The following is a 111331-nucleotide window of genomic DNA, read 5'->3' on the forward strand; positions in this document are numbered from 1 at the left end:
TTGTTGTATTCGCCACCGCTGGGCAACACGAAATCGACCCCCAGGGCACTGTGGAACTTGTCGCTGTGATGAAAGCCCAGCACCGGGCCGAGGTGGGCGTCGCCTATCCCGCGCTTGTGATCGTGGGGGCCGTTCTTGATGTTCAGGCGCATGTCGTTGAGAGGCAGCAGGGCGTGGAAACCGAGATTGCCCCCCAGCACTTCTTGCTCGGTCACCCAGACAAAACGTGGCACCACGCTGGTGACGCGCAAGTCGATGCTGGCCGCGCGGTGACCCGCGTTGTCCCGCAGGCTGTCGGCCAGGTAGTTGCCGACGAAGACCTGGGCATAGGTGCCGGGCGGCGGCAGGATGCCCATGCCGTAGAGTTCGATGCCCATGGGCCAGGAGGACACGCCGCCTTCGCTGGCTTGCACCCATGAGGTGTGGGCGCCAAACAGCAGGCTGGAGGTGAGTGCAAGAACGCGCAGGCGCGAGGAGGTCTGATGCATGAGAAGGTCTGCCTTATTGTTATGGGAGCGCTGGCAGGAGGAGGGCTCCTGAGGCGCTGGCAGAGCGTCTCAACTAGCGTGCCAATCCTTTTATTTTTAATTTATCGTTTTAAATCAATTACATATAAGAATTCGCGACGGGGTTGGCGAGGGCCGTCGGCGGCGTGTGGCGAGATTTGTTAAGAGAAATCGGCGAGCTGCACAAAACTCGCGTCGGCTCAGCGGCTGCCGGGGGCTTGCCCGGCACTCTGGCGAAAGGCATTGGGCGACTGGCCGCTGAGGCGCTTGAAGAAGCGCGAAAAGTAGGTCGGGTCGCTGAACCCCAGGTTGTCCGACAGCTGGCTGATGCTGATGTTGGTGTAGATCAGCCCGCGCTTGGCTTCCAGCATCAGGCGCTGGTGGAGCATCTGCAGCGCGCTCTGCCCGGCCAGTTCCCGGCACAGGGTGTTGAGGTGCACGCTGGACAGGCCGATGCGATGGGCCAGGGATTCCACCGTGGGGTGTTCCTGATAGTGGCGCTCCACCAGCTTGATGAAATGCCCCAACAACTGCTGATTACGCTCGCCGCGGTTGCTCGGCGGGGTGTTCTGTTGGCCACGGCGACTGATCCACACCACCAGCACGTTGACCAGCGAATGCAGCAACAGGTCGCGGGCCGCGGCGCTGCCTTCGTATTCATCCATCAGCGCCTTGAACAGGGTGTTGAGGCTGTGGCGGTCACGGCCCACCGGGTAGCAGGCGCAAGACGCGAGCACGGCCAGGGGCGCGCCCAGTTGCGCTTCCAGTTGGGCCACTAGAGGCGCGCCCAGGGTCAGCACGTAACCCTGGATATTTTCCGAGAACTGAAAGCCGTGGACCATCAGCGGCGGCACCACCTGGATCGATGCTTCGCGCACGTCCTGGCGCCGTCCCTCGACTTCCACCAGGGCCTGGCCGCGCTGCACATAGAGCAACTGGTAGAGGTCGGCGTGACGGTGCGGCTTGATCTCCCAATGGTGCAGGCTGCTGCGCTTGGGGATGGATTCGCAGTGCAGCAGGTCCGGGGTCGGCCAGGCCTGGTTTTCCCCATAGAGCTTGAACACCGGGATGCTGGAGCGGCTGGCTTTCATCGGAGGCGACCTGTCGCGACGGGGTGGCTGGAGTGCTCGATAATCGAACGCTGTTTGCAAAAGTGCATTTTTACGTTGGTTTATCACCATTTACTGCGATTTTTGTCGGCAAAAATGCAGGGGTACAACAATAACCATAAATTCCGGATTTCGCCTGCACGGTGACTGGAATGCTCTTGAGAGACGACAACAATGAAAACTCAGGTTGCGATTATCGGCGCTGGACCTTCCGGCCTTCTGCTGGGCCAACTGCTGCACAAGGCCGGCATCGACACGGTGATTGTCGAGCGCCAGACCCCGGATTACGTGCTCGGCCGCATCCGCGCCGGGGTGCTCGAACAGGGCACCGTGGACATGCTGCGCGAGGCCGGTGTGGCCCAGCGCATGGACGCCGAAGGCCTGGTCCACGAAGGGGTGGAACTGTTGATGGGCGGCAAGCGCGTGCGCATCGACCTCAAGGCCCTGACCGGAGGCAAGACGGTGATGGTCTACGGCCAGACCGAAGTCACCCGTGACCTGATGGAGGCCCGCGCGGCCTGCGGGGCGCCGATCATCTACTCCGCGGACAAGGTGCAGCCCCATGACATGAAGGGCGCACAGCCCTACCTCACCTACGAAAAGGACGGCCAGCAGCACCGCATCGATTGCGACTACATCGCCGGCTGCGACGGTTTTCATGGCGTGGCGCGCAAGAGCATTCCCGAGCAGGTGCTGACTCACTACGAGCGCGAGTACCCTTTCGGTTGGCTGGGCCTGTTGTCCGATACGCCGCCGGTCAACCACGAGCTGATCTACGGCCAGCATGAGCGCGGCTTTGTGCTCTGCAGCCAGCGCTCCCTGACCCGCAGCCGTTACTACCTGCAGGTGCCGTTGAGCGACAAGGTCGAGGACTGGTCCGACGAACGCTTCTGGAACGAGCTCAAGGCCCGTCTGCCGGCGGAGGTGGCAGCGGATCTGGTGACCGGGCCGGCGCTGGAGAAAAGCATCGCGCCGCTGCGCAGCTACGTGGTGGAGCCGATGCAGTATGGCAAGCTGTTCCTGGTCGGCGATGCCGCGCACATTGTCCCGCCCACTGGCGCCAAGGGCCTGAACCTGGCGGCTTCCGACGTGTGCTACCTGTACCGGATCCTGGTCAAGGTCTACCGCGAAGGGCGTACCGAACTGCTGGACAAGTACTCCGAGCTGGCCTTGCGCCGGGTGTGGAAGGGCGAGCGTTTCAGCTGGTTCATGACCAACCTGCTGCACGATTTCGGCGAGCAGCAGGACGCCTGGGACCACAAGATGCAGGAGGCCGATCGCGAGTATTTCCTCAATTCCCACGCGGGCCTAGTGAACATTGCCGAGAACTATGTGGGCCTGCCTTACGAAGACGTCTGCTGAGCCTTTGGCGGTGTCGGCATCGGCCTTGTCACCGCTCGCGAAAGGGGGTGGTGGCGGGGCCGTGTTTGCACAGGGGCATGGGCCGAAAGGTTTCGGTCGAGAAACATTCCTGTTTCTAAATGATATTTATTAGCATTACACTTCGATCCCCTCTCCCTCGATGCACCACCAAGGTGCATTGAATCGACAAGGATCGTTTGTCATGAAAGTCAGCTCCTGCCTGTTCCATTCGCTTCTGCTCAGCGCCGGTGTCGGCCTGTTGCCTCCGCTGGCGCAGGCCGGCGCGACGCCAGAAGAGACCAAGCCGGCGCCGTTGGAACTGGACACTGCGTTTGTCACCGCTACCGGCGGCGCCACGGACCTCAAGGATGCTCCGGCCAGCGTCAGCGTCATTACCCGTGAGGAAATCGAGCGCCAGCCGGTCTACGACCTCAACACCCTGCTGCGCCGGGTGCCGGGCGTGACCGGTGGTTTCGGCCCGGTGGGCGAGCAGTCGAAGATCAAGCTGCGGGGCCTGGACGACAAGTACACGCTGATTCTGGTGGACGGCAAACGGGTCGGCAGCTCCGCCGACCTGAGTTATCGCCGCGACCTGGCGCGCCAGGACCTGAACTGGATCTCGCCGAACATGATCGAGCGCATCGAGATCGTGCGGGGGCCGATGTCATCGTTGTATGGCTCGGACGCCATGGGCGGGGTGATCAACATCATCACGCGCAAGGTCTCGCGCACCTGGACCGGTTCGGCCAGCACCAACATCACCGTGCCCAAGGACTCCGACCGGGGCCAGACCACCCAGTACAGCGTGAATGCGGCGGGCCCGTTGACCGAGTCCCTGGGCCTGCGCATGGGCGCCAACGTGACGCGGCGGGCGGCGGATGAGGTCGCGGCGCGGCGCGATGCCCAGGGCGATTTCATGTACGACGACGGCGCCGGCGGCTCCAAGGACCAGAGCGTCAATGCCCTGCTGGACTGGCAGATCAACGAAGCGCAGAGCCTGTCCTTCGAGGCGGTGCATGGCGTTGAGCATGCCTGGTCATCGAAGAAGACCTTTGGTGATTGGGACGAAACCATTGGTGGCGCCTTCGGCCCCAGCCGCCTGACCCGCGACAGCTACATCCTGTCCCACAGCGGCGACTGGAGTTTCGGCACCTCCAAGCTCGATGCCTACCTGAACAAGTACCGCAACGACCTGGATGTGGGTAAGGCCAACTCCGAAGAAAAGATCGTCGAAGGCAGCCTCAACATGCCCTTCGAACTGCTGGTGGACCAGCGCCTGACGCTGGGCGGGCAATGGAAGCGTGAGGAACTGACCAACACCAACACCCTTGGTACCGTGCCCGTGGATTACCAGGGCACGCCGGTCAATGGCTCGACCTTGAAGGGCGATTATTCGGCGGCTTTTATCGAGGATGAACTGTTCCTGCTGGACAACCTGTCCCTGACCCTGGGCAACCGTTTCGACCACAGCGACAAGTACGGCAACCACAACAGTCCGCGGGCTTACGTGGTCTATCACCCGCATCCGGACTGGACCGTGCGCGGCGGTGTGTCCAAGGGCTTTCGTGCGCCGAGCCTGAAGGAAGGCAGTGCGGGAGCGGCGACCGAGTCCGGAGGCCGTGGTTGTGGTTCGTTGCGTCCGTTGGGTTATGGCGGCGGCAGTTGCTGGATGGCGGGCAACCCGAACCTGACACCGGAAACCAGCACCAACAAGGAAATTGGCCTGTCCTTCGATCATGACGGCTGGGAGGCCGGCCTGACCTACTTCCACACCGACTTCACCGACAAGATCGAATACGGCCCGCTGGGACAGTACCAGGGCCGCTGGTGGACCATGCTGGAAAACGTCGACAAGGCCCGCACCCGTGGCTGGGAAGGCACCGCCCGGGTGCCGCTGGGTGATTCCGTGACGTGGCGCACCAACGCCACCTACATGCTGGAAAGCCGGAACCTGAGCACCGGCGAAGATCTGATCAGCTCGCCCAAGCTGTCGGCATTCAGCGCGCTGGACTGGCAGATCAACGACCGTTTGAGCACTGAACTGTCGGCGCAGCACGTTGGCAAGCAGCGGGGGATGGGCAATGACTTCGTGCAGTCCTACACCACCTACGACCTGACGGCGAATCTGGCGGTGACCCAGTGGCTGACCCTGAACGGCGGGGTACAGAACCTGATGGACAAGGACCTGCGGGACGGATCGACCAACTTCTACGTGCCTGGACGGGCGTTCTTCGCGGGGGCGACCACTTACTTCTAGGCCGCTGGATGGGGCAGGGGCGTCAGCCCCATTGCCGGGCAATGGGGCTGAAGGGTGGGCAGGTTAATCCGCACGTCGAGGCTGCAAGGGCCGTGACTGAAGGGATGCCTGCGTGGGATTCAGCAATATGGCCACCCGCGAATACATTTAGATGCCGGCTACTCTTTTTCAGGTCTTGCTGCGTGGTTTGCCAGCCGTCCGGCAGATCAGTCACCCAGAGAGCGAATCACGGACTGTCAAATCATCAAGGCTCAATTGCTTTAGTGGACGTATACCGCTCGCCCGTGTCACCCAACTTCGAACGCATTTGAACCACGCCGGACTCTTTGTTCCCGCAGGCGGCGTATGCCATCGGCCGCCCCGCAAGAAAAAACCAAGAGTGACTGGAATCGCGCATTTTTAAACATTTTCAATCATTTTCATTGTTTAACCATATATAGAGTGGTTGCTTGCATAGCGAACTATTTGCGCCAGGTCGAATCAGCGATCAACTGTTCCTGCTATCGACGAAGTTGTTTTTAGTTGAATAAAACTGGAGAACTAATATGTCCGTCAATCTTGTGATCAGCTTCAATGTCAAAGAAGAAAAGCTGCAATCGTTCAAGGACATCATGAACGACGTTAAGCTCAATCTGCCGAAGGTGGACGGTTGCCAAACAGTCAGGATCCTCAACCACTTGGAAGATCCACTCGCGTTCACGCTGGTGGAAGCCTGGGATTCGCGGGAAGTGCACGGCGCCCACGTCGAGCAGATGATCTCGAGCGGTCAGTGGAGCCTTATCGTCGAGCATCTGAGCAGTACGCCGGTCAGCGGTTACTTCAGCGAAGTTTGATGGCGTAACGTCAGCGGCAGGGCGCGTGCGACGACTCCGGCGCCATCTTGGGCAGGCATGCGCTACTGGCTGTTATGTGTTTTCTGCTATTTTCCCCAACTCCTGTTCCGTCCCGAACGTCCTGGCCGTTTGGACAGCAGTATGTCGCGCTGCTGGATAGCGCCCTGTGCAAATGGGGCGGCCCATTTGTTGAGAAACCATAGCAATGACACTCGAAGTAGTACCGGCGGCGCTTTATTCGATGCGCAACGTAAAGCCGATTCTCGCTGACGGTCGTTCGTCCATCCTGCATAAAACCCTTGAAACGAACCTGGAAAACAAGGCGATCTATATCGCCACGCCGTTGATCGTCTATATAAAGCAGGGCAAGCAGATTATTCGCGACTATGACGCCATGGCCCATGTCGTCGACGAGAATCATCTGATATTCCTCTCCAAAGGTGTTTACACGGTATCGGACTACGTCACCGGCAACGATATCTTCGAGGCGCTGCTGTTGTTTTTTGACGACAAGCTGATCGCCAAATACCTGTCGAGCGCGGCCGGTGCAGGCAACTTGCACGCCGACGGCCTGCAGAAAAGCGTGCACGGCACTTATACCCTGCACGCTAACGAGCAGATTCGGCGTTATATCGACTCTCTGAACTATGTCTACAAGGGCGCGGAGGGTTCCGACGCGTTGCTGGAGTTGAAACTGCTCGAACTACTGCACCTGATCGCTATCCAGGACAAGTCCTTGCGTTTCCTGCGTGAGCTGTCCTGCGGCGGCAGCCATAAGCGCCGGCCGATCACCGACTTCATGGAGCAGTACTATTCCCACAAGCTGAAGATTGAAGACTATGCCCTGCTGACTGGACGCAGCGTGTCGACCTTTATTCGCGACTTTAGGCGCAGCTACGACACCACCCCGAACCGCTGGATCATCGAAAGAAAACTCGATATCGCGCATCAACTGCTGACGGCTAGAGATTATTCCGTCACCGACGCGGCTGTGGAGGTGGGATATGAAAATACCTCCCACTTCATCAAGGCCTACAAGCAACGCTACGGTGTCACGCCGAAGAAAGCCAAGACCTTCGCGGTGCAACTGTAGCCAGGCAAGGCCCAAGCCCCCGCTGCTGCGACAGGGTGTGGTTGGGCATGGTTGTCGGCCGTGAGCATCGGTGCTGCCTGAGATGAGCTGTATTTTTCGGGTACACCTGACAATGCCCAGCCCCCCAAAACGCATGCACCTGCGCAGTCGTCTGTTGCGTAGGGGGCAGGAGCCTCATGCACGCTGTAGAAACGAAGAAGCCCCGAAAATCGGGGCTCCCACGGGGTTTTCAGGCGTCTGAGGCAATCCGCAGACAGCTCCTGAAAGGCTATCCAGGTTTTACACGTTGAAGCGGAAGTGCATCACGTCGCCATCCTTGACGATGTATTCCTTGCCTTCCAGGCGCCATTTACCGGCTTCCTTGGCCCCGGCTTCACCCTTGAACTGGATGAAGTCGTTGTAGGCGATGACTTCGGCGCGGATGAAGCCTTTCTCGAAGTCGGTGTGGATCACGGCGGCCGCTTGTGGCGCGGTGGCACCGACACGCACGGTCCAGGCGCGAACTTCCTTCACCCCGGCGGTGAAGTAGGTCTGCAGGTTGAGCATTTCGTAGCCAGCGCGGATCACCCGGTTCAGGCCAGGCTCTTCCAGGCCCAGGGCCTCGAGGAACATGTCCTTTTCTTCGCCGTCTTCAAGCTCGGCGATTTCCGCTTCGATCTTGTTGCACACCGGCACCACCATGGCGCCTTCTTCTTCGGCGATGGCCTTGACCACGTCCAGCAGCGGGTTGTTCTCGAAGCCGTCTTCGGCAACGTTGGCGATGTACATCACCGGCTTGGTGGTCAGCAGGTGGAAGCCGCGGATGATCAGCTTCTCATCGCTGCTCATGTCCTTCATCAGGCTGCGGGCCGGCTTGCCTTCGGTGAAGTGGGCGATCAGTTGCTCCAGCAGGGCTTTCTGGGCCACGGCATCCTTGTCGCCGCCCTTGGCATTGCGAGCGACTTTCTGCAGCTGTTTCTCGCAGCTGTCGAGGTCGGCGAAGATCAGCTCCAGGTCGATGATCTCGATGTCGCGCTTGGGGTCGACGCTGTTGGACACGTGGATCACGTTGTCGTCTTCGAAGCAGCGGACCACGTGGGCAATGGCATCGGTTTCGCGGATGTTGGCCAGGAACTTGTTACCCAGGCCTTCACCTTTCGAGGCACCGGCCACCAGGCCGGCGATGTCGACGAACTCCATGGTGGTCGGCAGCACGCGCTCCGGCACGACGATCGCCGCCAGGGCGTCCAGGCGCGGATCGGGCATCGGCACGATACCGCTGTTGGGCTCGATGGTGCAGAAGGGGAAGTTCTCGGCCGCGATCCCGGACTTGGTCAGGGCGTTGAACAGGGTGGACTTGCCGACGTTAGGCAGGCCGACGATGCCGCAATTGAATCCCATGGTGTATTCCCCGAGGAGTAGAGTCAGGCCTTCTGGCTGTGCAGGTTTTTCATCGCGCGGTTCCATTCACCGGCGAAGATATCCGGCAGCACGCCGAGGGCAAAATCGATGCTGGCATCGAGTTTTTCCTGTTCGGCGCGTGGCGCACGACCCAGGACAAAGTTTGAAACCATACTGGCAACACCTGGGTGGCCGATGCCGAGCCGCAGGCGGTGAAAGGTATTCTGATTGCCGAGCTGCGCGATGATGTCCCGCAGTCCGTTGTGCCCGCCATGCCCGCCGCCGGTCTTGAGCTTGGCGACGCCGGGAGGCAAGTCGAGTTCGTCGTGGGCCACCAGGATTTCTTCCGGCTTGATGCGGAAGAAGCCTGCAAGCGCCGCCACGGCCTGGCCGCTGCGGTTCATGTAGGTGGTGGGAATCAACAGACGAATGTCCTGACCCTGGTGACTGAAGCGCCCGGTCAGGCCGAAATATTTGCGATCGGCGACAAGGTTCACACCTTGTTTTTCAGCGATGCGCTCAACAAAAAGGGCCCCTGCGTTATGCCGGGTCTGTTCGTATTCGGCGCCTGGATTACCCAGGCCAACGATCAGTTTGATGGCAGTCACGATAGGGGCCCTTCTTTGGAGTGGTGGATAACATCGCCGCAACCGGTGCTACGGCGAAAGGGGACGACAAAAGCTTGGTTGCCTTGCGGCAAACTTCGCGTTCTCGCCCGCTTTCTCGCTACGTTCCAGTCCGCGATGTGTTCCGCTCAACTCCGGCGTCAGAGTGAATTACTCTGCTGCGCCTTCTTCTTTCTCAGAAGCAACACGTGGTGCGTAGACGTTGGCTACTGCCAGGTCGTTGCCGTGTGCCAGAGCAACAAACTCAACGCCTTTAGGAGCGGTGAGGTTGGACAGGTGGATCACGGTGCCGATGTCGGTCTCGGTCATGTCGACTTCGATGAACTCAGGCAGGTCTTTCGGCAGGCAGGAAACTTCGATCTCGGTGGTAGCGCGGAAGATTTCGCCGCCTTTCTTGATCGGTGCCGCTTCGTTGATCAGGTGCACTGGAACCATGGCGGTCAGTTTCTGACCGGCAACTACGCGAACGAAGTCAGCGTGCAGCACGTGGCCTTTGGCTGGGTGACGTTGCAGGGCCTTGATCACGACGTTCTGCTTGGTGCCACCAACGTTCAGCTCGATGATGTGGCTGTAGGCAGCTTCGTTTTCCAGCAGCTTGGCTACTTCTTTGGCCAGCATGCTGATGGACTCAGGGGCTTTGTCGCCACCGTAGACTACAGCTGGAACCAGGCTTGCGAGACGACGCAGGCGGCGGCTCGCACCTTTCCCCAGGTCGGAACGCAGTTCAGCATTCAGAGTAAAATCGTTCATGTTGTATCTCCAAAATAACCACACTCGCCCCAGCGTTTGCGACCAGCGCTAAAGGCGATATGGGCAAAAAAGCCCCGTCCCAACAGAGGTTGGGACGGGGCGCTTTTCGTCATCGGGATGTTTTACCGGGGACAGGCCCCTAGCGGAACATCGCGCTGATCGATTCTTCATTGCTGATGCGGCGGACCGCCTCGGCAACAACCGGTGCGATATCCAGTTGGCGGATACGCGCACAGGCTTGTGCTGCAGCGGACAGCGGGATGGTGTTGGTCACCACCAGCTCGTCCAGCACGGAATTTTCAATGTTTTCGATGGCCCGGCCCGACAGCACAGGGTGTGTGCAGTAGGCAAAGACCTTGGCTGCGCCATGCTCTTTCAGGGCCTTGGCCGCGTGGCACAGGGTGCCGGCGGTATCGACCATGTCATCGACCAGAATGCAGGTGCGTCCTTCGACGTCGCCGATGATATGCATCACTTCGGAGTGATTGGCTTTCTCACGACGCTTGTCGATGATCCCGAGATCAACGCCCAGGGACTTGGCCACGGCACGTGCACGCACGACGCCGCCAATGTCCGGGGACACGATCATCAGGTTTTCGAAACGCTGGTCTTCGATGTCATCCACCAGAACCGGGGAGCCGTAGATGTTATCTACCGGAATATCGAAGAAGCCCTGAATCTGGTCAGCATGCAGATCAACCGTGAGAACACGGTCGATGCCGACTACGGTAAGCATGTCAGCAACGACTTTCGCGCTGATAGCCACACGTGCGGAACGCGGACGGCGATCCTGACGGGCATAACCAAAATAAGGAATAACAGCAGTGATACGAGTCGCTGAGGAGCGGCGGAAGGCATCAGCCATCACGACGAGTTCCATCAGGTTATCGTTGGTCGGAGCGCAAGTCGGCTGAATAATGAAGACGTCTTTACCGCGGACATTTTCATTGATCTCGGCAGTGATTTCGCCGTCGGAGAATTTTCCAACAGAGATGTCACCGAGAGGGATATGCAGCTGACGTACTACACGCCGAGCCAGATCGGGGTTAGCGTTCCCCGTAAAGACCATCATCTTGGACACGCGCAGTACCTGAAGGCTGAGGGTATACCTGGATGAGTATAGGAAAATGGCAGGGGCGGCTGGATTCGAACCAACGCATGGCAGGATCAAAACCTGCTGCCTTACCGCTTGGCGACGCCCCTGTATCTGTTGCTTCGAGTACCTGATACTCGATTCCTTTAGAGCAGACCTTGCAGCTTGCGATGCAACATCGAAACGTTGCTTCCTTTTGCTACAAACCCTGTAAGGGTCTCTGTAAGAAGGGCCGAGACTTTATCAGCTTCAGCTTTGCTTGGGAAGCCCCCAAACACACAACTTCCAGTTCCAGTCAGTTTTGCTTCGGTAAATTTACCTAACAAATTCAATGCGTTACGTACTTCTGGATAACGCCTTGCGACTACCGGAAGGCAGTCATTTCTGCTGTTTCCCTTGGGAACGGGGCGCACTTTAATGGGCGGAGTGTCACGTGTCAACAGCGGATCTGAAAAAATTTCTGCTGTACTTACAGACACTTGCGGGACCAGTACCAGATACCAGGGTTCTTCGGGATATTCAGGGCTGAGTTTTTCCCCTACGCCTTCGGCGAACGCTGCACGGCCGCGTACGAAAACCGGAACGTCGGCCCCCAGGGTCAATCCCAGTGCCGCGAGGCGGTCTTCATCCCAGCCCAGTTGCCAGAGATGATTCAGACCCAGCAGGGTCGTGGCGGCGTTGGAGCTGCCGCCGCCGATGCCGCCGCCCATGGGCAGGATCTTGTCGATCCAGATATCGATGCCCTGGGTGCAGCCGGATTGTTCCTGCAGCTTTTTCGCCGCCTTGACGATCAGGTTGCTGTCGTGGGGCACCCCCGGGAAGTCGGTGTGCAGGCGAATGACGCCGTCGTCACGCAGGGCGAAGGTGATTTCATCGCCGTAGTCGAGGAATTGGAACAGGGTCTGCAGCTCGTGATAACCGTCTTCACGGCGACCGAGGATATGCAGCATCAGATTGAGCTTGGCCGGGGAGGGCAGGGTCAGTTTTTCCATGCTCGGTCACTGCCCCAGCTTGCGCGGCTGCCATTCCTTGATCACCAGGGTGACGTCAAGGTCGCTGCCATGCAGTTTGATGCGTTCGGGCAGCCAGTAGCCGTTCTGCTCGGAATAGCTGCTGTATTCCACTTGCCAGCCATCCTGTTCCAGGCTGGCCAGGTGGCTGTCGCCGTCCAGGGTCAGGCGGCTCTTGCTGTCGGGGGCGGGCAGGCCGCGAACCCACCAGGCCAGGTGGGAAACCGGCAGTTTCCAGCCGAGCTGTTCTTCAAGCAGGGTTTCCGGGCTGGTGGCTTCATAGCGGCCCTGGTTGGCCACTTCCAGGCTGACCTGGCCGGGGCGCCCGGTCAGGCGAGCCGCGCCGCGACCCAGTGGGCCGGAGAGGCGGATGTCGTAATAATCCTGGCGTTGCAGCCAGAACAGCGTGCCGCTACCGGAATCCTTGGGCGCGCGGATGCCGATCTTGCCGTTGATCTGCCAGCCATCGAGGTCGGTCAGCTGGTCCTTGTGCTGGCGCCATTGGGCGGGGTTGCCCTGGCCCTGGACTGATTCACGGGCGCCAAAGCCGGCGCAGCCGGCCAACAGGGCGATGAAGCTGAAAACAATGAAGTGGCGCAAAAACATGGTCTTAAAGAGTCTCTGATCCGGTCAGGCGTTTGATGGTGTCGCGCAGGACAGGGCTATCGGGCTGGTCCTTGATGAACTTGCTCCAGATCTGCTTGGCCTCGCGCTGCTTGCCGTTGTTCCACAGCACTTCGCCCAGATGCGCCGCGACTTCCTGGTCGGGGAAGCGTTCCAGGGCCTGGCGCAGCAGCCGCTCGGCCTCGTCGAGGTTGCCCAGGCGGAAGTTCACCCAGCCCAGGCTGTCCATGACCGCCGGGTCGTCCGGGGTCAATTGGTGGGCCTGTTCTATCAGCACCTTGGCTTCGGCGTAGCGGGTGGTGCGGTCCGACAAGGTGTAGCCCAGGGCATTCAGGGCCATGGCGTTGTCCGGCTCGCGCTGGATGATCAGGCGCAGGTCTTTTTCCAGTTGCGCCAGATCATTGCGTTTTTCCGCCTGCATGGCGCGGGTGTAGAGCAGGTTCACGTCATCGGGATATTGCTGCAGGGCTTGCTGGATGGCTTTCCAGGCCCGGTCCCCCTGATTGTTCGCCGACAGGGTTTCGACTTCGACCAGGTACAGCTGGATGGCGTAGTCGGGCTGGGCATCGCGGGCGGCTACCAGGCGTTTTTGCGCCTCGTCGGTACGACCGTTGCTCATCAGGATATCGGCCTGGCGCAGTTGTGCCGGCAGATAGTCGTTGCCCGGGCCGACCTGGGCATACTCGATCAGTGCCCCTTGCGGATCGTTCAGTTCTTCGGCGATCCGTCCCAGGTTCAGGTGGGCGGAATCTTCGTGGCTTTCCCGGGCAATCAGGTCTTCCAGGTAGCCCTTGGCCTCTTCCCAAGCCTTGGCTTCCAGGCACACCAGGGCCAGGGAGTAACGCAGTTCGTCATCTTCCGGATACTGCTGGACCAGGCTGGAGAACTGAGTCTTGGCGTCCTCCATGCGGTCCTGCTCCACCAGCATGCGGGCGTAAGTCAGGCGCAGGCGCTTGTCATCCGGGTACTTGCGGATGCTTTTTTCCAGCAGTGGCAAGGCTTCCTTGCCGCGGTTCAGGCTTTGCAGCAGGCGGGCACGCAGCAGCAATGGCGCGACTTCGCCGTCTTCCGGCGGGTTCTGCTCCAGCAGGGTCAGGGCATCCTTGGCGTCGCCGTCCTGTTGCATCAGCAGGGCCTTGCCGAAGATCAGCTGGCTGTTGTGCGGGTGTTTCTGCAGCAGCCGGTCGAAGCTTTTCATCAGGCCGTTGCGGGTGTCCTGGTCGGTGTCGGCAGCCGACAGCGCCAGAAAGTCGAAATGGGTGTCGCCCTTGCCCTGCAGGACCTTCTCCATATAAAGCAAGGAGTCGTCATAACGACCGGCGCGGGCCAGCTGGATGGCGGCAGCCCGTTGCGCTTCCAGGTCGTCGGGGGCGTTCTTGGCCCAGATCAGCGACGTGTCCAGGGCCGCCTGATCGGCGCCCAGGTATTCGGCGATGCGAAAGGCTCGCTCGGAAATCCCCGGATCCTGGGTGTTGATGGCCTGGGTCACGTAGTTGTCCAGGGCAATGTCGAAACGATTGCGCTGACCCGCCAGCTCAGCGCTCAGCAGGCTGAAGATGGTGTCTTCACTGAACGAGGAATAAACCTTGGGCTTTTCAGGGGCGGGGGTGCTGTCTTCCACCGGCGACGTAGCGTCCGATGAAACGGGAGCCAGTGATTGGCAACCGCTGAGGAAGACAAGGGCGAGGAGCAACGCGGAGGATCTATTCATATAGGAAGAGGGCGACTAACCTGCGGTCGGATCATCATGACACAAGCCTTCGGTCAAACATAACCGAGACTCAACGGGATGCCAGAACAGAGGCAGTCTATTAGGACAATAGTCGGCGGTAGTTGTTCTGCGTCTGTCGAAGTAGGACAATTGCCGGCTTCTCGACATCATCAGCGACCTTGAATGGCCTTCCTTGCACTCGGTATTAACCACAAGACTGCTTCTGTAGACGTCCGCGAGCGCGTGGCCTTTACCCCTGAGCAGTTGGTTGAGGCCTTGCAGCAGCTCTGCCGACTCACCGACAGCCGCGAAGCTGCGATCCTCTCCACCTGCAATCGCAGTGAACTCTATGTAGAACAGGATCATCTTTCTGCGGATGTGGTGCTGCGCTGGCTGGCGGACTATCACCACCTGAGCCTAGACGAGCTGCGCGCCAGTGCCTATGTGCATGAAGACGATGCGGCAGTTCGTCACATGATGCGGGTGGCCTCGGGCCTGGATTCGCTGGTGTTGGGCGAGCCGCAGATCCTGGGGCAGATGAAGTCCGCCTACGCCGTGGCCCGTGAGGCCGGCACCGTCGGTCCGCTGCTGGGGCGGCTGTTCCAGGCCACCTTCAGCGCCGCCAAGCAGGTGCGGACCGATACCGCCATCGGCGAGAACCCGGTGTCCGTGGCGTTTGCCGCGGTAAGCCTGGCCAAACAGATTTTCAGCGATCTGCAGCGCAGCCAGGCGTTGCTGATCGGCGCGGGCGAGACCATTACCCTGGTGGCCCGGCACCTGCACGACCTGGGGGTCAAGCGCATCGTCGTGGCCAACCGCACCCTGGAGCGCGCCAGCCTCCTGGCGGAGCAGTTCGGCGCCCACGCGGTGTTGCTATCGGACATTCCCCAGGAGCTGGTGCACAGCGATATCGTCATCAGTTCCACCGCCAGCCAGCTGCCGATCCTTGGCAAGGGCGCAGTGGAAAGCGCACTGAAGCTGCGCAAGCACAAGCCGATTTTCATGGTGGATATCGCCGTTCCCCGGGACATCGAGCCTGAAGTCGGCGAGTTGGACGACGTTTACCTCTATACCGTCGATGACCTGCACGAAGTGGTCGCGGAAAACCTCAAGAGCCGTCAGGGCGCGGCCCAGGCCGCCGAGGAGCTGGTGAACATCGGCGCCGAGGACTTCATGGTGCGCTTGCGGGAATTGGCGGCGGTGGACGTGCTCAAGGCCTATCGTCAACAGAGCGAGCGCCTGCGTGACGAAGAACTGCAGAAGGCTCTGCGCCTGTTGAGCAATGGCTCCAGCGCCGAGGACGTACTGGCCCAACTGGCCCGTGGCCTGACCAACAAACTGCTGCACGCGCCGAGCGTGCAGCTGAAAAAGCTGTCCGCCGAAGGTCGCCTCGATGCGCTGGCCATGGCTCAAGAACTCTTTGCCCTCGGTGAGGGCTCATCGGATAAAACCCCGTAATGAAAGCGTCACTGCTCAGTAAGCTGGACATTCTCCAGGATCGTTTCGAGGAACTGACCGCCTTGCTCGGCGATGCTGAGGTCATTTCCGATCAGGCCAAGTTCCGCACCTACTCCAAGGAGTACGCGGAAGTCGAGCCGATCGTTGCCTCCTACAAACAGGTACTCAAGGTCCAGGCCGATCTCGAAGGCGCCCAGGCGCTGCTCAAGGACAACGACCCGGACCTGCGGGAAATGGCCGCCGAGGAAGTGCGCGAGGCCAAGGAGCAACTGGCCGAGCTGGAAAGCGCCTTACAACGCATGTTGCTGCCCAAGGACCCCAACGACGGGCGCAACGTGTTCCTGGAAATCCGCGCCGGCACTGGCGGTGACGAGGCGGCGATCTTTTCCGGCGACCTGTTCCGCATGTATTCGCGCTACGCCGAACGGCGTGGCTGGCGGCTGGAGATCCTCTCGGAAAACGAGGGTGAGCACGGCGGCTATAAGGAAGTCATTGCCCGGGTCGAAGGCGAGAACGTCTACGGCAAGCTCAAGTTCGAGTCCGGCGCGCACCGTGTGCAGCGCGTGCCGGCCACCGAATCCCAGGGTCGCATCCACACCTCTGCGTGCACCGTGGCGGTGCTGCCCGAGCCGGACGAACAGGAAGCCATCGAGATCAACCCGGCGGACCTGCGCATCGATACCTATCGCTCCTCGGGCGCCGGCGGCCAGCACGTGAACAAGACCGACTCGGCGATCCGCATCACCCACATTCCTTCGGGGATCGTGGTGGAGTGCCAGGAAGAGCGTTCCCAGCACAAGAACCGGGCCCGGGCCATGTCCTGGCTGTCGGCCAAGCTCAACGACCAGCAGACCAGCGCCGCGGCCAATGCCATCGCCAGCGAGCGCAAGCTGCTGGTGGGCTCGGGGGATCGCTCCGAGCGCATCCGCACCTACAACTTCCCCCAGGGCCGGGTCACTGACCACCGGATCAACCTGACCCTGTATTCCCTGGACGAAATTCTCGCCGGGGGCGTCGAGGCAGTGATTGAACCGCTGCTGGCCGAATACCAGGCCGATCAACTTGCGGCATTGGGTGAGTAAATGACCATCATCGCCAGCCTGCTGCGCGCAGCTCAATTACCCGATTCGCCGACGCCGCGCCTGGATGCCGAGCTGCTCCTGGCGGCGGCCCTGGGCAAGCCCCGCAGCTTCCTGCACACCTGGCCGGAACGCATCGTGCCCAGCGAAGCCGCGCTGCTGTTCGCCGAGTACCTGCAACGACGTCGTTCCGGCGAGCCGGTGGCCTACATCCTTGGGCAACAGGGTTTCTGGAAGCTGGATCTGGAAGTGGCACCGCACACCCTGATTCCGCGCCCCGACACGGAGCTGCTGGTGGAGGCGGCGTTGGAACTGCTGCCAGCGACCCCGGCCAAGGTCCTCGACCTGGGCACCGGTAGCGGCGCGATCGCTCTGGCCCTGGCCAGCGAGCGTCCGGCCTGGAAGGTTACGGCCGTGGATCGGGTGCTGGAAGCCGTGGCCCTGGCCGAACGCAACCGCCAGCGCCTGCAACTGGACAACGTCACGGTGCTCAGCAGCCACTGGTTCAGCGCGGTCGAGTCCCAGCGCTTCCACTTGATCGTCAGTAATCCCCCCTACATCGCCGAGGCCGATCCTCATCTGGCGGCCGGCGATGTGCGTTTCGAACCCGAAAGCGCCCTGGTGGCGGGCAAGGACGGTCTGGACGACCTGCGCCTGATCGTCGACCAGGCCCCGCAGCACCTGGAAGCCGGTGGCTGGCTGATGCTCGAGCATGGCTACGATCAGGCTGGCGCGGTGCGCGAATTGTTGACGGCCCGGGGGTTCATCGAAGTCCACAGCCGCATCGACCTGGGTGGTCATGAACGCATCAGCCTCGGGTGCCTGCCGTGCTGACCGATCAGGAGCTGTTGCGCTATAGCCGGCAGATTCTGTTGCAGCACGTCGACATCGATGGCCAGTTGCGCCTCAAGCAGAGCCGGGTACTGATTGTCGGCCTCGGCGGCCTTGGTGCCCCGGCGGCGCTGTACCTGGCTGCGGCCGGGGTCGGCGAGCTGCACCTGGCCGACTTCGACAGCGTGGACCTGACCAACCTGCAGCGCCAGATCATCCACGACAGCCAGAGTGTCGGGGTCAGTAAGGTGGATTCGGCCATCAGCCGGCTGTCCGCCCTCAACCCGGAAATCCGCCTGGTGCCCCATCGCCAGGCGCTGGACGTCGACAGCCTGGCCGCCGCCGTGGCCGCGGTGGACCTGGTGCTTGATTGCTCCGACAACTTCAGCACCCGCGAGGCGGTGAACGCCGCGTGCGTGGCGGCCGGCAAGCCCCTGGTCAGCGGTGCGGCGATTCGCCTGGAAGGACAGTTGTCGGTGTTCGACCCGCGCCGCCCGGAAAGCCCTTGCTACCACTGCCTGTACGGGCATGGCAGCGAAGCCGAGCTGACCTGCAGCGAGGCCGGAGTGCTCGGTCCGCTGGTGGGCACCGTGGGCAGCCTGCAGGCGCTGGAAGCCCTGAAGCTGCTGGCCGGGTTTGGCGAGCCTCTGGTGGGTCGACTGTTATTGATCGATGCCCTGGGGACGCGCTTTCGTGAGCTGCGCGTCAAGCGTGATCCCGGTTGCAGCGTTTGCGGAGTTCAGCATGAGTGAAGCGCCCGTTGCGGTGTTCGATTCCGGTGTTGGCGGTCTGTCGGTACTGGCGGAAATTCAGCGCCTGCTGCCCAACGAATCACTGCTGTACTTTGGCGATTGCGGGCATATTCCCTACGGCGAAAAGACCCCGGAGTTCATTCGCCAGCGTTGTGCCCTGATGGCGCGCTACTTCCGCGAGCAGGGCGCCAAGGCCCTGGTCCTGGCCTGCAACACCGCCACCGTGGCCGGCGTGGCCGATCTGCGCCGCGATTACCCGGACTGGCCCATCGTCGGCATGGAGCCTGCGGTCAAGCCCGCTGCGGCGGCGACCCGCAGTGGGGTGGTCGGGGTGCTGGCCACCACCGGCACCTTGCAGAGTGCCAAGTTCGCCGCCTTGCTCGATCGCTTCGCCGCGGATGTGAAAGTGGTCACCCAGCCCTGTCCCGGCCTGGTGGAAATGATCGAAAACGGCGACCTCGACAGCAGCGCCCTGCGGCAACTGTTGCAGGGCTATGTCGAACCGCTGCTGGCGGCCGGCTGCGACACCATCATCCTGGGGTGCACCCACTATCCGTTTCTCAAGCCGGTGCTGCTGCAGATGCTGCCGCCCCACATCAGCCTGATCGACACGGGCGGCGCCGTTGCCCGGCAGTTGCAACGCCTCTTGGACGAGGGCGAGCTACGGGCCCGGGGCCCGGCCCGGGAGACTCGTTTCTGGACCAGCGGCGACGTCCCGCACTTTGTCCACGTGTTGCCGCTTTTGTGGAAAGGCCCTGCTAGCGTTCAGCGTTTCGAGTTGTGAAAAAAACCTGAAAAACCCTCGACCGTAGCTGAACTTCCGAGCGCGCGCAGGCTTCTATAACTTTTCCAGAAGGTTGTACAAGACCATAGGTAACCGTTGAAAAAGGACGTTCCTGATGAAGCGACTGTTGTGTTTGGCCGCGCTGGCGGCCGGGTTGTTGGGGCACAGTTTTTCCGCGCAGGCGGCCGGAGTCGAGTTCTCCGTGGGACAAACCGGCGATTCGACCCAGACCTACCGCCTGGGTATGCAATGGGACTGGGACAAGAGCTGGCTGCAAAGTGATGTCGGTCGCCTGACTGGGTACTGGAGCGGCGCCTACACCTATTGGGATGGCGACAAGAAATCGAGCAATCACAGCCTGTCGTTTTCGCCGGTACTGGTCTATGAGTTCGCCGGGGCCCGCGTCAAGCCTTACATCGAGGCGGGGATCGGGGTGGCAGCCTTTGCCCACACCGAGGTCGAGGACAACAAGCTCGGCTCATCCTTCCAGTTCGAAGACCGCATCGGTTTCGGCCTGCGTTTCGCCGGCGGGCATGAAGTCGGGATCCGCGCCACCCATTACTCCAACGCCGGGATTCAAACCCCCAACGACGGTATCGAAAGCTACGCGCTGCATTACACGATGCCGCTCTGAGACCGCTATCAGCGATACGCCGTGGCGATTCCCCGGCGTTCGCTCAAGCAATCGGCCTCTCCCAGCTCGAACTCGCGACAGATCAGTGGCCGCAGCTCATAGATGCTGCAGCGCATGCTGTCGCGGTCCAGGGCCGCGCACCAGCCGTCGTCCAGGCGGCGCATGACTTCGCCGCCCCAGTCGTCGGTGTCGATAAAGCGTTCGGGCACCCCGGTGTCGGTGATCAGCATCACTTCCAGCTGGCAGCAGCAGGCGGCGCAGGTCGAGCAACTGATGGCCGGTTCGGGGACGGGGACAACGGGAATGGTGATCATAGGCGCGCAGTGTAAGGCAGTCGGCCCCTGCTGTGGGAAAGCCCGGACGGACGCTCAGTCCGGGATGGCTGCCTGCGGTTCTTCCGCAGTGGGGCGTGCGAGCACGTGCAGCAGCGGCAGCAGCATGCTCCACAGCAGTCCCAGCCCCAGCAGGGTTGGCCACAGGCCATAGGCAAAGCTCACTCCGGCCAGGCGGCCCCCGGCGTAATAGGACAGCGGTCCGCACAGTGCGCCAACCAGGCAGGTCAGCCACCAGGGCCGGGCGGTCCACGCCAGGCAGTGGCGCAGAGTGGTTCCCAGCAAGGCCCAGAGCACGATCAGCCACAGGGGAATCAGCAGGCTCACTTGCTGGAACTGGAACACCCCCAGCCAGTGCAGGAAGCTGTCCAGGGTAATGCCGGTCAGGGCGACCCCGAAAATCATCCGGCCTTCCGCGGCCCAGCTGCCGATCCAGCGAAAATGCGCCAGCAGGATCGCCACCCCCAGCAGCAGCCAGGCGCTGTCGCCGGACAGTACACAGATGAACCAGCCCAGCTGGAACAGCAGGGCGTTGGCCAGTTGTTTACGCATCGAAACGGCCCAGCAGGGGTTGCGGCACCGCCGAGGGTTTGGCCAGGAGCATCTGCGCGGTGCCGATGCTGCGCTCCAGGAAACCGCCTTCGCAGTAGCACAGGTAGAACTCCCACAGGCGCAGGAAGTACGCGTCATAGCCCAGCTCGCTCAGGCGGCCGTGGGCGCGGCGGAAGTTCTCGTGCCACAGGCGCAGGGTGCGGGCGTAGTGCAGGCCGAAATCCTCCATGTGCAGCAGGTTCATGTCGGTGTCGCGGCTGACCACTTCGAGCATCTTGTGCACGCTGGGCAGGGCGCCGCCGGGGAAGATGTAGCGCTGGATGAAGTCCACGCCGTTCTTCGCCTGTTCATAGCGCTGGTCACGGATGGTGATGGCTTGCAGCAGCATCAGGCCGTTGCTTTTGAGCAACTTCGCGCACTGCTGGAAGTAGGTGGGCAGGAAGCGGTGGCCCACGGCTTCGATCATTTCGATGGACACCAGCTTGTCGTAGTGCCCGTTCAGGTCGCGATAGTCCTCCAGCAACAGGGTCACCCGGTCCTGCAGGCCGGCGGCGTCGATGCGCTGGCGGGTATAGGCGAACTGTTCCTTGGACAAGGTGGTGGTGGTCACGCGGCACCCGTAGTTCTGCGCCGCATACAGCGCCATGCTGCCCCAGCCGGTGCCGATCTCCAGCAGGTGATCCTCGGGCTTGAGCGCGAGTTTCTGGCAGATGCGTTCCAGTTTGTTCAACTGGGCCTGCTCCAGGCTGTCGTCCTCGCTGCGAAATTGCGCGGCCGAATACATCATCGTGGGGTCGAGAAACTGCTCGAACAGTTCATTGCCGAGGTCGTAGTGGGCGGCGATGTTTTTCTGCGAGCCCTTGCGCGTGTTGCGATTGAGCCAGTGCAGGCCGCGTACCAAGGGCCGGCCGAGTCGCGCCAGGCCGCCTTCCATGGCATCCAGCACGTCCAGGTTGCTGACGAAGACGCGGATCACCGCCGTCAGGTCCGGGGTGCTCCAGTAGCCGTGGATGAACGCTTCGCCGGCACCGATCGAGCCGCTGCTGGCCACCAGCCCCCAGGCGCTGCTGTCGTGGATATGGATCTCACCCACCAAGGCTGCCGTGCGGTCGCCGAAGACCAGGCGCTCGGCGTTTTCGATGACCAGCAGTTGGCCGTGCTTGAGGTGCGCCAGTTGCCGCAGCACGCCGCGACGCAACAGGTTGGCGGTCAGGCTGTGGGTGCTGAACAGGGTATTTCTGGCCGATACGCTAGAGGATTTCATGGCGGCGATCCTTGGGTTGTACAGCGGCTGTGCGATAGGCGCCGTCGGCGGCCTCATGGGGAAAGAAGGTGATGCCCTTGGCGGTCAGGCGCAGGGCCTGCCAGTAGATGGCCAGGCAGGTCTTGGCGGTCATCCATGGAAAACTGCGCAGGTACTGGTGCAGGCTGCGGCGATCCAGGGCCTGGCGCTGCAGGCTGAGGGTGGCGTCGAATACCTTCAGATCACCCTGCCAGTCGGCCATGTGCACCCCGAGCCGCTCGGCTGGTGGGCTGAAGCTCATGCGGTACTCAAGGTCCCGGGGCAGGAACGGTGACACATGAAAGGCCTTGGCCACGGCGAAGTGCTGGTGCTCGGGAGCCGTGGCACTGTCCGGGCGGGCCGGCAGCACATAGTGATAACGCTCGCGCCACGGGGTATTGGTGACTTCACAGAGAATCGCCGCCAGTTGCCCGTCGGCCTCGAAGCAGTAGAAGAAACTCACCGGATTGAACGCCAGGCCCCAGCTGCGCACCTGGGTCAACAGGCGCACCGCGCCGCCCGGCACATGGCCGATGGCCGCGGCCACTTGCTGGCGTACCGCGTCGATCAGGCGCATGCCCTGGCCGGTGAAGTCTTTCAGGTAATCGCTTTCGCGGAAGGCGAAGGGGGCGAAACGGCTGCGGCCCGCCAGGGGTGAGAGTCCCAGCACCGCCTCCTGCTCGTCCAGGTCCAGGTACAAGAGGCCGATCCGATAGCGGAAGGCATGGTCCTTGGGGGCGAAGCGCCGGTGGCTGATCCAGCCGCTGTACAGGGCACTGTTCACAGTTGTTCACCAAAGGCCTGGGCCACGCGCAACGCACTGACCACGCCGTCTTCGTGAAAGCCGTTGGCCCAGTAGGCGCCGCAGTAGAAGCTGTGCTGGGCGCCTTGCAGCTCGCTCCAGCGGGCCTGGGCCGCCACCGCTTCGAGGCTGTACTGCGGGTGGGCGTAAGTGAAGCGGGCAAGGATTTGCGTCGGGTCGATGACCGCGGTCTGGTTGAGGCTGACGCAGAAAGTGGTGTCGCTCTTCAGGCCTTGCAGGATGTTCATGTCGTAGGTCACGGCGGCGGCTTTGTCGCCGCTGGCGTCCAGGCGGTAGTTCCAGCTGGCCCAGGCCAGGCGCCGGCGGGGCAGCAGCCGGGTATCGGTGTGCAGTACCACGTCATTGTCGGCGTAGGGCAGGGCCTGGAGAATCTCCCGCTCGGCCCGGCTGGGGCTGGCCAGCAGTTGCAGGGCCTGGTCGCTGTGACAGGCGAACACCACCTTGTCGAAGCGTTCGCTGCCGGCGGCGCTGTGGATCAGCACGCCGGTTTCGTCGCGCTCGACCCGTTGCACCGGGCAGTCGAGGCGGATGTGCTGGCGGAACGAGGCGGTCAGCGGTTCGATATAGCGGCTTGAGCCGCCTTCGATCACGCACCACTGGGGACGATTGTTCACCGACAGCAAGCCGTGGTTCTTGAAGAAGCGCACAAAGAACTGCAAGGGGAAACCGAGCATCTGCACCCGTGACATCGACCAGATCGCCGACCCCATGGGCACGATGTAGTGCTGGATGAAACGCTCGCCATAGCCCTGGTTTTTCAGGTAGTCGCCAAGGGTGGTGTCGGCGGCGATCCGCTGCTGCTGCAGATCGAGCAAGGCGGTTTTGTTGAAGCGCAGAATGTCCCGCAGCATGCCCCAGAACCCGGGCGACAGCAGGTTGCGCCGCTGGGCGAACAGGCTGTTGAGGTTGTTGCCGTTGTACTCCAGGCCCGAGGCCGGATCACACACCGAGAAGCTCATCTCGGTGGGTTTGAACTTGACCCCGATCTGGCCCAGCAGGCGGATGAAGTTGGGGTAGGTCCAGTCGTTGAAGACGATGAAACCGGTGTCCACGGATTGGGTTTCGCCGTTGTGGCTGACCTCCACGGTGTGGGTGTGACCGCCGATCCAGCTGCCGGCCTCGAAGACCCGGATGTCATGACGACGGTTGAGAACGTAGGCGCAGGTCAGGCCGGCGATGCCGCTACCGATTATGGCGATTTTCACGATGCACTCCCCGTGCGGGCCAGGCGTTTGGCGATGGCCAGTTGCAGGCGGCCGGGCAGCCAGGACAGCAGCTTGAGGCCGAAGATGAACGGGGCGGGGAAAGCGATCTCCAGATCCCGGTGTGACAGACGCTTGTGGATATGTCGGGCGGCCTTGGCGGCGGGCCAGCTCATGGGCATGGCAAAGTCGTTGCGCGCGGTCAGCGGGGTATCGACGAAGCCCGGGCTGACCACGGTGACGTCGATGCCCTCGGCGGCCAGGTCGATGCGCAAGGATTGCAGCAGGTAACGCAGGGCGGCCTTGGAGGCGCCGTAGGCGCCGGCCCGGGGCAGCGGCAGATAGGTCACGGAACTGGCCACGCCCACCAGGTGGGGCTGATTGCCGGCCCGCAACAAGGGCAGTGCGGCTTCGATGCAATAGCCGGCGGACAGCAGGTTGCTGTTGAGCACACGCTGGATCAGCGCCGCGTCGAATTGCTGCACGTCGATGTATTCACAAGTGCCGGCATTGAGAATCGCCGTGTCCAGGGCGCCCCAGGCCTGGGCGATGCGCTTGCCGATCTCGCGCACCTGCAGGGCGTCGGTGAGATCGCCGGGCACCACCAGCACCCGACCCGGATACCGCTGGGCCAGGGCCTCCAGGGGCTCGCGCGAACGGGCGCTGACGGCCACCTGGGCGCCGGCCTTGAGCAGCTCTTCGGCCAGCGCCGCACCGATGCCGCTGCTGGCACCGGTGAGCCAGATCCGCCGTGGCATTGCCGGGTTCATCCGAGCCTCCTTTTCAACCAGGCGATCACCGCGCCGAGTACCGGCAGGTGTTCATAGAGCAGCGCGCCGGCGTCGAAATAGTCGCGATGCCGATAAACCTTGTCGTCACGCCAATGCAGGTGCGAGCAGCCGGCGACCCGGACCAGCTGGCCAGCGCGCAGGCGCGGGTGGCGGTAGCTCATGGTCCAGCGCAGGTAGCCCTGGCCTTCGCCGCAGGTGTCGATGCCGTGGAAGTCGAAGCGCAGCTCGCTGACATTGGCGTACAGCTCGGCGAAGTAGTGCCGCAGGCGCGGCAAGCCATTGACCTCGTGCAGCGGGTCGGTGAACTGGATGTCCTCGCTGTAGAGCTGATCCAGGCGCTGCAGGTTGTGCTTGTCGAGGCTGGCGAAGTCCCGGGCGAAGCCATGGAGGAAGTCAGTCATGGGGGCCTCCCGCGTCCGGCCGCGCAGGCAGGGCCTTGAAGGCCGCCAGGGCACGATCCCGGGACATGGCCAGGTCGACCATGGGCGCCGGGTAGTCGGCGACTGCGAACAGGCCGCCCATGGCCCCCGGGTTGTGGATATCCTTTTTGTTCAACCCCGCCAGTTGCGGCAGCCAGTGCTTGATGAAGCGCCCTTCGGCATCGAAACGTTCCGACTGGCTGACGGGGTTGAAAATGCGGAAGTACGGCGCGGCGTCGGTGCCGGTGGAGGAACTCCATTGCCAGCCGCCATTGTTCGCCGCCAGGTCGCCGTCGATCAGGTGGCGCATGAAGAAGCGCTCGCCTTCACGCCAGTCGATCAGCAGGTTCTTGGTCAGGAACATCGCCACCACCATTCGCAGGCGGTTGTGCATCCAGCCGGTCTCCAGCAGTTGGCGCATGGCGGCGTCGATGATCGGCAGGCCGGTGCGGCCTTCTTGCCAGGCCGCCAGGTCTTCGGGGGCGTCGCGCCAGGCCACCGCCTCGGTTTCCGGGCGGAAGGCGCGGTGCCGGGAAACCCGTGGGTAACCGACCAGGATGTGTTTGTAGAACTCGCGCCACAGCAGTTCGTTGATCCAGGTGACGGCGCCGGGATTGCCGCTTTCGAACTCTCCCTGGTTGCAGCGCAAGGCGGCGTGCAGGCATTGCCGCGGCGAGATCACTCCGGCGGCGAGGTAGGGCGAAAGCTGGCTGGTGCCGGGCTTGGCCGGGAAGTCGCGTTCGCTCTGGTAGTAGTGGATCTGCTCGTCGGTGAACTGTTCCAGGCGGCCCAGGGCCTGATCTTCGCCGGCCGGCCAGAGGTCGCGCAGTGATTGGCTGGGGGACGGGAAGCCGTCGATATGACGGGGCACGGGATCGGCCTGGATCGACAGCGGCAATTGCGCCTTGGGGCTGGCGACCAGGGCCGGCAGTGCGCTGTGCAGGCGGCTGTAGCAGACCTTTCGGAACTGGCTGAATACCTGGAAGTAGCCGCCGCTCTTGGTCAGCACGCTACCGGGCTGGAACAGCAGTTGATCGAGGTGGCCCTGGACGCTGATGTCGGCCTCCTCCAGAACCCGGGTCACCGCGGCGTCGCGACGGCTTTCGTGGATCCCGTATTCCTGGTTGAAATGCAGCATGCGTACCTGCAGTTGCCGGCACAGTTCCAGCAAGACCTGGGGCGCCTGGTCCCAGGTGGCGGCGCTGCGGATCAGCAGGGGGATGTTCAGGCGGCCCAGGGCCTTGCTCAACGACTGCAGATTGCGCAGCCAGAAGTCGACCTTGCACGGCGCATCGTCGTGGGCCTGCCACTGCTCCGGGCTCAGCAGGTACACCGCTACGGTCGGGCCACGCTGGGTGGCGGCGCAGAGGGCGGTGTTGTCATGTAGGCGCAGATCGCTGCGCAGCCAGATCAATTGCATGCTGATTCCCGGTTCAGAAGAGTCCTCGCTCGAGCAGCGCCTGGCAGGCCGTTATCGGGTCCTGGGCCAGGTGCAGATCGGCGATTTCAGAGAGACATACGGACCACTCGGCGGGATGGATGCACACCGCGGGTCCGGCGATGAATTTTTTGCAGCCGATGCCGTTGAGCAGCCTGGGCAACTGCGCAGGGTTGAGGGCCTTGCTTGAATACAGCAGCAGGCCCCGGGCCTGCAGGCGTTCGACGGCCAGGGCCAGTTCGGCGCCGGGCAGTGGCCAGTCGAAGACTTCCACCGGGCAATCGGCGCTGCTGGCCAGCCAAGCGGTCAGCCACAGGTGGGGTTCCAGCGGCAGGTCCGACTGGTTGACCAGCAGCAGCGGTGGGGCCTGCAGCTGTCGATTGTTGTGGTAGATCCGTGCCCCCAGCTTGCTGCGCAGCCAGGAGTAGAAGAACACCTGCTCCATCTGGCTGCCGAACTGACCCTGCCAGCGCTGCTCCAGTTCTGCCAGCAACGGCATCAACAGGTGCTCGCACAGGGTGCGCGGCGGATACAGGGCCATGGCCTGGTTGAAGGTGTCGTCGACCTTGCGCTCGGCCAGTTGGCTGATCGCCAGGCTCAGGGTCTGGCGCAGGCGCTGCCAGTCGTTCTCGGCCGGTGTGCTGGCGCTTGGGGCGCTGTCCAGCAGGTGCTTGACCTGGCTGACCGCCACCCCGCGATTGAGCCAGGTGAGGATGGTGAGGATTTCCTGCACCTGCTCCTGGGAGTACAGGCGGTGGCCCTTTGGGGTGCGCAGGGGCACGATCAGTCCGTAACGGCGCTCCCAGGCGCGCAGGGTGACGGCGTTGACCCCGGTCTGGCGCGCCACTTCGCGAATCGGCAGCCAGCCTTCATCCAGGGCGCGCCGGTAGTGGGCGCTGTTGTCTTCGGCCTGTTGATCGAGTGCTTTCATGGCTCAGATCGCGTTGCGCAGGCTGAGGTTTTCCGGGTGCGGCTGCAAATACAACTGCTGGGCGATGTAGGGATCGGGGTGCTGGCGGAAGTGGTGCTTGAGCAGGGTCAGGGGCACCACCAGAGGCACGATGCCGTGACGGTACTGACCAATGACATGCTGCACTTCCTGCTTGTCCGCGCTGCTGATGGCTTGCTTGAGGTAGCCGCTCAGGTGCTGCAGCACATTGCTGTGGGTGCCGCGGGTCGCGCATTTGCTCAGCGCCGCCATCAGCTCGCTGAAATAGCGCGGGCCGATCAGGCTCGGATCGCTCTTGCCCATGCTGCCCAGCAGATTGCCCAGGGTCTTGTACTGCACCGGGTGATGGGCCATCAGCAGGTATTTGCAGCGCGAGTGGAAGTCCGTGAGGGCGCGGCGAGTCAGGCCCTGCTTGAGCAGCGCCTGCCAGTCGCGATAGACGTAGACCCGAGTCAGGAAGTTTTCCCGCAGCACCGGATCGTTCAGGCGCCCGGCTTCTTCCACTGGCAGATCGGGATGTTTCTGACAGAACGCCTGGGCATAGATGCCGCGACCGCCGTTGCGATGGGGAATGCCGTTGGCCTGGTACACCTTGACCCGCTCCAGGCCGCAGGAGGGCGAGTTCTGCATGAAGATGTAGCCGCAGATGTCATCGACCTCGGCCGCCATGCGCTCGCCATATTCGGCCAGGGGCAGGGTGACGTCCAGGCTGGGGTCCACGGTGCCCACGGCCCGCGGCTGCTCGGGGTCGCCGACCAGTCGGATAGGTTCGCGGGGGGTGCCCATGCCGATGGCGACTTCCGGGCACAGGGGCAGGAAGTCGAAGTGTTCGCTGAGGACTCGGCTGCACAGCCGGGACTCTTTGTGTCCACCGTTGTAGCGGACTTCCACACCCATCAGGCAGGCGCTGATGGCAATTTTCGGCTTGGCGGACATGCTGCAACCTCCAGGGCTTACCTGTACAAAAACCTAACGTTGTACAACTTGTCTTCATCATAGAATTAAAGTTGTACAAGTCAAATTGTTTGTATAGGTATTGCCCTGCGGTTGCGCCGGTTACCGCCAGCCCATTCGCCACTCGCTGTCGTTTTGGAGGGTTTGCCAGCTCAATCGCTGGCAGCGTCGGGTGAGCACCGCTTGCAGTTCGATGTCCAGCACGGTGCCTTCTTCATCGCAGAAGAGTTCGGTGACCAGAAAGTGCTTTTCGCGGCGCTGCGGATGGGCTGCCGTCCATTTCGACAGCAGCAGTTTGCGTGGGTTGAGTCGATTCACCGCAGGCTCTCGTGCAGCCGGCGTGCGGCCTCCTGGCCACTGAGCCAGGCGCCTTCGACCCGACCGGAGAGGCACCAGTCGCCGCATGCATACAGCCCCAGGTCGGCGTCGGCCAGGGCGCCCCATTCATGGCTGGTGGCCGGGCGGGCGTAGAGCCAGCGATGGGCCAGGCTGAAGGTCGGGGCGGGCATGACGCTGTGCAGCAGCTCGGCGAAGGCCCCGTGCAATTGTTCGGTCACGGCCTCCTTGGAGAGGTCGATGTGCTGCCGACTCCAGGTGCTGGTGGCATGCAGGATCCAGGTGTCGAGGTGGCTATCGCGTCCAGGCTTGCTGCGGTTGCGGGCCAGCCAGTCCAGTGGACTGTCCTGGACGAAGCAGCCTTCCATCGGGGTTTCCAGTGGCGTATCGAAAGCCAGGGCCACGGCCCAGGTGGGGTCCATTTTCACCCCGGCGGCCACCCCGGCGAGCTTCGGCGCGGCGGCCAGCAAAGCGGTGGCTTGCGGCGCCGGCGTGGCAATCACCACATGGCTGAAGGGGCCGTGGGTAAAGCCTTCGGCGTCCTGCAGGTGCCAGTGCTGTTCGCCACGGAAGACCTCGGTGATGCGGCAGGCGAAGTGCACTTCGAGGTCGCCGATCAGGGCGCGGGTGATGGCGCTCATGCGTGGCGTGCCAACCCAGCGGGTCTGCTCATCGGGGGAGGGGCTGAGCTGGCCGCCGTGGGAGTTGTAAAGTTGCGGTGCCCATTCGGCGACCCAGCCCTTGGCTTGCCAGCGCTGGACTTCGGTGACGAAACGACGGTCCCGGGCGGTAAAGTACTGGGCCCCCAGATCCAGGCTGCCGGCATCGCTGCGCTTGCTCGACATGCGTCCACCGCTGCCGCGGCTTTTGTCGAAGAGTTGGATGCTGTGCCCGGCATCTCGAAGTGCCTGGGCGGCGGAGAGTCCGGCGATGCCGGTACCAATGATTGCGATGGGTACTGTCATAGGGGCCTCGTTTACCAGTCTGTACAGATTACGCCGCTACTAAAACCTGTACAATATTGTTTTTTGGTATAGCTTTCGGCGTCATCGGTTGTGCAGGTTGTCTATCGTTAAGTCACAGCCTGTCCGATTGAAAAGATCCCTGCTTATAAAAATAGACTAGTGATTCGGGTAAAACGCCACGCGAGGAAGATGTCATGCATATATTGCTGACCGGCGGTACTGGTTTGATCGGGCGTGCGCTGTGTCGTTACTGGCAGGCCCAGGGTCACCAATTGAGTGTATGGACGCGCCATCCCGAAAAAGTGGCCGCTCTGTGCGGCCCTCAAGTGCGGGCCATCAGAACTTTGCAAGAGCTGGACCAGGCGCCGCTGGATGCGGTGATCAACCTGGCCGGCGCCCCGATCGCCGATCGGCCCTGGACCCACAAGCGCAAGGCGCTGCTGTGGGGCAGCCGTATTGCCCTCACCGAAACCCTGCTGGCCTGGCTCGAAAGTCGCCAGAGCAAGCCCAAGGTCCTGGTTTCGGGATCGGCGGTGGGCTGGTACGGCGACGCAGGGGAGCGGGAACTGAGCGAGGATTCGCCGCCGGTCAATGAAGACTTTGCCAGCCAGCTGTGCATTGCCTGGGAAGAAACGGCCCAGCGTGCCGAAGCCATGGGGGTGCGTGTGGTGCTGGTGCGCACCGGTTTGGTGCTGTCTGCCGAGGGCGGCTTTTTGTCGCGCCTGCTGCTGCCATTCAAGCTGGGACTGGGTGGTCCTATCGGTAGCGGCCGGCAGTGGATGCCGTGGATTCATATCGACGACCAAATTGCCCTGATTGATTTTCTTGTGCATCAGGATGAGGCACGGGGTCCTTATAATGCCTGCGCGCCGAAGCCGGTGCGCAACCGCGAATTCGCCAAGAGCCTGGGGCGGGTGCTGCACCGTCCGGCGCTGATGCCGCTGCCGGCCTTTGTCTTGCGCCTGGCCCTGGGTGAGTTGTCGTTGCTGTTGCTGGGTGGCCAGCGTGCCGTTCCCGCGCGTTTGCTGGAGGCGGGATTCACTTTCCAGTTCACTGATTTGTCCGCGGCCCTGGACGATATTGCCAGCCGCCTTTGAAATAGGACGTTGCATGACCGATCACGCGTTGCTCCTGGTCAATCTCGGTTCGCCGGCCTCCACTTCGGTGGCGGATGTGCGCCGCTACCTCAACCAGTTCCTCATGGACCCCTATGTCATCGACCTGCCCTGGCCGGTGCGGCGGTTATTGGTGTCGCTGATCCTGATCAAGCGCCCGGAGCAGTCGGCCCATGCCTACGCCTCGATCTGGTGGGAGGACGGTTCGCCGCTGGTGGTGCTCAGCCGCCGCTTGCAGCAGGTGATGAGCGAGCAGTGGAAGCAGGGCCCGGTAGAGCTGGCGATGCGTTACGGCGAGCCTTCGATCGAGTCGGCGCTGCTCAAGCTGGTGGCCCAGGGACAGAAGAAAATCACCCTGGCTCCGCTTTATCCACAGTTCGCCGACAGCACCGTGACCACGGTGATCGAGGAGGCCCGGCGCGTGGTGCGCGAGCGCAAGCTGGATGTGCAATTGAGCGTGCTGCAGCCGTTCTACGATCAGCCTGAGTACATCGAGGCCCTGGCGGCCAGCGCCAGACCCTACCTGGCCCAGGAGCATGATCATCTGCTGCTGAGCTTCCACGGTCTGCCGGAGCGGCACCTGACCAAGCTCGACCCTACCGGTCAGCATTGCTTCAAGGATGCCGACTGTTGCCGCAAGGCTTCTCCCGCGGTATTGGCCACCTGTTATCGCGCCCAGTGCCTGCGAACGGCATCGGCCCTGGCCGAGCACCTGGGGCTGGCGGATGGCACATGGTCGGTGTCCTTTCAGTCGCGCTTGGGCCGGGCCAAATGGATCGAGCCCTACACCGAGACGCGCCTTGATGAGCTGGCCAAGCAGGGTGTGAAGAAGCTGATGGTGATGTGCCCGGCGTTTGTCGCCGATTGCATCGAGACGCTGGAGGAGATCGGTGATCGCGGGCGCGAGCAGTTCCGTGAGGCGGGGGGCGAGGATCTGCTGTTGATCCCGTGCCTGAATGACGACCCGCAATGGGCGCAGGCCTTGAACACCTTGTGCGCCAGGGCGCCGTTGGCGTTGTAAACAGCTTCGCCGGCAAGCCAGCTCCTGCGGAGCGGACTTGCCGGCGAACGCGTCTTCAGATCAAAGGCTCATCGGCCTTCTTGTTCTTCCAGCCGTCATTACCCGGCAGCACCAGGTTCAGCACGATGGCGACAATGGCGCACAGGGCGATGCCCTTGAGGCCGAAGTCGTCCGGACCGGTGCCGGTTCCCACCAGCACGCCGCCAATCCCGAACACCAGGGTGACCGAGACGATCACCAGGTTGCGGGCTTCGCCCAGGTCGATCTTGTGGCGGATCAGGGTATTCATGCCCACCGCGGCAATCGAACCGAACAGCAGGCAGAGGATCCCGCCCATCACTGGCACCGGAATGCTTTGCAGCAGGGCGCCGAACTTGCCGATAAAGGCCAGGGAGATGGCGAAGACCGCCGCCCAGGTCATGATTTTCGGGTTGTAGTTCTTGGTCAGCATCACTGCGCCGGTGACTTCGGCGTAGGTGGTGTTGGGCGGGCCGCCGAACAGGCCGGCTGCGGTGGTGGCGATGCCGTCACCGAACAGGGTGCGATGCAGGCCGGGCTTCTTCAGGTAGTCGCGACCGGTGACGCTGCCCACGGCAATGACTCCGCCGATGTGCTCGATGGCCGGAGCCAGGGCCACAGGGACAATGAACAGGATCGCCTGCCAGTTGAACTCCGGTGCGGTGAAGTGTGGCAGTGCCAGCCAGGGGGCGGCGGCGATCTTCGCGGTGTCCACCACGCCGAAGTAGAAGGACAGGGCAAAGCCCACCAGCACCCCGGAAATGATCGGCACCAGGCGGAAGATGCCTTTGCCGAACACCGCCACGATCAACGTGGTGAGCAGCGCCGGCATGGAGATCATCATGGCCGTCTGGTAATGGATCAGCTCGCTGCCGTCACCGGCCTTGCCCATGGCCATGTTGGCGGCGATGGGGGCCATGGCCAGGCCGATGGAAATGATCACCGGGCCAATGACCACCGGCGGCAGCAGACGGTCGATGAAACCGGTGCCCTTGATCTTCACCGCCAGGCCCAGAAAGGTGTAGACGAAGCCTGCCGCCATCACGCCGCCCATGGTCGCTGCCAGGCCGAACTGGCCCTTGGCAAGAATGATCGGGGTGATGAAGGCAAAGCTCGACGCCAGGAACACCGGCACCTGGCGCCCGGTTACCAGCTGGAACAACAGAGTCCCGAGACCCGCCGTGAACAGCGCCACGTTCGGGTCAAGACCGGTAATCAGCGGCATCAACACCAGGGCGCCAAAGGCCACGAAGAGCATCTGTGCGCCAGACAGCACCTGGCGCCAGAGCGGATCGTTGAACTCGTCCTGCATGATCAGGAGTCCTTCTGCTTGGTGCCGAAGATCTTGTCACCGGCATCACCCAGGCCAGGAATGATGTAGCCATGTTCGTTGAGCTTCTGATCGATGGACGCGGTGTAGATGGTCACGTCCGGGTGGGCCTGTTCCACGGCGGCGATGCCTTCGGGAGCGGCCACCAGGACCATGGCGCGGATGTCGCGGCAACCGGCCTTTTTCAGCAGGTCGATGGTGGCGACCATGGAGCTGCCGGTGGCCAGCATCGGGTCGATGATCATCGCCAGGCGCTCGTCGATCTCCGGTACCAGTTTTTCCAGGTAGGTGTGGGCCTGCAGGGTTTCCTCGTTGCGGGCCACGCCCACGGCGCTGACCTTGGCGCCCGGGATCAGGCTCAGTACGCCTTCGAGCATGCCGATACCGGCGCGCAGGATCGGCACCACGGTAATCTTCTTGCCGGCGATTTTCTCGACCTGGACAGGGCCGCACCAGCCCGGGATTTCATAGCTTTCCAGGGGCAGGTCTTTGGTGGCTTCGTACGTCAGCAGGGCACCGACTTCCTGAGCGAGCTCGCGAAAGTTCTTCGTGCTAATGTCTGCGCGGCGCATAAGGCCAAGTTTGTGTCGGATCAGCGGATGGCGGATCTCACGGATGGGCATAGGGAAAGGCTCCGGCGGCGGGCAAAAAAAACGGCCTAGATTAATCTATCCGGGGTGGTTGTCCTATAGACATAAAGTACGTTAGTCCAGAAACGCTTGATCTGATCGGGCCGGATGCGTACCTTTGCCCGCTTTTCCGAAACTGCCACCCCCTTGGAGAGCGCCATGTCCGCTGATCTCGAGCATATCCGTCAAATCATGCGCGAGGCTGACTGCCTGTACACCGAAGCTGAAGTCGAGGCGGCCATCGCCCGTGTCGGTGCACAAATCACTGAAGAACTGGCTGAGCGCAATCCGGTGGTGTTCTGCGTCATGAACGGCGGCCTGATCTTCGCCGGCAAACTGCTGACCCACTTGCAGTTCCCCCTGGAAGCCTCCTACCTGCACGCCACGCGCTATCGCAACGAAACCAGCGGTGGCGAGCTGTTCTGGAAGTCCAAGCCGGAAGTCTCCTTTATTGACCGCGACGTGCTGATCATCGATGACATTCTCGATGAGGGGCACACCCTGGGCGCCATCATCGACTTCTGCAAACACGCCGGCGCCCGTGCCGTGCACACGGCAGTGCTGATCGACAAGGAACACGATCGCAAGGCCCGTCCGGACCTCAAGGCCGATTACATGGGCCTGCCTTGCGTCGACCGTTACGTCTTCGGCTACGGCATGGACTACAAGGGCTACTGGCGTAACGCCGCCGGCATCTATGCCGTGAAGGGGATGTAAGACATGACCGTGCCGAGCTTTCTCGATCAAGCCTTGTTCAGCGACCTGGCTGAGAAGGCGGCGGCCAATCCCCGTGGTCGTCAGCACCACAACTTCCACGCCATGGAAGAGCCTTGCCATCGCATGGCGGTGGCGCTGCAACCCTCGACCTATGTTCCCCCGCACCGGCACCTGAGCGCCGACAAGGCCGAGACCCTGTTGGTGCTCAAGGGGCGGTTGGGCGTGCTGATCTTCGATGAGGCGGGCCAGGTCCAGGGCAAGCGCGTCTTGCAGGCCGGTGGTGACTGCATCGGTGTCGATCTGCCGGCCGGGGTGTTCCATGGCCTGGTGGTGCTTGAAGCCGACAGCCTGATGTTCGAATGCAAGGCCGGTCCTTATCGTCCGGTGAGTGACGGCGAGCTGGCCGCTTGGGCGCCCCGGGAAGGTGAGCCCGGGGTCGCCGAATACCAGGCCTGGATGCGTGCTCAGTTCGACTGAGGGTCTGTGCGTAGCCTGTGGTTACGATCGCAGGAGGTGAAGATCTGTGGCAAAAACCCGTGCTAGAGTGCTCAGCCCTTGATTGGAGCCTGTCATGAGCCTGTTGATTCGCACTAGCGCGGCCCTTCTTCTGAGCTTGAGCCTGCCCCTGGCAGCTGCCCCGGCGCCCCTGCATGGGCAATTCCTGCCGCCTGATGACCTGACTCTGCGCGACTCGGTTCCTGAACAGCAGCAGCTGTTGCAGGTCACCGAGTACTCGGTGGTGATCGGCAGCCAGCGTCAATCCAATCAGCAGCCGATTCCGGTGACCTCGCCGGTGTGGGTGCGGCTCAAGGGCAAGCCGCTGAACAAGGGCGCCACCATCAGCCAGGTGCTGGTGAATTTCGACGGTGAGAGCAAAAGCCTGAAAAAGCCCCAGTACGACGCCAAGGCCAGGACCCTGACGCTCTATTACCCCCTGGCTCAGTACCGGGCGGTGATGGACCTGTTGCGTAACGACACCGTGTATTGTCAATTCCTCAGCTACGCCAATGGCCATATCTGGGCCGACTTGCACACCGGCAGCGTGCGTCCGCGTTGAGGCCCGAGGCAGGCTGAGGGTAAACTGCCGGCCCCGTGTAATGTCTGCGAGCTGGAGTCGGCGATGCGTAAAGATAAGAAACAAGTGATTGGTGACGAGATCAGCGACGAGCAGATCAAATTGTTCCTCGATTTCGAGCCGGTCGACGCCACTTCGCCGTCCCTGCATAAGCTGATCAAGGCCTATCGTGGTCTGCGCATCGACGACTTCGAGCGCTTCCTGGTCTTCTTCCTCGAAGCCGGCCTGGACCTGGACGGCAAGGATGAGCACGGCCAGACCTTCGTTGACCTGATCAAGGATCAGCGCAACGCCGCCGACTACATCGAACTGATGAACAACGCCCGCGGCTGAGTCGTTCAAAACGCATAAAAAAACGCCCCGACCTGCACAGGACGGGGCGTTTTTTATGGGCGGCGGATCAGGCGCAGCTTTCGGTTTCCTTGCTTGGCTCGACCAGCTCCAGGCTCAGGTTATTTTCGCTGTTGATCTTGTGATACAGCGCCGCGTCGGTTTCCAGGGCCTTCTCCCGCGCCGGGAAAATCTCCTTGAGCTTGGCGGCCCATTCGCCGCTGGCCTTGGCCGGGAAGCAGCGTTCGATCAGTTCCAGCATGATCGACACGGTCACCGAGGCGCCCGGAGAGGCGCCGAGCAGGGCGGCCAGAGAGCCGTCCTTGGCCGCCACCAGTTCGGTGCCGAACTGCAGGATGCCGCCTTTCTTCGGGTCTTTCTTGATGATCTGTACCCGTTGCCCGGCCACTTCCAGGCGCCAGTCTTCGGCCTTGGCCTGTGGATAGAAGCGGCGCAGGGACTCCAGGCGCTGCTCCATGGACTGCATGACTTCGCTGACCAGGTACTTGGTCAGGTCCATGTTGTCCCGGGCCACGGCCAGCATTGGGCCGATGTTGCCGGCGCGAACCGACATTGGCAGGTCGAGGAACGAGCCGTGCTTGAGGAACTTGGTGGTGAAGCCGGCATAGGGTCCGAACAGCAGGGACTTCTTGCCATCGACCACGCGGGTGTCCAGGTGCGGCACCGACATCGGCGGCGAACCCACGGCGGCCTGGCTGTAGACCTTGGCCTGGTGCTGCTTGACCACTTCCGGGTTGTCGCAACGCAGCCATTGGCCGCTCACCGGGAAGCCGCCGAAGCCCTTGCTTTCTTCAATGCCGGAAGCCTGCAGCAGCGGCAGCGCCGCGCCGCCGGCGCCGAGGAACACGAACTTGGCGTCGACTTCGCGGCTGTTGCCGCTGTTGACGTCCTTGATGCTCACGGTCCAGCCGTTGTCCTTGTTGCGCTTGAGGCCGGTCACGCGCTTGCAGTACTTGACCTGGGCATCGGGTGCGCTGGTCAGGTGCTTGAGCAACTGGTTGGTCAGGGCGCCGAAGTTGACGTCGGTGCCGTTGATCACCCGGGTCGCGGCGATGGTTTCGTCCGCCGGGCGGCCCGGCATCATCAGCGGCATCCACTCGGCCATCTTGGCCTTGTCTTCGGTGTATTCCATGTCCGCGAAAGCGTGGTGCTGGCTCAGCACTTCAAACCGCTTCTTGAGGAAGGACACACCCTTGTCGCCCTGCACGAAGCTCAGGTGCGGCACCGGGCTGATGAAGGACTTGGACGAGCCGAACGTGCCTTTCTTGGTCAGGTAGGACCAGAACTGTTTCGACACTTCGAACTGGGTATTGATGTGCACGGCTTTCTTGATGTCGATGCTGCCATCGGCGGCCTGTGGCGTGTAGTTCAGCTCACAGAGGCCAGCGTGGCCGGTACCGGCGTTGTTCCACGGGTTGGAACTCTCCGCGGCACCCGAATCCATCAGCTCGACGACTTCCAGCTTGATCGCGGGGTCGAGCTCCTTGAGCAGTACAGCGAGGGTGGCACTCATGATGCCGGCCCCAACCAATACGACGTCTACTGCTTCGTTATGCGCCATTAACGCGTCTCCAAAATCTGCAGCACCAAATTGACGGCATGGCTGCCAGGAGTGACGGGGCGGTTCACGTAATGCCCCAGGTTACCCATGGCCAGGATCGCCATGTCCGAATCTTCGCAATTCTTTGCAACTACTGCGGACGCTGCCAACCGGGCCTCAAGGTGCATATGAACGCATCTCGGGGCGCTTCGGGCAATTCGACTTATGGTCGATACATCCGCTCGTGCAACCAAATCCGTCAGCGGACAGGCTTCAAGCACCAGTTCTTGAGGAGTGCTCGGTCCTGTGTAATCGGGCTGTTGTAGAGGCCAATGGTGCCAGTTCAGACGCAAAACTATTCATTTGCTCGCCACACTCTTGTGAAGTTGTGAAAACCCGTTTTTTCACGCTCTTTTGAAGACGTGAACCTCAAAAAAGGGCTGCCTCGGCCTGGCACCTGGCCCGAGCGGTGTTGCCGGCATGCAAGGCACGCGGGCACAACGGGCAAAATTCAGTGGCCGAGCAATGGCAGCTCTGCAGATTCGCGAAAAGTGGAGGTTTGCAAGGTGGTACAGCAAGCACGCCAGCTTCACTCGATCTGTGTGGGCGGCTCTCTGTGGGCGGTGCGGGGTGCCAATGCAGTGGCGTTGGCGGTACTGCGAGGCCCGATCAGGAGACGTCCTTATAATCGGGGGGAGATTGTAACGAAGAAATGCGCAGAAATGATCCTGTTTCGTGACTTTTATTAGGCTGTTGGTCAGGTGGCCAGTATCGGTTGCACCACAGGGCCGCTGCTGCGTGGGCTGATCCGAGCGCTGGCGGGCAATGGCTGGTGCAACCAGTTCAGGCGAACCTCCCGGATTTCCACCCAGCCGTCGCCCACCGGGGCGGCGAGACAATGCTTGAAGGCCTGGCAGCGTCCCTGGCTGTCCAGCAAGGCGAAGCTGCGAAATGACTGACGCGGGGCGAACAGGGAGCGGAGGAAGTTCATGACCAGGCACCTGATTGTGTCATTGACGATAAGAATGACCTTGAACCGTTACATGATGATGTATCGCGGGTGAAAGGCAGGTTACAGGAACCCGCTTGTACGGCACCTGTCTGAGTCTTGACTAACTCGTGCCCGACGCTGGTTCGTCGCGGTTGTGCACCGCTATACTGCGGGCCTGTTTGTGCCTGATTCCTGGAGAGATGAGCATGTTGCAACGCCTGTTGTTCGGTTTGATCACTGTGACCAGCCTGTCGCTGGTGGGTTGCGCCCACAGCCCGCAACAACTGAGCCCGGAGCCGAAGCTCACCACTCAGCTGGCGCCTGTCGGCCATGGTCAGCCGGTGGTGGTGAAGGTGGTGGATGGACGTCCGTCGCCGACCCTGGGCACCCGTGGCGGCCTGTATCCGGAAACCAGCGCCATTACCGTGCAGAGCGCGCAGATCCTGCCGAAGCTGCAGGCCCAGGCCGAAGCGGCGGTGCGCCTGCTGGGCTTCACCCCGACGGCTGGCGGCAGCAACGCCCCGCAATTGACCGTGACCCTGGCCGAGCTCAAGTACCAGTCGCCTAAAGAAGGCCTGTACGTGACCGAGGCCACCATTGGCGCGACCTTCCGATCCGATGTGCAAAACGCCAATCGCCGCTACAGCGGTCGCTATGGCGCGTCCCTGGACCAGCGTTTCGGCATGGCGCCGAACCAGGACACCAACACCAAGCTGGTGGGCGATGTGTTGAGCGATGCGCTGACCCGCCTGTTCAAGGACCCGACCATCGGTCAGATCCTCGGCGAATAAGGCGCTGCAACGGACCTGGATCCGTTGCCGGCCCAGTCGACAGAAGCCCGGTTGCCCCTTCAGGCCGCCGGGCTTTTTGTTGGTCGTGTCTCAGGCCGCTTCGACGTAGAAGTCCAACATGCTGATGCCGGTCAGCAGGTCGGTTTCCGGGAGGTCCGCGTGCTGATGGCCGCCCAGCGCGCAATACACCAGCCAGTGCCGGTCCTGAACATTGAAGGCCAGGGCGCCCACCAGCGCCTGCTGTTCTTCGCTGGGGGTGATCAGGTAGAGGCGATCCTGGTTTTCTGCGTGCAGCATGACAAGCTCCGTGGGTTTCGAGGGGCGACAGACTGGCTTGTTTGGATGACGAAAAGATGACGCTTTAAATTAATTGCCCTGTGCCTCGTTACTGGTCGGAAAGCCCCCCGCGATTCGACGGCGATTGAGTAGAATCCGCGCGCGGGTGCACTCGGCGACCCGAATGCGGTTTTCCTTCGAGGTTCATGATGTCGCTGCAACTGATCTGGTCGATGTTCAACGCCCACCCCGCCAAATTGATCAACCTGCTGGCCCTGTTGTTCGCCTGTCCGGGCAGCTGGCTGTTGCATGCCACCCGCCGCCGCGAACAGCGGGCCCTGGCCAACCTGGCCACCCAGAGTGAAGACCGGGCCGTGGATCAGCCGCTGCTGATGCTGGATCCCGCCACTGTGCGCATCAATCGCTTCTTCTATCGTTTCGGTTTCGCCTGCCTGGGGCTGGCGCTGCTGGTGTCCTGGATCAGCACGCGTTTCTGATCCGGCACCAAGCTGCAGAGACGACAACGGCGCCCATGGGCGCCGTTGTGCGTTGCGGGGCCGCGCTTACAGCGCCAGGCCGGCCTTGACCCGGTACTGGTTGCGTACCGGGTTGGCGTATTGCAGCACCAGATAAGGGCGGTGCTCCGGCGGACAGGCATCCAGTCGGCGCTGCCATTCTGCCTCGGCCTTGGCCAGTTCCTGCGCCGGGAACACTTCGGCGGCGGCCGGAACCTGCAGTTGCGGGTCGGCGTCGCTCCACTGGGCGTAAGCCAGGTAGTGCACCGGGAACAGGCGGTAGCCGCCGAGAATCTGCCGGTCCATTTCCATCGCCAGTTGCTTGGTGTCTTCGAACAGGGCGCTGATGGGAGCGGCGAAGTTCACATGGACCCGGCCCTTGTAGCCGGTGATGCCCTTGGCGATGCTCACGTCGTCCTCGCCCGGGGCCTTGGTGTAGCTGCCGGTGGTGGCGCGGATATACAGCTCGCGAGCCTTGGCCTGGTCGCAAGGGTCGTATTCGTAGCTGATGGACACCGGGGTCAGGTTCAGCGAGCGGATCACCTCGCCAAACGGCTCGTCCTTGCGGCTCATGTGGAACATCTTGAGGATGGCCGACTCGGTGCGGTCGTCGCCATCCTTGGCCCGGCCTTCGGCCTGGGCGATCCAGATCGACTGGCCGTCGTTGCGGATCGAGTGGTTGATATAGGCCGAGAGCAATTGGTAGGCCGCGAGTTTTTCCCGACGACCGCTGATGGAGCGGTGCACGATGAAACTCTTGTTCAGGCGCATCAGGTCGCTGACAAACGGCTTCTGCAGCAGGTTGTCGCCAATGGCGATGCGTGGCGTCGGCAGGCCGGCGTGATACACCGCGTAGTTGACGAAGGCCGGGTCCATGACGATGTCGCGATGGTTGGCCAGGAATACATAGGCGGTGCCCGACTTGAACTGCTCGACGCCGGTGTAGGTCACGCCGTCGGTGGCGCGTTCGATGGTGTGGTCGACGTAGAACTCGACCTTGTCCTGCAACGTGGCCACCGAAGTGACTCCGGCGAACTCGCGGCGCAGGCGATGGGCGATCAGGGGTTTTAGCAGCCAGCCGAACGTGTTGGCAAAACGCGGGAAGCGAAAGTGGGTGAGGATATCTAGAAACGCCTTGTCGCTGAGCAGCCGGGCCAGCACCGCTGGTACTTCGCTGTCGTGGTAAGGTCGGATGGCATCGAATTCGCCCATCATGCTCTCTTGTTAGAAACGGCTAGGGTAAGTAAAGGTTCGGATCGAAAAAAAGCCGGGCGCGGTCTGAAAATGCGGTTCAGACAAAAAAGCCCTGCAAATAGACCGGCGATTATACGCATAAGTCACTCTGGAGACGGCGATGCTGGAAACCGACCATTATCAGTGCCCTTACTGTGGCGAACAGGCGGAAGCGGTTCTGGACCTGTCCGCTGGCGACCAGACCTACATTGAAGACTGCCCGGTATGCTGCCGGCCGATAGTCTTCACGCTGCAGACCGATGGCCATGAATGGATGCTCGACGTTCACAGTGAAAACGACTGACGGGGAGAGGCTCTCATGCAGCGCATCTACGAGCCGGAAAACCTGATGGAAGGCGAGTTGCTCCAGTGCATGCTGGCCAGCGAGGGCATCGAGTCCCACCTCCAGGGGCGCGACCTGCTCGGCGGGGCCGGGGAGTTGCCGTTGTTCGGGTTGCTGGGGCTGTCGGTGCACGACCATCAGGCGCAGCAGGCACGTGCCCTGATCGCTGCGTACAATGCGGCCCTGCCATTGCCCTTTGACGAACCGGACAGCTTCGCCGGGGTGCTGGTCTGTTAGGCTGAGCGCCGATTTGCCGAGAGTTGTATTGCCCCATGTGTGGACGTTATGCCCTGTTTCGCTGGAACCCCGCCTTTGCCGCCTTGCCGGGATTTCCCGAGGATCAGCGCGCGCAGTGGAATATTTCGCCCAATGATTCGGTGCTGATCCAGCGCGCGGAAAACGGCCAGCGCACCCTGGCCCGGGCCCGTTGGGGGCTGACCCCGGCGTGGCTCACCGATCTGTCGCGCACACCGGCCCATGCCCGGGCGGAAACCCTGGCCGAACAGCCGATGTTTCGCCAGGCATTTCGCGAGCGGCGTTGCCTGCTGCCGGCCAACGGTTTCTATGAGTGGCGTGGTGGCAGCCGCAAGCGGCCTTACTGGCTGACGCCGGGGGAGGGTTCGTCGATCTTCTTTGCGGCGATCTGGGAGGCCTACCCGGTGCAGGAGCAGGTCTGGTTGAGTACGGCGGTGGTGACCCAGGCCGCAGCCAATCTGCGCCGCCCGTTGATCCTCGATGCCGCCGGCCAGGACGCCTGGCTCGATCCAGAGACTCCGTTGCACGTGCTGCAAGCCTTGCTTGCCAGCCCGCCCGCGGCCTTGCGCGAGCGGGTCCTGGCCAATCTGGTCAACGATCCCAAGCTCAACGGTCCCGAGTGCCTGACGCCGGCCTGACGGACCGGTCACGGGCACTGATTGCACAAGCGGGCCGTAGGCGCGGGCTAGCCCGCGAAGAGGCCCTTTTGAGAGCGTCTTCGCCGAGCAGCCGGCTCCTGCGCGGGGAGGCGGGTTGCCTGCTTACACCTTGAACTGATTGATCAGGCGCCGTTGCTGTTCCGCCAGCTTGGTCAGCCCGGCGCTGGCCGCACTGGACTCGTCGGCGCCACCGGCCACTTCGTTGGCCACCTGGCCGATGTTGATCACGTTGCGGTTGATGTCTTCGGCCACGGCGCTCTGCTCCTCGGCGGCGCTGGCGATCTGGGTGTTCATGTCGTTGATCACCGACACGGCCTGGGTGATGGTTTCCAGGGCCTGGGCGGCCTTGGCCGCATGCTCCACGCTCTGGTCGGTCTTGTGCTGGCTGTCTTCCATGACCCGCACCACTTCCCGGGTGCCCTGCTGCAGTTGCTGGATCATCGACTGGATTTCTTCCGTGGCCTGCTGGGTCTTCTGCGCCAGGTTGCGCACCTCGTCGGCGACCACGGCAAAGCCGCGCCCCTGTTCGCCGGCCCGGGCTGCCTCGATCGCCGCGTTGAGGGCCAGCAGGTTGGTCTGTTCGGCGATGCCGCGAATGGCGATCAGGATGGCGTTGATGTTCTCGCTGTCCTTGGCCAGGGTTTGCACCACGCCTACCGCGCGGCCGATTTCCTCGGCCAGGGCGCCAATGGCGCTGGAGGTGTCGCGCACGATCTGCATGCCCTGGCTGGCGGCCTGATCGGCATGGCTGGCGGCTTGTGCGGCCTGGGTCGCGTTGCGCGCCACATCCTGGGCGGTGGCGGTCATCTCATGCACCGCGGTGGCCACCTGATCGATTTCCACCATCTGTTTATGCACACCCTGGTTGGTGCGGATGGCGATGTCGGCGGTGTGCTCCGAGGAGTCGCTGACGCTCTGCACCGAGGTCACCACCTGGCTGATCATCGCCTGCAGCTTGGCCAGGAAGGTATTGAAGCCCTTGGCAATGGAGCCCAGTTCGTCGGCGCGGTCGCTGGTCAGGCGCCGGGTCAGGTCGCCTTCGCCCTGGGCGATGTCATCGAGCATGGCCACCATCTGCCGCAGTGGCCGGGCGATGCCATGGCCCACCAGCCAGATCACCAGCAGGCCGAGGCCGGCGATGAGCAGGCCGACCATGGCCATGCCGAACGTGTCGGCCTTGCGCTGTTCGGCCAGATCATTTTGCAGGGTGTTCAGATCGGCCATCACCGCCCCCAGGGGCAATTGCAGCATCAGGGTCCAGTTGGCGTCGGTCTGGCCGATGCCGAACGGCAGGTACAGGGCAATCTTGCCGTTGGCCTGGTCGACGTTGTAGGTCACTTCGCCGCGCTTGAGGCTGGACAGCCTGGCCACCGCGTCTGCGGGCAGTACATCGCTGACCTTCTCGCCGAACTTGCTCGAATCCTTGGTGTAGGCCACCAGGCGACCGTTGCCGCCAATCAGTGCCATCTCGCCGGCACCGCTGTAGAGCTTCTGATTGGCACCCACCAGCATGTCCTGGATGAAGTTCACCGACAGGTCGGCGCCGACGATGCCCTGGAACTTTCCGTTGAGCAGAATGGGCTGAATAAAGGACGCGAGCATCACCACCTTGTCGCCGACCTTGTAGGGCGCAGGGTCGATGACGCAGGACTTGAGACTGTCCTGGGAGCACAGGTAGTACTCGCTGGTGCGCACGCCGGTGGAAAGCAGGGTCCGGTCGTTGACGTCGGCCAGTTTGTCCAGGCCCAGGCTGCCGTCTTCGTTGCGGAACCACCAGGGCAGGAAGCGGCCATTGGTGGTGTCGATGCCCACCACCGAGGTGCCGACATAGGCCGCGTCGTTGTGGTCGATGGCATTGGGCTCCCAGGCGATGTAGGCGCCGAGGATCTTCGGATTCTGGGTGACGTTTTCCTTGACCAGCGCGATCAGCTGTTCCCGGCTCAGGTTGAGGCCGGCGCGGCCTTGCGCATCTGCAGTGCCCAGCAGGGCGTTGACCCGCACCAGGCCGCCGGCAATCAGCAGCGGCGCTTCGAGTTCGCGCTGGATCTGGCTGACCTGGGTCTGGGCCAGGCCACTCAGGCGCTGCTCGATCACTTGCTCGAACTGGGTCTGGGTGCGTTCTTGCACCATTTGCTGGGTCCTGGCGCCGGAGAACAGGGCATACAGCACCAGGGCTGCAACCACGCTGAGAACGATGGCTCCGGCCAGGGCGGCCACGGAAAACTGGATCGACTTGAACTTCATAGAGGCTCCGGGCGCAGGAATTGAGGTCTGCCGTGCTGTATCGGCAGCAGCCTCGAGGGTCATTAGCCTTGAGTGCACAAATGACTGTTTCAGAGTGATGCATGTCGCTATTGGAGAGGGTGTGTCGCGGGCCGCTGGCGGCCTGGAGCGAACTGTGAATTTTTTCCTTCAACGACCCAGCGGTATCTGAAATGCGACTCAATGGGTGTTTTGCATCTGGCGCGGATACAGTTCCGCCCTTAGGATACGCGCCATGTTTTCAGGGAGGTTTCATGATGAAGAAGTCGTTACTGGTGTGTGCACTGAGCGCTGCCGTTCTCCTGACCGGTTGTGAAACGGTCAATACCACCAGCGGTGGCGTGGTGGGTGTGGATCGCAAGCAGTCCATGTTCAGCATGGTGTCCAGTGCCGAGGTCAATCAGTCCTACGCCCAGTCCTACCAGGAGACCCTGGGTGAGGCCAGCAGCCAGGGCGTGCTGGACAAGACCAGTGCCAATGCCAAGCGCCTGCAGGTCATCGCTGACCGGCTGATCGCCCAGGCCCCGACTTTCCGCCCCGACTGCGCGCAGTGGAAGTGGGAAGTCAATCTGATCAAGAGCGACGAGCTCAACGCCAACTGCGGTCCTGGCGGCAAGATCATTTTCTACTCCGGCCTGATCGAAAAACTCAAACTGACCGACGATGAAATCGCCGCGGTCATGGGCCACGAGATTGCCCACGCCCTGCGCGAGCATGGTCGCGAGGCCATGTCCAAGCAGTACGCGGTCGGTGCCGGCAAGCAGATTGCTACCCTGTTCGGGGTGTCGCAGGAAACCGTTGCCCTGGGTGATAACGGCGTGAATCTGCTGATGACCCTGCCCAACAGCCGCGAGAACGAAAACGAGGCGGACCTGATCGGCCTGGAGCTGGCCGCGCGTGCCGGTTACAACCCGAATGCCGCCATCAGCCTGTGGAACAAGATGGGCCAGGCGGCGGGTGGTTCGGCGCCGCCTGAGTTCATGAGCACTCACCCGGCTTCCAGCAGCCGAATCGCTTCGTTGCAGGCGGCGATTCCCAAGGTGATGCCGTTGTATCAGCAGGCCAAGAAGTCCTGATCCATCGCTTCATTGTCGCTGACGCTTTCGCCGGCAAGCCGGCTCCTACAGGTTGCGTGGGAGTCGGTTTGCCGGCGATTTCGTTTACAGCCAGCCGCTGATCTGCATGGCCTTGTACACCGCCACCACGGCGAGGATGAAGAAGGCCGACGCCGCCAGGCGACGAATCAGGGTCAGGGGCAGTTTGTCCGCGGCGAAGTTGCCCGCCAGGACCACCGGCACGTTGGCAATCAGCATGCCCAGGGTGGTGCCGATGATCACCAGCCACAGGTCCGGGTATTGCGCCGCCAGCATGACGGTGGCGACCTGGGTCTTGTCACCGATTTCCGCCAGGAAGAAGGCGATCAGGGTGGTCAGGAACGGCCCGAACTTGCGGGCGGTGGTGGCTTCGTCGTCATCCATCTTGTCCGGTACCAGGGTCCACAGCGCAGTGGCGGTGAAGCTGGCGGCCAGAATCCAGTGCAGGGTTGCGTCGGAGAAGAAGCTGCCGAACCAGGCACCTACCGCACCGGCGGCCGCGTGGTTGGCCAGGGTTGCGGCGACGATGCCGGCGATGATCGGCCAGGGTTTGCGAAAGCGCGCGGCAAGAATCAGGGCAAGCAGCTGCGTCTTGTCGCCGATTTCGGCCAAGGCAACGATTGCGGTGGGAACGAGGAGAGAATCCAGCATCATCAGGGTTTTCCTAAGGGGCGGGTCGACACGGCTATGACACGTACAGCCTTCCCGCCCCGGGTAAGGTGTGCGTGTCATAGGTCTTGTCAAACCCTGCGGTCCGTCTGTGCGGACTCTTGGGTCGCATGCGCCATGGTCTGAGGACCAAGTATGTTGACGCATGCCGGACGAGCGTGGCGCTCGTGGGAGACTACTCCCCTAGGACGGAGCGGATTCTGCCTAGGCAAAATCCATTCGGCAAGCCTTGTTTGCGAAAAACCGTCTCAGCCGCGCTTGGCCCGGTAAATCCGGAAACCCTGGCCTTCGGCTTTGATCGCGCACGGCCCGAGGTGCTCTTCGATCAGGGGTTGGTAGCGCAGGAAGCTGTTGGCGACTACCCGTAGTTCGCCGCCTTTTTGCAGATGTTTACTCGCTTTTCGCAGCAGGTTTTCTGTTGCCTGGTAGTCGGTGTGAACCCCGGTATGGAAGGGCGGATTGGTCAGGATGCTGTTCAATTCCATGGGCGCGGCGTCGATGCCATCACCGGTCAGCACCTCGGCTTGCAGACCGTTGGCGGCCAGGGTCAGGCGACTGCTGGCGGCGGCAAAGGCGTCCACATCCAGCAGGGTCACGCGGTTGTCCGGGTAACGGCGCTTCACCGTGGCGCCCAGGACCCCGGCGCCACAGCCGAAGTCCAGCAGATGACCGGCGGGCAGGTGATCCAGATGCTCCAGCAGTAATGCGGTGCCGCGATCCAGGCGCCCATGGCTGAACACTCCCGGCAGGCTGACCACCGTCAATGGACCTTCGGCCAGGGGCAGTAGGTATTCCTGGGCCAGGCTCTCCAGCGCCACCGGTTCGGGAGCGTTGGCGACCGTGACCTGCCACAGTTGGCAGTGGCGCGCGCTGTCGAGCTTGCGCGGTTTGCCGAAGGGGTTGAGTTGCTTGGCGGCGCTTTCCACGCCGCTGCGCTTCTCGCCCACCAGGTACAGCTCGCGCCCGGCCAGGCGCGAGGCCAGGGCATTGAGCAGGTAGTCGGTCAGGTCCTTGGATTTGGGCAGAAACAGCACGGCGCTGTCGAAGGCCTCGGTCGGCGCGGCTACGCCGAAGTGGCAGCGCCCGGGAAAGCGTGCCTCCAGGGCCGCGTGGTCGCCGGCGTGCCAGCTCCAGCCCCGGGCGTTGGGCAGGCGGCCCAGCAGATCATCCGCGGCCAGGCCGGCCAGCAGCAGTGAGCCTTGAAACAACTGAGCCTGGCGTAACAGTACTTCGCTGCGTGTGTCCATGGTCGCCCCCGAAAAAAGTGGCGAAGTTTATCAACTCACGACCCGCAGCGGGGTGCCACTGAAGAAGGCTCGGGCATTTTCCGTCAGTTGGCCGACGATCCGCTGGCGGGCTTCGCGGCTGCCCCAGGCGTTGTGCGGGGTCACGATCAGGCGCGGGATATCACGGGCCAGCAGGGGGTTGCCGGCCACCGGCGGTTCGACGCTCAGCACGTCGGTGGCCGCGCCGCCCAGATGGCCGCTGCGCAGTGCATCGGCCAGGGCCTGTTCGTCGATCAGGCCGCCGCGAGCGGTGTTGACCACCAGGGCGCCGGGCTTGAGCAGGGCCAGCTCCCGGGCACCGATAAAGTTCCGGGTGTGTTCGTTGAGTGGGCAGTGCAGGGTCAGGGCATCCACTTGTGGCAGCAGTTCCTCCAGCGGCAGGCGGTCCGCTCGAGCCGGGCGTCCGGGTATCTGCCCCAAGACCACGCGCATGCCAAAGGCTTCGGCCAGGCGCGCCACGGCGCTGCCCAGTTCGCCGTTGCCCAGCAGGCCGAGGGTCTTGCCCGCGAGTTCGATGATGGGGAAGTCCAGCAGGCAGAACTGCTTGGCCTGCTGCCAGCGGCCGGCGGCCACGGCCTCTTGGTAGTCGGCCACCCGAGTGGCGAGATTGAGCAGCAGCATCAGGGTGTGCTGGGCCACCGATGGCGTGCCGTAGCCCTGGCAGTTGCTGACCCGGATGCCCTGCTGGCGGGCCGCGTTCAGATCGACATTGTTGGTGCCGGTGGCGGCCACCAGGATCAGTTGCAGATCGGGGCAGGCCGCCAGGGTTTCGGCACTCAGAGCGACCTTGTTGCTGATGACCACCTGGGCGCCTTGCAGGCGCTCGATCACCTGCTCCGCGCGGGTGTGGGCATGCACTTGCAGGGGGCTGAAACAGTCGTGCAGCGCACTCAGGTCCAGGTCGCCCAGGTCCAGCGAGCTGTGATCGAGAAAGACGGCGCGGCGATTGTTGGTCATGAACTGTACCTTTTGCACGGGGGATCTAAGGCGTAATCTGCCGAGCCTAACAGATGAAATAATTAGACATACACAGGAGCCTGCATGTACCTCACCGAGTTCTTGACCGTTGCCCTGATCCACTTGCTGGCGGTGGCCAGCCCCGGCCCGGATTTCGCCGTGGTGGTGCGCGAAAGCGTGACCCACGGCCGTCGAGCCGGCACCTGGACCGCTCTGGGCGTGGGCTGCGCGATCTTCCTGCACGTGGGTTACTCACTGCTGGGGATCGGCCTGATCGTTTCCCAATCCATCGTGCTGTTCAACGCCCTGAAGTGGCTGGCGGCCGCCTACTTGCTGTACATCGGCTTCAAGGCCCTGCGCGCCCAACCGGTCAAGCCGGCGGCGGACGATCTGCACAAGGAAGCCGGGGTGCGGACCGCCCGCGGAGCCTTCACCTCGGGTTTTGTCACCAATGGCCTGAATCCCAAGGCGACCCTGTTCTTCCTCTCGCTGTTCACGGTTGTGATCAACCCGCACACGCCCCTGGCGATCCAGGCCGGTTACGGGGTGTACCTGGCGGTGGCGACCGCGCTCTGGTTCTGCCTGGTGGCGCTGCTGTTCAGCCAGCAGCGGGTTCGTGCCGGCTTCGCCCGCATGGGCCATTGGTTCGACCGCACCATGGGCGCGGTGCTGATCGCCATCGGCGTGAAACTGGCCTTCACCGAGATGCATTGAGTGCGCTGAGCTGGTTCAGGGTCGCCACGTAATGCCGTGGCGTATCCCCCAGCAAGCGGCAGAACATCGCGCTGAAGGCCCGGGCGCTGCCGTATCCCAACGAGTCGGCCACGCTGTGCACGCTTTCCCCGGCGAGCAGGCGTGGCAGGGCTTCCATCAGGCGCAGTTGCTGGCGCCAGGCATTGAAATTCATCCGCACCTGCTGTTGAAACAGCCGCGCCAGGGTTCGCGAACTGGCGCCGACCTGCTGCGCCCAGTCTTCCAGGGTGTGGGGATGGTCCGGGGTCTGCAGCAGGGTTCGGCAGATGCTCTGCAGGCGCCGGTCCTGGGGCATGGGAATGTGCAGGGGCAGGTTTTCCAGGCCGGCGATCTCTTCCAGCATCAGTTGCTGGATCAGCGGATTTTCCGCCTGCTCCGGTCCTTGCACCGCTCGCAGGATCAGCTCCCGCAGCAGGGGTGTCACCGCCAGCACACAGCACTGTTGCAAGGACGGCGGAGACAGATGCGCGGCAATGAACAAGGAGCGCATGCGGACCTCGCCGACCATGAAGATTTCATGTTCCACCAGGGGCGGAATCCACACCGCGCGGGTTGGCGGAATGACCCAGGCGCCCTGGGCGGTGACCACGCGCATGGTGCCGCAGGCGGCGTAGAGAAACTGCGCTTCGCGATGGCGATGGGATTGCTGGTGGGCGGCATCGGGATAGTCGCGGGGATAGGCGCTCACCGGGCCGTGGTGGAAGTGGCTGATTAACATGTCCGATCCAATGACTTTGTTGTCAGGAATGCTGTAAACAGCCAACTTAGCATAGGCGACACCACCACCAACCTTGTGTGCCGCCATGAATCAAGCTCGAAACGTTATCCGCTACGTCAACGCTGCCCATGTCATCGATCACATGTTCATGCTGATCTTTCCCGCCGCCGTGCTGGGCATGACCCAGGCCTTTGCCCTGGACTATGCCGCGCTGATCGGCCTGTCCCTGGGCGGTTTCATCGCCTTTGGCGCCTGTTCGCTACCCGCCGGCTGGCTGGGGGACCACTGGAGCCGACGACAGATGATGTTGCTGTTCTTCTTCGGCATGGGCGCGGCGTCGATCCTCACCGGCCTGAGCAACAGCCCGACCCTGTTGGTGATCGGCCTGACCCTGATGGGGGTATTCGCTGCGATCTACCACCCGGTGGGCACGGCCATGCTGGTGGCCTATGCACAGAATCGTGGGCGGGAGATCGGCATCAACGGTATGTGGGGCAATCTCGGCGTGGCGTTTTCGGCGCTGATCACCGGTTTTCTCGTGGCTCGGTTCGGCTGGCGTTCGGCTTTTATCCTGCCGGGGGCGGTGGCGATCCTGCTGGGGATCGGCTTTGCCTGGCAGGTGCGTGACGAACCGGTGCCGGTACGGCCCCACGTCGGCTTGAAGGGCAAGGGCGGGCAGCAGATCTCCATGTTCCTGGTGTTCGGTGTCCTGGCCCTGGCCACGGCCACCGGCGGGGTGGTGTTCAACGCCACCACCATGACCTACCCCAAGCTGTTTCAGGAGCGCCTGCACGAGCTGTTCACCTCGCCGCAGACCCTGGGCCTGGTGGTCAGCCTGGCCTATGCCTTCGGTGCGGTGGCGCAGTTGACCATTGGCCGGGTATTGCATCGCTTCAGCCTGAAGTGGCCTTTTATCGTCTTGACCCTGTTTCAGGCGCCACTGCTGTTGGCCATGGCCCACAGCGAGGGCTGGAGTGTGATCCTGCTGGGGGCGGCCTTCATGTTCGTGGTGTTTGGCCAGGTCACGGTGAATGACGCCATGGTCGCCAACTTCGTCGCGCCGCAGTGGCAGTCGCGGGTCTTCGCCTTGCGTTACTGCCTGTCGTTCGGTGCCAGCGCCACGGCCATTCCGTTGATTGCCCTGGTGGAGCCGCGCCAGGGGTTGAGCGGCCTGTATCTGATCCTCGCCGGGTTTGCCGCGCTGACTTTTGCCGCCGCGCTGGCGTTTCCCCGGACGCCGGCCGAAGCGGCGGTGGGACAGAGCGCTTGATCTCACGCAGAGCCGCACCAATGCTGGCTTGGAGCTAGTATTTGTACGGCTCTGCAAATCATCCCTTTGGCTGATTTAGCGGGCGCACAGGAACTCTAGAGTGAGTATTCTCCAGCTACGACCGAGCCGTCAGAAAAAGGGATTCTTATGTTGCAGACTCGTGTTATCCCCCCCGCCGAAGGCGCCTATCAATACCCGCTATTGATCAAGCGGCTGCTGATGTCCGGCAGTCGTTACGAGAAAACCCGCGAGATCATCTACCGCGATCAGTTGCGCTATACCTATCCGACCCTGATCGAACGCGTGGCGCGCCTGGCCAACGTATTGACCGCCGCCGGGGTCAAGGCCGGCGACACCGTGGCGGTGATGGATTGGGACAGCCATCGCTACCTGGAGTGCATGTTCGCCATCCCGATGATTGGCGCGGTGATCCACACCATCAACGTGCGCCTGTCGCCGGAGCAGATCCTCTACACCATGAACCACGCCGAAGACCGCTTCGTGCTGGTCAACAGCGAGTTCGTCGGTCTGTACCAGGCCATCGCCGGGCACCTGACCACGGTGGAGAAAACCCTGCTGCTTACCGATGCGCCGGAGAAAACCGCCGAGCTGCCGAACCTGGTGGGGGAGTACGAGACATTGCTGGCGGCCGCCAGTCCCCAGTACAACTTTGAGGATTTCGACGAGAATTCGGTGGCCACCACCTTCTACACCACCGGCACCACCGGCAATCCCAAGGGCGTGTATTTCACCCACCGGCAGCTGGTGCTGCACACCATGGGGGTGTCCACCATCATGGGCTGCATTGACAGTGTGCGGCTGCTGGGCACCAACGACGTGTACATGCCCATTACCCCGATGTTCCACGTGCACGCCTGGGGCCTGCCCTATGTGGCCACCATGCTCGGGCTCAAGCAGGTCTACCCGGGACGCTACGATCCGGAGTACCTGGTGGAGTTGTGGCGTCGGGAAAAGGTCACTTTCTCCCATTGCGTGCCGACCATCCTGCAGATGGTGCTCAACGCCAAGGCGGCCCAGGGCACCGATTTCGGCGGTTGGAAGATCGTCATCGGCGGCAGCGCGCTGAACCGTGCGCTGTACGAGGCGGCCAAGGCCCGGGGCATCCAGCTGACCGCCGCCTATGGCATGTCGGAAACCGGTCCGCTGGTGTCCTGCGCTCACCTCAATGACGAGCTGATGGCGGGCAGCGAAGACGAACGCACCACCTACCGGATCAAGGCCGGGGTGCCGGGCCCGCTGGTGGAGGCGGCGATCATCGATGCCGAGGGCAAGTTCCTGCCGGCGGACGGCGAGTCCCAGGGCGAGCTGGTGCTGCGCGCGCCCTGGTTGACCGAGGGCTATTTCAACGAACCGCAGAAGGGCGCCGAACTCTGGGACGGCGGCTGGCTGCACACCGGTGACGTGGCGACCCTGGACAGCATGGGGGTGATCGACATCCGTGACCGGATCAAAGACGTGATCAAGACCGGGGGCGAGTGGATCTCGTCCCTGGACCTGGAAGACCTCATCAGTCGTCACGCGGCGGTACGTGAAGTAGCAGTGGTGGGCATCGCCGATCCGCAGTGGGGCGAGCGCCCGTTCGCCCTGCTGGTGATCCGCGAAGGTCATGCCATTGGCGCCCGCGAGCTCAAGGAACATCTGAAGCCGTTCGTGGAACTGGGGCACCTGAGCAAGTGGGCGATTCCCAGTCAGATTGCCCTTGTTACTGAAATTCCCAAGACCAGCGTGGGCAAGCTCGACAAGAAGCGCATCCGTGTCGACATCAGCGAATGGCAAGCCAGTAACAGCACCTTCCTCTCCACGCTTTGAGCGTCCTCTGCCGTGCCCGCCCGGGCACGGCATGCCTACCCGGCAAGCCTTTGTCTTGTGCTCGCGAGATTTTCAGCCATTCTTACCGCGCCGTCTTTCAACGGTTTTGGCAAAGGGTTGTTCCAGCGCGGTGGGTGGTTGCAAATCACACTTTAGAGGGATCAAGCAGTAATCCCCGCTGGATATAGTCCGCTCACGGATTTTTCTGAAGTACGGAGCATTGTGGGGTGCTCGCGCCACGCAACTTCGGGCCTGGGGCGGTGTTGCTCGACCCGGTATCCGCAGCGTCTTCAGAAGAGCGTACTGCCATAACAATAATGCACATGGAGTAGCGTCGATGACATCAGCAAACCAGTTCTGGCGCCGGGCAAAACTGCCCCTGGCCGTCGGTCTCGCCTCCACGCTCGCCGGGCCGGCATTCGGCGTCAGCTTCAACATCGGTGAAATCGAAGGCAGCTTCGATTCGTCTCTTTCCCTGGGGGCCAGTTGGTCCACCGCCGAGCGCAACAAGAACCTGATCGGGGTCAATAACGGCGGCAAGGGCCTGTCCCAGACCTCTGACGATGGTCACTTGAACTTCAACAAGGGCCAGACCTTTTCGAAGATCTTCAAGGGCATCCATGACCTGGAGTTGAAGTACGGCGATACCGGTGTGTTTGTCCGTGGCAAGTACTGGTATGACTTCAAGCTCAAAGACGAAGACCTGGACTTCAAGAACATCAGCGACAACAACCGCAAGGAAGGCGCCAAGTCCTCCGGCGGGCAGATCCTCGATGCTTTTATCTACCACAACTACTCCATCGCCGATGAGCCGGGTTCGGTGCGTTTCGGCAAGCAAGTCGTGAGCTGGGGTGAAAGTACCTTCATCGGTGGCGGTATCAACTCGATCAACCCCATCGACGTATCGGCGTTCCGTCGCCCAGGTGCCGAGATCAAGGAAGGCCTGATTCCGGTCAACATGTTCTACATCTCCCAGGCCCTTACCGAGAACCTCTCGGCCGAAGCCTTCTACCAGTTGGAGTGGGACCAGACCGTTACCGATAACTGCGGCACCTTCTTCTCGCAGCCGGACATCATTTCCGACGGTTGCGACAACAACCTGCGGGTGCTGAACAAGCGCTCGACCATCAACCCGGCAGCGTTCCCGACCCTGAACGCCCTGGGGGTGGACGTTAACAACGAAGGTGTTCTGGTTCGTCGTGGCGCCGATCGTGACGCCCGCGACAGTGGCCAGTTCGGCGTGGCCTTTCGCTACAACTACGAGCCGCTGGATACCGAGTTCGGCGCCTACTTCATGAATTACCACAGTCGCGCGCCGATCTTCAGTGCTCAGGGCGCTGCGTCGCGCTACTACACGATGCCGTTGGGGCCGTTGGCCAGCGCCAGGCCGCTGATCGTGGCAGGCAACTCCAACTACTTCGTCGAGTATCCGGAAGACATCCGTCTGTACGGCCTTAGCTTCTCCACCACCTTGCCTACCGGCACGGCCTGGAGTGGCGAACTGAGCTATCGCCCCAATGCTCCGGTCCAGCTGAACTCCACCGACATCCTGTTCGCCGGCGTGACGCCCATTACCGGCTTTGGCAACGCATCCGTCTTGAAAGGCACGCCCGGGCAGGACCTGCACGGCTATAACCGCAAGGAAATTACCCAGCTCCAGACCACCTTCACGCACTTCTTCGATCAGGTCATGGGCGCCAGCCGCCTCACGCTGGTGGGTGAAGTCGGTATGACTTATGTCGGCGGCCTGGAAAGCAAGACTAAAGCTCGATATGGCCGCGATCCGGTCTTCGGGCCTGGCACCTTGCCGAACGGTTTCTGCGCCACCCTCAACGGCAACACCATCGCCGGAGCCGGGGCGGGCACTGATGCCAGCAATCGCACCACCAACTGCAACAACGACGGCTTCACCACCGCCACTTCCTGGGGCTACCGCGGCCGGGCCATCTGGGAATACCCGGATGTGTTCGCCGGTGTGAACCTCAAGCCCAACGTGGCCTGGTCCCATGACGTCAAGGGTTACTCGCCAGGTCCTGGCGGCAACTTCGAGGAAGGTCGCAAGGCCATCAGCCTGGGGTTGGATGCCGAGTACCAGAACACCTACACCGCGAGCCTGGCCTACACCAACTTCTTTGGTGGCGACTTCAGCACCGTGGATGACCGGGACTTCCTCGCCTTGAGCGTTGGCGTGAACTTCTAAGCACACTGCATTTTCAGGAAGAACGACACTATGAACATCACCAAGAGTCTGTTGCACGTCGGTGTGCTGGGACTGTCACTGCTGGCCACCGGGGTCATGGCCGCGGTCTCGGCCGATGAAGCCGCCAAGCTGGGCACCAGCCTGACGCCGATGGGCGCGGAAATGGCCGGCAACGCCGCCGGCACCATTCCGGCCTGGAAGCCGCTGGCGACCAATGCCGGCACCGTGGACAGCAAGGGTTTCCTGTCCAACCCGTACGGCAGCGAGCAACCGCTGTTCACCATCACCGCGCAGAATGTCGAGCAGTACAAGGACAAGCTGGCACCGGGGCAGTACGCGATGTTCAAGCGCTACCCGGAAACCTTCAAGATGCCGGTCTACCCGTCCCATCGCGGGGCTACCGTGCCGGCTGACGTGTTCGCCGCGATCAAGCGCAACGCCACCAAAACCAACCTGGTGTCCGGCGGCAACGGCCTGGAGAACTTCGAAACCGCGATTCCGTTCCCGATCCCGAAAAGCGGGGTGGAAGTGATCTGGAACCACATCACCCGCTATCGCGGTGGCAGCGTGACCCGCCTGGTGACCCAGGCCACGCCACAGGCCAACGGCTCCTACAGCCTGGTGTACTTCCAGGACCAGTTCGTGTTCCGCGACAAGATGAAGGACTACGACCCGAAAAACCCGGGCAACATCCTGTTCTACTTCAAGCAGAAAGTGACCGCCCCGGCGCGTCTGGCCGGTGGTGTGCTGCTGGTTCACGAAACCCTCGACCAGGTGAAGGAACCGCGTTCGGCCTGGGTCTACAACGCGGGTCAGCGGCGTGTGCGTCGTGCCCCGCAAGTGTCCTATGACGGCCCGGGTACCGCCGCCGACGGCCTGCGCACCTCGGACAACCTGGACATGTACAACGGTGCTCCGGATCGCTACGACTGGAAGCTGGAAGGCAAGAAGGAGATGTACATTGCCTCCGACAGCTACAAGCTCGATTCGCCGAGCCTGAAGTACGCCGACATCATCAAGGCCGGGCACATCAACCAGGATCTGGCTCGCTACGAGCTGCGTCGGGTCTGGCATGTGGTCGCGACCCTGAAGGAAGGCCAGCGCCACATCTACGCCAAGCGTGACTTCTACATCGACGAGGACACCTGGCAGGCGGCGGTGATCGACCACTACGACGGCCGTGGCCAACTGTGGCGCGTGGCCGAGGCCCATGCCGAGAACTACTACGACAAGCAAGTGCCGTGGTACGCCCTGGAAACCCTCTACGACCTGCAGTCCGGCCGCTACCTGGCGCTGGGCATGAAGAACGAAGAGAAGCAGGCGTACGACTTCGGCTTCACCGCGACCACCAGCGATTTCACCCCAGCCGCCCTGCGTCAGGACGGGGTTCGCTGATCCGCTGCAAATAGAGGCCGCATCCTCGGAAATTGCCCCGACCGGTTCGGGGCTTTTTTTTGCCTGAAAAATCTTGCCCTTGGGGAAGTGCACATCAATCCAGGTGGGCTAGGCTGGTTTTCTCCAAGTGAATTAGTAAGTTGCTTAATAAATAACTGAAATATCGACTGATCAGTCAGATATATCTGACCCATTTGGACATAGTCTTTTTTACCCGAATGGTCGCAAAAATCTTCAACAGGTCGCTTTTTACCGCTAGTCTGCGGGCATCTGCTACGCCGACAACCCTACATCAACAAGAGTTGGCCATGACTGAGCTGTCCTCCCTTCAACGGTCTGCCAGCGCGGTGATTCCCGCGTTGGAAGGGCGTTTCTATCGACCCCCTCTGCCCGAGGGATACGTGCAGCGGCCGCGTCTTTGCGAACGCTTGAGCGCCGGGTTGAAGGGGCGGTTGTTGTTGGTCAGCGCGCCGGCCGGATTCGGCAAGAGCTCGTTGGCGGTGGAGTTCTGCCAGGGCTTGCCGGGAAACTGGCAGAGCTTGTGGCTGGGGTTGAGCCGTCGGGACAGCGATCCCGGACGCTTCCTCGAGCGTCTGCTGGCAGGCTTGCAGCAGTATTTTCCCCAACTGGGCCGGCAGTCTCTCGGGCTGTTGAAAATGCGCCAGCGCCATCAGCCCTTCGCCTTTGAAGAGTGGCTCGACGGCCTGCTGGACGAGTTGGCGCAGCACCTGTCCGGTAGCTCGCCGCTGCTCCTGGTGCTGGATGACTACCACCTGGCCCAGGGGCCGGTGCTGGATCGCTGCCTGCAGTTTTTTCTCAATCACCTGCCCGATGGCCTGGTGGTGCTGGTCACCAGTCGCCAGCGCCCGGACTGGCATCTGGCGCGGCTGCGGCTGTCGCGACAGTTGCTGGAACTCAATGAACAGGATTTGCGCCTGACCCATGACGAGTCCCTGAGCCTGTTGGATCGGCACAGCAGCGCCTTGCGTGGCGAGGCTCTGGAAAGCCTGATCCAGCGCAGCGAGGGCTGGGTTGCCGGGCTGCGTTTCTGGCTGCTGGCGGCGTCCGAGGCCGGTGCGCTGGGCACCTTGCCCCAGGGGCTGCATGGGGGCGAGGGGCTGATCCGTGACTACCTACTGGAGGAAGTGATCGACTGTCTGCCCGCCGAGGTCCAGGCGTTCCTCTATGACACGGCGCCCCAGGAGCGTTTTTGCGCCGAACTCTGCGATGCCCTGCGCGAGGCCCATGACAGCGCGGAAATCCTCGGGTTTCTGCAGGCTCACCAGGTGTTTCTGGTGCCGCTGGACGAACACGGGCACTGGTATCGCTATCACCACCTGTTTTCCGATCTGTTGCGCACCCGCCCCACGGCCAATGCCCTGGTGCCGGCCGCCACTCTGCATCTGCGGGCCTGTCGCTGGTTCAATGCCCAGGGGCTGCTGGATGAAGCCGTGGAGCAGGCGCTGCGTGCCGGGCACCTGGATGTGGCGGCCAACCTGGTGCAGAACCTGTCGGAGGAGCAACTGCTGGCGGAGCAGAATGTCGGCATGCTGCTGCGCTGGAAGATGGACCTGCCCGACAGCCTGTTGATCAGCACGCCGCGCCTGATCGTGCTTTACAGCTGGGCCCTGGGCCTGGCCTGCCAACTGGATGCCGCGGAAGAGCTGGCCGATCACTTGAGTCGTTTCTTGCCGGCGCCTTCGGCCACCGCGCAGAAGTCGATGCTGGCGCAATGGCTGGCCCTGAGCGGGATCATCGCCCGTGGTCGCGGGCAGCGGGAAAGAACCCTGGCCTATTGTGGTGAAGCTCTTGAGAGCCTGCCGCACAAGCGTTACGGGCAACGCCTGATGTGCCTGTCGACCCTGTCCAACCTGGCGATTACCGACGCCGATCTGTGGCGCGCCCGCAGTCTCAATCGCGAATCCCTGGAGCTGGCGCAGCGGGTCGGCAATCCGCTGTTCGAGGCCCTGGCCCATTACGATCGGGCCCGGGTCCTGCAGGCGCGGGGCGAGGTGCTCAGAGCGCAGGAGGAGGTGCACCAGGGGCTGCGCCGGCTGCAGGGGCTGTCGGCTCAGCGACTGTACGCGGTGCGGGCCCGGCTGACCCTGTATGAAGGCTATCTGTTGACGCTGCGGGCCCAGCCTGAAACCGGTCTGCTGCGTCTGCAGGCCGGGCTGGTGGAGGCCCGGGCCTGTCGCGATATCAGCGTGTTGATCGCCCACTGCGTGATCGCCAAGCAGGAGGGGCTGCGAGGCGAGTTTGCCCGAGCCTTTGCCGAACTCGCCGAAGCCGAGCGCCTGATGCACATCTGGGACGTGCCGCCGATCTACTACCTGGCAATGATCACCCTGGTGAAATGCGAGCTGTGGCTGGCTCAGGGACGCACCGACCTGGCCGAGGCCTGGCTTGGCCGCCTGGGCCAGACCTACACCGGCGAACAGGCGGCGGCACCGCCTGAGTTTCACCCGCAACTGCCGTTGCATATCGAGCTGCAGCAGGCCCGGCTGGACACCATCAAGGGCGACGCTGCCAGGGCCGAGCAGCGTTTGCGGCGGCTGGTGGAGCATGGTCGGCAGAGCGGCCGGCAATTGTTGAGCGTGATGGCCCTGACCCAGAAGGCTCAGTTGTTGCTGGGGCTCGGGCGTGGCCCCGAGGCCCGCCAGGATTTGCTCCAGGCCCTGGAGGCCGCTGTCGGGGGCGCATTGCAGCCTTTCGAGGGGCTGATTGCGCAGCATCCCGGCTGGATGCGCGAGCAGTTGCAGCAGGGCGCACCGACCGCCTTGACTCAGGCGCTGCTGGAGCGTTTGCCCGCCGCACCCCGGGAGCTTCCCGAAACGGCGGTCCCCAGCGAATCCTTGAGTTCCAGGGAGTTGTCGGTGCTGCAACTGATCGCTCAGGGTTGTTCCAATCAGGAGATCAGTGAGCGACTGTTCATCTCCCTGCACACGGTCAAGACCCATGCCAGCCATATCAACAGCAAGCTGGGGGTGGAGCGCCGTACCCAGGCAGTGGCCCGGGCCCAGGAGCTGGGGCTGCTGGGCTAGGCGCCCGGGCGAGGGGCGAGTCGGCGGCAAGGTGCGCTCAACGGGCCAGGTGTTCCTTGCAGTAGTCGGCAAACAGGCGCGCCGGCTTGGTCAACTGGCCACGCTTGAGCCAGGCGGCGACCAGGCCTGAGCCGGTCACGTCCTCGACGATATCCACGCACACCACCGGCTTGCCGTCGTAGGAGCACTGGGAGTGGGGGCGGGTCACCAGGATCGAAAAGCCGAAGCCCTGGCCGACCATGCCCCGCACCATCTCGATGGAGGGCGAGCTGAAGGCGATCTGCGGGGTGAGCCCCAACTCCTCGAACAGGCTGACAAAGTAGGTCCGGCTGGGTTGCACATCCAGCAGGATCATCGGTTCCAGGCTCAGGTCGCGCAGTGAAACCTGGGCTTGCTGGGCGTAGCGATGATCGGCCGGCAGCAGCACATAGGGGCGTTGCGCCGGCATCAGCGGCTCGGTTTCGATGGTGCCGTCCAACTCATGTTCATACAGGATCACCAGGTCGAAGGCGCCCCCGGTCAGGCCTTGCACCAGTTCCTGTTGCTCGCCGTCGCGGATGCGAATCTCCACGCCGGGATAGAGCGCGCTGAAACCGGCGATCAACTGCGGCAGGTACAGCGGAGCCACGGTTTCAAAGCAGCCGATGTCGATCTGTCCGGACACCACATCATTGTCGGCCAGGGCGTTCTGTTCGAACTCCTTGGCCATGCGCAGCAGTTCCTGGGCCTTGCGATAGAAGCGTGCACCGCTTGGGGTCAGGGACACGCCCAAGGCGTGATGACGAATCAGCAACTGCACACCGAAGCTGTCCTCCAGGCCCTTGATGGCAGTGGAGATCGACGGTTGGGCGATATACAGCTTGCGCGACGCCTCGGCAACGCTGCCGCACTCGACGGTGGTGATGAAGTACTTGAGTTGACGCAGATTGTAGGTGGCCACAGCGAACCTCGTTCTTTGCCTTGGCGCGGGGGCGGGCGGGGTCGTTCGGACCCGGTTCTTGAGTGCAGTGCGAAAGATGCAGTCCGCTTCCTGCAAGCAAGTTATGCACCGACAAGCTCCCCCGGGCGTGGTTTTTTGTCCGTCAACGATACTCACAAGCGTCGTCGGAGAGGGCCGGGTCTAGACAGTTTTTTCATCGCTTGTGAGCAGGAATTTCCTGGCCTTCACCGAGCTCGACCAGGACGGCGGTGTTCAACTCTGCGCCTCGGGAGCGCTCTGTGGTGCAGGCAGTTCCTCGGCGGGTGGGGCGGCGTTGAAGTCCAGGGTCACCGTGAAGAGTTGCTGTTCCGTCAGCACTTCAATGCGCCAGCCGAGCCGGGCACTGAGTTGCCGCATCAGTTCCAGACCCAGGCCATAGCCAAAGTCGTTGGACGGCTCCAGCTGCTTGGTCTCCCGAATGCGGTTGACGATACGCAGTTGTGGATAGTCGAAATGGATCTCGACGCTGCCTTCATCGGCATATTGCAAGGCATTGCGCAGGAAGTTGCCCACCACGATGCGGCAGGCGGTGAGGGGCAGGCGGCAAGGGGTACTGCTGATGTCCAGCAGCAACTCGATATCCCGTGTGCCGATCAGGTAGCGGTGTTCCTCGATCAGTTCGGTGACCAGGCCGCTCATGTCGATGGGCTCCTCGGGCAAGGGTTCCGGCAGTTCCCGGCTCATCCACAGCAAGGTTTCGGCGATGCGCTGCATGTTCAATACCGAGCGCTCGATGCGTTGCAGGGGTGGCGGCAGGACACCGCCGGATTGCAGGGTCAGCAGTTCGATATTGGCCTTGAGCACCGCCAGTGGGGTACGCAGTTCATGGCTGGTGTAGCGCAGCAGGCGGCCTTCGCGCAGGCTGGCGGCCTGCACCTGCTGCACGCTTTGGGCCAGGGCATCGGCGAGCACGTTGAACTCCTTGAAACCGAAATTAGGCCGCTGGCCGGACACCGCGTCCGCATCCTTGAGGGTCGAGGACCATTGGGCCAGGCGCTCCAGGGGCCTTACCAGCCACCAGACCAGCAGGACAATGATGATCAGCGCCGGGACGAACACCGCCAGGCTGATGAGGTTGACGCCGCGCAACTGGCGCTCGATGTAGGCGTCGGACAGTGGCGTCTCCACTTCGCCGCCTTCTTCCTTGTCGTGGTCGACGTCGAACATGTACAGGGTCTTGCCGTCGCTGAGGGGCTGGGCCAGGACCGCCCGCCCTTCATCCTCGTCATCGGAGTCCAGGTCGCCGAAGGCCTGCAGCGCGCCGAAGGACAGGCTGGGCGGAGTGTCCAGTAGCTGACGGATTTTCTCCGGTAGGGCTTCCTTGCCGATCACGCTGGTATAGAAGTAGTTGTGCGGCGGTGGGGTGTTCGGATCCTTCTTGTAGTGCCTGGCGAAGTACTGGGCTTCTTCTTCCATCATGGCGCTGGCGGTGTAGAGCAGGCCACGCACGCTGTATTCGGGCAGCAGCAGGCTGTAGATCAGCAAGACGACGCCGATCAGCAGCAGGAAGCTGCCACTGATCACCCATTTCAGACCCAGACCGTTACGCATGTGACCTCATCTGTATGCCAATTCCGGGGATGGTGTGGATCAGCGGTTGGCCGAAGGATTTGTCCACGGTCTTGCGCAGCCGGTGCATGTGCACCTTGAGGGTATTGCTGTCCGGCGGTTCATCGCCCCAGATGGTCGCTTCCAGGCGCTCCCGGGTCACGGGTTCCGGGCTGGCGCGCATCAGGCATTCCAGCAAGGTCCAGCAAATGGGCGACAGGTGCAGTTCCTGGCCCGCGCGGCTGACCTTGCGGGTGGACAGCTCCATGACCAGGTCGGCCACTTGCAGGCGGCTGGCCTGACCGCTGCGGCGCATGCTCAGGGCGCGGATGCGGGCTACCAGTTCCGCCAGCTCGAAGGGTTTGACCAGGTAGTCGTCGGCCCCGGCGGCAAAGCTGGCGAGCTTGTCGGAAAGAGCGTCCAGTGAAGTGAGCATCAGGATCGGCGTCTGGCTGCCTTGCTGGCGCAATTGTTGGCACAGCTGCTGGCCGTCCAGTCGCGGCAGCATGATGTCGAGGAGTATCACGTCGTAGTGCTGGCCCAGAGCCAGGTTAAGACCGGTCTGGCCGTTGCTGGCGTGGTCGCAGACGATGCCGCTGATTTCCAGGTATTCGATGACGGTATTGGCCAGATCGAGGTTGTCCTCGACCAGCAGCAGGTTGATATGCACGGGTATGTCCCCCTGGACCCTTGGCGCTCAGGGGAGGAAGGATAGCGGAGTCGGATGGGGTTCTACCGATGTTTACCCAGTGTTAACCCGGCCCGGCCTAAGCTGGGGATCAACTCATCCGGAGCGCTATCTGCCATGAACGTGTCTTCAGTGGTCAAAGGTATCTTGCTGCTCATGATTGTCCTGGTCCTGATGGCCTGTGTATTGCCCTCCAGGGGGCCTCTGGTGCGCCTGGGGCAGGGTGGTCCATTGAGTTGGCTGGTGATTGGGCAAGGCAAGGCGCCAATAGGGGCGGGTTATGTCGCCAGTGCTTTCTGATGACTCCGGCGCCCGTTACACCGATCAGTTGGTGGGGTGTCTGGTGCTGATTCTTTGTGTGTCGATTTCCCTTGGGGTGTATATCGTGCGCCTGAACGCGCAGATCGACAGTCAGCGCGAGCTGGCGCCGGTGCGCTTGCTCGAATGCGGCCAGGGCCGCGGAGCCTTCATCGTCGATCCCCATGGACATCGCAGCAGCAGTGACAATTGTTACCTGGTGGATGAGGACGACTAGCCTCGGGCAGGCTCGGTGCGCGGAGTCATGCGCCATGAGATTCAAACGCAAGAAACGTGGTTCTTGCGCTTGAATCTCCCTTTACAGTGCAGGCTATCGAGAGAACGGTGCGGCAAGCGTGACAGGCCCGCCCGACTCCACTGGCGGACTGAAGGAGAGCTGAGATGTCCTGCGTATTCAAATTGATGGCGTCCCCTGTTGGCCAACTGACCCTGGTCGCCAGAGGCAGCAAGTTGGCGGCGATTCTCTGGGAGCATGAACGGCAGAATCGGGTTCGTCTCGGGCCATTGCAGGAAGCGGCCGATCATCCGCTGTTGCGGGAAACCGAGCGTCAGTTGCAAGAGTACTTTGCCGGTAGCCGTGAGCGTTTCGAGCTGGAGCTGGATTTTGCCGGCACCGAGTTCCAGTGCCAGGTCTGGCAGGCGCTGTTGACCATTCCATTCGGTGAAACCCGCAGCTATGGCCAGATCGCCCGACAGATCGGCCACCCCAAGGCGTTACGGGCAGTAGGGGCGGCCAATGGCCGGAACCCGATTTCGATTGTTGCTCCCTGTCATCGAGTGATCGGCGCTTCGGGAAGCCTGACCGGTTTTGCCGGTGGGCTGCAGGCCAAGCGGTATCTGCTGGCGCTGGAAGGCGAAGAGACGCTGCAACTGAGGTTCTGAGTCAGCAGGGGCGGCGAGCTGTGCCAGAATGGCCGATCGTTTTTTCTGGAGCCTTGCCATGAGCGCCGTTACCCCCAGCCTGATCCGCGAGACCTTCCCCGTCGGTCCGTTGCAGTGCAACTGCACCATCATCGGCGACCTGCTGACCAAGAAAGCCATTGTGGTCGATCCGGGCGGCAATCCGGACTTGATCATGGCTCGCCTCGAGGTCCTGGGGCTGAAGGTGGTGAGCATCATTCATACCCATGCTCATCTGGACCATTTCCTGGCCTCGGGGCAGATGAAGGAAAAGACCGGCGCCACCTTGCATCTGCACAAGGACGATCAGTTCCTCTGGGACAACCTGGAGATGCAATGCAGCATGTTCGGCGTGCCCTTTACCCCGGTGCCGTCACCGGACCGCTGGCTGGATCACGAGGAAGAGTTGGCTTGTGGATGCGGCGTAGCCTTGCATACCCCCGGGCATACCCCGGGTTCCATGAGCTTTTGGTTTTCTGAAGCTAAGCTTCTGATTGCCGGCGACACACTGTTCAAGCGCGGCGTCGGACGCACGGACTTGTGGGGCGGCGATCAAGCCACCCTGGTGCGTTCGATCAAGCAGCGTCTGTATACCCTCGACGAAGACGCCACAGTGGTGGCCGGGCACGGTCCAGACACCCGCCTGGGGGATGAAATGCGTCAGAATCCGTTCGTGAGAGCCTGAGGATTTGCTCTGTTGTTCACGGAATTTTTGCCGTTTCGCGTGTTCCAACGCCAGCACAGGTCTGTTGCCAACGTCCGCTGCACCACAGAATGCAAAAAGTAGGAGCTTTCCATGTTCACCTCGCGTCGTTTGATTGTTGTCGCTACTGCTGTGGCCTTGTTGTCCGGCTGCGCTTCGCCTAACCCCTATGACAATCAGGGGCAGGCCGACGGCGGCTCGTCGGGCATGAGCAAAACTGCAAAATACGGTGGCCTGGGTGCCCTGGCCGGTGCTTTGGCCGGTGCCGCCATCGACCACAACAACCGTGGCAAGGGGGCGCTGATCGGTGCCGCCGTGGTGGGTGCGTCTGCTGCCGGTTACGGTTACTACGCCGACCAGCAGGAGAAGAAACTGCGCGCCAGCATGGCCAATACCGGGGTTGAAGTGCAGCGTCAGGGTGATCAGATCAAGCTGATCATGCCCGGCAACATCACCTTCGCCACCGACTCGGCGAACATCGCTCCCAGCTTCTATCAGCCGCTGAACAACCTGGCCAACTCCCTGCGCGAGTTCAACCAGAACCAGATCGAGATCGTCGGCTACACCGACAGCACCGGCAGCCGCCAGCACAACATGGACCTGTCCCAGCGTCGTGCCCAGAGCGTCGCGACCTACCTGACGTCCCAGGGCGTGAGCAGTGCCAACCTGTCCGCTCGCGGTGCCGGCCCGGACAACCCGATCGCCAGCAACGCCGACGTCAATGGTCGTGCGCAGAACCGTCGGGTAGAGGTCAACCTCAAGGCGATTCCGGGTCAGCAGTATCAACAGCCGAACCAGCAGTACCAGCAGCCTTACCAGCAGCAAGGTCAGCAGTACTAAGAGCAAACTGGCTGAACCCCAGGCACAAAAAAGCCCGCCCGATGCAAATCGGGCGGGCTTTTTAATGGCTGAGGCGTATTACTTCTTCAGGCCGTAATGCTCGTCGAGCATGCCGGGGGCATTCGGCGTCTTTGGCGCGTAGTCCCGTGGCGGCTCCTGGTCCCGCGGTGGTGTCAGGCGTTCACGAGGAGCCTGCACCGACTCCGAGTGCAGGGCGGCCAGCAGGCGTTGGCGGGTCAGTTCGTCCAGGGCCAGACGGTTGGCGCCCTCGGCGAGATGGTCCTGCACTTCCTGATAGCTCTGGGTGAGCTTTTTCACCAGGGTGGCGGTGCTGTTGAAGTGGGTGACCACTTCGTTCTGATAATTGTCGAAACGTTCCTGAATATCGTCCAACTGACGCTGCGTGCGGTTAGGCGCGGCATTGGGCAGCAGGCGAGCAACCAGGAATCCAATGGCGACACCCGCGACCAGGGCAAGAGTCGGCAACAACCAAACTAAGAGCGAGTGTTCCACGAGTCCTTCCTCTATAAACGGCTTTGCTTTACGTTAACGGCTCGAACCTGCGCTGTATACCGCGATTCACTCGCAATAGATTGGCACAGACCATTTGCTAGACGAGTCGACCCCCTTCGAGGTCACGGAGTTCCTTCCTTGCTAATGCGTGAAACCCCTGTAGTGATTGACGGCCCTGTGGGCCAACTGGAAGCCCTGTATCTGGAGGTGCCCGACGCTCGCGGCGTGGCGCTGATCTGTCACCCCAATCCGGTGCAGGGTGGCACCATGCTCAACAAGGTGGTGTCCACCTTGCAGCGCACCGCGCGGGATGCCGGGCTGACTACCTTGCGCTTCAACTATCGGGGCGTGGGCGCCAGTGAGGGCAGTCACGACATGGGCAGTGGCGAAGTCGATGACGCCCAGGCCGCCGCTCAGTGGTTGCTGGCCCGGCACCCGGGATTGCCATTGACGCTGCTGGGTTTTTCCTTCGGAGGCTTCGTCGCCGCCAGCCTGGGTGGACGCCTGGAAGCCCAGGGCGTGCGGCTCAAGCATCTGTTCATGGTGGCGGCGGCGGTGACCCGGCTGCGGGACAGCGATCAGTTGCCGGAGAACTGCCCGCTGACCCTGATCCAGCCGGAAACCGATGAAGTCATCGACCCGCAGGCGGTCTACGACTGGTCCGACGCGCTTGTTCGCCCCCATGAGCTGCTGAAAGTGGCAGAATGCGGACACTTTTTTCATGGCAAGCTCACCGATCTCAAGGATCTGGTGCTGCCGCGACTTTCGAATTGATAGCAGTCTGATAAGCGATTACCCATGACTACTCGTACGCGTATCCTCACCGGCATCACCACCACCGGCACCCCGCACCTGGGCAACTATGCCGGCGCGATTCGCCCGGCGATCCTTGCCAGTCGCGACAGCAATGCCGACTCCTTCTACTTTCTGGCCGACTACCACGCGCTGATCAAGTGCGACGACCCGTTGCGCATCCAGCGTTCGCGTCAGGAGATTGCGGCCACCTGGTTGGCCGGTGGCCTGGATGTGGAGCGCGTGACTTTCTATCGCCAGTCGGACATTCCGGAAATCCCGGAACTGACCTGGTTGCTGACTTGCGTCGCGGCCAAGGGGCTGCTCAATCGCGCGCATGCCTACAAGGCTTCGGTGGACAAGAACCTGGAAGCCGGTGAAGACCCGGACGCCGGCATTACCATGGGGTTGTACAGCTACCCGGTGCTGATGGCCGCGGACATCCTGATGTTCAACGCTCACAAGGTGCCGGTGGGCAGGGATCAGATCCAGCACGTGGAGATGGCCCGTGATATCGGCCAGCGCTTCAACCACCTGTTCGGCCAGGGCAAGGAGTTCTTCACCATGCCCGAGGCGCTGATCGAGGAAAGCGTTGCCACCTTGCCAGGTCTCGATGGCCGCAAGATGTCCAAGAGCTACGACAACACCATTCCGTTGTTCACCAGCGCCAAGGAGATGAAGGACGCGATCTCGCGGATCGTCACTGACTCCAAGGCGCCGGGCGAGGCCAAGGATCCGGACAACGCTCATTTGTTCACCCTGTTCCAGGCCTTCTCCACCCCTGCGCAGGCTGCCGAGTTCCGCGCGGAATTGCTTCAGGGCCTGGGTTGGGGAGAAGCCAAGAACCGCCTGTTCCAATTGCTGGACGCCGAGCTGGGCGAAGCCCGCGAGCGTTACCACCAACTGATCGCTCGCCCGTCGGACCTGGAAGACATTCTGCGTGCCGGCGCCGTCAAGGCCCGTGCCGTGGCCACGCCGTTCCTCGCCGAGTTGCGTGAGGCCGTAGGCCTGCGCTCCTTTGCCAGCCAGGTGCAGGTTGCCGCCACGACCAAGAAAAAGGCCGCCAAGGCTGCGCGCTTCATCAGCTTCCGTGAAGACGATGGCAGTTTCCGTTTCCGCCTGCTGTCTGCCGATGGCGAGCAGTTGCTGCTGTCGCGCCATTTCGCCGATGGCAAGGCGGCCGGTGTGGTGAGCAAACAGCTGCAGTCCGGGCAGGCGCTGGATCTGCGCAGCGAAGCCGGCAGCTTCAGCGTCTGGCTCGATGGTGCCTGTGTGGCTGACAGCCCTGAGTTCGCCGACGCTGCCGCGCGTGATGCTGCAATAGATGCGCTGCGGATTGCGCTGACCCCGGCGCAGGACTAATCGGAATCTTCCCGACCAAGGGCTGATTGCCATTCCCCAGGGCCGTCGCTAAAGTGACGGCCCGTTTTTGTTGCCTTGCTAACGAATTATGACGCCCCTAGAACGATACCAAGCAGATCTGAAACGCCCGGACTTCTTTCATGACGCGGCACAGGAAACCGCTGTGCGTCATCTGCAGCGTCTGTACGACGATCTGATTGCAGCCGAGCAAAACAAGCCGGGACTGCTCGGCAAGCTGTTCGGCAAGAAGGATCAGGTGCCGGTCAAGGGCCTGTATTTCTGGGGGGGAGTGGGGCGCGGCAAGACCTATCTGGTGGATACCTTCTTCGAGGCCCTGCCGTTCAAGGAAAAGGTTCGCACGCACTTTCACCGCTTTATGAAGCGTGTCCACGAAGAGATGAAGACCCTGGGCGGCGAGAAGAATCCGCTGACCATCATCGCCAAACGCTTCTCCCAAGAGGCGCGGGTGATCTGCTTCGACGAGTTCTTCGTCTCCGACATTACCGATGCGATGATCCTCGGCACCCTGATGGAAGAGCTGTTCAAGAATGGCGTGACCCTGGTCGCCACCTCGAACATCGTTCCGGACGGCCTGTACAAGGATGGCTTGCAGCGTGCGCGCTTCCTGCCGGCCATTGCCCTGATCAAGCAGAACACCGAGATCGTCAACGTCGACAGCGGTGTCGACTACCGTCTGCGGCATCTGGAACAGGCCGAGCTGTTTCATTACCCCCTGAATGAAGCGGCTCACGAAAGCCTGCGCAAGAGCTTCCGGGCGCTGACCCCTGAATGCACTCAGGCGGTGGAAAACGATGTGTTGATCATCGAGAACCGCGAAATTCGTGCCCTGCGTACCTGTGATGATGTGGCCTGGTTCGATTTCCGCGAGCTGTGCGACGGTCCCCGCAGCCAGAACGATTACATCGAACTGGGCAAGATCTTCCATGCGGTGCTGCTCAGTGGCGTGGAGCAGATGAGCGTGACCACCGACGACATTGCCCGGCGCTTTATCAATATGGTCGACGAGTTCTATGACCGTAACGTCAAGCTGATCATCTCTGCCGAGGTTGAACTCAAGGATCTGTACACCGGTGGACGCCTGACGTTCGAGTTCCAGCGAACCCTCAGCCGGTTGCTGGAGATGCAGTCCCACGAGTTTCTGTCGCGGGCACACAAGCCGTAAGCGTCGCCAAATGAACAAGGGCCTGCATTGCAGGCCCTTTTTTTATGCCGCCTGTTGCTGGAACTGCTGGCGGTACTGGTTGGGTGAGAGTTCGGTGTGCTGGCGGAACAGGCGGGCAAAGAAGCTGGCGTCGTCGTAGCCGACTTCGTAGCTGATGGTCTTGATGCTCTTGCGTGTTCCCGAGAGCAGGCCCTTGGCGGTTTCGATACGCAGCCGCTGCAGGTAATGCAGAGGCTTGTCGCCGGTGGCGGTCTGGAAGCGGCGCATGAAGTTGCGAATGCTCATGCCATGCTCGCGGGCCACGTCTTCGAAGCGGAACTTGTCGGCGAAGTGCTCTTCGAGCCAGTGCTGGATCTGCAGGATGATCACGTCCTGGTGCAGCTTCTGGCCGCCAAAGCCGATGCGTCCGGGGGCGTAGTTGCGTTGCACTTCGTAGAGGATGTCCCGAGCCACGGCCTGGGCTACGTTGGCGCCGCAGAAGCGTTCGATCAGGTAGATGTACAGGTCGCAGGCCGAGGTCGTGCCGCCGGCGCAGTAGAGGTTGTCGGCGTCGGTCAGGTGCTTGTCCTGATTGAGCTGGACCTGGGGGAAGCGTTCGCTGAAGGCGCTGAAGAAGCGCCAGTAGGTGGTGGCTTCCTTGCCGTTGAGCAGCCCGGCTTCGGCCAGCCAGAACACGCCGGTGGCCTCGCCGCAGAGCACGGCACCGCGGGCGTGCTGGGCCCGCAGCCAGGGCAGTATCTGTGGATAACGCTGGCACAGGGTGTCGAAGTCGTCCCAGAACGCGGGGAGGATGATCACGTCTGTGTCTTCCAGCGGGCCATCCACCGGCATGATCACGTTGCTGAAGCTGCAAACCGGCTGGCCGTCGGGACTGACCAGGCGGGTTTCGAAGGCCGGGGTCAGGCCTTGGCCCAGTTGTTTGCCATAGCGCAAGCTGGCCAGATGGAAGAAATCCTTGGCTTGCATGAGGGTGGAGGCGAAAACCCGGTCGATAGCCAGGATGCTGACGCGCCGCAAGGGCGTGGAGGTTTGGTTAGACATAATTCAATTGTTCTTATAGGGGAAAGTGGTCACCAGACGGCTGGATCGTCTTATTTTTTGTCGGATGTGTCCAGTGTCCTGTGCAGGTGGCTGGCCTTAGGCTCTGGCAGCCAACCCATGATCAATAAACATCACAGGTGCCTGCATGATCCCTAGAACCTTGTTCAGTTCCGAGCACGAGCTCTTCCGTGACAGCGTGCGTACGTTCCTTGAAAAAGAGGCTGTGCCTTTCCATGGTGAGTGGGAAAAACAGGGCTATATCGACCGCCAGTTGTGGAACAAGGCCGGGGAGGCGGGGATGCTGTGCTCACATATTCCCGAGGAGTACGGCGGCCTGGGTGCGGATTTTCTCTACAGTGCGGTGGTGATCGAGGAGATCGGTCGGCTGGGGCTGACGGGCATTGGTTTCTCTCTGCATTCGGACATTGTTGCGCCCTACATCCTGCATTACGGCAGTGAGGCGCTGAAACGCCAATACCTGCCCCGTCTGGTGTTGGGGGAAATGGTGACGGCCATCGCCATGACCGAGCCGGGCGCCGGTTCCGACCTGCAAGGGGTGAAGACCACGGCGGTGCTCGATGGCGACGAGTATGTGATCAACGGGTCCAAGACCTTCATCACCAACGGCTATCTGGCGGATCTGGTGATTGTGGTGGCCAAGACCGATCCCAAGGCCGGGGCCAAGGGCACCAGCCTGTTTCTGGTGGAGGCCGATACGCCGGGGTTCTCCAAGGGCAAGCGTCTGGAAAAGGTCGGGATGAAGGCTCAGGACACTTCGGAGTTGTTTTTCCAGGATGTGCGCGTGCCCAAGGAAAATCTGCTGGGACAAGCTGGAATGGGGTTCGCCTATCTGATGCAGGAGTTGCCTCAGGAGCGCCTGACGGTCGCCATTGGCGGTCTGGCCAGCGCGGAGGCGGCGCTGCAATGGACCCTGGACTACACCCGTGAACGCAAGGCTTTCGGCAAGGCGATTGCCGACTTCCAGAACACCCGTTTCAAACTGGCGGAGATGGCCACCGAAATCCAGATTGGCCGGGTGTTTGTCGATCGCTGCCTGGAGTTGCATCTGCAAGGCAAGCTCGATGTGCCAACGGCGGCGATGGCCAAGTACTGGGGCACCGATCTGCAGTGCAAGGTGCTTGATGAGTGCGTGCAGTTGCACGGCGGCTACGGCTTTATGTGGGAGTACCCGGTAGCCCGGGCCTGGGCCGATGCCCGGGTACAGCGCATTTATGCCGGGACTAACGAGATCATGAAGGAAATCATCGCCCGCTCACTGTAGCCATGGGCTTGCCGGCGAATGGGCGACGCACATTCGCCGGCAAGCCAGCTGCTGAAGTGTTTAAGGGGCGGGGTTGGGGTGGTCCTTGTGAATCGCCTCGATACCGGCCAGGACTTCTTCCGACAATTTCAATTCGGCACTGGCGATGTTGCTGTCCAGCTGGTCCAGGGTCGTGGCGCCGATGATGTTGCTGGTCACGAAGGGCTGTTGATTGACGAAGGCCAGGGCCATTTGCGCTGGATCCAGCCCGTGTTCGCGGGCCAGGGCGACGTAACGGCTGCAGGCCGCTTCCGACTGAGGATTGAAGTAGCGGCTGAAGCGGCTATAGAGGCTCAGTCGAGCCTTGGCTGGCCGGGCGCCGCCTTCGTATTTGCCGGACAGGTAGCCAAAGGCCAATGGAGAGTAGGCCAACAGGCCGCATTGTTCGCGAATGGCAATTTCCGCCAGGCCCACTTCAAAGCTGCGGTTGAGCAGGTTGTAGGGGTTCTGGATCGAGACTGCGCGAGGCCAGCCACGGCTCTCGGCCAGGGCGAGGAGCTTCATGGTGCCCCAGGGCGTTTCATTGGACAGGCCGATATGGCGGATCTTGCCGGCCTTGACCTGTTCGTCCAGGGCTTCGAGGGTTTCTTCCAGCGGGGTGAAGTCTTCGTCGGCCTGGTGCTTGTAGCCCAGTTGACCGAAGAAGTTGGTGCTGCGCTCGGGCCAGTGCAACTGATAAAGGTCGATCCAGTCGGTCTGCAAGCGCTTGAGGCTGGCATCTACGGCTTCGACTATGTGTTTGCGGTTGTGCTTGAGTTGTTTGTCGCGGATGTAGTCGATGGTGTTGCCGGGGCCGGCGATTTTGCTGGCCAGGATCCAGTCGGCACGGTCGCCGCGTTGCTTGAACCAGTTGCCGATATAGCGCTCGGTGGTGGCGTAGGTGTCGGCCTTGGGGGGCACCGGGTACATCTCGGCGGTGTCGATGAAGTTGATTCCGGCGTGCTTGGCTCGCTCGATCTGAGCGAAGGCTTCAGCCTCGGTATTCTGTTCGCCCCAGGTCATGGTGCCCAGGCAAATTGCGCTGACGTTAAGGTCGGTTCGGCCCAGCTGGCGGTAGTCCATCGGGTACTTCCTTGGCAAAACAATCATAAAAGCAGGTTGAAATTTTTTTCGCAATCTGCATAATTCGGCAGCTCTTTCTGCAGTGGAAGTGATGCGCCGCCTGCCGAAGAATCTTGCCGTATTCCAGACGCGCTGACCCGAGCCCCCGATAGCGTCTGTGTCCGGCTGCCTTTGACCTTGTCAAAGTACGCACTATTCAGTAAGATCCGCCGTCTATTTTGCTGGGCGGCCCCTGAGGCTATAAAGAATGAAAACTTTTACTGCTAAACCGGAAACAGTAAAGCGCGACTGGTTCGTCGTCGACGCTGCTGGTCAGACCCTGGGTCGTCTGGCCACCGAAATCGCGAGCCGTCTGCGTGGCAAGCACAAGCCTGAGTACACTCCTCACGTTGACACCGGCGACTACATCGTCGTTATCAATGCCGAGCAGGTACGTGTTACTGGCGCTAAAACCACTGACAAAATGTACTACTCCCACTCCGGTTTCCCGGGCGGCATCAAGTCGATCAACTTCGAAAAGCTGATCGCCAAGGCCCCTGAGCGCGTGATCGAGACCGCGGTAAAAGGCATGCTGCCTAAGAACCCGCTGGGTCGCGACATGTACCGTAAGCTGAAAGTCTATGCGGGCGCTGCTCACCCTCATACTGCTCAGCAGCCCCAAGAACTGAAGATTTAACGGAATAGTTCATTATGTCGGCGACTCAAAATTACGGCACTGGCCGTCGCAAGACTGCAACCGCACGCGTTTTCCTGCGTCCGGGCACTGGCAACATCTCGATCAACAACCGTTCCCTGGATAACTTCTTCGGTCGCGAAACTGCCCGCATGGTAGTTCGTCAGCCGCTGGAGCTGACCGAGACTGTTGAGAAGTTCGATATCTACGTTACCGTTATCGGCGGCGGTGTAAGTGGTCAAGCTGGCGCGATCCGCCACGGTATCACTCGCGCTCTGATGGATTACGACGAAACTCTGCGCAGCGCTCTGCGTAAAGCTGGTTTCGTAACCCGTGACGCACGTGAAGTTGAACGTAAGAAAGTGGGTCTGCGTAAAGCGCGTAAGCGTCCGCAATACTCCAAGCGTTAATTCGCTACTGCGTTCAAAGACGCCCAGTCTCCTTGCGGAGCTGGGCGTTTTTTATTGTCTGAAATTTGCTCTGTGACAACTTGCCACATCCGCGGAGGCCCTATACTACAAGGCTTCGGGCTGGCTGGGCTTGGTAATTACCTTGTCAGAATAGGGGCTTTTCATTACCATTCGGCAAAATTTTTATAAGTTCAGATTTTTACTTAGTAGATGCCTGATTTAACAGGCCACAAAGCTGATGGGAGAGGACTGAATGAGCAATGACGGCGTGAATGCAGGCCGGCGTCGCTTCTTAGTAGCAGCCACATCCGTGGTGGGTGCTGCAGGAGCGGTGGGGGCTGCGGTCCCGTTCGTGGGGTCATGGTTTCCCAGTGCCAAGGCGAAAGCCGCAGGTGCACCGGTGAAAGTGAATATCAGCAAGATCGACCCAGGTCAGCAGATGATTGCTGAATGGCGTGGTCAGCCGGTGTTCATCGTCCGCCGTACAGAGGAAATCCTGGGGAATCTTAAAAAGATCGAGGGCCAGCTGTCTGACCCTGACTCCAAGAACTCGGTACAACCAACCTACGTCGATCCGGAAGTGCGTTCGATCAAGCCAGAGATCCTGTTGCTGATCGGGATCTGCACTCACCTGGGTTGTTCTCCGACCTTCCGTCCTGAAGTGGCGCCCGCCGATCTGGGCAAGGACTGGGTAGGTGGCTATTTCTGCCCTTGCCACGGCTCCCACTACGATCTGGCTGGTCGCGTCTACAAGGCGCAGCCTGCGCCCCTGAACCTGCCAGTACCCCCGCATTCCTATGAGTCGGATGACATCATCGTCATTGGCGTCGACACGGAGAAAGCGTGATGAGCAAGTTCATGGATTGGGTTGATGCGCGCTTCCCCGCGACCAAGATGTGGGAAGACCATCTCAGCAAGTATTACGCTCCGAAGAACTTCAACTTCTTCTATTTCTTTGGCTCCCTGGCGCTGCTGGTGCTGGTCAATCAGATCGTTACCGGTGTCTGGCTGACCATGAGCTACACCCCTTCGGCAGAAGAGGCCTTCGCTTCTGTTGAATACATCATGCGCGACGTCGAGTACGGCGCGATCCTGCGTCTGCTTCACTCCACCGGCGCTTCGGCGTTCTTCATCGTGGTCTATCTGCACATGTTCCGTGGCTTGCTCTACGGTTCCTACCAGAAGCCTCGTGAGCTGGTGTGGCTGTTCGGCATGCTGATCTACCTGGCGCTGATGGCTGAAGCCTTCATGGGCTACCTGCTGCCTTGGGGGCAGATGTCCTATTGGGGGGCTCAGGTAATCATCTCGCTGTTCGGTGCGATCCCCGTTATTGGTGACGACCTGACCCAGTGGATTCGTGGTGACTACCTGATTTCCGGGATTACTCTGAACCGCTTCTTCGCCCTGCACGTAGTAGCCCTGCCGATCGTGATTCTCGGCCTGGTGGTGCTGCACATCCTGGCGTTGCACGAAGTGGGTTCGAACAACCCGGATGGCGTAGACATCAAGAAGAACAAGGACGAGAACGGCATCCCGCTGGATGGCATTCCTTTCCACCCTTACTACACCGTGAAAGATATCGTCGGCGTAGTGGTGTTCCTGTTCATCTTCTGCTCGATCGTGTTCTTCTTCCCGGAAATGGGCGGTTATTTCCTCGAGAAACCGAACTTCGAACAAGCCAACCCGTTCAAGACTCCCGAGCACATTGCTCCGGTTTGGTACTTCACGCCGTTCTACGCGATCCTGCGTGCGGTGCCGGACAAGCTCTTGGGTGTTATCGCCATGGGCGCTGCAATTGCGGTCCTGTTCGTACTGCCTTGGCTTGACCGCAGCCCGGTCAAGTCCATGCGCTACAAAGGCTGGCTGAGCAAGATCTGGCTGCTGGTGTTCTGCATCTCGTTCGTGATCCTGGGTGTGCTGGGTGTCTTGGCACCGACTCCGGGCCGTACGCTGCTGTCGCAGGTATGTACCTTCCTGTACTTCGCCTACTTCATTCTGATGCCGTTCTACACCAGGCTCGAGAAGACCAAACCGGTTCCGGAAAGGGTGACTGGCTGATGAAAAAGCTATTTGCTGTACTGATTCTTGCTGCTATGCCTGTATTGTCTTTCGCGGCCGAGCACGGCGGACCTGAGTTGGAGAAGATCGATATCGATCTTTCCGACAAAGCCGCCCTGCAAGACGGCGCGCGTACTTTTGCCAACTACTGCATGGGCTGCCACAGCGCCAAGTTCCAGCGTTATGAGCGAGTGGCCGATGACTTGGGCATTCCTCACGACCTGATGTTGAGCAAGCTGGTTTTCACCGGTGCCAAGATCGGCGACCACATGAACATCGGCATGCAGCCGGCGGATGCCAAGACCTGGTTCGGTGCTGCGCCGCCAGATCTGACCCTGGTGGCTCGTGTTCGTGGTACCGACTGGCTTTATGGCTACCTCAAGTCCTTCTATGAAGATCCTGCGCGCCCTTGGGGTGTGAACAACAAGGTCTTCCCGAACGTTGGCATGCCTAACGTCCTGGTCGGTCTGCAAGGGCGTCAAGTGGTCGGTTGCAAGCAGGTGCAGATCGTTGAAGACGGCAAGAAGCAATACGATCCGCTGACTGGTACACCGCTGACTCACGAGGCGTGCGATCAACTGACAGTCAAAGAGGGTACCGGTACTCTCAACGAGGCTCAGTTCGACGAGAAGGTCAAGAATCTGGTGACTTTCCTTGCCTATTCGGCCAACCCGGTCAAGCTGCAACACCAGCGCATCGGCACTTATGTGCTCTTGTATCTGGCCTTCTTCTTCGTGTTCGCCTATCTGCTCAAACGCGAATACTGGAAGGATGTGCATTAATAACGTTTTAAGCATCAGTTGTTGAGCGTGCGCGCCCAAGGGCGTCTCTGATCAGTAACAACCCTGTATCATTCGGGGGTTACCAGAGGCGCCCTGAGGGCGCGCTCGTTTTTTCTGCTTCCGATAATTTCAACAAGCGAGGAGGATCGCCATGGGCGTGACCAATCGGTTGGCCTGTTACTCCGACCCCGCCGACCACTATTCCCACCGGGTGCGCATTGTGCTGGCGGAGAAGGGTGTCAGCGCCGAGATCATCAGTGTGGAGGCGGGCCGTCAGCCGCCGAAGCTGATCGAAGTGAATCCTTACGGGAGCTTGCCAACGCTGGTTGATCGTGACCTGGCGTTGTGGGAATCGACAGTGGTGATGGAGTACCTGGATGAGCGTTACCCTCATCCGCCGCTGTTGCCGGTTTACCCTGTGGCGCGTGCCAACAGTCGTTTGCTGATGCACCGAATCCAGCGTGATTGGTGCGGGCAGGTGGATCTGATCCTGGATCCGCGGACCAAGGAGGCGGCGCGGGTGCAGGCGCGTAAGGAATTGCGTGAAAGTCTGACCGGAGTGTCTCCGCTGTTCGCCGACAAACCATTTTTCCTCAGTGAGGAACAAAGTCTGGTGGACTGCTGCCTACTGCCCATACTCTGGAGATTGCCAATCCTGGATATCGAATTGCCGCGGCAGGCCAAGCCGCTGCTTGATTATATGGACCGCCAATTTGCGCGTGAGGCTTTCCAGGCGAGTCTGTCTGGCGTCGAACGTGACATGCGCTGAGGCTTAAGGAGCCGCTATGAACTCCAGTCGACCTTATCTGGTCCGCGCGCTCTATGAGTGGATTGTGGACAACGATTGCACCCCGCACCTGCTGGTCAATTCCGACTATCCGGCCGTGCAGGTGCCCCAGGGCTTTGCCAGTGATGGGCAAATTGTCCTGAATATTTCTCCCAGTGCCGTACGTCATCTGCACATGGACAACGACGCCGTGACCTTTGAAGGGCGCTTCGGCGGTGTGCCACACAGCTTGCACGTACCGGTCGCGGCGATCCTCGGAATCTATGCGCGCGAGAATGGTCAGGGCATGGTCTTTGATCTGGAGTCGCCTCTGGACGAAGAAGATGACATCGAGCCGGATGACGATTTGCCGCCACCGGACAGTGAGCCGCCGCGCCCCAGTGGCCGGCCCAGCTTGAAAGTGGTCAAGTAATAAAAAAGGCGATCCAGATGGATCGCCTTTTTTGTGTCTGACGCAGTGCTGTGTCAGTCGATGTATTCGAACAGTTTGACGATTTTTTGTACGCCGGAGACGCCCTGGACCAGATTGGTGGCTTGCGCGGCTTCCTGTTGGGTCAGCAGGCCCAGCAGGTAGACGATGCCATTCTCGGTGACGACCTTGATCCGCGATCCGGGAATGCTGGCGTCGGTGAGCATCTGAGTCTTGATCTTGGTGGTCAGCCAGCCATCGTTCTGCCGTGCCAGAAAGCCGGAGGGCGGCAGTACTTGCAGTTCGTTATGGACCTTCTTGACTCGCTGCACTTCGCTGGCGGCCTGTTCGGCTGTTGCCTTGAGGTCGGGGCGCGGTGTCTGGCCTGCGAGCAGGACAATGCCGTTGAAGCTGGTGACGACAATGTGCGAGTTGTTTTCCAGGTCCGGGTTGGCCTTGGCAACGTTGACGGCGACTTTGGTTTCGATCAGTGAGTCGTCGATTTTGCTGCCGAAGGTGCGAGTGCCGCGATCGTCATCAATGGGTTTGTCGCGGGTGGCGGTAATCACCGAGCTGCAACCAGTGATGCCGAGGCACAAGGTCAAGGCCAGGAGGCCAAGGCGATTAGGGGTCATTCTTCACTCCCGAACAATTGGCTGTCGATCAAGTCGCAAAGGCAGTGGATCGCCAGCAGGTGGACTTCTTGAATACGTGCGGTGACGTTGGCCGGTACACGAATTTCAACATCTTCAGGCAAAAGCAGGGAAGCCATGCCTCCACCATCGCGACCGGTCAATGCTACGACAATCATTTCTCGATCATGTGCGGCCTGGATTGCTTGAATAATGTTGGCGGAGTTGCCGCTGGTGGAAATCGCCAGCAGTACGTCGCCGGGTTGTCCCAGGGCGCGGATCTGCTTGGAAAAGACTTCGTTGTAGCTGTAGTCGTTGGCGATCGAAGTGATGGTCGAGCTATCGGTGGTCAGGGCGATGGCTGGCAGGCTGGGGCGTTCACGTTCGAAGCGGTTGAGCAGTTCGGAGGAAAAGTGCTGGGCGTCGCCAGCAGAACCGCCGTTGCCACAGGAGAGCATTTTGCCCTCATTGAGCAGGGCGTTGACCATGACTTGGCTGGCTTGCTCGATGTGCGGTGCAAGTACGTCCATCGCCTGTTGCTTGGTGTCGATACTGGCCTGAAAAAGCTGGCGAATTCGGGATTGCATGTCCATCTGTGTGACCTTAAGTAGCGCGGCTTGGTGGCACGTGAATGTGCAGCCCGCAAAGCAAAGAGCAAAAAAGTTGAGTGAAAATGGGTGCTGCCTGATGGCTTCTTTCAGCTGTCAAAGGCATTGCGCAGCCAGTTCAGGCGGGCTTCTGCACCTGGGGCGCCGTCAATGGCGACCACATCGAAACGGCAGGGATGGTTGGACCAGCGTGACTCTTTTTGCAGAAAAATCTGCGCAGCAAGAATGAGTTTCTGACGCTTGCGCCCATCGATACTGCCCAGGGCGCCACCCCATTGCGTGTGTTGTCTGTAGCGGACTTCGACGAATACTACTGTATCGCCGTCAAGCATGACCAGATCAAGCTCGCCGCGTTTGCACAGCCAGTTCTGCGCCAGCAGGCGCAGCCCTTGCTGTTGGAGATGCCTGAGCGCTTGGCTTTCGGCATCTCTTCCGCTTTGCTGGCGTGATCCTTGGAGCATCAGCGCGGCGTATCGGGCAGGCGGGTGACCTGGCCGTTGACGAACTTGGCCCACGGCAGCTGGCGTTCGATACGCTGACCTGCGGCCATGCCCAGGCTGCCGGACTCACCATCGATCCGGCTGTCAGGCAGGGCCTTGAGCTGGCCCAGGCGAGGTGCAAGGCGATAGGCGTCGACGCCCATGGCGTACAGGCGACCTAGGCTGCCTCCGGCTTGTGGCCATTGTGCAGTGACCTGGCGCCGCAGAAGGCCGTTGGCGTCTAGCAGCCAGGGGGTTTCACAGAACATTACTCCGTTCATGTCGTTGTATTGGTTCTGATCGCCGCTAGCGCTGAATACGTTGGAGGTGGCGTACACCGGAACGTCCCCGGCGTATTGGAAGTTCAGGGTCGGCTTGATCTGTTGTGCCTGCTGTGGCGTTGCAGCAAGGAAAATGAACTCGATGTCCTGGCGGCGTGCCGGTTGCGCGGCGACTTGAGTGCCTACGGTGCTTTGCAGGCTCTTGGCGCGACCTTCGCTTTGGCGCAGCTGGAACAGGTCGGCAATCTGCTGGGCCAGGGCGACTGGCTGATCGATGCGTTCGATGCCGATCATGCTGCCACCGTTGGCTTCCCAATCCTGGCGGAAGGCTTTGAGCACGCGATCGCCCCATTCACCCTTGGGGACCAGCGCGGCAGCACGGTGCAAGCCGTCGGCGCGGGCGCGACGAGAAACTTCACGGGCTTCGTCTTCGGCTGCCAGGCCAAACTGGAACAGTTGCGCGGGGCCCTGTTCGCCGCCCTCGCTGTAGTTCAGTGCCAGGGTAGTAATCGGCAGTTGCGGGCGCGCAGCCAGCTGTTTGACCAGGGGTTTTTCCAGCGGGCCGACTACCAACTGCACGCCGGCGGCTTGGGCCTTGCGATAGAAGTCATCCAGGGAGCTCAGGCGCGAGCTGTCGTAGAACTCGATGCTGGGTGGTTTCTGTCCGGCTTGCTGTGCTTGATAGTGGGCCGCCATGAAGCCTTCGCGCAGGGCTTTGGCTACAGAGGCCAGCGGGCCGTCCTGTGGCAGCAGCAGGGCGATTTTCGACACGGGTTGGCTGGCCAGCTCTTTGAGCTTGATCAGCGGTTGCGGCAATTGGAGGGCGGCAGGGTGTTTTGGATTCTGTGCGCGCCACTGATCAATGGCGGCCTGCTGCTGTTCCAGGGTGCCGGCGCTCTTGACTGCCAGGGCCAGGCTCATCCAACCGGCCAGATCGTCATTGCCCGCTGGCTGCAGTTGGTCGGTCGGCAGGGCGGCGATCAGTGCCCAAATGGCTTCGTGGTTCTTTGCTGCCGCATCGTCTTTGAGCAAGGGGGCAATAAAGATCCGCTCCTTGGCGGCTGCCAATGTTTGGCCGTCGGCCTCAAGGGCGCGAGCATGAACGGTGCCGGTGCGAATCTGTTGTGGTGCTGGCAGCTCGCTCAGGTGCTGCAGGCTGGGATGGCTCAAGGCGGTTAAAGCCGCCTTTGGCTGATTGCGTACCATGGCCAGCTCGGCGGACAGCGTGCTGGCGAAGATTTGCTGGGCAGGTTTGAGCTGATCCAGCGGCACTTGCTGCAGAATCTGTCCGGCGCGTCCGGCGTTGCCTTGGCGATACGCCATGTCTGCCGCGCTCAGGCGTAGCAGGGCGGCTTTGTCGGGGCTTTTGCTGGTGGCGGCCTGTTCGAGCAATTGCTCGATGCTGGCATCCGGTGTCCGTGGAAGTTCGCCAAGGCTGGAGGAGGGCGAGCTGGCGCAAGCCACCAAAAGGGTAGCCAGGCAGAGGGCGAGAAACAGCCGCAGGCAAGCGATCATGTAAGTGTTCCTGATACTCGATCAAATGAGCGTGGAATTGTACCCAAGCGCTGGCCGGGGCGCGATGTTACTGGTGATAAACCGTCCATTTAGCTGGTGCAAATGTTGCTGGGAGGCACAAAAGCCGGCAAAGGATCAGAGTGTTGAGCGATTGACAGGTCTATTGAGAGGGCTTCAACGCGCTACAATGGCGCTTTTGCCGATCAAGAGGTGTGCGCTTTGACTGTTCCGGGTCCTTTGAATTCCGCTGCTGGCTCGCTTTATGTGGTGGCGACTCCCATCGGTAACCTGGACGACATCAGCGCCCGGGCTCTGAAGTTGTTGCGCGAGGTGTCGCTCATTGCTGCGGAGGATACCCGGCATTCTCAGCGCCTGATGCAGCACTTCGGCATTGCCACGCCTCTGGCGGCCTGTCATGAACATAATGAGCGTGACGAAGGCAGTCGTTTCATCACCCGTTTGCTCGCCGGGGATGATGTTGCGTTGATCTCCGATGCGGGCACGCCGTTGATTTCCGATCCGGGTTATCACTTGGTGCGTCAGGCGCGAGCAGCAGGTATCAATGTGGTTCCTGTGCCCGGGGCCTGTGCTTTGATCGCTGCATTGTCGGCGGCAGGTCTGCCATCGGACCGGTTTATCTTCGAAGGTTTTCTACCGGCCAAGGCGGTTGGGCGGCGTGGGCGTCTGGAGGCGGTCAAGGAAGAGCCGCGTACGTTGATTTTCTATGAGGCTCCGCATCGGATTCTTGAGTGTCTGCAGGATATGGAGGCGGTATTCGGTGGCGATCGGCCTGCGTTGCTGGCTCGGGAGCTGACCAAGACTTTCGAGACTCTCAAGGGCTTGCCGCTTTCTGAGTTGCGCCAGTTCGTTGAATCCGACAGCAATCAGCAGCGTGGCGAGTGCGTAGTGCTTGTCGCGGGGTGGACGGCGCCGGAAGGTGATGAGGCGATCAGTGCTGAGTCGATGCGCGTGCTTGACCTGCTGCTCAAGGAAATGCCTCTCAAGCGGGCGGCGGCGCTGGCGGCCGAGATCACTGGCGAGCGCAAGAACGTGCTGTATCAGGTGGCCTTGAATAAGCAGAAAGAACAATAAATGGCATGCCAGGGTGGCCAATGGCTTTTAGCGCTTGTTCTTGGGCCGCTCTGCCGTTAACCTGCGCGGCGGAGAGTCGATTGGACAGTCGCTGCCCTCTATGAAAATTAGAGGGGGGAGGAAAGTCCGGGCTCCATAGGGCGGAGTGCCAGGTAATGCCTGGGGGGCGTGAGCCTACGGAAAGTGCCACAGAAAATAACCGCCTAAGCACTTCGGTGCCGGTAAGGGTGAAAAGGTGCGGTAAGAGCGCACCGCACGTCTGGTAACAGTTCGTGGCTAGGTAAACCCCACTCGGAGCAAGACCAAATAGGGTTCCAAGGCGTGGCCCGCGCTGGAACCGGGTAGGTTGCTAAAGATGTCCAGTGATGGCCATCGTAGAGGAATGACTGTCCTCGACAGAACCCGGCTTACAGATCGACTCTCCACCTTTTCCCTCCCTGCTTGAATCAATAGCAGAAGCGTTTTTGTAATACCGAAAAAATCTTACTCTTAATAAATCACTTTAACTTCGCATTGCAGCTTATTGAGCTGTCTGAAGTTAATGCTCTGGAATGCCCCTCGAATTCTCGTTGCCTCTCCTCTTAGTGTCCTAAATCTCCGTTCTATAAGGCTTTTCCGTCGCTGCGCGCCTTGACGGTGGTGTGGGCGCATTCCTATAGTGTGCGCAAGTGGCGGAAAGTGGCATGAAGTGGGTTTTATGAGCGCAAAACGCTAAAATTTGGAGAAACGCTGACGTGTTTCGCGGAGCTAACGCTATCAGTCTCGATGCAAAAGGCCGTCTCGCCATGCCGAGCCGGTATCGTGACGAGCTCGTTTCGCGAAGTTCTGGGCAGTTAATCGTCACGATCGATGCTGTTGATCCTTGTTTGTGTGTTTACCCTCTCGACGAGTGGGAGCTGATAGAAACCAAGCTGCGCGCGCTGCCTTCGCTGCGCGAAGAGAACCGTCGTTTGCAGCGTTTGCTGATTGGTAATGCCGTCGATCTTGAGCTCGATGGCAGTGGTCGTTTTCTGGTACCGCCGCGCCTGCGTGAATATGCCAAGTTGGATAAGCGCGCAATGTTGGTGGGCCAACTGAACAAGTTCCAACTGTGGGACGAGGATGCCTGGAATGCTGTTTCCGCAGCGGACCTGGCGGCTATTCAACAACCGGGCGCCATGCCTGATGAACTGCGTGATTTGATCCTGTGACTATTGATAGCGGCTTTAACCACATCACCGTGCTGCTTGACGAAGCCGTCGAGGCTCTCGCCGTGCGGCCTGATGGCTGCTATCTGGATGGCACCTTCGGCCGTGGTGGGCATAGCCGGCTGATTCTCAGCAAGCTCGGGGCGGAGGGCCGGCTCCTCGGATTCGACAAAGACCCCCAAGCGATTGCCACCGGGCAAGCGCTAGCGGCCGAAGACGGCCGCTTTGTCGTTGTGCAGCGCAGTTTTGCCGAGCTGGGTTCGGAAGTCGCCGAGCGCGGGCTGGCCGGCAAGGTCAGTGGCGTACTGCTCGACCTGGGTGTGTCGTCCCCTCAGTTGGACGATCCTGAGCGCGGCTTCAGCTTTCTCAATGATGGCCCCCTGGACATGCGTATGGACCCGACTCGTGGTATCAGTGCCGCTGAGTTCATCGCCACCGCGCCAGTGGAGGAAATCGCCCGCGTATTCAAGGAGTACGGCGAAGAGCGCTTCTCCGGTCGTATGGCGCGAGCAGTGGTCGAACGTCGTGAGATCCAGCCTTTCGAGCGCACTGCCGATCTGGCTGAAGTGCTCAAGGTGGCCAACCCAGCCTGGGAAAAGGGCAAGAACCCGGCGACCCGGGCTTTCCAGGGGTTGCGCATTCATGTGAATAACGAGCTGGGTGATCTGGAGGCGGGCCTGGAAGCTGCGCTGGACGCCCTGGAAGTGGGTGGCCGTCTGGTGGTCATCAGTTTCCACTCCCTGGAAGATCGCATCGTCAAATTGTTCATGCGTCGCCTGGTGAAAGGCGAGTCTGACAATCTGCCGCGTAACCTGCCGGTACGTTTCGAAGCCTTCGTGCCGAAAATCAAGATCCATGGCAAAGCGCAGTTCGCCTCCGAGGCCGAACTCAAGGCCAACCCGCGTGCTCGTAGTGCCGTCATGCGTGTTGCGGAGAAGCTTCGGTGAGCAAGCTCTTCGCCAAGCCGCTTCCAGGCGGAAGCTTTTTCATGCTGCTGCTATTCGTAGGGGTGCTGGTGTCCGCGATCGCGGTTTCCTACAGTGCCCACTGGAACCGTTTGCTGCTCAATACGCTGTACGGCGAGCTGAGTGTGCGCGACAAGGCCCAGGCTGAATGGGGTCGCTTGATCCTTGAACAAAGCACCTGGACCGCTCATAGCCGGATTGAAGTACTGGCCACCGAGCAGTTGAAAATGCACATCCCAGGTGCGGCCGAAGTTCGAATGGTGGCGCCATGAAGCTTGAAGGCGCGCTCTATCCCTGGCGTTTTCGCGTGGTACTGGGCTTGCTGGCGGTCATGGTGTCGGCGATTGGCTGGCGCATCATCGATCTGCAGGTGGTCGATCGTGACTTCCTTAAAGGGCAGGGCGATGCCCGCAGTGTTCGACATATCCCTATTCCCGCGCACCGCGGCCTGATCACCGATCGCAATGGCGAGCCGCTGGCGGTGAGTACGCCAGTGACTACCCTGTGGGCCAACGCCAAGGAAATGCAGGTGGCCAAGGATCGTTGGCCGGCGTTGGCCATGGCCCTCGGTCAAGACCCCAAGGCGCTGGCCGAGCGTCTCGAAGCCCAGGCCAATAAAGAATTCATCTATCTGGTTCGGGGGCTCACTCCGGAGCAGGGGCAGGCGGTGCTCGACCTGAAGGTGCCAGGTGTCTATGGCATCGAGGAGTTCCGCCGTTTCTATCCCGCCGGCGAAGTGACTGCGCACATGGTGGGCTTCACCGACATTGACGATCGTGGACGTGAAGGCGTCGAACTGGCCTATGACGAATGGCTCGCCGGTGTGCCTGGCAAACGTCAGGTGATCAAGGACCGGCGCGGCAGACTGATCAAGGATGTCCAGGTCACCAAGAACGCCAAGGCCGGCAAGCCCTTGGCGTTGTCGATTGACCTGCGCCTGCAGTATCTGGCCAACCGTGAGTTGCGCAATGCCATCGTCGAGAACGGTGCCAAGGCCGGCAGCCTGGTGATCATGGACGTGAAGACGGGCGAGATCCTCGCCATGGTCAACCAGCCGACCTATAACCCGAACAACCGTCGCAACCTGCAGCCGGCAATGATGCGCAATCGCGCGATGATCGACGTGTTCGAGCCCGGCTCGACCATGAAGGCGATCTCCATGAGCGCGGCCCTGGAAACCGGTCGCTGGAAGCCCAGCGATACCGTCGAGGTTTATCCGGGCACCCTGCAGTTGGGCAAGTACACCATTCGCGACGTATCCAAGACCGAAGGACCTGTACTCGACCTGACCGGGATTCTGATCAATTCCAGTAACGTGGGCATGAGCAAGATCGCCTTCGACATTGGCGGTGAGACGATTTTCCGCCTGGCGCAGAAAATCGGTCTGGGTCAGGACACTGGGCTGGGCTTCCCGGGTGAGCGCGTCGGCAACCTGCCCAATTACCGGGAGTGGCGCAAGGCCGAGACCGCGACTTTGTCCTATGGCTACGGTATTTCCGTGACGGCGATCCAGCTGGTCCATGCGTTCTCCGCATTGGCCAACAATGGGCGTATTGCTCCCTTGACTCTGATCAAATCCGACAAGGCGCCGCAAACCACCCAGGTGATTCCGGAAAACGTCGCCAAAACCATGCAGGGCATGCTGCAGCAGGTGATCGAGGCGCCGCGCGGCGTGTTCCGTGCCCAGGTCCCGGCTTACCACGTGGCTGGCAAGAGTGGTACTGCGCGCAAGACGTCGGTGGGCACCAAGGGCTACGCCGAGAACTCCTACCGTTCGCTGTTTGCCGGCTTTGGCCCGATGAGCGATCCGCGCTACGCCATCGTGGTGGTGATCGACGAACCGAGCAAGGCCGGCTACTTCGGTGGCCTGGTATCGGCACCGGTGTTCAGCAAAGTGATGTCCGGCACCCTGCGTTTGATGAACATCACTCCGGATAACCTGCCGACCACACAACAGGCCAACGCGGCTCCTGTCACCCCAGTACGAGCCAATGGAGGGCGCGGCTAATGTCTCTTAGCCTGAACAAGATTTTTGCCCACGCCGGTCGCGACCTGCTGATCCGTGAGCTGACCCTGGACAGCCGCAGCGTGCGCGCTGGCGATCTGTTCCTGGCCGTACCCGGCGCCAAGTTCGATGGCCGAGCGCACATTGCCGATGCGTTGCAGCGCGGCGCTGCTGCTGTGGCCTATGAGGTGGAAGGGGCAACCGTTTTGCCGCTGACCGATGTACCGCTGATTCCGGTCAAAGGCCTGGCAGCCCAATTGTCTGACATTGCCGGACGTTTCTACGGCGATCCGAGCCGCCAGTTGAACCTGGTGGGCGTGACCGGTACCAACGGCAAGACCAGTGTCACCCAGTTGGTGGCTCAGGCGCTGGACCTGCTGGGGCAGCGTTGCGGTCTGGTGGGCACCTTGGGCACAGGCTTCTATGGCGCGCTGGAAAGTGGTTTGCACACCACGCCCAATCCTATCGCCGTGCAGGCAACGCTGGCTGATCTGAAAAATGCCGGTGCCAAGGCCGTGGCGATGGAAGTCTCGTCCCATGGTCTGGACCAGGGGCGGGTGGCGGCCCTGGCATTCGATGTGGCGGTGCTGACCAATCTGTCCCGTGACCATCTGGACTATCACGGAACCATGGAAGCCTATGGCGCAGCCAAGGCCAAGCTGTTCAATTGGACCGACCTGCGTTGCCGGGTGATCAATCTCGACGACGAGTTCGGCCGGCAACTGGCAGCGGACAAGCATGACTCGCGGCTGATCACCTACAGCCTGGAAGATTCCTCGGCCTACCTGTATTGCCGCGAAGCCTTGTTCGACGACGACGGCGTGCGTGCCACCCTGGTAACCCCGCAGGGCGAACATCACTTGCGCAGCGCGCTGCTCGGGCGTTTCAACCTGAGCAACGTCCTGGCTGCAGTGGGCGCTTTGCTGGGCCTGGAGTATGCCCTGGATGAAATCCTCGCCGTACTGCCCAAGCTGGAAGGCCCCGCCGGACGCATGCAGCGCCTGGGCGGAGGCAACCAACCGCTGGTGGTGGTGGACTACGCCCATACCCCGGATGCCCTGGAAAAAGTACTCATGGCCCTGCGTCCGCACGCCAAGGGGCGCTTGCTGTGCCTGTTCGGCTGTGGGGGCGACCGCGACCGCGGCAAGCGTCCGTTGATGGCCGAAGTGGTCGAGCGCCTGGCCGACGGCGTACTGGTGACCGATGACAATCCGCGCAGCGAAGACCCGGCGCAGATCTTCGATGACATCCGTGCCGGCTTCAGTGCGGCGGACAAGGTCGACTTTGTCCCCGGTCGCGGCCTGGCCATCGCCCGTATGATCGCCTCCGCTGCTGCGGATGATGTGGTGGTACTGGCGGGCAAGGGGCATGAGGATTATCAGGAGATCAAGGGGCAGCGCCATGATTTCTCCGATCTTGCCGAAGCCGACAAGGCCCTGACTGCATGGGAGGTGGCACATGCTTAAAGCCCTGCTGCTCAGTGAGGTCATGGCTCCGCTGGACGCCCGCCTGATCGCGGGCGATGCGCGTTTTAGCGGCGTTAGTATTGATAGCCGGGCCATTCAGGCCGGGCAGTTGTTCGTGGCCCTGACCGGTCCGCGTTTCGACGGCCACGACTACTTGAATGAAGTGGCGGCCAAGGGGGCGGTAGCTGCGTTGGTTGAGCGTGAAGTTCCCGACAGCACCCTGCCGCAGTTGCTGGTCAAGGACACGCGCCTGGCCCTGGGACAACTGGGCGCTCTGAATCGCGGTGCCTTTACCCGGCCGGTGGCAGCGGTGACCGGTTCCAGCGGCAAGACAACGGTCAAGGAAATGCTCGCCAGCATCCTGCGCACTCGCGGTCCGGTGTTGGCGACCCGAGGCAATCTCAATAATGACCTGGGGGCCCCTCTGACCCTGCTGGAGCTGGCTCCTGAGCACAGCGCCGCGGTGATCGAGCTTGGCGCGTCGCGTATTGGCGAGATCGCCTACACCGTGGCCATGACCCGTCCCCATGTGGCAATTATCAACAATGCCGGTACAGCCCACGTTGGTGAGTTCGGCGGGCCGGAGAAGATTGTCGAGGCCAAGGGCGAGATTCTCGAGGGGCTTGATAGCGCCGGGATCGCTGTCCTCAATCTGGATGACAAGGCATTCCCGATCTGGAAGGCTCGCGCTGCCGGGCGACCAGTGCTGAGCTTTGCCCTGAACAATAGCGCTGCGGATTTTTATGCCTCTGATATAGGGCGCGATGCTCGAGGCTGCCCGTCCTTCAAGTTGCACAGCCCCAAGGGCGTGGAGACGGTGCAATTGAACCTGTTGGGCACCCACAACGTGGCCAACGCCCTGGCCGCCGCTGCGGCCGCCCATGCCATGGGTGTGTCGCTGTTCGGAATCGCCACCGGCTTGAATGCCGTGCAACCGGTCAAGGGCCGCACCGTCGCCCAGCTGGCCAAGAATGGCATGCGGGTGATCGATGACACTTACAACGCAAACCCCACCTCAATGTGTGCCGCCGTTGATATACTCGCCGGCTTTTCCGGCCGCACCGTCCTGGTGCTCGGAGACATCGGCGAGTTGGGCGAGTGGGCGGAGCAGGGGCACCGCGAAGTAGGTGCATATGCCGCTGGCAAGGTTTCGGCCCTGTACGCCGTAGGCCCGATGATGGCGCATGCCGTCGCTGCCTTTGGCGAGCATGCACATCACTTCGCCAGCCAGGCTGATCTGATTGCCGCCCTGAACGTCGAGCAAGACCCCAATACCACCATTTTGATCAAGGGATCGCGCAGCGCGGTGATGGAAAACATCGTCGCGGCTTTGTGCGGCTCCAGTACGGAGAAACATTGATGCTGCTGCTGCTAGCGGAGTACCTGCAACAGTTCTACAAAGGCTTCGCGGTCTTTCAGTACCTGACCCTGCGCGGGATCCTCGGGGTACTGACTGCGCTGTCTTTGGCGCTGTGCCTGGGTCCGTGGATGATCCGTACGCTGCAGAACCGCCAGATTGGCCAGGCCGTGCGTAACGACGGCCCGCAGTCCCACCTGTCCAAGTCGGGTACACCGACCATGGGTGGCGCGCTGATCCTTTCCGCGATCGGTATCAGCACCCTGCTCTGGGCCGACCTGCGCAACCACTATGTGTGGGTAGTGCTGGTGGTCACCCTGGCGTTTGGCGCCATCGGTTGGGTCGATGACTACCGCAAGGTGATCGAGAAGAACTCCCGTGGCCTGCCGAGTCGCTGGAAGTATTTCTGGCAATCGGTGTTCGGTCTCGGTGCGGCGATCTTCCTTTATATGACTGCCCAAAGCCCGGTGGAAACCACCCTGCTGATCCCGATGCTCAAGGACGTGAGCATTCCTCTGGGTGTCGGCTTCGTGGTCCTGACCTACTTCGTCATCGTCGGTTCGAGTAACGCGGTCAACCTGACCGACGGCCTCGATGGCCTGGCGATCATGCCGACCGTGATGGTCGGTGGCGCGCTGGGGATCTTCTGTTACCTGTCCGGTAACGTGAAGTTCGCTGAATACCTGCTGATTCCCTATGTGCCGGGTGCGGGGGAGCTGATTGTCTTCTGCGGTGCGTTGATCGGTGCCGGCCTGGGCTTCCTCTGGTTCAACACCTATCCCGCACAAGTCTTCATGGGCGACGTCGGCGCACTGGCGCTGGGCGCGGCCCTGGGCACCATTGCGGTGATCGTCCGTCAGGAAATCGTCCTGTTCATCATGGGCGGCGTGTTCGTCATGGAAACCCTGTCGGTGGTGATCCAGGTCGCTTCCTTCAAATTGACCGGTCGCCGGGTATTTCGCATGGCGCCAATCCACCACCACTTTGAACTCAAGGGCTGGCCCGAGCCACGGGTGATCGTCCGTTTCTGGATCATCACCGTGATTCTCGTGTTGATCGGCCTTGCCACCCTGAAGCTGAGGTAGAACGAGTGTCTCTGATCGCTTCTGACCACTTCCGCATCGTTGTCGGCCTCGGCAAGAGCGGCATGTCCCTGGTTCGCTTCCTGGCGCACCGGGGCGTTGCTTTTGCGGTGGCCGATACGCGGGAAAATCCACCGGAGCTGGCCACGTTGCGTCGTGACTATCCCCAGGTGGAAGTGCGTTGTGGCGAGCTGGATGTCGATTTCCTGTGCCGCGCCGACGAGCTCTACGTGAGCCCCGGTCTGGCCCTGGCGACTCCGGCCCTGCAGGCCGCTGCTGCCCGTGGCGTGAAATTGTCCGGCGACATCGAGCTGTTCGCGCGTAACGCGAAGGCGCCGATCGTTGCCATCAGCGGTTCCAACGCGAAAAGCACCGTGACCACTCTGGTGGGCGAGATGGCCGCCGCCGCGGGCAAACGTGTCGCTGTGGGCGGCAACCTGGGCACCCCGGCCCTGGACCTGCTGAGCGACGACGTCGAGCTGTACGTGATGGAGCTCTCCAGCTTCCAGCTGGAAACCACCGATCAGCTGGGCGCCGAAGTGGCCACTGTGCTGAACATCAGCGAAGACCATATGGACCGCTACAGCGGCCTGCCGGCCTATCACCTGGCCAAGCACCGGATCTTCCGTGGTGCGCGGCAAGTGGTGGTCAATCGTCAGGACGCCCTGACCCGGCCGCTGCTGAGCGAGAATCTGCCGTGCTGGAGCTTCGGCCTGGGCAAGCCGGACTTCAAGGGCTTCGGCCTGCGGGAAGAGAATGGCGAGAAGTACCTGGCCTTCGAATTCCAGAATCTGCTGCCAGTGCGCGAACTGAAGATCCGCGGCGCCCACAACCAGTCCAACGCTCTCGCGGCCCTGGCCCTGGGGCATGCCGTGGGCTTACCGTTCGACGCCATGCTTTCGGCCCTGCGCACTTTCGCCGGCCTTGAACACCGTTGCCAATGGGTGCGGGATGTGGATGGCGTGGGTTATTACAACGACTCCAAGGCCACCAATGTCGGCGCGGCATTGGCCGCCATCGAAGGCCTGGGTGCCGACATCGACGGCAAGATCGTGCTGATCGCCGGCGGCGACGGCAAGGGCGCCGAGTTCAAGGACCTGCGTGATCCGGTGGCGGCCAACTGCCGCGCGGTGATCCTGATGGGCCGCGACTCCGACAAGATCGGTGCCGCGATCGGGGATGCCGTGCCGCTGATTCGTACCGGCTCGCTAGTCGAGGCGGTCGCGCAATGCCGCGCTGTCGCACAGCCTGGCGACGTGGTGCTGTTGTCGCCCGCCTGCGCCAGTTTCGACATGTTCAAGAATTACGAAGACCGTGGTCACCAGTTCGTCCGTGTCGTGGAGGAGCTGGCATGAACCTGAGAAACATCATCAAGCCTTATCCGTCCCCGCTGATCACCGGGCGCGGCATCGACCTTGATTTCCCGATGCTCGCCGGCTGTCTGACCCTGCTGGGCCTGGGGCTGGTGATGATTGCCTCGGCCTCCACCGAAGTGGCGGCGGCGCAGTCGGGCAGTGCCCTGTACTACATGATTCGCCACCTGATCTACATCGTGCTGGGGCTGGGTGCCTGCATCGTCACCATGATGATTCCGATCGCCACCTGGCAGCGCCTGGGCTGGATGATGCTGATCGGGGCCTTCGGTCTGCTGGTGATGGTGATCATCCCGGGGATCGGCCGCGAAGTGAACGGTTCGATGCGCTGGATCGGCTTCAGCTTCTTCAACGTCCAGCCTTCGGAGATTGCCAAGGTATTTGTGGTGATCTACCTCGCCGGCTACCTGGTGCGACGGCAGAAGGAAGTACGGGAAAGCTGGATGGGTTTCTTCAAGCCGTTCATCGTACTGCTGCCGATGGCCGGGCTGTTGCTGATGGAGCCGGACTTCGGCGCCACTGTGGTCATGATGGGCGCCGCTGCGGCCATGCTGTTCCTCGGCGGTGTCGGGCTGTTCCGCTTTTCCCTGATGGTGGTCCTGGCGGTGGCGGCGGTGGTCCTGCTGATTCAGATGCAGCCCTATCGGATGGCGCGTCTGACCAACTTTGCCGACCCCTGGGCCGACCAGTTCGGTGCCGGTTATCAGTTGTCCCAGGCGCTGATCGCCTTTGGTCGCGGTGAGTGGCTGGGCGTCGGCCTGGGCAACAGCGTGCAGAAACAGTTCTACCTGCCGGAAGCCCACACCGACTTCGTGTTCTCGGTCCTGGCCGAAGAGCTGGGTGCCGTGGGTTCCCTGTGCACGGTGGCGTTGTTCGTGTTCGTCTGTATCCGCGGCATGTACATCGGTCTGTGGGCCGAGAAAGCCAAGCAGTTTTTTGCCGCTTATGTGGCTTATGGCCTGTCGTTCCTGTGGATTGGCCAGTTCCTGATCAATATCGGCGTGAACGTCGGCCTGTTGCCGACCAAGGGCCTGACCCTGCCGTTCCTCAGCTATGGCGGCAGTTCGTTGGTGATCTGCTGCGCCTGTCTTGGCCTGCTGCTGCGCATCGAGTGGGAGAGCAGGACTCACCTGGGCAGCGAAGAGATGGAGTTCAGTGAAAGTGACTTTGCCGAGGAGCCGCTCCATGGGCGCTAACGTGCTGATCATGGCTGGCGGCACCGGTGGCCACGTGTTCCCGGCGCTGGCCTGTGCCCGCGAGTTCCAGGCCCGAGGCTACAGCGTGCACTGGCTGGGTACCCCCCGGGGGATCGAGAACGAGCTGGTTCCGGCTGCGGGCCTGCCGTTGCACCTGATCAACGTCACCGGTTTGCGTGGCAAGGGCAAGCTGTCCCTGCTCAAGGCGCCGTTCGTCCTGATCAAGGCGGTGCTTCAGGCCCGAAGGATTGTTCGTCAGCTCAATCCGGTCTGTGTGCTGGGTTTTGGTGGTTATGTGACCGGTCCTGGCGGTGTTGCCGCCAAGTTGTCCGGAGTGCCGGTCATCGTTCACGAACAGAACGCGGTTGCCGGTACCGCCAATCGGCTGCTGGTGCCTTTGGCTGCGCGAGTCTGCGAAGCTTTCCCGGACACCTTCGGGGCGTCCGGCAGCCGCCGCACCACGGGCAATCCGGTTCGCACCGAACTGTTCCTCGAAACACCGCGCGAGGCGCTGGCCGGACGCAAGGCGCGTTTGCTGATTCTGGGCGGAAGCCTGGGGGCAGAGCCGTTGAACAAGTTACTGCCGGAAGCCCTGGCACAGCTCGCCCCCGAGCTGCGTCCGGAGGTCTTCCATCAGGCCGGAAAAAACCACGATGAAGTCACTGCAGAGCGCTATCGCGCCGCCGGCGTCGAAGCGCAGGTGCAGCCCTTTATCAAAGACATGGCCCAAGCCTATGGCTGGGCCGACCTGGTGGTCTGTCGCGCAGGCGCGCTGACCGTCAGCGAACTGGCCGCCGCCGGTCTGCCCTCGATGCTGGTGCCGCTGCCCCATGCGATCGACGATCACCAGACCCGCAACGCCGAATATTTGGCTCGTGAAGGCGCCGCTTTCCTGATGCCGCAAAGAACGACTGGTGCAGCGGACCTTGCCGCTCGCCTGACAGAGGTTTTGATGCAACCAGAACGACTCGACAAGATGGCCCAGGCCGCACGCCGCCTGGCCAAACCCGATGCCACCCTGGATGTGGTGAATATCTGCCTGGAGGTGGCTCATGGTTGAGAACCAGAAAGCCATGCCGCAGCCGGAAATGCGCCGCATCCGCCGTATCCACTTCGTCGGTATCGGTGGCGTGGGCATGTGCGGGATCGCCGAAGTGCTGCTCAACCTGGGTTACCAGGTCTCGGGTTCCGATCTCAAGGCGTCGCCGGTCACCGAGCGCCTGGAATCCTTTGGCGCGCAGATTTTCATCGGACACCGTGCCGAGAACGCCGCGAACGCCGATGTACTGGTGGTTTCCAGCGCTGTGAACACCTCCAACCCGGAAGTCGCCACTGCACTGGAACGACGTATTCCGGTGGTGCCGCGGGCGGAGATGCTCGCCGAGCTGATGCGCTACCGTCACGGCGTTGCCGTGGCTGGTACGCACGGCAAGACCACCACCACCAGCCTGCTGGCTTCGGTGTTCGCCGCCGGCGGCCTGGACCCGACGTTCGTCATCGGTGGCCGGCTCAACGCCGCGGGCACCAATGCACAGCTGGGCACCAGCCGTTACCTGATTGCCGAAGCCGACGAAAGCGATGCCAGCTTCCTGCATCTGCAGCCGCTGGTGGCGGTGGTCACCAATATCGACGCCGACCATATGGCGACCTACGACGGTGACTTCAACAAACTGAAGAAAACCTTCGTCGACTTCCTGCACAACCTGCCGTTCTACGGCCTGGCGGTGATGTGCCTGGACGATCCGGTGGTGCGCGATATCCTGCCGCAGGTCAAGCGTCCGACCGTGACCTACGGCTTCAGCGAAGAAGCTGACGTGCGCGCGATCAATGTTCGCCAGCAAGGCATGCAGACCTTTTTCACCGTGCTGCGCCGCGATCGCGAGCCGCTGGATGTCTCGGTGAACATGCCGGGCAACCACAACGTGCTCAATTCCCTGGCGACCATCTGCATCGCCACCGATGAGGGCATCAGCGACGAAGCCATTGTCCAGGGCCTGTCGGGCTTCCAGGGCGTGGGCCGGCGCTTCCAGGTCTACGGCGAGCTGCCGGTGGACGGCGGCAACGTCATGTTGGTGGACGACTACGGTCACCACCCGACCGAGGTCGCCGCGGTGATCAAGGCCGTGCGTGGCGGTTGGCCGGAGCGCCGCCTGGTGATGGTCTACCAGCCGCACCGCTTCAGCCGTACCCGCGATCTGTATGACGATTTCGTGCAGGTGCTGGCCGATGCCAACGTCTTGCTGTTGATGGAGGTCTACCCGGCCGGTGAAGAGCCGATTCCGGGGGCGGACAGTCGCCAGCTGTGCCATAGCATCCGTCAGCGTGGCCAGTTGGATCCGATCTACATCGAGCGTGGCGTCGATCTGGCGCCGTTGGTCAAGCCGCTGCTGCGTGCCGGCGACATTCTGCTGTGTCAGGGCGCCGGTGATATCGGCGGTCTGGCGCCCAAACTGCTCAACAGCCCGTTGTTCGACGGCGCTGTGGCCGCGGGCAAGGGAGTGTCGAAATGACGGCTGCCTACGCCAAGCTGTTCTCCACCGTGGCCCCGGGCGATTTCGGCCGGGTTGCCGTGCTCTATGGCGGCAAGAGCGCCGAGCGCGAAGTTTCGCTGAAGTCCGGCAAGGCCGTGCTTGAAGCCCTGCAGAGCGGCGGCGTGAACGCTTTCGGCATCGACGTCGGCGACGATCTGCTGCAGCGTCTCTTGAGCGAGAAGATCGATCGCGCCTTCATCATTCTTCACGGCCGTGGCGGTGAAGACGGCAGCATGCAAGGTCTGCTGGAGTGCCTGGGCATTCCTTATACCGGCAGTGGCATCCTGGCGTCGGCCCTGGCCATGGACAAGCTGCGCACCAAGCAGGTGTGGCACAGCCTGGGCATTCCGACGCCGCGTCACGCGGTCCTGAGCTCGGAAGCCGACTGTATTTCCGCGGTGGCGGAACTGGGCCTGCCTTTGATCGTCAAACCGGCTCATGAAGGCTCCAGTATCGGTATGGCCAAGGTGACTTCCGCGCCCGAGTTGATCGACGCATGGAAGGCGGCCAGTACCTACGATTCGCAAGTGTTGGTCGAGCAATGGATCCAGGGTCCCGAGTTCACCATCGCGACCCTGCGTGGTCAGGTGCTGCCACCGATCGCCCTGGGCACTCCTCACACGTTTTACGACTACGACGCCAAGTACCTGGCTTCCGATACCCAGTACCGGATTCCATGCGGCCTCGATAGCACCAAGGAACAGGAACTGATGGACCTCACGGCGAAAGCCTGTGAGGCGCTCGGTATTGCCGGTTGGGCACGTGCCGATGTGATGCAGGACGCCCAGGGGCAGTTCTGGTTCCTGGAAGTGAACACCGCTCCCGGGATGACCGATCACAGTCTGGTGCCGATGGCCGCCCGTGCGGCCGGTCTGGATTTCCAGCAGTTGGTCCTGGCCATCCTGGCAGCCAGTCTTGAGGCGAGAGGTTAAGTCCATGCAAGGCGCGTCGCTTCGTCATCAGCAACCCGCACCCGGCCGCAAACCGGTGCCGCGGGGTGCCAGCCGCATGGTGGCCAAAGAGCCGATGTCGGTGCGCCTGCCGAAAGCCAACTTCGGCTTTCTGAAAAGCCTGTTCTGGCCGGTACTGCTGGTGGCGCTGGGGTTTGGCACCTATGAAGGTGCCCAGCGCTTGCTGCCATACGCCGACCGGCCGATCACCAAGATCGCGGTGCAGGGGGACTTGAGCTACATCAGCCAGCAGGCGGTGCAGCAGCGGATCGCGCCCTATGTCGCGGCGAGCTTCTTCACCATCGACCTGGCGAGCATGCGCACCGAGCTGGAACAGATGCCCTGGATCGCCCACGCCGAAGTTCGTCGGGTGTGGCCGGACCAGGTTGTGATTCGCCTGGAAGAACAATTGCCGGTGGCCCGTTGGGGCGACGAGGCGCTGTTGAACAACCAGGGCCAGGCCTTCACCCCGCGTGAACTGGCGAACTACGAACACTTGCCGCAGTTGTTTGGGCCGCAGCGGGCCCAGCAGCAAGTGATGCAGCAGTATCAGGTGTTGAGCCAGATGCTGCGGCCGCTGGGCTTTTCGATCGCCCGTCTGGAGCTGCGCGAGCGCGGCAGTTGGTTCCTGACCACCGGTGCCGGCAGTGCCGGTCCCGGTATCGAGTTGCTCCTGGGCCGCGATCATCTGGTGGAGAAGATGCGCCGCTTCATTGCCATTTATGAAAAAACGCTGAAAGAACAGATCACGAACATCGCGCGCATCGATCTGCGCTATGCCAACGGCCTGGCCGTGGGCTGGCGCGATCCGGCGGCACCCACGACGGCGCAACCTGCCGTCGCGAAGAATTAAGAAGAGGCAGGACCATGGCAAATGTGCAAAGCGGCAAAATGATCGTCGGCCTGGATATCGGCACCTCCAAGGTGGTGGCGCTGGTGGGCGAAGTCGCGGCCGATGGCTCGCTGGAAATCGTCGGCATCGGCACCCATCCTTCCCGCGGCCTGAAGAAGGGCGTGGTGGTGAATATCGAGTCCACCGTGCAGTCGATCCAGCGCGCGGTGGAAGAGGCGCAACTGATGGCGGGCTGCCGCATCCACTCGGCGTTCGTCGGCGTGGCGGGCAATCACATCCGCAGCCTGAACTCCCATGGCATCGTGGCGATCCGCGACCGTGAGGTCAGCGCGGCGGACCTGGAGCGGGTACTGGATGCGGCACAGGCCGTGGCTATCCCGGCTGACCAGCGGGTCCTGCACACCCTGCCGCAGGATTACGTGATCGATAACCAGGAAGGCGTGCGTGAGCCCTTGGGCATGTCCGGCGTGCGCCTGGAAGCCAAGGTGCACGTGGTGACCTGCGCGGTGAATGCCGCGCAGAACATCGAGAAGTGCGTGCGTCGCTGCGGCCTGGAAATCGACGACATCATCCTCGAACAACTGGCTTCGGCCTATTCGGTACTCACCGACGACGAGAAAGAGCTGGGTGTATGCCTGGTGGACATCGGCGGCGGCACCACCGACATGGCGATCTTCACCGAAGGCGCGATCCGTCACACCGCGGTGATCCCGATTGCCGGCGATCAGGTGACCAACGACATCGCCATGGCCCTGCGCACGCCGACCCAGTACGCCGAAGAGATCAAGATCCGTTACGCCTGCGCCCTGGCCAAGCTGGCCGGCGCCGGCGAGACCATCAAGGTGCCGAGCGTCGGCGATCGTCCGCCGCGCGAGCTGTCGCGCCAGGCCCTGGCCGAAGTGGTCGAGCCGCGTTACGACGAATTGTTCACCCTGATCCAGGCCGAGCTGCGTCGCAGCGGCTACGAAGACCTGATCCCGGCGGGCATCGTGCTCACCGGCGGCACTTCGAAGATGGAAGGTGCGGTGGAACTGGCCGAGGAAATTTTCCACATGCCGGTTCGCCTGGGCGTGCCCCACAGTGTCAAGGGCCTGTCCGACGTGGTGCGCAACCCGATCTATTCCACCGGTGTCGGCTTGCTGCTGTACGGACTGCAGAAACAGTCCGACGGCATCTCGTTCTCCGGCATCGGCAGCCGCGACAGCTACAGCAGCGACGAGCCCAAGGCCGCGTTGCTGGACCGCATCAAGAGCTGGGTCCAGGGCAACTTCTAAAGATTTACCGCAACACCGTTTCAAAGCAGTAGGCAGTAGGCGAAAAACTAGAGAAATGAAAGGAGAGGGAAAATGTTCGAACTCGTAGACAACATCCCGCAGAGTCCGGTAATCAAGGTTATCGGTGTTGGCGGTGGCGGCGGCAACGCGGTCAATCACATGGTCAAGAGCAACATCGAAGGCGTCGAGTTCATCTGCGCCAACACTGATGCTCAAGCGCTGAAAAACATCGGCGCGCGGACCATCCTGCAACTGGGTACCGGCGTGACCAAGGGCCTGGGTGCTGGCGCCAATCCGGAAGTCGGCCGTCAAGCCGCTCTGGAAGACCGCGAGCGTATCGCCGAAGTACTGGCGGGCACCAACATGGTGTTCATCACCACCGGCATGGGCGGCGGTACCGGTACCGGTGCAGCGCCAATCATTGCTGAAGTGGCCAAGGAAATGGGCATCCTCACCGTCGCGGTGGTGACCCGTCCGTTCCCGTTCGAAGGCCGCAAGCGCATGCAGATCGCCGATGAGGGCATCCGCGCGCTGAGCGAAAGCGTCGACTCGTTGATCACCATTCCCAACGAGAAGTTGCTGACCATCCTCGGCAAGGACGCCAGCCTGCTGTCGGCTTTCGCCAAGGCTGACGACGTGTTGGCCGGTGCCGTTCGCGGTATCTCCGACATCATCAAGCGTCCGGGCATGATCAACGTCGACTTCGCCGACGTACGCACCGTGATGAGCGAAATGGGCATGGCGATGATGGGCACTGGCTGCGCCAGCGGTCCAAACCGTGCACGTGAAGCCACTGAAGCGGCGATCCGCAACCCGCTGCTGGAAGACGTGAACCTGGAAGGTGCACGCGGCATCCTGGTGAACATCACCGCAGGTCCTGACCTGTCCCTGGGTGAGTACTCCGACGTGGGTAGCATCATCGAAGCCTTCGCTTCCGAACACGCCATGGTCAAGGTCGGTACCGTTATCGATCCGGACATGCGTGACGAGCTGCATGTAACCGTAGTGGCCACCGGCCTGGGCGCGAAAATCGAGAAGCCTGTGAAGGTCATCGACAACACCGTTCAGACTTCCATGTCCGCGCAGTCGCAACCGGCTCCTGCTCGTCAGGAACTGCCGTCGGTGAACTACCGTGACCTGGATCGTCCGACCGTCATGCGCAATCAGGCGCAGTCGAACGCGGCGACCGCGGCGAAGCTGAATCCGCAAGATGATCTGGATTACCTGGACATCCCGGCATTCCTGCGTCGTCAGGCCGATTGATGGAATGTATCAGGGGTATTAGGGTGATTGGTGTTCAGCAAAGGCATGGTCTGCTATTATCGCCAGCCTTTGTTGATACCAGTTCGCAATTTGCGCTGAAGCGGCCCAAGCCATGATTAAACAACGCACCCTGAAGAATATTATCCGTGCCACAGGTGTAGGCCTGCATTCCGGGGAGAAGGTTTACCTGACCCTCAAGCCTGCGCCTGTCGACACCGGCATTGTGTTTTGTCGTGCCGACCTGGACCCTGTGGTGCAGATTCCTGCTCGCGCGGAAAATGTTGGCGAAACCACGATGTCGACCACTCTGGTCAACGGTGACGTCAAAGTGGACACGGTGGAGCACTTGCTCTCGGCCATGGCTGGCCTGGGCATCGATAACGCCTACGTCGAGCTCTCCGCGTCCGAAGTCCCGATCATGGATGGCAGTGCCGGACCCTTCGTATTCCTGATTCAATCTGCTGGCCTCGAAGAACAGGACGCAGCTAAAAAGTTCATCCGCATCCTTCGTGAAGTGACCGTGGAAGACGGCGACAAGCGCGCCACTTTCGTGCCTTTCGATGGTTTTAAAGTGAGCTTCGAGATCGATTTCGATCACCCGGTTTTCCGTGACCGCACCCAGAGTGCAAGCGTGGACTTCTCCAGCACTTCGTTTGTAAAAGAAGTCAGCCGCGCCCGTACCTTTGGTTTCATGAGTGATATCGAGTACCTGCGCAAGCACAACCTCGCACTCGGCGGCAGCGTGGAAAACGCCATTGTGGTCGATTCGGATGGCGTACTAAATGAAGACGGCCTTCGTTACGAAGACGAATTCGTCAAGCACAAGATCCTGGATGCAATTGGTGACCTCTACCTGCTGGGCAATAGCCTGATAGGCGAGTTCAAAGGCTTCAAGTCGGGCCACGCACTGAACAACCAGCTACTGCGCAAGTTGATTGAGCAGAAAGATGCCTGGGAAGTCGTGACCTTCGAAGACGCCAGTACTGCACCGATCTCTTACATGCGTCCGGTCGCGGCCGTGTAAGTACTCTCTCTTTCCTTTTGTTTTTGAAGGCCATCCCCCCGGATGGCCTTTTTTTATGCCCAAGGTTTCAGGCGCTGCGCGGGTAGCCGCTGTAGGACATGTTGGAAACCACCCGATTGCGACCGCTGGACTTGGCCTGATACAGCGCCTTGTCGGCGTCGCTTACCCATTGTTCCAGAGCGATCTCGGCATGGCCTGACCAGGTATTGATGCCAATGCTCACGGTCAGTGGCGTGGCCTGCGCGCTGACGGCCGGCAAGGCGGCGATGCTGGCGCGGATCTTCTCCGCCAGGACGGCGGCACCGGCGCTGTCGGTCCCCGGCAGGACAACCGCAAATTCCTCGCCGCCATAGCGCGCCGCCAGGTCCGACGGCCGCCCGGCGCATGCGTCGATGCACTGCGCCACCGCACGCAGGGCCTGGTCCCCCAGCGGATGGCCGAAGCGGTCGTTGAAGGATTTGAAGTGATCGACGTCGATCATCAACAGCGACAACGGCAGATGGGTGCGTCGGGCCCTGGCCCATTCGTTGCTCAGTACCTGGTCCAGGGTCCGGCGATTGGCCACGCCGGTGAGGGCATCGACGGCTGCCAGGCGTGCCAGCTCCTGCTCGGCGTTCTGTCGGCGCCGCAGTTCGCGACACAGTTGCCAGGTCAGCCAGAACAGAGCGATGCACAGCCCCCCAGTGGCGCCGCTGATCAGCAGCGCGGTGCGTTGCCAGGCCGCGAAGACCTCGTCGATGGACAGCGCGACAATCACGATCAGCGGCAGATCGCCCACCTGGGAAAAGGTGTACAGCCGTTGCCTCTGATCAACACTGGAAACGCTTCTGAAGCTGCCATTGCCTTCGCGCAGGATGCGCAAGAAGTTGGGACGGTTGCTGAAGTTCTTGCCAATCAGGTCATCCGCCAGGGGCGGCTGTTGGGCCAGCAGAACCCCATCGCGGCTGATCAGGTTGATCGAGCCGTTGCGCCCGATATCCAGATTCTTGAACAGCTCATTGAAGTAGCTCAGGCGCATGGCCGCCTCGGCCACCCCGATGAACTGGCCATGCTCATCGCTGAGCCGCCGGCTGAAGCTGATCCGCCAATCGTGATCGGCGGTGCGCGCGCGGAACGGCGGACTGATCATCATGCCCGGGTCCGGATTGTCGAGGTGCGATCGAAAGTACTCGCGATCGGCGTAGTTACCTGTGCGCGGCACGACCGAGGCCGAGTCGGCCAGCACGTTGCCGTGCCTGTCCAGCAGCAGGATGTCGCCCTTGTAGGGCGCGGCGGTGGCCCGGTCAAACAGTGCCAGATGACGGATGGACGCCGAAATGCCCTTGAGGTCGTCGCGTTGGGTGGCGTTGATCAGGCCCTTGAGGGACAGGTCGTAGAGCTCGACGTTGCGCAACACATCGGCATCGATCAGTTGCACGATGTTGTTCGCGGCACGGGTCGCTGCCTGCTCGGCAGCCGCGTGTTCGCGGATCAACAGGTAGGTGACGATGCTGAGAATGGCCACGACGATCAGCGAACTGGCCAGGACCACCAGGCGTTCCGTCTTTGACGCGATTTTCCCTGTGCGAGGGGGCGCACTGCTCACGCTCATGATTTTGATTTCTGCTACGTCGACAGGTGTCAGTCTAGTGTGGACGTGGGTTACAGAAATCGGTCACGCCGTCGCGCCTGTATAAATCCCGGATACAAAAAAGGCCAGCAAAACATGCCGGCCTTTTTGACTGAAGCGCCTTAGAAGACGTTGATCGGGTAGTCGACGATCACTCGGTATTCATCGGTGTCGTTATCCAGCGCGCCATAGCCGTTGCCGCCACGGTTGGTCGCCCATTGCAGGCGTACGGCGAGGTCCTTGGCGCTGCCGCCCTGGACCACGTACTTGAGGTCCAGATCGCGTTCCCAGTGCTTGGCGTTCTTGCCGTCGGCGCTGTACCAGGAGGCATAGCCACGGCTGTCCGGATCGACCTTGGTCAGGTCCAGTTCACCGCGGGAGTAGGACAGCGACGAAGTCAGGCCCGGCAGGCCGAGGCCGGCAAAGTCGTACGCATACTTGAGCTTCCACGACCGCTCGTTGGGACCGTTGAAGTCCGAATACTGCTGGGAGTTGTCCAGGTAGATGCTGTCACCCTGGGCGATGTAGTCGAACGGGGTGTTGCCGTTGACCCGCTGGTAGGCGGCCGTGACGCTGTGACTGCCTACGCCGACGGTGAAGTGCAGGCTGTAGGTGTTGTTGTCGATGTGGCCCAGCAGGGCCTGGCCGGTGTCCTGGGTGTGATAGACGTGCAGGCCAGGGTTGAGGCTGACCAGGTCGTTGACCGCGTAGGTGTAGTCCAGGTCGTAGTAGTACTGGTTCCAGATGTCCTTGAGTTCGGAGGCGTAGAGGCTGCTGGTCAGCCCCGGCACGCCGCTCCAGGCTACCCCGGCCCAATTCAGGTGCCGGCTCTCGTCACCATCGCGCAGGCTGCCGTAGGAGCTGCCGATGCGTTTGTGTCCGCTCTGGTTGTAGGGTTTGGTGAAGCTGGCCTGGCCACCCTCGATCATCCAGCCGTCGAAGCTGCGGTTGGTCAGGCTGATGCCGCGGAAGGTCTGCGGCAGCATGCGGCTCATGCCCCCGGCGATCACCGGGTTGTTGAGGAACAGGTCGCCGGCCTTGAGCTCGGTGTCGAAGGCACGCATCTTCAAGGTGGCCCCGGCGCTGGAGAACGACCCCGGCGCCTTGTGCTGGCCACCGTCGCTGACGGGCAGGATGCTCGAGTTGCTGGTGCCGCCACCGCCGTCCAGCTTCAGACCGAGCATGGCATTGGCATCCAGGCCGAAGCCCAGGGTGCCCTGGGTATAGCCGGACTCGAAGACACCGAGCAAACCCTGGCCCCATTCGATGTTGTCATCCGCCTGCTGCTGCCGGTTGCGGTTCATGTAGTAGTTGCGCGCATTGAGCTTGAGGCTCGATCCGGCGACAAAGCCTTCGCTCTTGCTCTCTTCGCCGGCCTGGGCCGAGGCGGGGATCGTTGCAGCGATTGCAATGAATAGTGGACTGGCTTTCAGTGAGATCCTGAACAACGTGTAGCTCCTTTGGTGGATGAACTGGGTTTCTTATTGTGAAATCGCGAGTTGCTTGCCCCAGGCTCGACGCCTGGGGCGCGGGTTCTTGCGTGGCAAAAAAAAGCCGCTGAAGTCAGCGGCTTTAAGACAACTTGCTCCGGGGTTGAAAGCAGAGAAGTTGTCGAGGGAAACGAGTCGGTATCGCGGCTCAGCTGTCTTTTCGAGCGTCGCTCTGTTTTTGCTCAGCTGTGACTTTCTGGGCTTGCTGACTGTTTTGCTGCTGGGCGGCCTGGGCGATCTGGGCTTGTTCGAATGCGGCGGCGCGTGCGGCATTTCTGGCCACGAATCCCTGGGATTCCTCGGCCATGGCCATTGGCGCCACGAACAGAGAGGACAAAACAAAGGCGCTGGCGATACCCATACTGTTGGACATTTCTGAAGACCTTCTTGCAGAGCAAGTTCAATTCGGTGCGACAAAAATATAACCAGTGGGCGGCAGGAAAAAGAGCCGAACAGGATAAGGACTGTTACCAAAAAAACAACAGTGGACGCGAAGTTGTCGGCCCTGGCTGGCCAGCCAGGGCGTCATTGCGATGGGCGTGCGCTTCGTCGACGCCTGCGCCGGCAAGGCGGCTCCCACAGAACCCGAGAGCCCGAGAACCCGCGAGTCAGAGAGGCAGATACAGGCCGAAGGTATTGATGCCCCGGTCGCTGCGCACGAACACGTCGCCGCCGTGCATCAGGGCGATGGCCTTGACGATGGCCAGCCCCAGCCCATGATTGGCGCCGCTGTTGCTGCGCGAGGCGTCGACCCGGTAGAAACGCTCGAACAACCTGGGCAGGTGTTCACTGGCAATGCTCTGCCCCGGATTGCTCACGGCGATCGTCACCTGGTGTTCCTGCACCTCGATCCGCACCCGGATCACTTCGCCCGCCGCCGTGTGCTGCACGGCATTGCTCAGCAGGTTGATCAGGGCCCGGCGCAGGTGGGCAATTTCGATGTGCACCTGGGCATCGCCCTGGACCTCGACCCGGACCTGGGCGTCTTCGAGGATGAAATCCAGGTAGTCCAGGGTGGTGGCCACTTCCGCCGCCAGGGAGGTACTGGTGAGCTTGGTGGCCTTGCTGCCCTGGTCGGCGCTGGCCAGGAACAGCATGTCGTTGACGATGGAGCGCAGCCGTTCCAGTTCTTCAAGGTTGGATTGCAGCACCTCGAAGTAATGCTCCGCCGAGCGGCCACGGGTCAGGGCCACCTGGGTCTGACCGATCAGGTTGGTCAGTGGCGAGCGCAGTTCATGGGCCACGTCGGCGTTGAACGACTCCAGGCGCGAGTAGGCCTGCTCGACCCGCTCCAGGGTGGAGTTGAAGGAGTTGACGAACTGGCTCAGCTCCGGTGGCAGGGGCGAGAGTTGCAGGCGCCCGGACAGCCGTGGCGGTGCCAGCCGCTGGGCCTCCTGGGACAGCTTGATCAGCGGCTTGAGGCCGATCCGCGCCACCCAGTAACCCAGGGCCGAGGCCAGCACGACGCCGACGATGGCCAGGCCGATCAGCGCCATCAGCAACTGGTGCTGGGTCTGGTGAACGGTGTCGGTCTCGATGGCGATCAGAAAGCGCAGGGGCGGGCGTTGTTCCTTGGCCGGCAACTGGCTGACCAGCACCTTTAACGGATAGGGATGGTCGCTCAGGTTCAGGTCGCGCATGCCCAACGGGCCTTCGGCGAATGCACGGATCTGCGGGTCCGGGTTGCCGTATTCATAACCGGGGTCGGCGCTCACCGCCCAGAAGCGGATGCGCCTGTCTTCCTCGCTGAGCAGCTTGAGCTTGGCGTTGATCTTGGCCCAGTGTTCCGGATTGCCGTAGCGGTTCAGGGCCGACTCCAGCACGCTGTAGCGCGCGTCCAGCTCGGCCTCCGGCAGCAGGCCCAGGCCCTTGTCCACCTGTTGATAAAGGGCGCCGCCAATCAGCAGGAAGATCAGCAGGGCCACCAGGGTGAACAGCCCGCTCAGGCGCAGGGCGATGGAGTTACTCGCCACTGCGGCTCTCCAGCACATAACCCATGCCGCGGATGGTGTGCAGCAGCTTGTGCTCGAAAGGTCCGTCGAGCTTGGCCCGCAGGCGCTTGATCGCCACTTCGACGACATTCGCGTCGCTGTCGAAATTGATGTCCCAGACCATCTCGGCAATCGAGGTCTTGGACAGGATTTCGCCCTGGCGCCGGGCCAGCACGCTGAGCAGGGAGAACTCCTTGGCGGTCAGGTCCAGACGGCTGCCGCCGCGGCTGGCCTTGCGGCTGATGAGATCGATCCACAGGTCGGCGATGCTGATCTGTACCGGCTCGTGACCACCGCTGCGGCGGGTCAGGGCCTGCAGGCGGGCCACCAGTTCAAGGAAGGAAAAGGGCTTGCCCAGGTAATCGTCGGCGCCATCGCGCAGGCCGCGGATCCGGTCCTCGACGCGCTCGCGGGCGGTGAGCATGATCACCGGGGTCTGCTTGCGCGCGCGCAGGGCCCGCAGCACGCCAAAGCCGTCGAGGCCGGGGAGCATGACATCCAGCACGATCACGGCGTAGTCGCTTTCCAGCGCCAGGTGCAGCCCCTCGATGCCATCCCGGGCCAGGTCCACGGTGTAACCCTGCTCGGTCAGCCCGCGATGCAGATAGTCCGCGGTTTTTTCTTCGTCTTCGATAATCAGAACGCGCATGACCCGCCTCAGGTGTTGGTGGCTGGCGAAAGAGCCGGCCGGGGCCGGTGGAACAGCCGCTCGAGCCACAAGTATATGACCGGCGTGGTGAACAGCGTCAGCGCCTGGCTCACCAGCAGGCCGCCGACCACGGCGATACCCAGGGGCTGGCGCAGCTCGGCGCCGGTGCCGTAGCCGAGCATCAGGGGCAGGGCGCCGAGCAAGGCGGCCAGGGTGGTCATGATGATCGGCCGGAACCGGGTGATGCAGGCCTGGTAGATCGCCTCCTCAGGAGGCAGGCCGCCGTTGCGCTGGGCTTCCAGGGCGAAGTCGATCATCAGGATGCCGTTCTTCTTGACGATGCCGATCAGCAGCACCAGGCCGATCAGCGCCATGATGGAAAAGTCCTGGCCACAGAGCCAGAGCATCAGCAAGGCGCCGAGCCCCGCCGAGGGCAGGGTGGAAATGATCGTCAGCGGATGCACGAAGCTTTCGTACAGCACCCCGAGAATGATGTACACGGCCACCAGCGCGGCGAGGATCAGGTACGGCTGGCTGGCCAGGGAGCTCTGGAAGGCCTGGGCCGCGCCCTGGAAGTTGCCGCTGATGGCCGCCGGCATGCCGATCTCGTTCTTGGCCTGTTCCAGCAGGATCACCGCGTCCCCCAGGGCGACGCCGGGGGCCAGGTTGAACGACAGGTTGGCGGCCGGGAACATGCCGTCGTGAGCAATCGACAGCGGGCCGATGCTGGGCGCATCGAAACGCGCCAGGGCCGACAGCGGCACCATCTCCCCGGTCAACGGCGAGCGCAGGTAGAAGTAGTTGAGGCTCTCGGCCTTGCCCCGTTGCTGGGTGTCGAGTTCGAGGATCACGTTGTACTGGTTGATCTCGGTCTGGAACTCGTTGATCTGACGTTGGCCGAAGGCGTCGTACAGCGCCTGGTCGACATCGCTGGCGGTCAGGCCGAAGCGCGCGGCGGCGGTCCTGTCGATGTTGATATGGGTGATGCTGCCGCCCAGTTGCAGGTCGTTGGAGATGTCGCGGAACGCCGGGTTGCTGCGCAGTTTCTCGGTCAGGCGCTGGGTCCAGGTGGTCAGGGTCGGACCGTCGTTGCTTTTCAGCACGTACTGGTACTGGGCGCGGCTGGGGCCCGAACTGAGGTTGATGTCCTGACCGGCTCGCAGGTAAAGGACGATACCGGGCACCTTCATCAGTTGCGGACGGATGCGGTCGATAAAGGCGCTGGCCGAGACATCCCGCTCGCTGCGCTTTTTCAGCGAGATCCAGAAGCGGCCGTTGGCGATGGTCTGGTTGCTGCCAGAGACGCCCACCGAATGGGAGAAGGCTTGCACCGCCGGGTCGGCGGCGACGATCTCGGCCAGCGCCTGGTGTTTCTTCACCATGTCCGGGTAGGAAATGTCCGCGGCGGCCTCGGTGGTTCCGAGCACGAAGCCGGTGTCCTGCACCGGGAAGAAGCCCTTGGGAATCAGGATGTAGCCGGCAATGGCCATGCTCAGGGTCAGGGCGAAAATCCCCAACATCAGTTTCTGCCGGGCCAGGGCCCGGCGCAGGGCGCGCTCGTAGAGGGCCAGCAGACGCTCGCCGAAGCCCGGCTTGGCGTGGGCCGGGTGCACCGGGGCCCGCATGAACAGGGCGGCCAGGGTGGGCGCCAGGGTCAGCGACACCAGCACCGAAATCATGATGGTGGACGTCGCGGTCAGGGCGAACTCCTTGAACAGCCGGCCGACCACGCCGCCCATGAACAGCAGGGGAATGAACGCCGCCACCAGGGAGAAGCTGATGGACACCACGGTGAAGCCGATCTCGCCGCCCCCCTTGATCGCCGCCTCGCGCATGCCGTCGCCGGCTTCCAGATGGCGGTGGATGTTCTCCACCACCACGATGGCGTCGTCGACCACGAAGCCCACGGCGATGACGATGGCCACCAGGGTCAGGTTGTTCAGGCTGAAGCCCAGCACATACATCAGGGCGAAGCTGGCAGTCAGCGATACCCCCAGCACCGCGGAGACGATCAGGGTCGCCGACCACTGGCGCAGGAACAGCGCCATCACCGCCACCACCAGCAGCACCGCGATCAGCAGGGTGATCTCCACCTCGTGCAGCGAGGCGCGGATGGTCTGGGTGCGGTCCACCAGCACCTTGACCTGCACCGAGGCCGGCAGCATCGCCTCCAGGCCCGGCAGGGCGGCCTGGATGCGATCCACGGTATCGACGATATTGGCCCCCGGCTGGCGCGAGATCACCAGGTTGACCCCCGGCTGATCGCCGGACCAGGCCTGGACGTAGGCGTCTTCCGGGCCGCTGACCACCCGGGCCACGTCCTGCAGTTGCACCGGTGCGCCGTTCTTGTAGGAAACGATCAGCTGACCGTACTCCTGGGGATCGAACAGCTGGTCGTTGGTGGACAGGGTGGAGATGCTCGACTCGCCGTACAACGCGCCCTTGGCCAGGTTGAGGCTGGTCTGCTGGATCGCCAGACGGATGTCGGCCAGGGTCAGGCCGATGGCCGCCAGCTTGTCCGCCGCGGCCTGGATGCGGATCGCCGGACGTTGCTGGCCGGTGATGTTGATCTGGCCGACGCCGTCGATCTGGCTGATTTGCCGCGCCAGCAGGGTTTCCGCGTAGTCGCTGAGCTCGGTGCCGGGCATCTGCGTCGAGCTGATGCTGAGGATCAGCACCGGGCTGTCGGCTGGGTTGACCTTCCTCCAGGTGGGCAGGGTGGGCATGTCCTTGGGCAGCTTGCCGGCGGCGGTGTTGATCGCCGCCTGCACTTCCTGGGCGGCGGTGTCGATGCTCTTGTTCAGGGTGAACTGCAGGGTCAGCAGAGACGAGCCCAGGGCACTGCTGGAGGTCATCTGGGTCATGCCGGGGATGGCACTGAACTGCACTTCCAAGGGCGTGGCCACCGAGGACGCCATGGTGTCCGGGCTGGCCCCGGGCAGGGCCGCGGACACCTGGATGGTGGGGAACTCGGCTTCCGGCAGCGGCGCCACGGGCAGGCGCGGAAAGGCAACCGCCCCCAGCAGCACCAGGGCAAAGGTCAGCAGCACGGTGGCGACCGGATGGTCGACGCACCAGGCGGACAGGGAACCGTGCCCCTTCATGGCTTGGGCTCCCGGGCCGGCGCCGGCGGCGGGGCATTCAGCACCTGGACCTGGGAGCCGGGCTTGAGTCGCGACTGGCCGTCACTGACCAGCACATCCCCGGCCTGGACCCCGGCAATGATGTTCAGCTCGCTGTCCTGGTACAGCACCTGTACCGGCACGCTTTCCACCTGCTGGCCCTTGATTCGGAACACGAAGTGCTGGTCCAGGCCGCGCTGGACCACGGTGGGCGGCACGGTCAGCGCACCCCGGTCCAGCGCAGTCTGGATCTTCACGGTCACCAGTTGACCGGGCCAGAGCTTTTGCTGGGCGTTGTCGAATTCCGCCTTGGCGCGGATGGTGCCGGTGCCGGTGTTGATCTGGTTGTCGATCAGGCTCAGATGGCCATTGCCCAGCAGGGTGCCGGCGTTGTTGCTGTCGGTGCCCAGGTAAGCCTGGACCGCCGCCGGGTCCTGGGCGCGAACCAGTTGCTGCAGGGTCGGCAGCATCTGCTGGGGTAGGGAGAACTCTACGGCGATGGGGTCGATCTGGGTCACCGAGAACAGGCCTTGCGCGTCGCTCACCCGCAGGAAGTTGCCTTCGTCCACGGTGCGAATGCCCACCCGGCCCGTGACGGGCGAGCGGATCTGGGTGTAGGACAGTTCGACCTGCGCGGCATCGATGGCGGCCTGATTGCCCTGGGCCGTGGCGTTGAGCTGATTGACCAGGGCCGCT

At 61.9% G+C, this 111331-nt stretch carries 109 protein-coding genes, 1 tRNA gene, 1 other RNA gene and 1 riboswitch (2 of these 112 only partly in view); of the genes, 61 read left to right on the forward strand and 50 right to left on the reverse strand.

The genetic code is table 11. The features are described from left to right. Both L1O02_RS05290 and L1O02_RS05295 read right to left on the reverse strand, forming a co-directional pair. On the reverse strand, positions 1 to 488 hold the 5' portion of the coding sequence (locus tag L1O02_RS05290) for a transporter (protein WP_235759670.1). Its footprint begins 448 nt before the window's first position; 488 of the gene's 936 nt are visible here — the first part of the coding sequence; the start codon lies at positions 486 to 488; the stop codon falls past the left edge of the window. 218 nt (positions 489 to 706) lie between these two features. After that, positions 707 to 1597 carry a helix-turn-helix domain-containing protein gene (locus L1O02_RS05295; RefSeq protein ID WP_060841035.1) on the reverse strand — a complete coding sequence of 297 codons (891 nt, stop codon included), beginning with the start codon at positions 1595 to 1597 and terminating at the stop codon, positions 707 to 709. A 192-nt stretch (positions 1598 to 1789) separates the two neighbouring features. On the opposite strand from L1O02_RS05295, the gene pobA reads away from it, so the two are divergent. The 4 genes from pobA to L1O02_RS05315 all read left to right on the forward strand — a co-directional run bounded on the left by pobA (position 1790) and on the right by L1O02_RS05315 (position 7160). Beyond that, positions 1790 to 2977, forward strand: coding sequence for a 4-hydroxybenzoate 3-monooxygenase (gene pobA, locus L1O02_RS05300; RefSeq protein WP_108545211.1), 1188 nt, complete (start codon positions 1790 to 1792; stop codon positions 2975 to 2977). A gap of 202 nt (positions 2978 to 3179) precedes the next feature. Then, positions 3180 to 5234: a TonB-dependent receptor gene (locus tag L1O02_RS05305; RefSeq protein WP_235759671.1), complete on the forward strand. Its 2055-nt coding sequence runs from the start codon at positions 3180 to 3182 to the stop codon at positions 5232 to 5234. A gap of 545 nt (positions 5235 to 5779) precedes the next feature. Then, on the forward strand, positions 5780 to 6067 hold the full coding sequence (locus L1O02_RS05310) for an antibiotic biosynthesis monooxygenase (protein ID WP_060844605.1): 288 nt from the start codon (positions 5780 to 5782) through the stop codon (positions 6065 to 6067). Between the two features lie 205 nt (positions 6068 to 6272). After that, positions 6273 to 7160, forward strand: a complete 888-nt coding sequence (locus L1O02_RS05315) for an AraC family transcriptional regulator (protein ID WP_235759672.1) — start codon at positions 6273 to 6275, stop codon at positions 7158 to 7160. Positions 7161 to 7439: 279 nt separating this feature from the next. Here L1O02_RS05315 and ychF read toward each other — a convergent pair whose 3' ends face one another. From ychF to L1O02_RS05355, 8 genes are all read right to left on the reverse strand, one after another. Further along, positions 7440 to 8540 carry a redox-regulated ATPase YchF gene (ychF, locus tag L1O02_RS05320; RefSeq protein ID WP_016967414.1) on the reverse strand — a complete coding sequence of 367 codons (1101 nt, stop codon included), beginning with the start codon at positions 8538 to 8540 and terminating at the stop codon, positions 7440 to 7442. 23 nt (positions 8541 to 8563) lie between these two features. Then, a complete protein-coding gene (pth, locus tag L1O02_RS05325) occupies positions 8564 to 9148 on the reverse strand; it encodes an aminoacyl-tRNA hydrolase (protein WP_060841030.1) in 585 nt (194 codons plus the stop codon). Positions 9149 to 9316: 168 nt separating this feature from the next. After that, entirely contained in the window at positions 9317 to 9916 is a 600-nt protein-coding gene (locus tag L1O02_RS05330; RefSeq protein WP_060841029.1) for a 50S ribosomal protein L25/general stress protein Ctc, read from the reverse strand. A gap of 139 nt (positions 9917 to 10055) precedes the next feature. Continuing rightward, complete coding sequence (locus tag L1O02_RS05335; protein WP_003171603.1) at positions 10056 to 10997, reverse strand: ribose-phosphate pyrophosphokinase; 942 nt, start codon at positions 10995 to 10997, stop codon at positions 10056 to 10058. A 47-nt stretch (positions 10998 to 11044) separates the two neighbouring features. Then, positions 11045 to 11119, reverse strand: a tRNA-Gln gene (locus L1O02_RS05340). A gap of 36 nt (positions 11120 to 11155) precedes the next feature. Then, positions 11156 to 12001 (reverse strand): 4-(cytidine 5'-diphospho)-2-C-methyl-D-erythritol kinase, encoded by an 846-nt coding sequence (gene ispE / locus L1O02_RS05345; RefSeq protein ID WP_060844602.1) that lies wholly within the window; start codon positions 11999 to 12001, stop codon positions 11156 to 11158. A gap of 6 nt (positions 12002 to 12007) precedes the next feature. Then, positions 12008 to 12625 carry a lipoprotein insertase outer membrane protein LolB gene (gene lolB / locus L1O02_RS05350; RefSeq protein WP_108545214.1) on the reverse strand — a complete coding sequence of 206 codons (618 nt, stop codon included), beginning with the start codon at positions 12623 to 12625 and terminating at the stop codon, positions 12008 to 12010. A gap of 4 nt (positions 12626 to 12629) precedes the next feature. Then, on the reverse strand, positions 12630 to 14354 hold the full coding sequence (locus tag L1O02_RS05355; protein WP_060841026.1) for a tetratricopeptide repeat protein: 1725 nt from the start codon (positions 14352 to 14354) through the stop codon (positions 12630 to 12632). A gap of 183 nt (positions 14355 to 14537) precedes the next feature. On the opposite strand from L1O02_RS05355, the gene hemA reads away from it, so the two are divergent. The 6 genes from hemA (at position 14538) to L1O02_RS05385 (ending at position 19892) form a co-directional block, all read left to right on the forward strand. Then, entirely contained in the window at positions 14538 to 15812 is a 1275-nt protein-coding gene (hemA, locus tag L1O02_RS05360) for a glutamyl-tRNA reductase (RefSeq protein WP_016965522.1), read from the forward strand. Beyond that, positions 15812 to 16894, forward strand: coding sequence for a peptide chain release factor 1 (prfA, locus tag L1O02_RS05365; RefSeq protein WP_060841025.1), 1083 nt, complete (start codon positions 15812 to 15814; stop codon positions 16892 to 16894). Before hemA ends, prfA begins: the two co-directional genes overlap by 1 nt. Next, complete coding sequence (gene prmC / locus L1O02_RS05370) at positions 16895 to 17725, forward strand: peptide chain release factor N(5)-glutamine methyltransferase (RefSeq protein WP_060841024.1); 831 nt, start codon at positions 16895 to 16897, stop codon at positions 17723 to 17725. Further along, on the forward strand, positions 17719 to 18474 hold the full coding sequence (locus L1O02_RS05375) for a molybdopterin-synthase adenylyltransferase MoeB (RefSeq protein WP_060842014.1): 756 nt from the start codon (positions 17719 to 17721) through the stop codon (positions 18472 to 18474). The genes prmC and L1O02_RS05375 overlap by 7 nt, the downstream gene beginning before the upstream one ends. Continuing rightward, positions 18467 to 19258 (forward strand): glutamate racemase, encoded by a 792-nt coding sequence (murI, locus tag L1O02_RS05380; protein ID WP_060841023.1) that lies wholly within the window; start codon positions 18467 to 18469, stop codon positions 19256 to 19258. Before L1O02_RS05375 ends, murI begins: the two co-directional genes overlap by 8 nt. 115 nt (positions 19259 to 19373) lie before the next feature. Then, the gene (locus L1O02_RS05385; RefSeq protein WP_060841022.1) at positions 19374 to 19892 is read left to right on the forward strand and encodes an acyloxyacyl hydrolase; all 519 of its coding nucleotides are present in this window, start codon (positions 19374 to 19376) and stop codon (positions 19890 to 19892) included. 8 nt (positions 19893 to 19900) lie between these two features. Here L1O02_RS05385 and L1O02_RS05390 read toward each other — a convergent pair whose 3' ends face one another. The 12 genes from L1O02_RS05390 to L1O02_RS05445 all read right to left on the reverse strand — a co-directional run bounded on the left by L1O02_RS05390 (position 19901) and on the right by L1O02_RS05445 (position 29935). After that, complete coding sequence (locus tag L1O02_RS05390; protein ID WP_047306050.1) at positions 19901 to 20206, reverse strand: YkgJ family cysteine cluster protein; 306 nt, start codon at positions 20204 to 20206, stop codon at positions 19901 to 19903. Between the two features lie 54 nt (positions 20207 to 20260). Then, complete coding sequence (locus L1O02_RS05395; protein ID WP_015636971.1) at positions 20261 to 20776, reverse strand: DUF2878 domain-containing protein; 516 nt, start codon at positions 20774 to 20776, stop codon at positions 20261 to 20263. Next, complete coding sequence (locus tag L1O02_RS05400; protein ID WP_060844597.1) at positions 20769 to 22040, reverse strand: cyclopropane-fatty-acyl-phospholipid synthase family protein; 1272 nt, start codon at positions 22038 to 22040, stop codon at positions 20769 to 20771. Before L1O02_RS05400 ends, L1O02_RS05395 begins: the two co-directional genes overlap by 8 nt. After that, a complete protein-coding gene (locus L1O02_RS05405; RefSeq protein WP_060841019.1) occupies positions 22027 to 22842 on the reverse strand; it encodes a DUF1365 domain-containing protein in 816 nt (271 codons plus the stop codon). Before L1O02_RS05405 ends, L1O02_RS05400 begins: the two co-directional genes overlap by 14 nt. Continuing rightward, the gene (locus L1O02_RS05410) at positions 22839 to 24086 is read right to left on the reverse strand and encodes an FAD-dependent oxidoreductase (RefSeq protein WP_060844596.1); all 1248 of its coding nucleotides are present in this window, start codon (positions 24084 to 24086) and stop codon (positions 22839 to 22841) included. Before L1O02_RS05410 ends, L1O02_RS05405 begins: the two co-directional genes overlap by 4 nt. Then, entirely contained in the window at positions 24083 to 24853 is a 771-nt protein-coding gene (locus tag L1O02_RS05415) for an SDR family NAD(P)-dependent oxidoreductase (protein WP_060841017.1), read from the reverse strand. Before L1O02_RS05415 ends, L1O02_RS05410 begins: the two co-directional genes overlap by 4 nt. Beyond that, complete coding sequence (locus L1O02_RS05420; protein ID WP_060844595.1) at positions 24850 to 25275, reverse strand: nuclear transport factor 2 family protein; 426 nt, start codon at positions 25273 to 25275, stop codon at positions 24850 to 24852. The genes L1O02_RS05415 and L1O02_RS05420 overlap by 4 nt, the downstream gene beginning before the upstream one ends. Then, positions 25268 to 26713: a deoxyribodipyrimidine photo-lyase gene (gene phrB / locus L1O02_RS05425; protein WP_235759673.1), complete on the reverse strand. Its 1446-nt coding sequence runs from the start codon at positions 26711 to 26713 to the stop codon at positions 25268 to 25270. The genes L1O02_RS05420 and phrB overlap by 8 nt, the downstream gene beginning before the upstream one ends. Positions 26714 to 26726: 13 nt before the next feature. Continuing rightward, on the reverse strand, positions 26727 to 27662 hold the full coding sequence (locus tag L1O02_RS05430; protein WP_060841014.1) for a MerR family transcriptional regulator: 936 nt from the start codon (positions 27660 to 27662) through the stop codon (positions 26727 to 26729). A 3-nt stretch (positions 27663 to 27665) separates the two neighbouring features. Then, a complete protein-coding gene (locus L1O02_RS05435; RefSeq protein WP_060841013.1) occupies positions 27666 to 28616 on the reverse strand; it encodes a DUF523 and DUF1722 domain-containing protein in 951 nt (316 codons plus the stop codon). Between the two features lie 120 nt (positions 28617 to 28736). Continuing rightward, complete coding sequence (locus tag L1O02_RS05440) at positions 28737 to 28952, reverse strand: TIGR02450 family Trp-rich protein (RefSeq protein ID WP_015636962.1); 216 nt, start codon at positions 28950 to 28952, stop codon at positions 28737 to 28739. Further along, positions 28949 to 29935, reverse strand: a complete 987-nt coding sequence (locus L1O02_RS05445) for an NAD(P)/FAD-dependent oxidoreductase (RefSeq protein WP_235759674.1) — start codon at positions 29933 to 29935, stop codon at positions 28949 to 28951. The genes L1O02_RS05440 and L1O02_RS05445 overlap by 4 nt, the downstream gene beginning before the upstream one ends. Before the next feature lie 194 nt (positions 29936 to 30129). On the opposite strand from L1O02_RS05445, the gene L1O02_RS05450 reads away from it, so the two are divergent. Together L1O02_RS05450 and hemH are read left to right on the forward strand one after the other, a co-directional pair. Then, a complete protein-coding gene (locus L1O02_RS05450) occupies positions 30130 to 31032 on the forward strand; it encodes a TIGR01777 family oxidoreductase (protein WP_060844592.1) in 903 nt (300 codons plus the stop codon). A 13-nt stretch (positions 31033 to 31045) separates the two neighbouring features. After that, on the forward strand, positions 31046 to 32071 hold the full coding sequence (gene hemH, locus L1O02_RS05455) for a ferrochelatase (protein ID WP_235759675.1): 1026 nt from the start codon (positions 31046 to 31048) through the stop codon (positions 32069 to 32071). Positions 32072 to 32126: 55 nt separating this feature from the next. Here hemH and L1O02_RS05460 read toward each other — a convergent pair whose 3' ends face one another. Both L1O02_RS05460 and upp read right to left on the reverse strand, forming a co-directional pair. Continuing rightward, on the reverse strand, positions 32127 to 33401 hold the full coding sequence (locus L1O02_RS05460; RefSeq protein WP_060841009.1) for a uracil-xanthine permease family protein: 1275 nt from the start codon (positions 33399 to 33401) through the stop codon (positions 32127 to 32129). 2 nt (positions 33402 to 33403) lie between these two features. Then, positions 33404 to 34042 carry a uracil phosphoribosyltransferase gene (gene upp / locus L1O02_RS05465; RefSeq protein WP_011063386.1) on the reverse strand — a complete coding sequence of 213 codons (639 nt, stop codon included), beginning with the start codon at positions 34040 to 34042 and terminating at the stop codon, positions 33404 to 33406. Between the two features lie 165 nt (positions 34043 to 34207). Between upp and L1O02_RS05470 the strand changes: the two genes are divergently transcribed. From L1O02_RS05470 to L1O02_RS05485, 4 genes are all read left to right on the forward strand, one after another. Further along, positions 34208 to 34765 carry a hypoxanthine-guanine phosphoribosyltransferase gene (locus L1O02_RS05470; RefSeq protein ID WP_042941423.1) on the forward strand — a complete coding sequence of 186 codons (558 nt, stop codon included), beginning with the start codon at positions 34208 to 34210 and terminating at the stop codon, positions 34763 to 34765. 3 nt (positions 34766 to 34768) lie between these two features. Then, positions 34769 to 35242 carry a WbuC family cupin fold metalloprotein gene (locus L1O02_RS05475; RefSeq protein WP_060841008.1) on the forward strand — a complete coding sequence of 158 codons (474 nt, stop codon included), beginning with the start codon at positions 34769 to 34771 and terminating at the stop codon, positions 35240 to 35242. A 94-nt stretch (positions 35243 to 35336) separates the two neighbouring features. Further along, entirely contained in the window at positions 35337 to 35822 is a 486-nt protein-coding gene (locus L1O02_RS05480; RefSeq protein WP_060841007.1) for a hypothetical protein, read from the forward strand. Between the two features lie 63 nt (positions 35823 to 35885). After that, positions 35886 to 36173, forward strand: a complete 288-nt coding sequence (locus L1O02_RS05485; RefSeq protein WP_060841006.1) for a PA4642 family protein — start codon at positions 35886 to 35888, stop codon at positions 36171 to 36173. A gap of 67 nt (positions 36174 to 36240) precedes the next feature. Here the strand turns inward: L1O02_RS05485 and mqo are convergent, their stop codons facing one another. Then, positions 36241 to 37752 carry a malate dehydrogenase (quinone) gene (gene mqo / locus L1O02_RS05490; RefSeq protein WP_060841005.1) on the reverse strand — a complete coding sequence of 504 codons (1512 nt, stop codon included), beginning with the start codon at positions 37750 to 37752 and terminating at the stop codon, positions 36241 to 36243. A 736-nt stretch (positions 37753 to 38488) separates the two neighbouring features. Beyond that, positions 38489 to 38722: a hypothetical protein gene (locus L1O02_RS05495; protein ID WP_108545220.1), complete on the reverse strand. Its 234-nt coding sequence runs from the start codon at positions 38720 to 38722 to the stop codon at positions 38489 to 38491. A 206-nt stretch (positions 38723 to 38928) separates the two neighbouring features. On the opposite strand from L1O02_RS05495, the gene L1O02_RS05500 reads away from it, so the two are divergent. Continuing rightward, positions 38929 to 39513 (forward strand): YajG family lipoprotein, encoded by a 585-nt coding sequence (locus L1O02_RS05500; protein WP_060841003.1) that lies wholly within the window; start codon positions 38929 to 38931, stop codon positions 39511 to 39513. 90 nt (positions 39514 to 39603) lie between these two features. On the opposite strand, the gene L1O02_RS05505 is transcribed toward L1O02_RS05500, so the two are convergent. After that, positions 39604 to 39810, reverse strand: a complete 207-nt coding sequence (locus L1O02_RS05505) for a hypothetical protein (protein WP_016964398.1) — start codon at positions 39808 to 39810, stop codon at positions 39604 to 39606. Between the two features lie 188 nt (positions 39811 to 39998). Between L1O02_RS05505 and L1O02_RS05510 the strand changes: the two genes are divergently transcribed. After that, positions 39999 to 40286: a hypothetical protein gene (locus L1O02_RS05510; RefSeq protein ID WP_173655916.1), complete on the forward strand. Its 288-nt coding sequence runs from the start codon at positions 39999 to 40001 to the stop codon at positions 40284 to 40286. A 66-nt stretch (positions 40287 to 40352) separates the two neighbouring features. Here L1O02_RS05510 and L1O02_RS05515 read toward each other — a convergent pair whose 3' ends face one another. Beyond that, positions 40353 to 41519, reverse strand: a complete 1167-nt coding sequence (locus tag L1O02_RS05515) for a 1-acyl-sn-glycerol-3-phosphate acyltransferase (RefSeq protein ID WP_060841001.1) — start codon at positions 41517 to 41519, stop codon at positions 40353 to 40355. Between the two features lie 139 nt (positions 41520 to 41658). On the opposite strand from L1O02_RS05515, the gene L1O02_RS05520 reads away from it, so the two are divergent. The 3 genes from L1O02_RS05520 to L1O02_RS05530 are packed head-to-tail and all read left to right on the forward strand — an operon-like array spanning position 41659 to position 42773. Then, entirely contained in the window at positions 41659 to 41841 is a 183-nt protein-coding gene (locus tag L1O02_RS05520) for a CPXCG motif-containing cysteine-rich protein (protein WP_060841000.1), read from the forward strand. Between the two features lie 15 nt (positions 41842 to 41856). Then, a complete protein-coding gene (locus tag L1O02_RS05525; RefSeq protein WP_060840999.1) occupies positions 41857 to 42117 on the forward strand; it encodes a DUF2007 domain-containing protein in 261 nt (86 codons plus the stop codon). A 35-nt stretch (positions 42118 to 42152) separates the two neighbouring features. Beyond that, a complete protein-coding gene (locus L1O02_RS05530; protein ID WP_060840998.1) occupies positions 42153 to 42773 on the forward strand; it encodes an SOS response-associated peptidase in 621 nt (206 codons plus the stop codon). Positions 42774 to 42896: 123 nt separating this feature from the next. On the opposite strand, the gene L1O02_RS05535 is transcribed toward L1O02_RS05530, so the two are convergent. Then, positions 42897 to 45038, reverse strand: coding sequence for a methyl-accepting chemotaxis protein (locus L1O02_RS05535; RefSeq protein WP_108545221.1), 2142 nt, complete (start codon positions 45036 to 45038; stop codon positions 42897 to 42899). 275 nt (positions 45039 to 45313) lie between these two features. Between L1O02_RS05535 and L1O02_RS05540 the strand changes: the two genes are divergently transcribed. Then, positions 45314 to 46132 (forward strand): M48 family metallopeptidase, encoded by an 819-nt coding sequence (locus L1O02_RS05540; RefSeq protein WP_060840996.1) that lies wholly within the window; start codon positions 45314 to 45316, stop codon positions 46130 to 46132. An 84-nt stretch (positions 46133 to 46216) separates the two neighbouring features. Here L1O02_RS05540 and L1O02_RS05545 read toward each other — a convergent pair whose 3' ends face one another. The 3 genes from L1O02_RS05545 to L1O02_RS05555 all read right to left on the reverse strand — a co-directional run bounded on the left by L1O02_RS05545 (position 46217) and on the right by L1O02_RS05555 (position 49062). Further along, positions 46217 to 46801, reverse strand: a complete 585-nt coding sequence (locus L1O02_RS05545) for a TMEM165/GDT1 family protein (RefSeq protein ID WP_042940848.1) — start codon at positions 46799 to 46801, stop codon at positions 46217 to 46219. Between the two features lie 92 nt (positions 46802 to 46893). Continuing rightward, positions 46894 to 47015: riboswitch (yybP-ykoY riboswitch) on the reverse strand. 52 nt (positions 47016 to 47067) lie between these two features. Next, the gene (locus L1O02_RS05550; protein ID WP_108545222.1) at positions 47068 to 48066 is read right to left on the reverse strand and encodes a class I SAM-dependent methyltransferase; all 999 of its coding nucleotides are present in this window, start codon (positions 48064 to 48066) and stop codon (positions 47068 to 47070) included. Between the two features lie 30 nt (positions 48067 to 48096). Next, complete coding sequence (locus L1O02_RS05555; protein WP_060840994.1) at positions 48097 to 49062, reverse strand: 2-hydroxyacid dehydrogenase; 966 nt, start codon at positions 49060 to 49062, stop codon at positions 48097 to 48099. An 84-nt stretch (positions 49063 to 49146) separates the two neighbouring features. On the opposite strand from L1O02_RS05555, the gene L1O02_RS05560 reads away from it, so the two are divergent. Continuing rightward, entirely contained in the window at positions 49147 to 49776 is a 630-nt protein-coding gene (locus L1O02_RS05560) for a LysE family transporter (protein ID WP_060840993.1), read from the forward strand. Here the strand turns inward: L1O02_RS05560 and L1O02_RS05565 are convergent. Further along, positions 49760 to 50533 (reverse strand): helix-turn-helix transcriptional regulator, encoded by a 774-nt coding sequence (locus L1O02_RS05565; RefSeq protein ID WP_060840992.1) that lies wholly within the window; start codon positions 50531 to 50533, stop codon positions 49760 to 49762. The two genes, L1O02_RS05560 and L1O02_RS05565, sit on opposite strands and share 17 nt — an antisense overlap. An 85-nt stretch (positions 50534 to 50618) precedes the next feature. On the opposite strand from L1O02_RS05565, the gene L1O02_RS05570 reads away from it, so the two are divergent. The 5 genes from L1O02_RS05570 to L1O02_RS05590 all read left to right on the forward strand — a co-directional run bounded on the left by L1O02_RS05570 (position 50619) and on the right by L1O02_RS05590 (position 60272). Beyond that, positions 50619 to 51803 carry an MFS transporter gene (locus L1O02_RS05570; RefSeq protein ID WP_060840991.1) on the forward strand — a complete coding sequence of 395 codons (1185 nt, stop codon included), beginning with the start codon at positions 50619 to 50621 and terminating at the stop codon, positions 51801 to 51803. Positions 51804 to 51950: 147 nt separating this feature from the next. Further along, positions 51951 to 53633, forward strand: coding sequence for a fatty acid--CoA ligase (locus tag L1O02_RS05575; RefSeq protein ID WP_108545223.1), 1683 nt, complete (start codon positions 51951 to 51953; stop codon positions 53631 to 53633). A gap of 337 nt (positions 53634 to 53970) precedes the next feature. Next, a complete protein-coding gene (locus L1O02_RS05580) occupies positions 53971 to 55833 on the forward strand; it encodes a DUF1302 domain-containing protein (RefSeq protein ID WP_060840989.1) in 1863 nt (620 codons plus the stop codon). Between the two features lie 30 nt (positions 55834 to 55863). Continuing rightward, positions 55864 to 57228, forward strand: coding sequence for a DUF1329 domain-containing protein (locus L1O02_RS05585; RefSeq protein ID WP_060840988.1), 1365 nt, complete (start codon positions 55864 to 55866; stop codon positions 57226 to 57228). A 308-nt stretch (positions 57229 to 57536) separates the two neighbouring features. After that, complete coding sequence (locus tag L1O02_RS05590) at positions 57537 to 60272, forward strand: LuxR C-terminal-related transcriptional regulator (protein ID WP_108545224.1); 2736 nt, start codon at positions 57537 to 57539, stop codon at positions 60270 to 60272. A 37-nt stretch (positions 60273 to 60309) separates the two neighbouring features. Here L1O02_RS05590 and L1O02_RS05595 read toward each other — a convergent pair whose 3' ends face one another. From L1O02_RS05595 to L1O02_RS05605, 3 genes are all read right to left on the reverse strand, one after another. Then, positions 60310 to 61212 (reverse strand): LysR family transcriptional regulator, encoded by a 903-nt coding sequence (locus L1O02_RS05595; protein ID WP_060840986.1) that lies wholly within the window; start codon positions 61210 to 61212, stop codon positions 60310 to 60312. Between the two features lie 252 nt (positions 61213 to 61464). Beyond that, positions 61465 to 62802: a HAMP domain-containing sensor histidine kinase gene (locus L1O02_RS05600; protein WP_108545225.1), complete on the reverse strand. Its 1338-nt coding sequence runs from the start codon at positions 62800 to 62802 to the stop codon at positions 61465 to 61467. Beyond that, positions 62795 to 63469, reverse strand: coding sequence for a response regulator transcription factor (locus L1O02_RS05605; RefSeq protein ID WP_060840984.1), 675 nt, complete (start codon positions 63467 to 63469; stop codon positions 62795 to 62797). Before L1O02_RS05605 ends, L1O02_RS05600 begins: the two co-directional genes overlap by 8 nt. A gap of 298 nt (positions 63470 to 63767) precedes the next feature. Here L1O02_RS05605 and L1O02_RS05610 point away from each other — a divergent pair, with 298 nt between their 5' ends. From L1O02_RS05610 to L1O02_RS05625, 4 genes are all read left to right on the forward strand, one after another. Next, positions 63768 to 64022, forward strand: coding sequence for a hypothetical protein (locus L1O02_RS05610; RefSeq protein ID WP_060840983.1), 255 nt, complete (start codon positions 63768 to 63770; stop codon positions 64020 to 64022). Positions 64023 to 64186: 164 nt separating this feature from the next. Beyond that, complete coding sequence (locus L1O02_RS05615; protein ID WP_235759676.1) at positions 64187 to 64687, forward strand: methylated-DNA--[protein]-cysteine S-methyltransferase; 501 nt, start codon at positions 64187 to 64189, stop codon at positions 64685 to 64687. A gap of 58 nt (positions 64688 to 64745) precedes the next feature. Beyond that, positions 64746 to 65390 (forward strand): MBL fold metallo-hydrolase, encoded by a 645-nt coding sequence (locus L1O02_RS05620; protein WP_108545226.1) that lies wholly within the window; start codon positions 64746 to 64748, stop codon positions 65388 to 65390. A gap of 111 nt (positions 65391 to 65501) precedes the next feature. Next, complete coding sequence (locus L1O02_RS05625) at positions 65502 to 66248, forward strand: OmpA family protein (protein ID WP_047306025.1); 747 nt, start codon at positions 65502 to 65504, stop codon at positions 66246 to 66248. Between the two features lie 78 nt (positions 66249 to 66326). Here the strand turns inward: L1O02_RS05625 and L1O02_RS05630 are convergent, their stop codons facing one another. After that, positions 66327 to 66761, reverse strand: coding sequence for a DUF1043 family protein (locus tag L1O02_RS05630; RefSeq protein ID WP_060840980.1), 435 nt, complete (start codon positions 66759 to 66761; stop codon positions 66327 to 66329). A 144-nt stretch (positions 66762 to 66905) separates the two neighbouring features. Here L1O02_RS05630 and L1O02_RS05635 point away from each other — a divergent pair, with 144 nt between their 5' ends. The 3 genes from L1O02_RS05635 (at position 66906) to zapE (ending at position 70098) form a co-directional block, all read left to right on the forward strand. Further along, positions 66906 to 67535 carry an alpha/beta fold hydrolase gene (locus L1O02_RS05635; protein ID WP_108545227.1) on the forward strand — a complete coding sequence of 210 codons (630 nt, stop codon included), beginning with the start codon at positions 66906 to 66908 and terminating at the stop codon, positions 67533 to 67535. A 24-nt stretch (positions 67536 to 67559) separates the two neighbouring features. Next, the gene (locus tag L1O02_RS05640; protein WP_060840978.1) at positions 67560 to 68915 is read left to right on the forward strand and encodes a tryptophan--tRNA ligase; all 1356 of its coding nucleotides are present in this window, start codon (positions 67560 to 67562) and stop codon (positions 68913 to 68915) included. 88 nt (positions 68916 to 69003) lie between these two features. Then, complete coding sequence (gene zapE, locus L1O02_RS05645; RefSeq protein WP_047306022.1) at positions 69004 to 70098, forward strand: cell division protein ZapE; 1095 nt, start codon at positions 69004 to 69006, stop codon at positions 70096 to 70098. Between the two features lie 42 nt (positions 70099 to 70140). On the opposite strand, the gene L1O02_RS05650 is transcribed toward zapE, so the two are convergent. After that, positions 70141 to 71040: a GlxA family transcriptional regulator gene (locus L1O02_RS05650; RefSeq protein ID WP_173655961.1), complete on the reverse strand. Its 900-nt coding sequence runs from the start codon at positions 71038 to 71040 to the stop codon at positions 70141 to 70143. A 244-nt stretch (positions 71041 to 71284) separates the two neighbouring features. Between L1O02_RS05650 and L1O02_RS05655 the strand changes: the two genes are divergently transcribed. Beyond that, entirely contained in the window at positions 71285 to 72421 is a 1137-nt protein-coding gene (locus tag L1O02_RS05655) for an acyl-CoA dehydrogenase family protein (RefSeq protein WP_108545228.1), read from the forward strand. A gap of 60 nt (positions 72422 to 72481) precedes the next feature. On the opposite strand, the gene L1O02_RS05660 is transcribed toward L1O02_RS05655, so the two are convergent. Next, complete coding sequence (locus tag L1O02_RS05660) at positions 72482 to 73522, reverse strand: NADP(H)-dependent aldo-keto reductase (RefSeq protein WP_108545229.1); 1041 nt, start codon at positions 73520 to 73522, stop codon at positions 72482 to 72484. A 247-nt stretch (positions 73523 to 73769) separates the two neighbouring features. Here L1O02_RS05660 and rplM point away from each other — a divergent pair, with 247 nt between their 5' ends. The 7 genes from rplM to L1O02_RS05695 all read left to right on the forward strand — a co-directional run bounded on the left by rplM (position 73770) and on the right by L1O02_RS05695 (position 78644). Next, positions 73770 to 74198 carry a 50S ribosomal protein L13 gene (gene rplM / locus L1O02_RS05665; RefSeq protein WP_007928449.1) on the forward strand — a complete coding sequence of 143 codons (429 nt, stop codon included), beginning with the start codon at positions 73770 to 73772 and terminating at the stop codon, positions 74196 to 74198. Between the two features lie 14 nt (positions 74199 to 74212). Next, complete coding sequence (rpsI, locus tag L1O02_RS05670; RefSeq protein WP_003228056.1) at positions 74213 to 74605, forward strand: 30S ribosomal protein S9; 393 nt, start codon at positions 74213 to 74215, stop codon at positions 74603 to 74605. A gap of 253 nt (positions 74606 to 74858) precedes the next feature. Then, entirely contained in the window at positions 74859 to 75452 is a 594-nt protein-coding gene (gene petA, locus L1O02_RS05675; protein ID WP_047306018.1) for a ubiquinol-cytochrome c reductase iron-sulfur subunit, read from the forward strand. Then, positions 75452 to 76663, forward strand: a complete 1212-nt coding sequence (locus L1O02_RS05680) for a cytochrome bc complex cytochrome b subunit (protein WP_016966673.1) — start codon at positions 75452 to 75454, stop codon at positions 76661 to 76663. Before petA ends, L1O02_RS05680 begins: the two co-directional genes overlap by 1 nt. Next, entirely contained in the window at positions 76663 to 77445 is a 783-nt protein-coding gene (locus tag L1O02_RS05685; protein ID WP_060840974.1) for a cytochrome c1, read from the forward strand. Before L1O02_RS05680 ends, L1O02_RS05685 begins: the two co-directional genes overlap by 1 nt. 151 nt (positions 77446 to 77596) lie before the next feature. Further along, a complete protein-coding gene (locus L1O02_RS05690; protein WP_108545230.1) occupies positions 77597 to 78214 on the forward strand; it encodes a glutathione S-transferase N-terminal domain-containing protein in 618 nt (205 codons plus the stop codon). A gap of 16 nt (positions 78215 to 78230) precedes the next feature. Then, entirely contained in the window at positions 78231 to 78644 is a 414-nt protein-coding gene (locus L1O02_RS05695; RefSeq protein WP_060840973.1) for a ClpXP protease specificity-enhancing factor, read from the forward strand. Between the two features lie 53 nt (positions 78645 to 78697). Here L1O02_RS05695 and L1O02_RS05700 read toward each other — a convergent pair whose 3' ends face one another. From L1O02_RS05700 to L1O02_RS05715, 4 genes are all read right to left on the reverse strand, one after another. After that, entirely contained in the window at positions 78698 to 79276 is a 579-nt protein-coding gene (locus L1O02_RS05700; protein WP_060840972.1) for a BON domain-containing protein, read from the reverse strand. Continuing rightward, the gene (locus L1O02_RS05705) at positions 79273 to 79866 is read right to left on the reverse strand and encodes a phosphoheptose isomerase (protein WP_007928463.1); all 594 of its coding nucleotides are present in this window, start codon (positions 79864 to 79866) and stop codon (positions 79273 to 79275) included. The genes L1O02_RS05700 and L1O02_RS05705 overlap by 4 nt, the downstream gene beginning before the upstream one ends. A gap of 104 nt (positions 79867 to 79970) precedes the next feature. Next, the gene (locus L1O02_RS05710) at positions 79971 to 80342 is read right to left on the reverse strand and encodes a YraN family protein (RefSeq protein ID WP_060844575.1); all 372 of its coding nucleotides are present in this window, start codon (positions 80340 to 80342) and stop codon (positions 79971 to 79973) included. Further along, positions 80342 to 82156, reverse strand: coding sequence for a penicillin-binding protein activator (locus tag L1O02_RS05715; RefSeq protein ID WP_060840970.1), 1815 nt, complete (start codon positions 82154 to 82156; stop codon positions 80342 to 80344). Before L1O02_RS05715 ends, L1O02_RS05710 begins: the two co-directional genes overlap by 1 nt. Positions 82157 to 82393: 237 nt before the next feature. Between L1O02_RS05715 and rsmI the strand changes: the two genes are divergently transcribed. The 18 genes from rsmI (at position 82394) to lpxC (ending at position 101774) form a co-directional block, all read left to right on the forward strand. Further along, positions 82394 to 83248, forward strand: coding sequence for a 16S rRNA (cytidine(1402)-2'-O)-methyltransferase (gene rsmI / locus L1O02_RS05720; protein ID WP_173655960.1), 855 nt, complete (start codon positions 82394 to 82396; stop codon positions 83246 to 83248). Between the two features lie 72 nt (positions 83249 to 83320). After that, positions 83321 to 83674: RNase P RNA component class A (gene rnpB / locus L1O02_RS05725), an RNA gene on the forward strand. Between the two features lie 308 nt (positions 83675 to 83982). After that, on the forward strand, positions 83983 to 84438 hold the full coding sequence (gene mraZ, locus L1O02_RS05730; RefSeq protein WP_011063319.1) for a division/cell wall cluster transcriptional repressor MraZ: 456 nt from the start codon (positions 83983 to 83985) through the stop codon (positions 84436 to 84438). 2 nt (positions 84439 to 84440) lie between these two features. Further along, positions 84441 to 85382, forward strand: a complete 942-nt coding sequence (rsmH, locus tag L1O02_RS05735; RefSeq protein WP_108545397.1) for a 16S rRNA (cytosine(1402)-N(4))-methyltransferase RsmH — start codon at positions 84441 to 84443, stop codon at positions 85380 to 85382. Beyond that, positions 85379 to 85672 carry a cell division protein FtsL gene (ftsL, locus tag L1O02_RS05740; protein ID WP_016966657.1) on the forward strand — a complete coding sequence of 98 codons (294 nt, stop codon included), beginning with the start codon at positions 85379 to 85381 and terminating at the stop codon, positions 85670 to 85672. Before rsmH ends, ftsL begins: the two co-directional genes overlap by 4 nt. Next, on the forward strand, positions 85669 to 87408 hold the full coding sequence (locus L1O02_RS05745; protein WP_016966658.1) for a penicillin-binding protein 2: 1740 nt from the start codon (positions 85669 to 85671) through the stop codon (positions 87406 to 87408). Before ftsL ends, L1O02_RS05745 begins: the two co-directional genes overlap by 4 nt. After that, positions 87408 to 88871, forward strand: a complete 1464-nt coding sequence (locus L1O02_RS05750) for a UDP-N-acetylmuramoyl-L-alanyl-D-glutamate--2,6-diaminopimelate ligase (RefSeq protein ID WP_108545232.1) — start codon at positions 87408 to 87410, stop codon at positions 88869 to 88871. Before L1O02_RS05745 ends, L1O02_RS05750 begins: the two co-directional genes overlap by 1 nt. Continuing rightward, positions 88864 to 90231: a UDP-N-acetylmuramoyl-tripeptide--D-alanyl-D-alanine ligase gene (gene murF, locus L1O02_RS05755; protein WP_235759677.1), complete on the forward strand. Its 1368-nt coding sequence runs from the start codon at positions 88864 to 88866 to the stop codon at positions 90229 to 90231. The genes L1O02_RS05750 and murF overlap by 8 nt, the downstream gene beginning before the upstream one ends. Beyond that, entirely contained in the window at positions 90231 to 91313 is a 1083-nt protein-coding gene (mraY, locus tag L1O02_RS05760; protein WP_016966661.1) for a phospho-N-acetylmuramoyl-pentapeptide-transferase, read from the forward strand. Before murF ends, mraY begins: the two co-directional genes overlap by 1 nt. Positions 91314 to 91318: 5 nt before the next feature. Then, positions 91319 to 92665 (forward strand): UDP-N-acetylmuramoyl-L-alanine--D-glutamate ligase, encoded by a 1347-nt coding sequence (gene murD, locus L1O02_RS05765; RefSeq protein WP_108545233.1) that lies wholly within the window; start codon positions 91319 to 91321, stop codon positions 92663 to 92665. A gap of 2 nt (positions 92666 to 92667) precedes the next feature. Then, on the forward strand, positions 92668 to 93879 hold the full coding sequence (gene ftsW / locus L1O02_RS05770; protein ID WP_173655959.1) for a putative lipid II flippase FtsW: 1212 nt from the start codon (positions 92668 to 92670) through the stop codon (positions 93877 to 93879). Beyond that, positions 93869 to 94939: an undecaprenyldiphospho-muramoylpentapeptide beta-N-acetylglucosaminyltransferase gene (gene murG, locus L1O02_RS05775; protein WP_108545234.1), complete on the forward strand. Its 1071-nt coding sequence runs from the start codon at positions 93869 to 93871 to the stop codon at positions 94937 to 94939. Before ftsW ends, murG begins: the two co-directional genes overlap by 11 nt. Then, positions 94932 to 96389 (forward strand): UDP-N-acetylmuramate--L-alanine ligase, encoded by a 1458-nt coding sequence (gene murC / locus L1O02_RS05780; RefSeq protein ID WP_060840963.1) that lies wholly within the window; start codon positions 94932 to 94934, stop codon positions 96387 to 96389. Before murG ends, murC begins: the two co-directional genes overlap by 8 nt. After that, positions 96386 to 97342 carry a D-alanine--D-alanine ligase gene (locus L1O02_RS05785; RefSeq protein WP_060840962.1) on the forward strand — a complete coding sequence of 319 codons (957 nt, stop codon included), beginning with the start codon at positions 96386 to 96388 and terminating at the stop codon, positions 97340 to 97342. The genes murC and L1O02_RS05785 overlap by 4 nt, the downstream gene beginning before the upstream one ends. Positions 97343 to 97346: 4 nt before the next feature. Beyond that, positions 97347 to 98213 (forward strand): cell division protein FtsQ/DivIB, encoded by an 867-nt coding sequence (locus L1O02_RS05790; protein WP_016966667.1) that lies wholly within the window; start codon positions 97347 to 97349, stop codon positions 98211 to 98213. A 14-nt stretch (positions 98214 to 98227) separates the two neighbouring features. Then, positions 98228 to 99487 carry a cell division protein FtsA gene (gene ftsA, locus L1O02_RS05795; RefSeq protein WP_060840961.1) on the forward strand — a complete coding sequence of 420 codons (1260 nt, stop codon included), beginning with the start codon at positions 98228 to 98230 and terminating at the stop codon, positions 99485 to 99487. A 72-nt stretch (positions 99488 to 99559) separates the two neighbouring features. Continuing rightward, positions 99560 to 100750, forward strand: coding sequence for a cell division protein FtsZ (gene ftsZ / locus L1O02_RS05800; protein WP_060840960.1), 1191 nt, complete (start codon positions 99560 to 99562; stop codon positions 100748 to 100750). A 112-nt stretch (positions 100751 to 100862) separates the two neighbouring features. Beyond that, entirely contained in the window at positions 100863 to 101774 is a 912-nt protein-coding gene (lpxC, locus tag L1O02_RS05805) for a UDP-3-O-acyl-N-acetylglucosamine deacetylase (protein WP_011063304.1), read from the forward strand. A 67-nt stretch (positions 101775 to 101841) separates the two neighbouring features. On the opposite strand, the gene L1O02_RS05810 is transcribed toward lpxC, so the two are convergent. The 7 genes from L1O02_RS05810 to L1O02_RS05840 all read right to left on the reverse strand — a co-directional run. Then, positions 101842 to 103365, reverse strand: coding sequence for a diguanylate cyclase (locus tag L1O02_RS05810; RefSeq protein ID WP_060844569.1), 1524 nt, complete (start codon positions 103363 to 103365; stop codon positions 101842 to 101844). A 140-nt stretch (positions 103366 to 103505) separates the two neighbouring features. Further along, entirely contained in the window at positions 103506 to 104831 is a 1326-nt protein-coding gene (locus L1O02_RS05815; RefSeq protein WP_060840958.1) for an OprD family porin, read from the reverse strand. A gap of 190 nt (positions 104832 to 105021) precedes the next feature. Beyond that, on the reverse strand, positions 105022 to 105246 hold the full coding sequence (locus L1O02_RS05820) for a hypothetical protein (protein ID WP_060840957.1): 225 nt from the start codon (positions 105244 to 105246) through the stop codon (positions 105022 to 105024). Positions 105247 to 105481: 235 nt separating this feature from the next. After that, positions 105482 to 106846 (reverse strand): heavy metal sensor histidine kinase, encoded by a 1365-nt coding sequence (locus L1O02_RS05825; protein ID WP_060840956.1) that lies wholly within the window; start codon positions 106844 to 106846, stop codon positions 105482 to 105484. Beyond that, positions 106836 to 107513 carry a heavy metal response regulator transcription factor gene (locus tag L1O02_RS05830; protein WP_235759678.1) on the reverse strand — a complete coding sequence of 226 codons (678 nt, stop codon included), beginning with the start codon at positions 107511 to 107513 and terminating at the stop codon, positions 106836 to 106838. Before L1O02_RS05830 ends, L1O02_RS05825 begins: the two co-directional genes overlap by 11 nt. A gap of 8 nt (positions 107514 to 107521) precedes the next feature. Then, positions 107522 to 110617, reverse strand: coding sequence for a multidrug efflux RND transporter permease subunit (locus tag L1O02_RS05835; RefSeq protein ID WP_235759679.1), 3096 nt, complete (start codon positions 110615 to 110617; stop codon positions 107522 to 107524). Continuing rightward, positions 110614 to 111331 carry the 3' portion of an efflux RND transporter periplasmic adaptor subunit gene (locus L1O02_RS05840; RefSeq protein WP_235759680.1) on the reverse strand. Its footprint extends 440 nt past the window's final position, so 718 of the gene's 1158 nt are visible here — the last part of the coding sequence; its start codon lies beyond the right edge, outside the window — the gene reads right to left on this strand; the stop codon is at positions 110614 to 110616. The genes L1O02_RS05835 and L1O02_RS05840 overlap by 4 nt, the downstream gene beginning before the upstream one ends.

Origin of the sequence: Pseudomonas sp. BC42, assembly GCF_021560055.1 — a bacterium.
In the GTDB taxonomy this organism is placed as follows: Bacteria; Pseudomonadota; Gammaproteobacteria; order Pseudomonadales; family Pseudomonadaceae; genus Aquipseudomonas.

Excerpts from the sequence above, each read along its gene's own strand:
- L1O02_RS05295 (WP_060841035.1), bottom strand. The coding sequence starts at position 1,597 with ATGAAAGCCAGCCGCTCCAGCATCCCGGTGTTCAAGCTCTATGGGGAA.
- pobA (WP_108545211.1), top strand. The coding sequence starts at position 1,790 with ATGAAAACTCAGGTTGCGATTATCGGCGCTGGACCTTCCGGCCTTCTG.
- L1O02_RS05305 (WP_235759671.1), top strand. The coding sequence starts at position 3,180 with ATGAAAGTCAGCTCCTGCCTGTTCCATTCGCTTCTGCTCAGCGCCGGT.
- L1O02_RS05310 (WP_060844605.1), top strand. The coding sequence starts at position 5,780 with ATGTCCGTCAATCTTGTGATCAGCTTCAATGTCAAAGAAGAAAAGCTG.
- L1O02_RS05315 (WP_235759672.1), top strand. The coding sequence starts at position 6,273 with ATGACACTCGAAGTAGTACCGGCGGCGCTTTATTCGATGCGCAACGTA.
- ychF (WP_016967414.1), bottom strand. The coding sequence starts at position 8,540 with ATGGGATTCAATTGCGGCATCGTCGGCCTGCCTAACGTCGGCAAGTCC.
- L1O02_RS05330 (WP_060841029.1), bottom strand. The coding sequence starts at position 9,916 with ATGAACGATTTTACTCTGAATGCTGAACTGCGTTCCGACCTGGGGAAA.
- ispE (WP_060844602.1), bottom strand. The coding sequence starts at position 12,001 with ATGGAAAAACTGACCCTGCCCTCCCCGGCCAAGCTCAATCTGATGCTG.
- lolB (WP_108545214.1), bottom strand. The coding sequence starts at position 12,625 with ATGTTTTTGCGCCACTTCATTGTTTTCAGCTTCATCGCCCTGTTGGCC.
- L1O02_RS05355 (WP_060841026.1), bottom strand. The coding sequence starts at position 14,354 with ATGAATAGATCCTCCGCGTTGCTCCTCGCCCTTGTCTTCCTCAGCGGT.
- hemA (WP_016965522.1), top strand. The coding sequence starts at position 14,538 with ATGGCCTTCCTTGCACTCGGTATTAACCACAAGACTGCTTCTGTAGAC.
- prfA (WP_060841025.1), top strand. The coding sequence starts at position 15,812 with ATGAAAGCGTCACTGCTCAGTAAGCTGGACATTCTCCAGGATCGTTTC.
- prmC (WP_060841024.1), top strand. The coding sequence starts at position 16,895 with ATGACCATCATCGCCAGCCTGCTGCGCGCAGCTCAATTACCCGATTCG.
- murI (WP_060841023.1), top strand. The coding sequence starts at position 18,467 with ATGAGTGAAGCGCCCGTTGCGGTGTTCGATTCCGGTGTTGGCGGTCTG.
- L1O02_RS05385 (WP_060841022.1), top strand. The coding sequence starts at position 19,374 with ATGAAGCGACTGTTGTGTTTGGCCGCGCTGGCGGCCGGGTTGTTGGGG.
- L1O02_RS05390 (WP_047306050.1), bottom strand. The coding sequence starts at position 20,206 with ATGATCACCATTCCCGTTGTCCCCGTCCCCGAACCGGCCATCAGTTGC.
- L1O02_RS05395 (WP_015636971.1), bottom strand. The coding sequence starts at position 20,776 with ATGCGTAAACAACTGGCCAACGCCCTGCTGTTCCAGCTGGGCTGGTTC.
- L1O02_RS05400 (WP_060844597.1), bottom strand. The coding sequence starts at position 22,040 with ATGAAATCCTCTAGCGTATCGGCCAGAAATACCCTGTTCAGCACCCAC.
- L1O02_RS05415 (WP_060841017.1), bottom strand. The coding sequence starts at position 24,853 with ATGAACCCGGCAATGCCACGGCGGATCTGGCTCACCGGTGCCAGCAGC.
- L1O02_RS05420 (WP_060844595.1), bottom strand. The coding sequence starts at position 25,275 with ATGACTGACTTCCTCCATGGCTTCGCCCGGGACTTCGCCAGCCTCGAC.
- phrB (WP_235759673.1), bottom strand. The coding sequence starts at position 26,713 with ATGCAATTGATCTGGCTGCGCAGCGATCTGCGCCTACATGACAACACC.
- L1O02_RS05430 (WP_060841014.1), bottom strand. The coding sequence starts at position 27,662 with ATGAAAGCACTCGATCAACAGGCCGAAGACAACAGCGCCCACTACCGG.
- L1O02_RS05435 (WP_060841013.1), bottom strand. The coding sequence starts at position 28,616 with ATGTCCGCCAAGCCGAAAATTGCCATCAGCGCCTGCCTGATGGGTGTG.
- L1O02_RS05445 (WP_235759674.1), bottom strand. The coding sequence starts at position 29,935 with ATGACAGTACCCATCGCAATCATTGGTACCGGCATCGCCGGACTCTCC.
- L1O02_RS05450 (WP_060844592.1), top strand. The coding sequence starts at position 30,130 with ATGCATATATTGCTGACCGGCGGTACTGGTTTGATCGGGCGTGCGCTG.
- hemH (WP_235759675.1), top strand. The coding sequence starts at position 31,046 with ATGACCGATCACGCGTTGCTCCTGGTCAATCTCGGTTCGCCGGCCTCC.
- L1O02_RS05460 (WP_060841009.1), bottom strand. The coding sequence starts at position 33,401 with ATGCAGGACGAGTTCAACGATCCGCTCTGGCGCCAGGTGCTGTCTGGC.
- upp (WP_011063386.1), bottom strand. The coding sequence starts at position 34,042 with ATGCCCATCCGTGAGATCCGCCATCCGCTGATCCGACACAAACTTGGC.
- L1O02_RS05470 (WP_042941423.1), top strand. The coding sequence starts at position 34,208 with ATGTCCGCTGATCTCGAGCATATCCGTCAAATCATGCGCGAGGCTGAC.
- L1O02_RS05475 (WP_060841008.1), top strand. The coding sequence starts at position 34,769 with ATGACCGTGCCGAGCTTTCTCGATCAAGCCTTGTTCAGCGACCTGGCT.
- L1O02_RS05480 (WP_060841007.1), top strand. The coding sequence starts at position 35,337 with ATGAGCCTGTTGATTCGCACTAGCGCGGCCCTTCTTCTGAGCTTGAGC.
- L1O02_RS05485 (WP_060841006.1), top strand. The coding sequence starts at position 35,886 with ATGCGTAAAGATAAGAAACAAGTGATTGGTGACGAGATCAGCGACGAG.
- mqo (WP_060841005.1), bottom strand. The coding sequence starts at position 37,752 with ATGGCGCATAACGAAGCAGTAGACGTCGTATTGGTTGGGGCCGGCATC.
- L1O02_RS05495 (WP_108545220.1), bottom strand. The coding sequence starts at position 38,722 with ATGAACTTCCTCCGCTCCCTGTTCGCCCCGCGTCAGTCATTTCGCAGC.
- L1O02_RS05500 (WP_060841003.1), top strand. The coding sequence starts at position 38,929 with ATGTTGCAACGCCTGTTGTTCGGTTTGATCACTGTGACCAGCCTGTCG.
- L1O02_RS05505 (WP_016964398.1), bottom strand. The coding sequence starts at position 39,810 with ATGCTGCACGCAGAAAACCAGGATCGCCTCTACCTGATCACCCCCAGC.
- L1O02_RS05510 (WP_173655916.1), top strand. The coding sequence starts at position 39,999 with ATGTCGCTGCAACTGATCTGGTCGATGTTCAACGCCCACCCCGCCAAA.
- L1O02_RS05515 (WP_060841001.1), bottom strand. The coding sequence starts at position 41,519 with ATGATGGGCGAATTCGATGCCATCCGACCTTACCACGACAGCGAAGTA.
- L1O02_RS05520 (WP_060841000.1), top strand. The coding sequence starts at position 41,659 with ATGCTGGAAACCGACCATTATCAGTGCCCTTACTGTGGCGAACAGGCG.
- L1O02_RS05525 (WP_060840999.1), top strand. The coding sequence starts at position 41,857 with ATGCAGCGCATCTACGAGCCGGAAAACCTGATGGAAGGCGAGTTGCTC.
- L1O02_RS05530 (WP_060840998.1), top strand. The coding sequence starts at position 42,153 with ATGTGTGGACGTTATGCCCTGTTTCGCTGGAACCCCGCCTTTGCCGCC.
- L1O02_RS05535 (WP_108545221.1), bottom strand. The coding sequence starts at position 45,038 with ATGAAGTTCAAGTCGATCCAGTTTTCCGTGGCCGCCCTGGCCGGAGCC.
- L1O02_RS05540 (WP_060840996.1), top strand. The coding sequence starts at position 45,314 with ATGAAGAAGTCGTTACTGGTGTGTGCACTGAGCGCTGCCGTTCTCCTG.
- L1O02_RS05545 (WP_042940848.1), bottom strand. The coding sequence starts at position 46,801 with ATGCTGGATTCTCTCCTCGTTCCCACCGCAATCGTTGCCTTGGCCGAA.
- L1O02_RS05550 (WP_108545222.1), bottom strand. The coding sequence starts at position 48,066 with ATGGACACACGCAGCGAAGTACTGTTACGCCAGGCTCAGTTGTTTCAA.
- L1O02_RS05555 (WP_060840994.1), bottom strand. The coding sequence starts at position 49,062 with ATGACCAACAATCGCCGCGCCGTCTTTCTCGATCACAGCTCGCTGGAC.
- L1O02_RS05560 (WP_060840993.1), top strand. The coding sequence starts at position 49,147 with ATGTACCTCACCGAGTTCTTGACCGTTGCCCTGATCCACTTGCTGGCG.
- L1O02_RS05565 (WP_060840992.1), bottom strand. The coding sequence starts at position 50,533 with ATGTTAATCAGCCACTTCCACCACGGCCCGGTGAGCGCCTATCCCCGC.
- L1O02_RS05570 (WP_060840991.1), top strand. The coding sequence starts at position 50,619 with ATGAATCAAGCTCGAAACGTTATCCGCTACGTCAACGCTGCCCATGTC.
- L1O02_RS05575 (WP_108545223.1), top strand. The coding sequence starts at position 51,951 with ATGTTGCAGACTCGTGTTATCCCCCCCGCCGAAGGCGCCTATCAATAC.
- L1O02_RS05580 (WP_060840989.1), top strand. The coding sequence starts at position 53,971 with ATGACATCAGCAAACCAGTTCTGGCGCCGGGCAAAACTGCCCCTGGCC.
- L1O02_RS05585 (WP_060840988.1), top strand. The coding sequence starts at position 55,864 with ATGAACATCACCAAGAGTCTGTTGCACGTCGGTGTGCTGGGACTGTCA.
- L1O02_RS05590 (WP_108545224.1), top strand. The coding sequence starts at position 57,537 with ATGACTGAGCTGTCCTCCCTTCAACGGTCTGCCAGCGCGGTGATTCCC.
- L1O02_RS05600 (WP_108545225.1), bottom strand. The coding sequence starts at position 62,802 with ATGCGTAACGGTCTGGGTCTGAAATGGGTGATCAGTGGCAGCTTCCTG.
- L1O02_RS05610 (WP_060840983.1), top strand. The coding sequence starts at position 63,768 with ATGTCGCCAGTGCTTTCTGATGACTCCGGCGCCCGTTACACCGATCAG.
- L1O02_RS05615 (WP_235759676.1), top strand. The coding sequence starts at position 64,187 with ATGTCCTGCGTATTCAAATTGATGGCGTCCCCTGTTGGCCAACTGACC.
- L1O02_RS05620 (WP_108545226.1), top strand. The coding sequence starts at position 64,746 with ATGAGCGCCGTTACCCCCAGCCTGATCCGCGAGACCTTCCCCGTCGGT.
- L1O02_RS05625 (WP_047306025.1), top strand. The coding sequence starts at position 65,502 with ATGTTCACCTCGCGTCGTTTGATTGTTGTCGCTACTGCTGTGGCCTTG.
- L1O02_RS05635 (WP_108545227.1), top strand. The coding sequence starts at position 66,906 with ATGCGTGAAACCCCTGTAGTGATTGACGGCCCTGTGGGCCAACTGGAA.
- L1O02_RS05640 (WP_060840978.1), top strand. The coding sequence starts at position 67,560 with ATGACTACTCGTACGCGTATCCTCACCGGCATCACCACCACCGGCACC.
- zapE (WP_047306022.1), top strand. The coding sequence starts at position 69,004 with ATGACGCCCCTAGAACGATACCAAGCAGATCTGAAACGCCCGGACTTC.
- L1O02_RS05655 (WP_108545228.1), top strand. The coding sequence starts at position 71,285 with ATGATCCCTAGAACCTTGTTCAGTTCCGAGCACGAGCTCTTCCGTGAC.
- L1O02_RS05660 (WP_108545229.1), bottom strand. The coding sequence starts at position 73,522 with ATGGACTACCGCCAGCTGGGCCGAACCGACCTTAACGTCAGCGCAATT.
- rplM (WP_007928449.1), top strand. The coding sequence starts at position 73,770 with ATGAAAACTTTTACTGCTAAACCGGAAACAGTAAAGCGCGACTGGTTC.
- rpsI (WP_003228056.1), top strand. The coding sequence starts at position 74,213 with ATGTCGGCGACTCAAAATTACGGCACTGGCCGTCGCAAGACTGCAACC.
- petA (WP_047306018.1), top strand. The coding sequence starts at position 74,859 with ATGAGCAATGACGGCGTGAATGCAGGCCGGCGTCGCTTCTTAGTAGCA.
- L1O02_RS05680 (WP_016966673.1), top strand. The coding sequence starts at position 75,452 with ATGAGCAAGTTCATGGATTGGGTTGATGCGCGCTTCCCCGCGACCAAG.
- L1O02_RS05685 (WP_060840974.1), top strand. The coding sequence starts at position 76,663 with ATGAAAAAGCTATTTGCTGTACTGATTCTTGCTGCTATGCCTGTATTG.
- L1O02_RS05690 (WP_108545230.1), top strand. The coding sequence starts at position 77,597 with ATGGGCGTGACCAATCGGTTGGCCTGTTACTCCGACCCCGCCGACCAC.
- L1O02_RS05695 (WP_060840973.1), top strand. The coding sequence starts at position 78,231 with ATGAACTCCAGTCGACCTTATCTGGTCCGCGCGCTCTATGAGTGGATT.
- L1O02_RS05700 (WP_060840972.1), bottom strand. The coding sequence starts at position 79,276 with ATGACCCCTAATCGCCTTGGCCTCCTGGCCTTGACCTTGTGCCTCGGC.
- L1O02_RS05705 (WP_007928463.1), bottom strand. The coding sequence starts at position 79,866 with ATGGACATGCAATCCCGAATTCGCCAGCTTTTTCAGGCCAGTATCGAC.
- L1O02_RS05710 (WP_060844575.1), bottom strand. The coding sequence starts at position 80,342 with ATGCTCCAAGGATCACGCCAGCAAAGCGGAAGAGATGCCGAAAGCCAA.
- L1O02_RS05715 (WP_060840970.1), bottom strand. The coding sequence starts at position 82,156 with ATGATCGCTTGCCTGCGGCTGTTTCTCGCCCTCTGCCTGGCTACCCTT.
- L1O02_RS05745 (WP_016966658.1), top strand. The coding sequence starts at position 85,669 with ATGAAGCTTGAAGGCGCGCTCTATCCCTGGCGTTTTCGCGTGGTACTG.
- L1O02_RS05750 (WP_108545232.1), top strand. The coding sequence starts at position 87,408 with ATGTCTCTTAGCCTGAACAAGATTTTTGCCCACGCCGGTCGCGACCTG.
- murF (WP_235759677.1), top strand. The coding sequence starts at position 88,864 with ATGCTTAAAGCCCTGCTGCTCAGTGAGGTCATGGCTCCGCTGGACGCC.
- mraY (WP_016966661.1), top strand. The coding sequence starts at position 90,231 with ATGCTGCTGCTGCTAGCGGAGTACCTGCAACAGTTCTACAAAGGCTTC.
- murG (WP_108545234.1), top strand. The coding sequence starts at position 93,869 with ATGGGCGCTAACGTGCTGATCATGGCTGGCGGCACCGGTGGCCACGTG.
- murC (WP_060840963.1), top strand. The coding sequence starts at position 94,932 with ATGGTTGAGAACCAGAAAGCCATGCCGCAGCCGGAAATGCGCCGCATC.
- L1O02_RS05785 (WP_060840962.1), top strand. The coding sequence starts at position 96,386 with ATGACGGCTGCCTACGCCAAGCTGTTCTCCACCGTGGCCCCGGGCGAT.
- L1O02_RS05790 (WP_016966667.1), top strand. The coding sequence starts at position 97,347 with ATGCAAGGCGCGTCGCTTCGTCATCAGCAACCCGCACCCGGCCGCAAA.
- ftsA (WP_060840961.1), top strand. The coding sequence starts at position 98,228 with ATGGCAAATGTGCAAAGCGGCAAAATGATCGTCGGCCTGGATATCGGC.
- ftsZ (WP_060840960.1), top strand. The coding sequence starts at position 99,560 with ATGTTCGAACTCGTAGACAACATCCCGCAGAGTCCGGTAATCAAGGTT.
- lpxC (WP_011063304.1), top strand. The coding sequence starts at position 100,863 with ATGATTAAACAACGCACCCTGAAGAATATTATCCGTGCCACAGGTGTA.
- L1O02_RS05810 (WP_060844569.1), bottom strand. The coding sequence starts at position 103,365 with ATGAGCGTGAGCAGTGCGCCCCCTCGCACAGGGAAAATCGCGTCAAAG.
- L1O02_RS05820 (WP_060840957.1), bottom strand. The coding sequence starts at position 105,246 with ATGTCCAACAGTATGGGTATCGCCAGCGCCTTTGTTTTGTCCTCTCTG.
- L1O02_RS05830 (WP_235759678.1), bottom strand. The coding sequence starts at position 107,513 with ATGCGCGTTCTGATTATCGAAGACGAAGAAAAAACCGCGGACTATCTG.
- L1O02_RS05835 (WP_235759679.1), bottom strand. The coding sequence starts at position 110,617 with ATGAAGGGGCACGGTTCCCTGTCCGCCTGGTGCGTCGACCATCCGGTC.